Here is a 115343-nt window from a genome sequence, read left to right as displayed (position 1 = left end):
CTGCAGCCGTACACGGCGCCCACCCTGGTGGCGCTGGCCCAGCAGGGCGTCAAGCGCGTCGACTTGCTGTGCCCGGGCTTTACCAGCGATTGCCTGGAAACCCTGGAAGAGATCGCCATGGAAGCGAAGCATGATTTCGAGACGGCCGGCGGCCAGCAGTTTCACTACATCGCTTGCCTGAACGAAACGCCGGCCTGGATTGCGGGCATGGCGGAAATTGCGGAACAGCACATGATTGGCTGGCCGACGATGAAGACGGCGGCGCAGCGCGAAGCGGACAAGAAAGCGGGCGAGCAGGCGCGTGCAGCAGCGCTGGCCTTGGGCGCGACGAATTAAGGATTGTAAATTTTTGACAATAAAAAGCCGCGCTTGCGCGGCTTTGTCATGTCTGGCGCGGCCAAGCAGCTTTCCAAATAGCAACACAGCCAGTGGCGATGGCGGCGGCGGGGCTGGTAGAATGCCCGCTTTGACGTGGGAAGCCTGGAAAATCAAGGGATGCGCGCACGGATCGCTGGCCGAAATGGATAGCATTTTGTAATACGCTGTAACATGGACCGATGTAATTCTGGTTTTGCCACGCATACCCCTTGAAACAATAGGATATAGCCCCATCTGCCCGTTAGTGTTGTAAAGATAGTTAGACTAACTCATTTAAGTCATTGATTGTAGGAGCTTTTCAGATGCAAGATCAGGAAAACCAAGCTGTACCTAATCCGCAAGCGGACGCCGCGGCGACTGCCCCATCGACTCCCGCAGAGCCTACTTTGGAAGAGCAGCTGGCGAGTACCGAAGCGCGTCTTGCAGAGATGCACGATGCCTTCATGCGCGCCAAGGCTGATGGCGAAAATATCCGTCGCCGCGCGCAGGAAGATGTTGCTAAAGCGCATAAATTCGCAGTCGAGAGCTTTGCCGAAGCCATGGTGCCGGTCAAAGACAGCCTGGAAACGGCGCTGACGGTGGAAGCACCGACCATCGAATCGCTGAAAGAAGGCGTCGAGATGACCTTGAAGCAACTGAACGCCGCGTTCGAGCGCAACCGCCTGGTGGAAGTATTGCCAGTGCAGGGCGAAAAGCTCGATCCGATGAAACACCAGGCTGTTGCCGTGGTGCCGGCGGACCAGGAAGCCAATACCATCGTGTCAGTCCTGCAAAAGGGCTATATGATTGCGGACCGCCTGCTGCGTCCAGCCATTGTAACGACCGCGCAAGCAAAATAATCAGAGGGCGGCATCAAGCAAGCCTTGAAACCATGCCGCTTTGCCACATATAAGAACCATCTGAAATCTAGCAAATAAAAGGAAATAAATCATGGGTAGAATTATCGGTATCGATCTGGGAACCACGAATTCCTGCGTTTCCATCATGGAAAACGGTCAACCAAAGGTAATCGAAAACGCTGAAGGCGCACGCACGACGCCGTCGATTATTGCTTATCAAGAAGATGGCGAAATTCTCGTCGGCGCGCCAGCGAAACGCCAGGCCGTGACCAATCCGAAAAACACGCTGTACGCAGTCAAGCGTCTGATCGGTCGCAAGTTCGACGAAAAAGAAGTTCAAAAAGACATCGCGCTGATGCCGTACCAGATCATGAAAGCCGACAACGGCGATGCATGGATCGGCGTACGCGACAAAAAACTGGCTCCGCCGCAAATTTCGGCTGAAGTCCTGCGCAAGATGAAGAAAACGGCAGAAGACTACCTTGGTGAAGAAGTCACCGAAGCCGTCATCACCGTGCCTGCGTACTTCAACGACTCGCAGCGTCAAGCCACCAAGGATGCCGGCCGTATCGCTGGCCTGGACGTCAAGCGCATCATCAACGAGCCAACCGCGGCAGCGCTGGCGTTCGGCCTGGACAAGACCGAAAAAGGCGATCGTAAAATCGCCGTGTACGACTTGGGTGGCGGTACGTTCGACGTGTCGATCATCGAAATCGCGGATGTTGATGGCGAGAAACAATTTGAAGTGCTGTCGACCAACGGCGACACCTTCCTGGGCGGCGAAGACTTCGACCAGCGCGTCATCGATTACATCATCGACGAGTTCAAGAAGATCAACGGCATCGACCTGAAAAAAGACCCGATCGCCCTGCAGCGCATCAAGGCTTCGGCCGAGCGCGCGAAGATCGAATTGTCGTCGTCGCAGCAAACCGAAATCAACGAGCCGTACATCGCCATGGCGAACGGTGCGCCGGTCCACTTGAACCTGAAGATGACCCGCGCCAAGCTGGAATCGCTGGTGGAAGAGCTGATCACGGCCACGATGGAGCCATGCCGCATCGCTATCAAGGATGCAGGCGTGAAAGTGTCGGACATCGATGACATCATCCTGGTCGGCGGTATGACCCGTATGCCGAAGGTGCAGGAAAAAGTGAAGGAATTCTTCGGCAAGGATCCACGCAAGGACGTGAACCCGGACGAAGCCGTCGCCGTGGGCGCAGCGATTCAAGGTTCGGTCCTGTCGGGCGAACGCAAGGATTTGCTGTTGCTGGACGTTACTCCTCTGTCCCTGGGTATCGAAACCCTGGGCGGCGTGATGACCAAGATGATCCACAAAAACACGACGATTCCGACCAAGTTCAGCCAAGTGTTCTCGACGGCCGACGACAACCAGCCTGCGGTGACCATCAAGGTCTTCCAGGGTGAGCGCGAAATCGCCGCTGGCAACAAGGGCCTGGGCGAATTCAATCTGGAAGGCATCCCGCCAGCATCGCGCGGCACGCCACAGATCGAAGTGACCTTCGACATCGACGCCAACGGCATCTTGCATGTCGGCGCGAAAGACAAGGCCACCGGCAAGGAAAACAAGATCACGATCAAGGCCAATTCCGGCTTGACCGAGGCTGAAATCCAGAAGATGGTCAAGGATGCCGAGCTGAACGCGGAAGAAGACAAAAAGGTCAAAGAATTGGCCGAGTCGCGCAACCAGGCCGATGCTCTGGTACACTCGACCCGGAAATCCTTGACCGAATACGGCGACAAGCTGGATGCGGGCGAGAAAGAGAAGATCGAAGCGGCGATCACCGACCTGGAAGCAAGCATCAAGGCGGGCGACAAGGCTGAGATCGACGCCAAGGTGGAAGCACTGTCGAGCGCATCGCAGAAACTGGGCGAAAAAATGTATGCCGACATGCAAGCGCAGCAAGCTGCCGGCGGCGCGGAAGGTGCACAGCAAGCTGCTGGCGCATCGGACGCAGGCGCCAAGCAAGACGACGTTGTTGACGCTGACTTCAAAGAAGTCAAAGACAGCAAGTAATTGTCTTGCGCTCCCATGAACTGGGGGCAGCCGGGCTGAACGCTACATCGCGGGATTAGCCGCGAAGACCGGCCGAGCCGAGTCGTTGCCCAGTGCAGCACTCGACTCGGCTTTTTCGTGTAATTTTTACATCAGTAGATAGACTGCAAGGTGCCGACAACATGGCAAAGCGTGATTTTTACGAGACACTCGGTGTCGCAAAAAATGCTTCGGAAGAAGAGATCAAAAAGTCTTACCGTAAACTGGCGATGAAATACCATCCGGACCGCAATCCGGATAGCAAGGAATCGGAAGAAAAGTTTAAGGAAGTCAAAGAAGCCTACGAGATGCTGACCAATCCGGAAAAGCGCGATGCGTATGACCGTTATGGTCACGCTGGCGTGGACCCGAACATGGGCGGCGGTGGCGGCTTCGGCGGCGGTGCTGGCGGCTTTGCCGACAGCTTCGGCGATATCTTCGGCGACATCTTTGGCGGTGGCGGTGGACGCAGCCGCAATGCGGGGCCACAGGTGTACCGTGGCGCCGACTTGCGCTACAACCTGGAAATTACACTGGAGCAAGCTGCTCACGGCTTCGACACGACCATCCGCGTGCCGAGCTGGGACAAGTGCGATACCTGCCACGGCAGCGGCGCCAAGCCGGGCACGTCGCCCACCACCTGCGGTACCTGCGGTGGCCACGGCCAGGTGCGCATGCAGCAAGGTTTCTTCAGCATCCAGCAAACCTGCCCGAAATGCCATGGCAGCGGCAAGGTCATCACCGACCCGTGCACGCCGTGCGGCGGCGCCGGTCGCATCAAGCGCAACAAGACGCTGGAAGTGAAAATTCCAGTCGGTATCGACAACGGCATGCGTATCCGTTCGTCCGGCAACGGCGAACCGGGCACGAATGGCGGTCCGTCGGGCGACCTGTATGTGGAAATCCACATCAAGCCGCACGCCGTATTCCAGCGCGAAGGCGACGACCTGCATTGCGAAATGCCGATCTCGTTCACCAAGGCAGCTTTGGGTGGCGAAATCGAAGTGCCTACCCTGAACGGCAAAGTGTCGTTCACGATCCCGGAAGGCACCCAGTCGGGCAAGACTTTCCGCCTGAAAGGCAAGGGCATCAAGGGTGTGCGCTCCGGTTACGCGGGCGACCTGTTCTGCCACGTGGCCATCGAAACGCCCGTGAAATTGACGGAAAAACAGAAAGACCTGCTGCGCGACTTTGAAAAGTCGACGACCGAGGGCGGTGCCAAGCACAGTCCGCAAAGCAAGACCTGGAAAGACAAGGTCAAGGATTTTTTTGAATAAGCACACGTAATACCATGCGCCGGGATGCTTCAACATCCCGGCGTTTTTTTCATCACGACTGAGCAATGTGCGGTATCGCCGGCCTATGGGCGCGATTTGCCGCCAATTCAGTCGTACGTACACAATGGGAGCGATATGACCGAACAGAAAAATGGCCCGGCCCTGGCGGAACTGCTGCAGCGTAACCGCCGCTGGGCCGACTCGATGGTGGCGAAAGACCCGAACTTCTTCAAGAACCTGGAAGCGCAAACGTCGCCCGAATACCTGTGGATCGGCTGTTCCGACAGCCGCGTGCCCGCGAATGAACTGCTGGGCATGGCGCCTGGCGACGTGTTTGTGCACCGTAATATCGCCAATGTGGTCGTGCATTCCGACCTCAATTGCCTGTCCGTCCTGCAATTTGCCGTGGACGTGCTGAAAGTCAAACATATCATCATCGTCGGCCATTACGGCTGCAAGGGCGTGCATGCTGCCATGACGGGCACGCGCATCGGCCTGGTCGACAACTGGCTGCGCCACGTGCAGGACGTGGGCCAGAAGCACGAGCGCTACCTGGGCGACGTGCTGACGAGCCGCCAGCGCGGCGACCGCCTGTGCGAACTGAACGTGGTCGAACAAGTCTTGAACGTGTGCCAGACCACTGTCGTGCAAGATGCGTGGGAACGGGGCCAGGAACTCAGCGTGCACGGCTGGGTCTATGGCTTGAAGGACGGCTTGCTGAACGACCTGGAAGTGACCGTCACGGCCGGCCACGAACTGGCGCCGCGCATGGCGACGCGCCTGGCCCGTTACGAAGCGATCGCGTAATCGATGCTGGCGCCGTGCCTACGGCGCCGCATTGTCCAGGCGGCTCAGGTAATCGGCCGCCTCCCGCACGCCCTCCTGCGCCGCCTGGCGCAACCAGGTTTTGGCCTGGGGAATGTCTTGCGGCGTACCCCGGCCTTCGGCCAGCGCCACGCCATAGTGGTAGCGCGCCAGCCGAGCATAGGCGGCGTCATCATTCGTATGTGCGCCGCGCCGCATCAGCGCCGTCGCCTGTTGCAAGTCCTTGGTCACGCCGATGCTCGTCTCATACAACTGGGCCAGCCAAATCATCGAATACACATCGTTCCAGCGCCGGATGCAATCTTCAAAGATGGCGACGGCGGCCGCATGGTCGCCCGTCTTGTCGGCCGCATAGCCGTACAAACACTTGATGCGCTTGTCGCTGTGCACATAGGCTTTGTAGCTGAGATCGCTTTCACCCTCACTATCCTGCGCGTGGACGATAGCAGGGAACAGCAAGGCGAGCAGCAGGGCGTAGGTGGGCATGGATTTCCTGGTCTATGGTTGAGAATTGGTAGGTAAGCAAATTGCGTGCTTGCCCCATTCCCGGGCAACGCTCCTGCCGCTGCGCCATTGCGTGACAGTGCCTGTTGCAGCGTGGCGCAACGCGCCGCGCATATCCATATAGTAAATGCTTCGTTTGCAAGCAAGGCTGGTCGGCATACAGTGGACTTCCCCAGACTTTTGGCGAACTCCCATGTCGGCCGTCCTGAAACCCGTGCAATCCACCAGCCACTTCCATATCGAGACTTTCGATGCGCCGCTCGGCGCGCAAGTGCTGGGTCTGGACCTGGCGCAGCCGCTGTCGCAGGGCGATTTCCAGCGCCTGCACCACGCCCATCTCGACCATCACGTGCTGGTGTTTCGCGACCAGCGCATCACGCCGCAGCAGCAAGTCGATTTCAGCCGCCGTTTCGGCCCCTTACAAATCCACGTGCTGCGCCAGTTCCAGCTGCCATCGCAGCCGGAAGTGCTGATCATCTCGAATATCGTCGAAAACGGCCAGCCCATCGGCCTCGGCGATGCCGGCCATTTCTGGCACTCGGACTTGTCGTACAAGGAAGTGCCCAGCCTCGGCTCCATGCTGCACGCGCAAGAGTTGCCGGACGAGGGCGGCGATACGGTGTTCGCGAACATGCACCTGGCGTGGGAGAGCTTGCCGGCCGCGCTGCGCCACGCCGTGCGCGGCGCCCGTGCCGAGCACAGCTACCTGAGCCAGTACGAGGAATTGCGCCGCCGCAACCCATGGCGGCCCGCGCTGACGCAGGCGCAGATCGATGAAGTCAAACCCGTTACCCATCCCGTCGTGCGCGTGCATCCGGAAACGGGACGCCGCGCCCTGTTTGTCAGCGAACATTTCACCACGCGCATCGTCGGCTTGCCCGACGATGAAAGCCGCGCCCTGCTCGAGGAACTGTTTGCCCACAGCGTGCGCCCCGAGCACCTGTATGTGCATCGCTGGCAACCGCACGACTTGGTGTTCTGGGACAACCGTTCCCTGATGCATCTGGCGACGGGCTGCCCACCCGAGCAGCGCCGCAAGCTCTACCGCACGACCATCGAAGGCGATGCGCCGTACTGATTTTTTTGAACGTAGTTGACCAAGGAGTGTCCATGTTGCCGATCTTGACCTTTACCCGCCGCCTGCTCGCCACCATCGCCGTGCTGTGCATGGCCATGCCCATGGCCCGGGCCGAAGGGCAGATCCGCATCGCGGGCCAGCACGGCATCACTTTTCTTTTGCTCAATATCGCGCAGGAACAAAAGCTGATTGAAAAGCATGGCAAGCAGCAGGGCGTCGAGGTGAAAGTTGAGTGGATCACCCTGTCCGGCGGCCCGGCCATCAACGATGCTTTGTTGTCGGGCAATATCGATATCGCAGGGGCGGGCCTGGGTCCGCTGTTGACCATCTGGGACCGCACGAAAGGCCGGCAGAACGTGCGCGGCGTGGCTTCGCTGGGCAACTTCCCCTACTATTTGGTCAGCAATAATCCCAAGGTAAAAAGCCTGGCGGACTTGACGGACAAGGACCGCATCGCCTTGCCGGCCGTCTCCGTTTCCGTGCAAGCGCGCATCCTGCAAATGGCCGTGGCGAAACAGTGGGGCGACAAGGAATTTGCCCGCCTCGACAAGATCACGCAAACCCTGCCGCACCCGGATGCGGCGGCTGCCATCATCGCCGGCGGCACGGAGCTCAGCGGCCACTTCGGCAATTCGCCATTTCAGGAGCAGGAACTGGCGCAAAACCCGAACGCGCACATCATCCTGAACTCGTACGACGTGCAAGGCGGACCGAGCTCGTCGACCCTGCTGTATGCGACGGAAAAGTACCGCAAGGACAATCCGAAAACCTACCGCGCCTTCATCGCCGCGCTGGCGGAAGCGGCGCAGTATGCGAGCAGCAACCCGCAAGGCGCGGCCGACATCTATATCAAGGTGAATAAAAGCAAGGTGGACCGCAATCTGCTGCTGAAAATCTTTGCCAACCCGCAAGTGCAATTCAAGATCGCGCCGCAAAACACCTATGGCCTGGCGCAATTCCTGCACCGCGTAAGCGCCATCCGCAACCTGCCCGGCAGCTGGCGTGATTATTTCTTTGACGACCCTGCCATCACACAAGGAGGCTGACATGAACGCGCCCGCTTTTCATCTGGTCCGTCCTCCCGTTGCGCTACAGCCCTTGCTCAGCGTCAAACATGTCAGCCTGGAATACCGCACCGAGCAGCGCACCGTGCGCGCCACGCATGACGTCAGTTTCGACGTGTTTCGCGGCGACCGTTTCGTGCTGCTGGGACCATCGGGCTGCGGCAAGTCGTCACTGCTGAAAGCCGTGGCCGGCTTTATCGCGCCGCGCGCGGGCAGCATCGCCATGCAGGGCCAGCCCATTCATAAACCGGGGCCGGACCGTGTCGTCGTGTTCCAGGAATTCGATCAGTTGCCGCCCTGGAAAACCGTGCTGGAAAACGTCATGTTCCCCTTGCTGGCCAGCAAGCGCCTGGATAAGCAGGCGGCCCGCGAGCGCGCCCATCACTGGATCGCCAAGGTGGGCTTGGCCGGCTTTGAAGATGCCCATCCGCATACCTTGTCGGGCGGCATGAAGCAGCGGGTGGCCATTGCCCGCGCCCTGGCCATGCAGCCGGAAGTGCTGCTGATGGACGAGCCGTTCGCCGCCCTCGATGCCTTGACGCGGCGCAAGATGCAGGAAGAGCTTAGCCGCCTGTGGGAAGAGCTGCGTTTTACCCTCGTGTTCGTCACGCATTCGATCGAGGAAGCCTTGGTCGTGGGCAACCGCATCCTGCTGCTGTCGCCCCATCCGGGCCGGGTGCGTGCCGAATTGAACAGTCACCAGTTCGGCTTGCACAGCGCGGGCAGTGTGGAATTCCAGGCTGCCAGCAGCCGCATCCACGGCTTGCTGTTCGATGAGGAAGTAGCTCTCGTTCCGCAATCAGTTACCGCGCAGCGGGAAGCTGTATGAGTGCGCTGCTGGAACCACCGATCCGCCAGGAATTCGTCTACGCGGCGCCGCCGCCAGCCGGCGTCACGGTCGAGCAGCCGCTGTCGCGCTGGCAGCGTGTGAGCCAGCACGCGCTGTGGCGCAAGGCGCTCATTTTGCTCAGCCTGGCCCTGCTGTGGGAAGGCGCGGCGCGCTGGACGCAGAACGATTTATTGCTGCCCAGTTTTTTGCAAACGGCGCAGGCGTTTATCGGCGGCATCGCCAGCGGTGAATTGCTCACGCGCACAGCCGCCTCCCTCGTCGTCTTGCTGCAAGGCTATGCGGTGGGCGTGCTGGCCGCCTTCGTGCTGACCCTGCTGGCCGTGTCGAGCCGCATCGGCCGCGACCTGCTGGAAACCCTGACGGCCATGTTGAATCCCTTGCCGGCGATTGCCCTGCTGCCGCTGGCCTTGCTGTGGTTCGGCCTGGGGCGCGCCAGCCTGATCTTCGTCATCGTCCATTCCGTGATGTGGCCGCTGGCCTTGAACACATACGCGGGTTTCCAGGGCGTGCCCGAAACCCTGCGCATGGCGGGCCGCAATTATGGGCTGAACGGCTTGCGCCTGGTGCTGCACATCCTCGTGCCGGGCGCTCTGCCTTCCATCGTCTCGGGCTTGAAGATAGGCTGGGCGTTTGCCTGGCGTACCTTGATCGCGGCCGAGCTGGTGTTCGGCACGACGTCGGGGCAGGGCGGCCTGGGCTGGTACATCTTCCAGAACCGCAACGAGCTGTACACGGACAAGGTGTTTGCCGGTCTGGCCGCCGTCATCGTCATCGGCTTGCTGGTGGAAAACATCGGCTTTCGCAGCCTGGAGCGCGTCACCTTGAAACGCTGGGGCATGCAGCGGTAGTTGTCATGATAATTATTTCAGCATGCTGCGCGCCGCCGCGATGATTTGCCGCGACAGCTGCTCCATGCGCGGCGACTGCACCTTCCACGTGTGCCAGTACAGGGCCACGTCGGCCGGCGTCTTGGGCGTGAGCATTTCCACCAGTTCGCCATCCGTATTCGCTTTCAGCAGCAACTCGGGCACCATGCCGTAGCCGAGGCCGTAGCGGATGGCGTTGAAGTGCGAGGTGGCGCCCGGCACGTAATGGCAGGGGTAGGCCCCTTCGGGCAGCCCCAGCGCTTCTTGCAGGAACGACGATTGCAGGGTGTCCTTGCGCGTGTAGGCGACGACGGGCGCTGTGCGCGCCGCCTTGCGCGTCAGGCCGTGCGCGAACCACTGCTGGCGGAACGCGGGCGTGGCCACCAGCCAGTAGCGCATCACGCCCAGCGGCTCGGCCGTGCAGCCGCGCATGGGCTTGGCTTCCGTGCTGATGCAGCCGATCGCCATGCCTGTTTCCAGCAAGGTGTAGGTGTGGTCCTGGTCTTCCACGGTCAGGTCCAGCAGCACGCGCTCGCGTATCAGCACCTCGGACAGGGCGGGGAAGAACCAGGTGCCCATTGAGTCCGCGTTCAGCGCCAGCACCAGGGTCAGCGGCGCATCCTGCTGCACCGCCAGTTCCGCCTGCAAATCCGCTTCCAGCAGCTTGGCCCGTTTCAGATACTGCATCAGCCGCTGGCCCATGCGTGTGGCGCGCGCCGGGCGGCTGCGCACGATCAGCGCATTGCCCAACTGGCTTTCCAGTGCCCGCACGCGCTGGGAAATGGCGGGGGAGGTCAGGTGTAGCCGCAGCGCCGCCTGTTCGAAACTGCCCGTTTCGACGACGGCGCGAAACGCTTCCGTGTGTTTGGGATTGAGATCCATGGCCACTGCCTTACATAAGAAAAATTTATCAATACTAAATAATACTTACTTTTCATAAGGATGAGTGTGTTGCAGTGCACAATGCCTCTTTGATGGAGTGCCGCGCGCCAGCGTACGGCCTCCTGGCAGCAAGGAATACCACCATGGAAGCACAAGCGAACGACAGCAGTACCCACAAGCCCCAGTCCAAGCTGGCGCGCAATCTGAAATTCGGCCTGGGATTGACCCTGGGCCTGGGCATGGCCGCCGCGCTGGCGGGCGGCTGGTGGCTGCGCCAGGCGTGGCAGGATTTGCCGGCCGTCGAGCACCTGGCCCAGTACAAGCCCGCACTGCCGCTGCGTATTTTCTCGAGCGAAGGCGAGCTGCTGGCCGAATACGGCGAAGAGCGCCGCGAATTCCTGCCCCTCAAGGAAATCCCCCTGCGCATGCGCCAGGCCTTGCTGGCCATCGAGGATGCGCGTTTCTACGAACACGGCGCCGTCGATTTCTATGGCTTGACGCGCGCCACCCTGGCCAACGTCGTCACGGGCCACCATGCGCAAGGCGCCAGTACCATCACCATGCAGGTGGCGCGCGGCTTCTTCCTGTCGCGCGAAAAGACCGTGCAGCGCAAGCTGACGGAGATGCTGCTTGCCTATAAGCTGGAACAGCACTACGGCAAGGACAAGCTGCTGGAACTGTATATGAACCAGATTTATCTGGGCGAGCGTTCCTACGGTTTTTCCGCCGCCTCGAACATTTACTTTGACAAGCCGCTGGCCGACGTCAGCATCGCCGAAGCGGCCATGCTGGCCGGTTTGCCGAAAGCGCCGTCGGCCTACAACCCCGTCGCCAATCCCCAGCGCGCCACCGTGCGCCAGCACTACATCCTGCAGCGCATGCGCGAACTTGGTTACATCACGCCGGCCGAGTACGACGCGGCCGTGGCGGAAAAGCTGGCCCTGAACAAGGACCGCAACAGCTCCGTGCATGCGGCCGCATATGCGGTCGAGGAAGCGCGCCAGCTGATCCTGCAAAGCTATCCCGAAGGCGCCTACAGCATGGGCCTGGACGTGACGACCACCATCCGCATGGCGCCGCAGCGGGCGGCCGACAAGTCGCTGCGCGATGGGCTGTTGAATGCGCAGGCACGGCGCGGCTACCGCGGCCCGGAAGCGCGCCTGGCCGCTTCCGAAGACAGCGTGGCGCGTCAGCTGGCCGCCTACCCGGACAGCGGAGAATTGCACGCCGCCCTCGTGCGCAAGGTCGATACCGCCGGCAAGCGCCAGGTGACGGCGCAGCTGCGCAATGGCGACGAGATCGTGCTGACGGCATCGGAAGCGCGCCTGGGCGGCAAGCTGGCCTGGGACGGCAAGCGCGCCATCGCCGAGGGCAGCGTGATCCGCGTGGTGCGCGACGCGGCCAAGAAGGGCTGGCTGGTGAGCCAGCTGCCCGAGATGGAAGGCGCGCTCATTTCCGTCGAGGCACACAGCGGCGAGATCGTCGCCATGGCGGGCGGCTTCGATTTCTACCGCAACCACTACAACCACGCCATGCAGGCCTACCGCCAGCCCGGTTCCAGCTTCAAGCCCTTCGTGTATTCGGCGGCGCTGGAAAAGGGCTATTTCCCCGGCACGGCCGTCGACGACACGCAGCGCTTGCTGCTGCCGCAGGAAACGGGCGCACGGCCTTGGCGTCCGCGCAATTACGGCAACAACTATGAAGGTTTCATCAGCGTGCGGCGTGGCCTCGTGCGCTCGAAAAACCTGGTGGCCGTGAGCCTGATGCAGGCGGCCGGCCCCGGCTACGTGCAGCACTACGCCACGCGCTTCGGCTTCGAGGGCGCGCGTAATCCCGTGTCCCTGCCTCTGGCGCTGGGCGCGGGCGCCGTCACACCGCTGCAGCTGGCGCAATCGTATGCAGTGTTTGCCAACGGCGGCATGCAGATGCCGCCGAAACTGATCAAGGAAGTGCGCAGCCGCAGCGGCGAAGTGCTGTTCAGCGATGCGGCGCCACGCGCCAAGGATACGCCGGCACCGGGCACGCAAGTGATCTCCACGCGCAACGCCTACGTCATGGACAGCATGCTGCGCGACGTCGTCAAGAGCGGCACGGGCCGCGGCGCGCTGGCGCTGCGACGCGGCGACGCGGCCGGCAAGACGGGCACGTCGAACAACGCCTACGACGCCTGGTTCGCCGGCTACTCGTCCGGCCTCGTCTCCGTCGTCTGGCTCGGCTACGACCAGCCGAAAAGCCTGGGCAACGCCACGGGGGGGACTTTGGCGCTGCCCGTCTGGCGCGACTACATGCAGGTGGCCGTGCAGGGCCGCCGCGAACAAGTATTGGCCGAACCAGCAGGCCTGGCCCTGCTCGACGGCGATTACGTGTATGCCGAATACCTGGCCGGCGACTGCCTGAAGGATAACTTTGCCTTTATCCACAGCAGCGTCGGCTGCGGCAGCGGCGGTGCGGATACGCGCATGGCGCACGGTGATGCCGGCGATGGCGGCTCGAGCACGGGCACGAATGAAGCGCGCACCCTGAGCGAAGCGCGCGAACGCGAACAAATTCTCAAATCATTTTCGGAAGAGTAAGAGCATGCTGCTATATACGATTTACCTGGTGGCGATCGTCGCCGAAGCGATGTCCGGCGCCATCATGGGCATGCGGCGCGGCATGGACTTGTTCGGCATCTGCATGATCGGCACCGTCACGGCGCTCGGCGGCGGCACCGTGCGCGACGTGCTGCTGGGGCACTATCCGCTGGGCTGGATCGCGCATCCCGAATACCTGCTGTTTACCATCGGCGCGGCCATTGTGACGGCCTTTGTCGCGCGCTACCTGCACCATCTGCGCGCCATCTTCCTGCTGGTCGACGGACTGGGCCTGGTGGCGTTTTGCGTGATCGGCTGCGACATCGCCATGTCGGCCAAGATGCATCCGGCCATCGTCGTGCTGGCGGGGATGATCACGGGTGTCTTCGGCGGCCTGCTGCGCGATATCCTGTGCAACCAGATTCCCCTCGTGCTGCAGCGCGAAGTGTATGCCACCGTGGCGCTGTTCACAGGCAGCCTGTACGTGGGCCTGCTGTACTTCAAGGTCGACAGCTCGGTGGCGCAGCTGGCGTCCATCGGCGCCGGTTTCCTGTTCCGCTTCCTGGCACTGCACTTCGAGTGGCGGCTGCCGAATTTCAATGGCGACCGCATACGGGGTTTTGAATAAGGTAAAACGCTGCGTGATTATTTTCACGCGCGTTTAACCCCTTTTTCTGCGCCGCTGCGTTTCATGTTGGACACCCCAGCCAACCGGAGAAGAAGCGATGTCCAGCGCCCTCAAGATCACATTGACACTGTCCCTGCTGCTGTCGGCAGGCAGCCACGCCGCCGGCACGGCGCCGCGCAAGACCCTGGCGCCGTTCGCCAGCGAGCAGGCCTTGAGCAGCTACCTGCAGCAGTTGCAGGCGCGCCAGGCGGCCTTGCTGCTGCAGCAGCAGAAACTGCAGCGCGCCACGGCGCAGTCCATGTCGGCTCCTCCCGCCCCTCCCGCGCCGATGGCGGCCAAGGCGGCCCCCGCGCCATCGGCAGAAGCGGCGGAATCCGTTACCAATGTGCAGACGGCGGGCGTGGACGAAGGCGGTATCGTCAAGCTGCATGGCAAGCACCTGGTGATGCTCCGGCGCGGCAAGCTGTTCACCGTGCAGGTGGGGGGCAATGCCCTGCAGCCTGTGTCTTCGCTCGACGCGTTCGCGCCGGGCAGCGATCCTTCCGGCAGCTGGTATGACGAAATGCTGATCGATGGCGACACGGTCGTGGTGATCGGCTACAGCTACAGCCGTGGCGGCACGGAGATCGGCCTGTTCGATATCGATGCGAACGGCAAGCTGGCCTACCGCTCCACCTATCACTTGCGCTCCAACGATTATTACTCGTCGCGCAATTACGCGAGCCGCCTGGTCAGCGGCAAACTGGTGTTCTATTCGCCCCTGTCGCTGAACTTGCGCCGGGGCGACCCGTTCGGCGGCTTTCCTGCGCTGCGCCGCTGGCGTCCTGACGCCGTGCCATCCGACTTCAAGCGCATCGCCCCGGCCACGCGCATCTACCGTACCGATGAAGAACCCGAAACGGGCTTCGGCCTGACTCTGCACACGGTCACCGTGTGCGACCTGGCGCAACGCGACATGCGCTGCGAAGCGACGGCCGTGATGGGGCCGCAGGGCCGCGTATTTTATGTGTCGGGCGAATCCGTTTTCGTGTGGACGACGCGGCGCGGCAGTGACTCGGGCGTGTTCCGCATTCCCCTCGATGGCAGCGCGCCCAGCGCCCTGAAGGTGGCCGGCGCGCCCGTCGACCAGTTCTCGTTCCTGGAAAGTGGCGATGGCCACCTGAACGTGCTGCTGCGCGCCGAAGGCCAGGGCGACGCCATGTGGGATGGCGCGCGGGGCCGTGGCGACATGGCCCTGCTGCGCGTGCCATTGGCGTCGTTTTCCGATGGCCGCGACAGCGCGCCCGCCAGCAGCTACAAGCCGCTGCCCGGTGGCGGCGGCTACGGCTTGCAGAACCGCTATGTGGGGTCCTATCTGTTGTACGGCAATCCGGGCAATCCGGGACGCCGCAAGGCGGACCAGGCCTGGCCGCGCCAGCCCCTGTACGCCGTGCGCTGGGCCGATGCGGGCAGCGTGCAAGCCTTGTCCCTGCCGCATGGCGTCGAGCGCATCGAGGCGCTGGGCAATGACGCCGTGGTGATCGGCGCTCAGGGCAGGGATCTGCACTTCAGCACCATCGGCCTGGGGGCGCAGGCGGCGATTGCCACGCGCTACATCCGCGCCGACGCGGCGCAGGGCGAGTCGCGCAGCCACGGCTTTTTCTACAAGCCGCAAGCGGCCGGTGAGGGCGTGATCGGCTTGCCCATCCTGGGCGCGGATGAGCGGCCTGGCCTTAACAAGTCATCCGCCTCCGTGCTCTACTTGCGCAACAGCGGTTTGACATTGACCGAACTGGGCGCGCTGGCGGCGCGGCCGGGCCAGGCGCCAGACGACGGCTGCCGCGCGTCCTGCGTGGACTGGTATGGCAATGCGCGGCCCCTGTTCCTGCAGGGCCGGGTCTTCGCTTTGCTCGGCTATGAATTGGTGGAAGGGGCATTCAAGGAAGGACAGATCCGTGAAGTGCGCCGCATCAGCTATGCACCCACTGCACGTTGACGGCGTAGTGAAATTGCCGCTGCCGCGTAGTTCGGCTACACTGGTCCGCATGCCCGACACCCTGATGACCGCGACGGATGAAGACCTGATGCTGCGCTATAGCGCCGGCGACCTGCCGTCGTTTCGCGAACTGTACCGGCGCCATAGCCATGGCCTGTACCGCTTCGTGGCCTGGCGTTCGCCGCGCCGCGCGTGGGTGGACGAGATCGTGCAGGATGCGTGGGCCAGTCTGCATGCGGCGCGCGCCGGCTACCAGCCGCAGGCGGCGTTCCGCACCTATCTGTACCAGATCGCGCGCAACCGCCTGATCGACCTGCTGCGCCAGCGGGAAGGACAGGAAATCGACGCTGCGGGCGAACTGGCGGACGAGGGCGCATCGCCGCCGCAATCGCTGGAGCAGAAACAGCAGCATGCGCTGCTGCATGCGGCCATCGCCGCGTTGCCGGCCGAGCAGAAGGAAACGCTGGTGCTGCAGCAGTTCAGCGGCATGAGCATTCTCGAGATTGCCGTCGTGACGGGGGCGGAAGCGGAAACCGTCAAGAGCCGGCTGCGCTACGCCATGCAGAAATTGCGCGCGGGCTTGGACAGCGCCGCTGGCGCGGGAGGACAGGCATGAATACGCACGATCAAGATAACGACAAACCGAACGACGCACCGATTGACGAGGAGTTGAACGCGCTGCTGGCCAGCCTGCCGCAGCCCGCGCCTTCCAGCGCGCTCGATGCGGCTATCCTGGCGGACGCGGAAAAAGCCTTGCAGCAGCCGGCAGCCGCGAACGACAGCGCCGATGGCGTGCTGCGCACCTTGCCCGCCAAAAAGTCACCGGACTACCTGCAGCGCTGGCGCGTTCCGCTGGGACTGGCCGCGGCCGTGCTGCTGACCGTGAACCTGATCGGCGTGGACTGGTTCGGCTCGAAGCCGGCGCAATTTCCTGTGGTGGGGGAGCCGGTCACGCAGGAGGTGGTGCCGGCAGCGGCGCCAGTGCCGCAGGCTGCCGAATCGACCGCAGCTGCGCCAGCGCCGCGCGCCATGGCCAAAATGGCAGCCAAGCCAGCGCCGCCGGCGCCGCCGGTGCCAGCCTCGTTTCCCACCCCGCAGACGGTAGCAGTAGCGCCACCGGCGCCGCCAGCACCGCCGCCGCCACCGGCGCCTGCCACGGCGATGAGTGAGGCGATGGAGCAGCAAGCGGCCATGCAGGCCGAGTCCAGCCTGCAGCGCCAGGCGCCCGTGCAGCGCGCGCTGGCCATGCCCGCGCCCGTCGCGGCCCGCTCCGCGCCGCTGCCGCCGGCCGCAAAACTCGACGCTGGCGTGTGGCTGGTGAAGATCGACGCCCTGCTCAAGGCCGGCGAGGACGCACTGGCGCGCGAGGAGTGGACGGCGTTCCGGCAGGCCTATCCCGACTATCCGGTGGCCGAGGAACTGCGGCAGCGGCTGGAAAAAAAGTAGCGGTTTAAACGATCCCCTTCCTGCGTTCCCACACGGCGCTGCCGACGAAAATGGCGGCGCATACCCACATCACGGCCGGCAGAGCGTTCACGCCCACCGATTGCATCAGGACGCCCGTCAGCAGGGGGCCGCCGCCACTTGTCACGCCCCAGGTGGCGTTGACGATGGCGCTGGCGCTGGTCAGCGACAGGCCCGTAAACCGTTCGCCGCAGGCCACCAGCGCCAGCATGTAGATGCCGCCCGCCGCCGCGCCCAGCAACAGCAGCAAGGTCCACCACAGCCACGGCGTGCCGACGGCAAACGGCAGCAGCGGCAGCAGCAGGCAGACGGCCACGCCGCAGCCCGCGTGGACTTTGGCGCGGCCGTAGCGGTCGGCCATCCATCCCAGCGCGAATTGCAGGCCCGTGTCGCCCACCAGCACCACGGTGGCCGACAGCAGGGCCAGGTCCGTGCCGATGCCGTGCTCCATCGCGTACAGCGGCAGCAAGCTCAATGCCAGCGTATCGAACAGGGCGAAGAAGGCGGCGCCCAGCACGATCATCGGCATGCGTGGCAGGATCAGGGTCCACTTCACGCCATGTTCTTCCGGCTCTCTTTCCGGGCCTCTGTTCGAGATCAGCATCAGGCCCGGCACGGCCAGCAAAAACAGCAGGCCGCAGGCGGCGAAGCTCCACGAAATCTTGTCGTTGAACAGCGCCACGAGGGCGGGTCCGATCAGCTGGAAAAACGTAAAACTGGTGGTGTACATGGCCACTACGCGGCCCCGCGAATTGTCGGGCGCCAGCCGGTTCACCCAAGCTTCGCCGATGGTAAACAACACGCCCATGGCGCCGCCGAACAGGAAGCGCAGCACGCTCCACGCCAGCAGATGGTCGGTAAACTGCATGGCGATCGTCGCCAGCGACGCCACCCACACGGCGCCCAGCATGGTGGCGCGCGCGCCGAAACGTCCCACCCAGCGCGAGACAAATGGCGAGGCGGCCAGGATGCCGAGGGCGCTGACGGCCGTGATCATGCCGATGATGTCCGTGCCCACGCCGCGCTGGTGCAGGGTCAATGCGGTGAGCGGCATGGTGGCACCCAGGCCCAGGCCCACCACGCCGATGCTGACGACGAGGGCGAAGAAGTCGCGCCATGGCATGTGCTTCATGGCCGCCCCCTCGGGGTGGAAAAGGTGTTCGGGAAGGCTGGAATACGGTGTGGATGCATGGGAAAGTGAGGGACTTTGCCTGCGGCGCTGGTGTTTGGCGCCGGACGGGCATATGATGATTTTACTAAGTGCAATATTGCAAAGCCGTAGTGTAGGCGATGTGTGCCATCGCTGGCCATGCCCATCGGTGTGGCCGCTGCCTGCGGCTCTGCTGTACAGTGAAGCGAGCGGCAGCGCTGTCATGGCGTTGTCATTGGATCGTCACGCCAGCGAGGTAGCTCTATGCGCCGTCCCATCGTTCTCGTTCCCGCCTGCCAGCGCCAGCTTGGCAGCCACGCCTGGCACATGGCGCAGGACAAATACCTGCACGCCGTGCTGCACGGCGCAGGCTGCATGCCGCTGCTCTTGCCCGCCCTGGGCGCGGACGCGGACCTGGAAGCGGCGCTGCACATCGCCGATGGCGTCATGCTGACCGGTTCCGCTTCGAACGTCGATGCGCGCCTGTATGGCGAAGACATCCTGCATCCCGACCTGCCGCAAGACCCCGCGCGCGACGCCACCACCTTGCCCCTGATCCGCGCCGCGCTGGCGCGCCAGCTGCCCTTGCTCGCCATTTGCCGCGGCTTCCAGGAAGTCAATGTGGCCCTGGGCGGTAGCCTGCACCAGGCCGTGCATGCGGTGCCGGGCATGCAGGACCACCGCGAGAACGTGCTCGATCCTTTGGAGCGCCAGTACGGGCCCGCGCACCGCATCAAGCTGATGCCCGACGGCCTGCTGTCACGCCTCTTGGGTGGCGAGAGCGAAATGATGGTCAATTCCCTGCATGGCCAGGGCGTGGCGCGGCTGGCCGATGGCTTGCTGGTGGAAGCCCTGGCCGACGATGGCCTGGTGGAAGCGTATAGCGTGGCCAAGGCCGCCGGTTTCACGCTGGCCGTGCAATGGCACCCCGAGTGGCAGGTGGAAGACAACCCGCAGTCGATGCGCCTGTTTGGCGCCTTCGGCCAGGCATGCCGCGATTACCAGGAACAGCAGCACCGAAAGAAAGAATGACCGGCGCGCCGCACGCGTAGCACGCGGCGTTTGATCAAGACCAGCGAGAGGGAAACATGGCAATACGCGAAAATTTCACTTATACGGACATGGATTTGTGGCTCAATGAAAAGCGCGTCACGGAAATAGAATGCCTGGTCCCCGACTTGACGGGTGTGGCGCGGGGGAAGATCCTGCCGCGCGGGAAATTCACCCAGGAGCGCGGCATGCGCATCCCGGAAGCGGTACTGGGCATGACGGTGACGGGCAATTACCCGGTCGACGATGGCGGCTACGACCGCGCCATTTCCAGCACCGACCGCGACATGATTTTGAAGGCCGATCCCACCACCATCACCATGGTGCCGTGGGCCACGGACCCCACCGCGCAAGTCATCCACGACTGCTATTTTGCCGACGGCGCGCTGGTCGATTTCGCCCCACGCTCCGTGCTGCGGCGCGTGCTGAAACTGTATGCGGACAAGGGCTGGAAACCTGTCGTGGCGCCCGAGCTGGAGTTCTACCTGACGGCGAAAAACACGGACCCGGACTTGCCATTGAAACCGCCCATCGGGCGCAGCGGCCGGGCCGAGACGAGCCGCCAGGTGTACAGCATCGATGCCGTCAACGAGTTCGATCCCCTGTTCGAGGATATCTACGATTACTGCGAACTGATGAACCTTGACGTCGACACCCTGATCCACGAAATCGGCGCGGGGCAGATGGAAATCAACTTCCTGCACGGCGATCCTCTGGGCCTGGCAGACAAGGTCTTCTTCTTCAAGCGCACCCTGCGCGAAGCGGCCCTGAAACACGATATGTATGCCACCTTCATGGCCAAGCCCATGGCGGGCGAGCCGGGGTCCGCCATGCACGTGCATCAGAGCGTCGTCGACGCGAAGACGGGCCTGAATATCTTCAGCAATGAGGACGGCTCGGCCGCGCCCATTTTCAAGCATTACATCGCGGGCTTGCAGCGCTACATGCCGTCGGCCATGGCTATCGTCGCGCCCTATGTGAATTCCTACCGCCGCATCGTGCGCCACACGGCCGCGCCGATCAACATCCAGTGGGGCCTGGACAACCGCACGGTGGGCTTCCGCGTGCCCGAATCGGGCGTGCAGGACCGCCGCGTGGAAAACCGCATCATCGGCGCCGATGCGAATCCCTACCTGGCCCTGGCCGTCACTTTGGCCTGCGGCTACCTGGGCATGACGGAGCAGCTGGAAGCGACGCCGATGATGGTGGGCAGCGCCTACGACATGAAGTTCGAATTGCCGCAAGGCTTGCCCGAGGCTCTGCAACTGCTGCGCGCGGAAGACAAGCTGCGCACGGTGCTGGGCGAGCGCTTCATCGACGTGTATGCGGCCATCAAGGACCTCGAGCACCAGGAGTTCATGACCGTCATCAGCCCGTGGGAGCGCGAACATCTTCTGCTCCACGTTTAAGAAAGGATCTCAATGAGCACATCCAATAATCCGCTGGCGCCAAGCGCCGCCCTGGTTGCCTCCGTGGCGCAGAAAAACGCGGCGCCGCAGGTGTACGACACGGCCGCCATCCAGCAGATGGACGCGGCCCACTACCTGCATCCGTTCACCGATTTCCAGGACCTGGCGTCGAAAGGCGCGCGTGTGATGGTGCGCGGCGACGGCGTCTACCTGTGGGATAGCCAGGGCAAGAAGATCGTCGATGGCATGTCGGGCTTGTGGTGCGTGAACGTGGGCTATGGCCGCACGTCGATCTCGCAAGCCGTGTACAAACAGATGGAGACGCTGCCCTTCTATAACAGTTTCTTTGGCACGACGAACGTGCCGGCCGCGCAGCTGGCGGCCAAGCTGGCGCAGATATCGCCGCCGCAGTTCCAGCACGTGTTCTTCACCAGTTCCGGTTCCGAAGGCAACGACACGAATTTGCGCATGGTGCGCCGCTACTGGGACATCCTCGGCCACAAGGAACGCCACACCATCATCAGCCGCCACAACGCGTATCACGGCAGCACGGTGGCGGGAGCGTCGCTGGGCGGCATGGATGGCATGCATGCGCAGGGCGGCATGCCGATACCGGGCATCGCGCATATCGGCCAGCCCAATTATCTGGAGTCGGGCCACGGCTTGAGCCCGGAAGCGTTCGGCCTGAAGGCGGCCGGCTGGCTGGAAGACAAAATCCTGGAAATCGGCGCCGACAAGGTGGCCGCCTTCATCGGCGAGCCGGTGCAGGGCGCGGGCGGCGTGATCATTCCGCCCTCGACCTACTGGCCCGAAATCCAGCGCATCTGCGACAAGTACGGCATCTTGCTGATCGCCGATGAAGTCATCTGCGGCTTCGGCCGCCTGGGGCGCTGGTTCGGCTCCGAACTGTTCGGCATCAAGCCCGACCTGATCACGTTTGCCAAGGGCGTCACCTCGGGCTATGTGCCGCTGGGCGGCGTGCTGGTGGGAGACCGTGTCGCCAAGGTGCTGATCGAGCAGGGTGGCGAATTCACCCACGGCTTTACGTATTCGGGCCACCCCGTCGCCTGCGCGGCGGCGCTGGAAAACATCCGCATCATCGAGGAAGAGCAACTGGTGGCGAAGGTGGCCGAGGATACGGGACCGTACCTGCAGCAGTGCTTCGCCAGCCTGGGCGAACACCCGCTGGTCGGCTATGCGGACAGCTGTGGCCTGGTCGCGGGCCTGAACCTGGTGCGCAAGAAGGGCGCCACCGTGCACGAGAACGAGCTGTTCGACGAGGGTCAGGGCGTGGGCATGATCTGCCGCGGCCACATGTTCGACAACGGCGTCATCATGCGCGCCGTGGGCGAACGCATGATCGTCGCCCCGCCGCTGGTCATGACGCGCGCGCAGATCGATGAAATGGTGGGCTTGATACGGGTGTGCCTGGACAAGACGTATGCGGATGTGAAAGCGAAGGGCTGGGTTTAAGCGTTCGCTGGACAGCAGCCGAATGCTGGGGTCAGACCCGCCGGGTCTGACCCCGGATTTCTGCTGAATGTGCCACAGAAATCACAATTTTCGCAGCACATACGGGTGAGTTCCGCTAAACTTCCATCCTGGCCGCTCTTTGTAGCGGCCAGTTTTTCATTTTGACAGCCACTTACCCAAAGCATCCACATGACGATAGCAACACCAGCCGCGTCGGCCAGCGACGCCCCAGCGCCTTTCTTGCTGATTGATCAACTGGTCAAGGAATTCGATGGCGTGCGCGCCGTCAATGATATTTCCGTGACGATCAACAAGGGCGAGATTTTCGCCTTGCTGGGCAGTTCCGGTTGCGGCAAGTCGACCCTGCTGCGCATGCTGGCCGGTTTCGAGACGCCGACGTCGGGGCGCATCGCCCTGGCGGGCAACAGCATCGTCGATGTGCCGCCGCACCAGCGTCCCATCAACATGATGTTCCAGTCGTACGCGCTGTTCCCCCATTTATCCGTGTGGGACAACATCGCCTTCGGCCTGCGCCGCGACGGCTTGCCGAAAGCGGAAGTGGCGGCGCGCGTCGAGCAGATGCTGGCGCTGGTGCAGCTGGGCCAATACGCGAAGCGCAAGCCGCACCAGCTGTCGGGTGGGCAGCAGCAGCGCGTGGCGCTGGCGCGCAGCCTGGCCAAGCGGCCGCAATTGCTGCTGCTCGACGAGCCGCTGGGTGCACTCGACAAGAAACTGCGCGAGCGCACGCAGATGGAGCTGGTCAACATCATCGAGCAAGTGGGCGTCACCTGCGTGATGGTCACGCACGACCAGGACGAGGCCATGAGCATGGCCACGCGCATCGCCGTCATGAGCGAAGGGCGCATCCTGCAGGTGGGCGCGCCTGGCGAAATCTACGAGACGCCGAATTGCCGTTTCGTAGCCGATTTCATCGGCAGCGTCAACCTGTTCGACGGCCGCATCACGCAGGACGAACCCGATCACGTGGTCATCGCCACGCCCGATGGCGAGCACTATGTTTCGCACGGCATCACGGGCAACCTGGGCATGGATGTCTCGGTGGCCGTGCGCCCCGAAAAAATCGGCATCCAGATCGCGCCACCCGCTTTGGAGGAGCGCGCGTCACCAAAGGAACACGGCTACAACTGCGCCCAGGGCGTGATCGTCGCCATGGCGTATTTTGGCAACGAAACCAGCTACCACGTGCGCCTCGACAGCGGCACGGTGGTGAAGGTGTCGCGCACCAACGCGGCCCGCCACGACGCCGCGCGCCTCGAGCGTGAACAGCGCGTGTGGATGTGGTGGGATGGCGCCGACATCGTCGTGCTGACCAGCTGAGGCCATCATGACGTCCCTCCTGCAATCGCTGCGTAGCCTGGTCACCCTGCGTTGGGTGACTGGGCGCAACGCCGTCATCGCCGTGCCGTCGCTGTTCCTGGCGGCCGCCTTCCTCGTGCCCTTCCTGATCGTGCTGCGTATCAGCCTGTCCGACATGGACACGGCGGGCAGTCCGTTCGGCGGCTTGCTGTCGTACGTTGACGGCATCGTCGTGCTGAAGGTGAAAATCGCCAACTACCTGTTCATCGCCGCCGATGAACTGTATCTGCTCACCTACCTCAGTTCCATCAAGTACGCGGCGATTACCACGGTCATTTGCCTCTTCATCGGCTACCCGTTCGCCTACTTCATGGCGCGCGCCAAACCGTCGATCCGCCCCGTGCTGATGATGCTGGTGATGCTGCCGTTCTGGACCTCGTTCCTGCTGCGCGTGTATGCGTGGAAGGGCATCCTGGCCAACCACGGCTTGCTCAACGATCTCTTGATCGCGCTGGGCGTGGTGAGCGAACCGCTGCACATGATGAATACCTCGTTCTCGCTGGTCGTCGGCATGGTGTACGCCTATCTGCCGTTCATGATCCTGCCCCTGTATGCGAACCTGGTGAAAATGGACATGCGCTACCTGGAAGCGGCGGCCGACCTGGGCGCCACGCCCTTGCAGGCGTTCTGGCGCATCACCGTGCCCCTGTCGAAGTCGGGCATCATCGCCGGCGCCATGCTGGTGTTCATTCCGTCCGTGGGCGAATACGTGATTCCCGAGCTGCTGGGCGGCCCGGAAACCCTGATGATCGGCCGCGTGCTGTGGGATGAATATTTCACCAATAACGACTGGGCCATGGCGTCGTCCGTGACGGTGCTGGTGGTCTTGCTGATCCTCGTGCCGATGGCGATTTTTAACAAGTACAAGACGGAGCAGGACGCGGAGGAGCGCACATGAACGGACGTACTTTCCTGCAGCGCTGGTTCGGCCGCGGCTGGCTCTCGCTCGGCTACCTGTTCCTTTACCTGCCCATCATCGTGCTGATCGTCTTTTCGTTCAACAGCTCGCGCCAGGACATGGTGTGGAGCGGCTTTTCGCTGCGCTGGTACAGCGAGTTGATGAGTGATACGGAAATCATTTCGGGCTTTGGTTTGTCCTTGAAGATCGCCTTCATGTCGGCCACGTCCTCCGTCATCCTCGGTACCTTTGCCGCCTTTGCCTTGACCAGCTACCAGCGCTTCCGTGGCCGTACCTTGTTCTCGTCCATGGTCAGCGCGCCCTTGGTGATGCCGGAAGTGATCATCGGCCTGTCCCTGCTGCTGATGCTCGTGTCCATGCAAAAGGTCTTCGGTTTTCCCGAACGGGGCGTGCTGACCATCTGGCTCGGCCACACCCTGCTGGGCATGGCGTATGCGGCCGTGGTGGTGCAATCGCGCCTGCAAGAAATGAGCAAGTCGTTGGCCGAAGCGGCCATGGACCTGGGCTGCCGCGCGCACCAGGTGTTCTTCCTCGTGACCCTGCCGAACATCACGCAGGCATTGGCGTCGGCCTGGCTGCTGACGTTTACCTTGTCGCTCGACGACGTGGTGCTCTCGGCTTTCCTGTCCGGCCCCGGTTCGACGACGATGCCGCTGGTGATCTTCTCGCGCGCGCGCCTGGGGCTCGATCCGCGCGTGAACGCCATCGCTGCGCTGACGATCCTCGTCGTGACGCTCGCCGTGATCGCGTATGCCGTGATGCTGGCGCGCGCCGACCGCAGACGGCGCAAGCAACTGTCCGCAGCGTATTTGGAAGACTAAGTAGGTCGTGGGAAATTATTGTGAAGTTATGACGAACAGAACCGGATGCTCTGCAAGGCGCCCGCTGCTAGCAGTGCGAGCACTGCTAGCAGCGGGCAACGCCGCAGAGCGCCGGGTATGGAAGTCAGAAATAACAATAATTTATTACGCCCTACTTAGGAGTAAGCTGGCGTTTTCACCTTGCAGGAGACGACCATGACGGAAAACACCAGCTGGCATGCGCGGGCCGCAGCGCTCACGATCGATGGCCGCGCCTTCATCAACGGCGAGCGCACCTGGGCCACATCCGGCCAGACTTTCGACAATCTGTCGCCCATCGATGGGCGCTTGCTGGGGAAGGTGGCCCGCTGCGATGGCGCGGATGTGGATGCGGCTGTGCAGGCCGCGCGCGCCGCTTTTGACGACCGCCGCTGGGCAGGTAAATCGCCGGCGCAGCGCAAGCGCGTGTTGATCAAGTTCGCCGACCTGGTGCAGAAATACGGTCCCGAACTGGCCCTGCTGGAAACCCTGGACATGGGCAAACCGATCAAATACAGCCAGAGCGTGGACGTGGGCGCCACGGCCAACTGCCTGCGCTGGTATGGCGAGGCGATCGATAAAGTCTACGATGAAATCGCACCGACCCCCGCCAACAGCCTGGCCTTGATCACGCGCGAACCGGTGGGCGTCGTCGCCGCCATCGTGCCGTGGAACTATCCGATGATCATGGCCGCCTGGAAGATCGCGCCCGCCCTCGCGGCCGGCAACAGCGTGATATTGAAACCGTCCGAAAAATCGCCGCTGACGGCGCTGCGCCTGGCCGACATCGCGCTGGAAGCGGGCGTGCCGGCGGGCGTCTTCAACGTGCTGCCAGGTTACGGCAACGAGGCCGGCGCCGCGCTGGCGCTGCACATGGACGTCGATTGCATCGGCTTTACGGGTTCCACGCGCACGGGGAAACTGATCGTGCAGATGGCAGGCCAGTCGAATTTGAAACGGGCGTGGACGGAACTGGGCGGCAAGTCCGCCAACATCGTGTGCGCCGATTGCCCGGACCTGGACAAGGCCGTGGCGGCCGCCGTCGGTTCCATCTTCTTCAACCAGGGCGAAAGCTGCAACGCGCCCTCGCGCCTGTTCGTGGAAGAATCGATCAGGGAAGAATTTATCGCCAAGGCGCAGGCCATGCTGCCCCGCTTCCAGCCCGGTGACCCGCTCGACGAAGCCACCGTCATGGGCGCGATTGTCGACGCCACGCAGATGAAGACCGTGATGGGCTACATCGCTTCCGGCAAGCAGGAGGGTGCGCAGTTGCTGGGCGGCGGCGACGCCGTGCGCGCGGAAACGGGCGGCTACTATGTGCAGCCGACCATCTTCGGCGTGGATACGAGCATGACGATCGCGCGCGAAGAAATCTTCGGCCCTGTCCTGTCCGTGCTGGGCTTTACGGATATCGCCGAAGCGGTGAAGCAGGCCAATGCCACGCCGTACGGCTTGCAGGCGGCCGTGTGGACGTCCGACATCACCAAGGCCATCCAGACGGCGCGCGCCCTGCGTGCGGGCACCGTGCACGTCAACCAGTACGATGGCGATGACATCACCGTGCCATTTGGCGGTTATAAACAGTCGGGCAACGGGCGCGACAAGTCATTGCACGCGCTGGACAAGTACACGGAATTGAAGACGACGTGGATACAGGTGGGATAATTTTTAAAATAGAACTTAAAAGGACTAATTTATGGTATTAATGGCTTAAAATAGTTCTTTTAGGATCCATTAAAGTTTTCATGGCGATGTATTTTTTTAGAAATTGGATCGTATAAGTGCTAATTTAAGGATAAACTGAACACAATTAGCTACTATAAGATCCAATTGGAGCCGTCATGCACTGCCATTTTCAAATTTTTCATGATGATGCGTGGCACGATTGCGCATCGCTGACTTTGCTTGACCCTGCAGGCGGCAATCCACGCACCGGTACCCTGTTCGAGTATGACCTCGATTATGCCTTCTTCAAGCTTGAGAGTGGACCTGTCTCGCTGCGGTTCCCCGTCACGGCAGAAATGCAGAAGCTGGCGCAATGGCCAGCTTTTATCTTTGACCTGATTCCCCAGGGAAGCGGCCGGACATATCTGCTTGGGCAGCTTCAACTGGCCGATGGTCCGGCTGCCGATTTTCCGCTTGCGTGTGCCGGTGCATTCAATCCAGTCGGGCGCGTGCGCATCGCCGAGGCCGTGCAGTACTACGCACACCATATGAATCGCCACGACAAGGGCAAGCCGCAGACCGGCTTTTCACTGGAGGAGATTATAGGTCGCGGCGATGCCTTCAATGAGCGCATGCTGATGCATAGCATGTTGGCCGCTGGCAGTCTGGGGGTACAAGGAGCGGCACCGAAATATCTGCTGACCACCGACCATGCTGGTCTCTGGCATGCCGATGGCGCTCTGGCGGACAAGTATGCGGCTGCACATTTCATCGTCAAGCGTCCGCGCGGAAAGACCGCCAGCGACGCCAAGGTATTGAGAAATGAAGCCGCATACATGACTGTGGCGCGCGCGGTGGGCTTGCGCACCGAAGGCCAACTGCGCTACCAGGACGATACCTTGTTCATTCCCCGTTTTGACCGCCGCATCCGCGATGGAAAAGTGCTGCGACTGCATCAGGAAAGCGCCGCTTCGCTGGCAGGTATCGTTGGCTTTGAAGCCACGCCCAGCCAGTTTGTATTATTGCAGGCGCTGCGCGCCGTCGTCAGTGACAAGACTGCGGAAACCATTGAATTTCTCAAACGCGATATCTTGAACCTAGCCATGCGCAATACCGATAATCACGCACGCAATACGGCGGTACAGCAAGTGGGTGCCGAGGTGCGCCTCACGCCGCTGTTCGATTTTGCACCGATGTATCTGGACCCGGATGGCATACCACGCGCGGCGCGCTGGTATCACCCGGATACCAAAAACGAGCTGCATGACTGGACGACGATACTGGCTACGATCGGCATGATGGACGTCGAGCGCCAGCAGGTTCGCCTCGCGCTATACGGATTTGCCCAGCAACTGGCTGCGCTGGAACAGCATATGCAGGAGGCAGGCGTGGATGATGACATCATTGCTTTCCTTCGGCCACATATAGCCGGGCAGATCGAACAGCTCAAGGCCTTGGGAGAGCACTGACATGGCGCGTACGAAAAAGACCGTTGACAAGGAGGAGTTGCGGCAGCGCAGGGCGGTGCTTTACGAAGCCATTGAAGCAGGCGCCATCACGCTACAGCACGCCGTCAAGGAAATGCGCGCTATCTCGCGCATGACGCAGGCAGAGTTTGCGACGCACCGGGGCGTGAGCACGAAGGTCATCAAGGAAATCGAGAGCGGCAAGGGCAATCCGACCATCCAGACGCTGAATCGCATCGGACAGTTTTTTGGACTGGAGGTGGCGTTTGTACGGACAGAAACGCTGCGCGAAAAAAAAATCGCCCCGGCAAGTACCGGGGCGATATCGCCTCAATAGGCTAAGTAATCCTCAGGAAATTATTGTGAAATTATGACGAACATAGCCGGATGCTATGCAAGGCGTCCGCCGCGACGCAGTGCGAGCACTGCGAGCGGTGGGCAACGCCGCAGAGTGCCGGTTATGGAAGTCAGAAATCACAATAATTTATGGGGGGTACTTGGATCAGAAGCAGTGTTCCAGCGCCGGGAAGCTGCCATCCTTGACGGCTTTCACATAGCCGGTGACGGCGTCGTCGATGCTGGCGGCGCCTTCCATGAAGTTGCGCACGAAGCGCGCCTTGCGGCCTGGGAAGACGCCCAGCATGTCGTGCATGACGAGCACCTGGCCCGAGCAGTCGGGGCCTGCGCCGATGCCGATCGTCGGTATCGTCAGCATGTCCGTCACTTCCTTGCCCAGCTGCGTCGGCATCGCTTCCATCAGCACGATGGCGGCGCCCGCGTTTTGCAGCGCCAGCGCATCGTTCTTCAGTTCGGCCGCGCTTTCCGTGCTCTTGCCCTGTACTTTATAGCCGCCCAGCTGGTGCACGGATTGCGGCGTCAGACCGATGTGGGCGCAGATGGGGATGCCGCGCTCGGTGAGGAAACGCACGGTTTCGGCCAGCCAGGCGCCGCCTTCGATCTTGATCATGTGCGCGCCAGCCTGCATCAGGATGACGGCGTTCGCATAGGCTGTTTCAGGTGTGCCGTACGCGCCGAACGGCAGGTCGGACATGATCATGGCCGACTTGCTGCCGCGCGCGACGGACGCCGTGTGGTAGGCCAGTTCGGCCACGGTGACGGGCAGGGTGGAATTGTGGCCATTGCAGACCATGCCGAGCGAATCGCCGATCAGCAGGATCTCCACGCCGCAGCGGTCCATCAGCGACGCGAAGCTGGCGTCATAGCAGGTCAGCATGGTGATCTTTTCGCCGGCGGCGCGCAGCGTGGCCAGCGTGTGGATGGTCACGGCCTTGTTGGCGACAGGCTTGGCTGGCGCCGGCGCCGGTGTGGCGGCCTTGTCTTTGGCTGCCAGATCTGTTCCTTGCAAATAAGCGGACATAGGTATTCTCTAGAGTGAAAGGGGGTGATGCGATTGCGACGCCGCTAGTGTAGTACTTTATGCGGCGTGCTGCAGGGGCGGCATTGTAGTGTATGTCCGGCGCCGTGGCTCAGAGCTGGCTGATGGGCTGGTCGGCGACGCTTGCCAGGAAGGCTTGCGCCGGCCCGCGTCCGGGCACGACGATGGCGGGCGTTAGGGCCAGCAGCGGCACCAGCACGAAGGCGCGCTCGGTGAGGCGCGGATGCGGCACCGTCAGGGTGGCGCTGGCGATCTGTTCATCGCCGTACAGCAGCAAGTCCAGGTCCAGGGTGCGCGGGGCGTTGCGGTATGGCCGCTCGCGCCCGTGCGCCGCCTCGATGGCGTGCAGCGCCAGCAGCAGTTCTTCAGCCGGCAAGGTGGTTGTGATGCGCGCCACGGCGTTGATGTAGTCGTCACCGCTCGAATCGATGGGCGCCGTGCGGTAGCTGGCGGAGGCGTCGACCAGCGATGCGCCGGGCAGGCGCGCCAGGCGCGCGATCGCATCCTGCACGTTGGCGCGTGCGTCGCCCAGGTTGGCTCCGATGCCGATGTAGGCGGTGACCGTCATTATTCGCCGCTGGTGCTGCCGGTGGTCGAACCTCCGCCCGTGCTGGTCTTGCTGCGCGTGCTGCGGCGTGGCGGGCGCTTCTTCTTGACGGCCCCCGGTGCGGCATTGGCGCTGACAAGCAGCGCTTCGCGCGTTTCCTCGTCGCCTTCATAAAAGGCTGTCCACCATTCGCCGATGTCCATGTCGATCTCGCCCGAGGCGCAGCGCAGCAGCAGGAAGTCGTAGCCGGCGCGGAAGCGCAGGTGCTCAAGCAGTTTGTACGGCGCCTTGCCGACGCGGCGCTCGAAGCGCGGCTGCATCGACCAGATGTCGCGCATGTCGGAACCGATCTTGCGCTGCAAGGCCAGTTTTTCCGTTTGCGAGTCGAGCACGTCGTCGGCCGCCAGGTGCAGCGCGGGAATCGTCGATTCGCCTGCGGCGCGGTAGGCCGTCCATTTTTCCAGCACCTGGTGCCACAGCAGCGAGGCGAACAAAAAGCCTGGCGAGACGGTCTTGCCGGCGGCGATGCGCTGGTCCGTGGCGTCCAGCGCCAGGGTGACGAATTTCGCGCCCAGCGGCTGCTCCAGCACCACGTCGAGCAGCGGCAGCAGGCCGTGATGCAAGCCTTCCTTGCGCAGCTGCTGCAGGCAAGCCAGCGCGTGGCCGCTCATCAGGAGTTTGAGCATTTCGTCGAACACGCGCGGCGCAGGCACGTTGTTGATCAGCGGCGCCATGACGGGAATCGGCGCGGCCGTATGCGGCTCGATGGTGAATTTCAGCTTGGCGGCGAAGCGCACGACGCGCAGCATGCGCACGGGATCTTCGCGATAGCGTTCTTCCGGTTTGCCGATCATGCGCAAGGTCTTGGCGCGGATGTCTTCCACGCCGCCGTGGTAATCGAGCACTTCCTGCGTGGCCGGGTTGTAGTACATGGCGTTGATGGTGAAGTCGCGGCGCAGCGCGTCTTCGTGCTGCAAGCCGAAGGTGTTGTCGCGCAGGACGCGGCCATGTTCATCCTTGGGCGCGGAGTCGGCACCGGCGCCGCGGAAGGTCGTCACTTCCAGCAAATCCTGGCCAAACATCACGTGCACGATCTGGAAGCGCTTGCCGATGATGAAGGCGCGGCGGAACAAACGCTTGACCTGTTCCGGCGTGGCGTTGGTGGCGATGTCGAAGTCTTTCGGTTTCACGCCCAGCAGCAGGTCGCGCACGGCGCCGCCGACGACGAAGGCCTCGAAGCCCGCTTCCTGCAGGCTGCTGGTGACGCGGATGGCATTCGACGACACCAGTTTCGGGTCGATTCCGTGTTGCGCAGGACCGAGCACGATGGGTGCCGTGGTGTCGCGCGCTGCCTCTTTTTTAACGCCGAGGATCTTGCGGATGAATTTTTTAATCATTGAATAAGTGGAGTGATGGCCAGCCGTGGAGGGATGCGTGTGCGCTCAAAGCGGTATTGGGGTTGGTCGCGACCGGGTGGGTCACGACCGACAGCAGGGGAATGTCGTTGTGCGAATCGCTGTAGAAATAGCTGCGCTCGAACTGCCCCAGTTCCTTGCCCAACTTTTCCAGCCAGGCGTGGGTGTGGGTCAGCTTGCCCGCGCCCAGGGTCGGTGTGCCGACCAGCTTGCCAGTGACGTTGCCTGCGTCGTCATATTCGGGCATGGCGGCCAGCAGGTGCTCGACGCCCAGCGCATCGGCGATGGGTTTGGTGATGAAATGGTTGGTGGCCGTGACGATGGCCAGCAGGTCGCCCGCGTCCTGGTGCTGTTTCAGCAGGGCCACGACTTCCGGACGGATGGCCGGCATGACCACTTCGGCCATGAATTGCCGGTGCAGCGCTTCCAGGCGCTCGCGCGGGAATTGCGCTAGCGTGCCGAGCGAGAATTCCAGGTATTCCACCGGATCGAGCGTGCCGGCCTGGTATTGCGCGAAAAATTCGTCGTTGCGGCGGGTGAATTCGGCGGCGTCCACGGCACCGATGCGTACCAGGAATTCGCCCCACTCGTGATCCGAGTCGATGGGCAGCAGGGTGTGGTCGAGGTCAAACAGGGCCAGATTCATCATTCTTTCGCTTCCGCCTGCAGCAACTCGCGCAACAATGGCAAGGTGATCGGGCGTTGGGTTTCAAGGGAGTAGAGGTCGAGAGAGTCCAGCATCGTCGACAGCGAACGCATGTCGCGCCGGAAATGGGACAGCAGATAGGGTAACACGCCGGGCGACAAGGTCAAGCCGCGGGTGGTGGCCGCCTGGGTCAGGGCGGCGATTTTTTCATCGTCGGTCAAGCCGTGGATCTGGTAGATCAGGCCCCAGCCCATGCGCGTGCGCAAGTCTTCGCGCACGGGCAGCACGGCGGGCGGCACGGCGCCGCTGCAGACCATGAACGCCTTGTTGGCGCGGATTTCATTGAACAGGGCAAAAGCGTCGATCTGCGCCAGCGGCGACAGCTTTTCGCAGTCGTCGAGCAGGTACAGGTCGACGTCAGGCGAATACACGAATTCGGACTCGATCGAGAATGGCGAAATGTAGCGCGCGCGCTCGGTGCTGGCCAGGGCCTTGAGCAGGTGGCTCTTGCCGGCGGCCAGTTCGCCCCACAGGTAGGCAAAATGTTCGCGCGAAGTGCGCGCGGCGAACTGGCGCATCAGCTGCGCCACTTCGGCATTCTGTCCCACCTCGAAGGTATCGAGGCTGTGCGCCTGGTCTGTGCCTAAATCGAGCACCAGTTGTTTCATGGCGTACGCCTTGTCCTGTTTTTCATTACTGCATGTGCATCGTGGTATTGCTAGGTTGATATGATATCCGCTTTTACTAGGTATTATAGAAGCTGCTGGAGAGGTAGTGGCGTCTTAGATGCTTAAAAGCGACCATCAGGACGGCAGAAGCGGGTAAAGCAAGCAAAACGCCGACGAAACCGAACAATTGTCCGAAAGCCAGCAAGGCAAAGATCACGGCCAGCGGATTTAAACCGATGCGCTCGCCCACCAGGCGCGGCGTGAGGAAAAAGCCTTCGATAACCTGGCCGCAGCCGTAGATGACGGCCACGGCGATGAGGCCGCTCCAGTCGGAAAATTGCAGCAGGGCGGCGATCAGCGCCAGCATCAGGCCCAGCCCGAAGCCCAGGTAGGGGATAAACACCAGCAAGCCTGTGATGATGCCCACAGGCAATGCCACTTCAAAACCGGCGATGGCCAGTGCCACCGAGTAATACGTGGCCAGCACCAGCATGACGAGCAACTGGCCGCGCAGGTATTGCGCCAGCAGGGTGTCGACTTCCTGCGCCATGCCCACCGTGCGGCCGACCCAGCGGCGCGGCACGGCGCCGGCGATGCGCGCCAGCATCGGATGCCAGTCCAGCAACAAATAAAACAGCACCACGGGAATCAGCACGACGGTGGCCAGCCAGCCCAGCACGGCCGTGCCGCCGATGCGGGCCGAGGCGAGCACCGTGCTCCAGATTTCATCGCCGCTGGTGGCCATCTGCTGGCTCAGCATGCGCTTGATGCCCGTGCCGTCCAGGCGCACGCGGATGCCGAGGTCGCGCAGTTTCGGCGCCAGGAACTCGTTCGCCTTGCTGAGGAATTGCGGGATTTGCGCCTGCAGCAAGGGAATTTCCTTCTGCAACACGGGCACGACGATCAGCACCAGCGCCGTAATGGCGAGGAAAAACAACACTACGACGACCAGCACGGCCAGCGGACGGGGCACGTAAAAGCGCTTGTAATGGAGGCGCTGCAAGCGGTCCACGCCAGGATTGAGCACGTAGGCGAGGATGGCGGCGGCCAGGAAGGGCGTCAGGATGGGGCCGAGGCTGACGAGCAGCAGCAAAAATGCCAGCCAGACCGCGATCCAAAATGCTGTTTGCTTCTGTTCGGCGGTGATGGCGAATGGCATGTAGTTTGTACTGTTGCGTTAAAAAAAGGCAGTTAATTACGAAATAGCGGGGCAGTTTGATAAAATAGCGACTTGATCGACCGAATTCACCCGCTGGCGCCCTGCCGCACGATGTTGAAAAACATGCTTGCGCGCGCGTGCCGGCGGGTATCCGCCTTCTATTTTACCGCCTCCGCTGCCACCACACCATGAACCAGACTTCTAATGTTTCCCTTTCCTACCGTGACGCTGGCGTCGATATCGACGCAGGCGACGCTTTAGTCGAAGCAATCAAGCCGTTTGCCAAGCGCACCCTGCGCGAAGGCGTGATGGGCGGCCTGGGCGGTTTTGGCGCCATGTTTGAAATCAGCAAGAAGTACAAGGAACCGGTGCTGGTCTCGGGTACCGACGGCGTCGGCACCAAATTGCGCCTGGCGTTCGAACTGAACCGCCATGACACGGTCGGCATCGACCTGGTCGCCATGAGCGTCAACGACATCCTGGTGCAAGGCGCCGAGCCGCTGTTCTTCCTCGACTACTTCGCTTGCGGCAAGCTGGACGTGGCCATCGCCACCGACGTCATTAAGGGCATCGCCCAGGGTTGCGAACAAGCCGGTTGCGCGCTGATCGGCGGCGAAACGGCGGAAATGCCGAGCATGTACCCGGCCGGCGAATACGACCTGGCAGGTTTTGCCGTCGGCGCCGTGGAAAAATCGAAAATTATCGACGGCACCAAGATCGCCCCGGGCGACGTGGTGCTGGGCCTGGCCTCGTCGGGTGTGCACTCGAACGGTTACTCGCTGGTGCGCAAGATCATCGAAGTGGCGAAACCTGACCTGGAAGGCGACTTCCACGGCCGCAAGCTGGCCGACGTGCTGATGCAGCCGACGCGCATCTACGTCAAGCCGCTGCTGGCGCTGATGGATGCCATGGAAGTCAAGGGCATGGTGCACATCACCGGTGGCGGTCTGGTGGAAAACATCCCGCGCGTGCTGCAGCCTGGCCTGGTGGCCGAACTGGATTCGAAATCGTGGACCATGCCACCGCTGTTCACGTGGCTGCAACAGCACGGCGGCGTGGCTGACGCCGAAATGCACCGCGTCTTCAACTGCGGCATCGGCATGACCGTCATCGTCTCGCAAGAGAACGCGGACGCCGCCATCGCCCAGTTGCAAGCGGCCGGCGAAACTGTGTCGCGCATCGGCACGATCCGCGCGCGCGTGGGCGACGAGCATCAGACGATTGTGATCTAAACTGTTATATTGATATTTAGTAAAAAATGGCGCCTAGAGCGCCATTTTTATTATGAGAAATTTTTAAATTATTGCATCTTCTTTTGCCCAAAGGAGAAATCGCTTAAATTCTTTTAGACTTGACAATGGGGTTCTGGTAAAGCCAAGTAACATGCATAAAAAATACAAAACAATGGCAAGTGTGAAAATAACCCAGGCGATAGTGATTGCATCCCATTTTCCAGCAATGCTGCCAATTGTCGTGATGATGACAGTAATTAAAATTGAAACTATCGGATGAGAAAAGATTGGAGAGTCAGAGTTGGAGTTGATTTGGCCGTCAAGGTGATTAATCGCATCATCAATATCTCCCATGAACGGACCAGATGTTAAACTTTCTTTGAAATTAAGATACCGAATATATTGATATTCTTTCGCGTAATATTTTATGCGCTCCGGGTATAGTAAATAATATCTCTTGTAAGCACTTTTTCTTGCTTTTGTAACGACTAAAGCCCATATCATTAAAATGGCTATGGAAATTAAAAGCCATGGGAAAAAACTATCTTTCACAAAGAAAATAATTGCAGTTATTGCAAATAATAATTTTGTTATCCACAGAAGAAATTTTAAAGAAGTGCTGCTCTTTGAATAAATTTCTTTTACAACGTTCCAGCGAGATGCACATCTATAAAGTTCGTAAAAACGAATAAAGCTATCCAATTCATTCTTCCTAAATGATTTTGAAGTAATAATTTTAATAATTTAAGAAAAATAAATCAATGAAAATATTAGCATTGGGAAATTTTTTTGAAATTTATGGAGATTAACTTCAAGAGCGCGTGTTTTTTCTCTACATTGGTGAATCAAAATAGATAGTGGTTAACAAATAGAAAGCTCTACTACGAACTTAACTTAGTGCGAGGGATGGTTTGAAGCGGCGCACTGAAAGGTAAATCTACTTTGCTGATCCGCACAGTCCTAGTAGTGCGGATCATGCTAGACAGACCCTATACAGCCTGCTAGGTCGGTAGATTTATATAGGGATTTGGTTTTAAATTTATTCCTAGAGAGGTTCTATGCCATTGGAATTGGAGATCGTTTAAAAATAAATCTATTGTTCTCGTTGCCTTTCTTAAGCGGTGCGCTGCTTACGTCACGTTTGGCACTCACAGCGCATCCGCTTTTATTCGTCATAAATTTTCCAAGACTATTCGGATAACTACTTACCTTGCGTGCGCCGTCTTCATGCGCCCATCCGGCTGCGAGCCTCCTTTTCCGATCATGGCCACGCTGACGGCCGAGACGAGGGAGGCGAACAGGATGTAGCCGACGATGTGCCATGGCTCGCCATTGCCCGTTTTCAGCAGGTAGGTGGCGATGATGGGCGTCAGGCCGCTGGCGAAGATGCCCGAGAACTGGTACACGAAGGAGATGCCCGTGTAGCGTACCTTGGCGTCGAACAGGTCGCAGAACAGGGCCGCTTCCGGGCCGTACACGGCCGAATACAGCACGCCCAGCGGGATGATCACGGAACACCACAGCAGCAAGGGATTGTCGGCATGGTTGAGCATGATCCAGAACGCGGGAATCGACGACACGCCCGTGATCAATGAACCCCAGAAAAACACCTTGGTGCGGCCGATGCGGTCCGACAGCCTGCCGAAGAACGGAATGCAGAAGCACATCACGACGGCCGATGCCATCACGCCCATCAGCGCTTCCGTGCGGTCGATCTTGATGGTGTTGGTCAGGTAGGTGATGGAAAACACGCCAAAGATATTGAAGAACACGCCGTCGATATAGCGCGCGCCCATACCCTTCAAGACATTGCCCGGATAGCGTTTCAGCAAGTCGAAGAATGGAATCTGCGTCTCCGCGTTCTTCTCCTTGACGGCCTGGAACTCGGGCGTTTCCATCACGTTCAGACGTATCCACATGCCGATGAAGACGAGGGCCGCCGACAGGATGAAGGCGACGCGCCAGCCCCAGGACAGGAATTGCGTATCCGTCAGCGTGTACGACAGGATCGCCACCACGCCCGAAGCGAGGCACAGACCGATGGCCAGGCCGATCTGCGGCAGGCTGGCATAGAAGCCGCGCTCCTTTGGGGGCGCATATTCATACGCCATCAGCACGGCGCCGCCCCATTCGCCACCGAGGCCGATACCCTGCAGCACGCGCAGGAACAGCAGCAGGCCAGGGGCCCAGTAGCCGATGTGGTCGTAGGTCGGCAGCACGCCGATCAGGAAAGTGGAGATCCCCATGATCATCAGGGTCATCACCAGCATGCTCTTGCGGCCGATCTTGTCGCCGAAGTGGCCGAAGATCACGCCGCCGATGGGGCGCGACAGAAAACCTACGGCAAAGGTGCCGTAGGCCAGCATGGTCGAGACGAGCGGATCGCCGCCCGGGAAATACAGCTTGCTGAACACGATGCCGGCCACGACGCCGTATAAAAAGAAGTCATACCATTCGATGGTGGCGCCGATCACGCTGGCCATCACGACTTTCCGTAGCTCTTTGGCCTTTTTCGGATTGCTCGTATTGTTATCCATAATATCTAGTCTCCTATCGATATCGATTATGTGTTTTTTCTGATGCCTGGCTGATTGCCAAGTCATTGAGGGGCGGGCCACTCTGCCCGCCGCTGGCATCCTCCTTTGGGAACGGAATGGGGTAGAGTCAGGCCGCCTTGGGCAGGCGCACGGCGTCCGCCAGTATCATGTCGGCCGCTTTTTCGGCGATCATGATGGTGGGCGCGTTCGTATTGCCCGAGACGATTTCCGGCATGATCGACGCGTCGACCACGCGCAGGTTCTGCATGCCGTGCACGCGCAGGCGCTCGTCGACGACGGCCATGGCGTCATGCCCCATCTTGCAGGTCCCGCTCGGGTGGTAGATCGACTGGCTGAAGCGCCGCGCCGCGTCCAGCAGTTCCTCATCGCTTTGGAACTGTGGGCCGGGCACGAACTCGGAAATGATGTGCGGCGCCAGCGACGGGGCGGCGGCGATTTTTCGCGCCACGCGCAGGGCGGCAACCGCCGTTTGCTGGTCGCGCGGGTCGGACAGGTAGTTCGGGTAGATGCCCGGATACGCAAACGGATCGGCGGACTTGATCGATACGTGGCCGCGGCTGTGTGGGCGCAGCTGGCACACGGACGACGTGAAGGCGGAAAATGGATGCGCGCCTTCGCCCGGCTTGTCGGCGCTCAGCGGCTGCATGTGGAACTGGATGTCGGGTCGCTCCACTTCGGGCGACGACTTGGTAAACACCGTCACCTGGCTGGCCGCCAGGGTCAAGGGCCCCGAGCGGGAAAACACATATTGCATGCCTACCCACAGCTTGCCCCACAGGCTGTTGACTTCATCGTTCAGGGTTTTCAGCCGCGTCTTGAAGACGAGGCGGATTTGCAGATGGTCTTGCAAATTCTGTCCCACGCCGGGCAAGTCGTGCACGAGCGGCACGCCCACCTCTTCCAACAGGGCGCGCGGTCCCACGCCCGAGCATTGCAGGATTTGCGGCGAGCCGATGGCGCCCGCGCAGAGTATCACTTCGCCGCTGGCGCGCGCCTGGCGCAGCTGGCCATCCTGCTGATATTCGATGCCGACGGCGCGCTTGCCCTCGAACAGCACGCGCGTGATTTGTGCGCGCACTTCCACGCGCAGGTTGGCGCGCTTGCGGGCGGGGCGCAAAAAGGCTTTCGCCGTGCTCCAGCGCAAGCCCTTGCTGGCTGTCTGCTGGAAATAGCCGACACCTTCCTGCGTGGCGCCGTTGTAATCGGCATTGAAGGGGATGCCGCTTTCCGTGGCGCCCGCAATAAAATGCTCGGCGATGGGGCGGCGCAGCCGCAGGTCCGACACCTTTAACGGACCGCCCACGCCATGGTAATCGCTGGCGCCGCGTTCCTGGTCTTCCGATTTCTTGAAATAGGGCAGCACCTCGGCATAGCTCCAGCCTGCATTGCCGAGTTCGACCCAGCGGTCGTAGTCTTCCTTCTGGCCCCGCACGTACAGCAAGCCGTTGAGCGAGCTGGAGCCGCCCAGCACCTTGCCGCGCGGCCATTGCAACTGGCGCCCCGCGATGCCGGCGTCCGCTTCCGTGCGGTAGCACCAGTCGAGCTTGGGATCGTGCATGGTCTTGAAATAGCCGACCGGCACGTGTATCCAGGGATTGTTGTCCTTGCCGCCCGCTTCCAGCAGCAATACCTGATTGTTGCTGTCGTGAGACAGGCGGTTGGCCAGCACGCAGCCGGCGGAACCGGCGCCGACAACGATGTAATCGTAGTGTATTTGCAACATTGCTCTTGTCTCCTGCGTTGCGGTATCGCGCCGCCTCGGCGGGCGTTTTTTGCGATACACTGGTCTTTATTGGTTATTTTTGGAACGTCTGGTTCCATTTATAAAAGACGTGCGGCACCGGGACAAGCGGAAACAGGCACATACGCGAGAGGTGAAACAGAACATGCATGATGCGTTTCAAAAACGGCCGGGCGAGGCCGAAGAAGGTGGTCAAGTGGAGACCGGCACAACGGCGAGCCATGGCGACGAGGCGCGGGGATTGCGCGTGCTGCGTTTGATCGAGCATCTGGCCAGCGCCAGCCAGCCCCTGACCCTGTCGCAGCTGGCCGCGCGCATGCAAGTGCCCAAGGCCAGCATGATGCGCTTGCTCGATACCCTGGAGCAGCATGGCTATGTGCTGCGCACGCCCGTGGGACGCGGCTATGTGCCCGGTGCCGCCTCGACCAACCTGGCGCTGGCGACCCTGCGCAACAATGCCCTGATCCGCGTGAGCCGCAGCATCCTGGGCAGCCTGGTGGCGGCCACGGGCGAGACGTGCAACCTCGCCATTCCCGAGGGCAATGCGATCGTCTACGTGGACCGCGTGGAAACGCAGGAACCGCTGCGCCTGCATCTGGTGCTGGGCAGCCGGGCGCCCATGCATTGCACGGCGAGCGGAAAATTATTCCTTGCGCATATGAGTTTGCTGGAGCGGCGCGAGCTGCTGGCCATGCTGACCTTGGAAGCGCGCACGCCGAAAAGCATTACCGACCCCGTGTTGCTCGAGCGCGAGATCGTGCGTATCGCCCGCCTGGGCATCGGCATCGACGACGAGGAATTCGTGCATGGCATGGTGGCCGTGGCCGTGCCTATCTGCGCGGCCGACGGACGCATCGTGGCGGCCGTGGCCTGCCACGCGCCCGTGGCACGCAAATCCGTGGAGCAACTGATGCAGCACGTGCCGCAGCTCAAGGAGGCGGCCGTGAAACTACGGCCGCTGTTGCTTGCGGAAAACAGCTAGGGTTTGAGCACCTTCGCCACTTTCGCCGCGCGCAGGCGGAAGGCATCGGGCATGCCCGAGCCCAGCAGCGGACGCAGATACAGCCTGAAAGCATCGGTGACGTCCGTGCCGCTGGCGCTGATGAATTCGTCTTCCATGGTGCGCGTCTTGCCCGCGACCTCGGTGAGCGGCAGCAACTCGTAGTCGACGGAATAAAAGCCCGTGCGCTTGATGGCGACGGAACCGTCGCGGTCGCCCCACATGGCGAATTGCACGGCCTTTTCGCCCACTTCGCGGGCCTCGCGTTGATCTACATCAGAGACGCAGCCGATGAAGGAGCGCTGCAGATAGCCGAAGGTATCGCCGCGCACGCGCTTGATACCGAGCTTGGCCTTGATTTCGTCGCACAGCAGGTCGGCCAGCGCACCCGTGCCCGACAATTGCACATTGCCGTGCGCATCGCGCTCCACCTCTTGGGCGAGCAGGCTGGCGATCGGCTCGCCCGAGGCATCGTGGATGCCTTCCGAGACAGCGATCACGCAGCGGCCGTATTTTTCATACGTCGCCTTCACGTCGGCAAGAAACTGTTCCAGCACGAAAACGCGCTCGGGCAGGTAGATCAGGTGCGGGCCGTCGTCGGGGAACTTCTTGCCCAGCGCCGAGGCGGCCGTCAAGAAGCCCGCGTGGCGGCCCATCACCACGCCCACGTACACGCCGGGCAAGGCTGCGTTGTCGAGGTTGGCGCCGGCGAACGCTTGCGCGACGAAGCGCGCGGCCGAGGGAAAGCCCGGTGTATGGTCGCTGCCCACCAGGTCGTTGTCGATGGTTTTCGGGATGTGGATGCAGCGCAGCGGATAGCCGGCCTTGTGCGCTTCCTCGCTGACGATGCGCACCGTGTCGGACGAGTCATTGCCGCCGATATAAAAGAAATGTTCGATTTCGTGCGCGCGCAGCACTTCGAAGATTTGCTGGCAGTAGGCGATGTCGGGCTTGTCGCGCGTGGAACCGAGGGCCGACGACGGCGTGGCGGCCACCAGTTCCAGGTTGTGGCTGGTTTCCTGCGTCAGATCGACGAACTCTTCATTGACGATGCCGCGCACGCCATGCAGCGCGCCATACACGCGCGTGACATGCTGAAAGCGCCGTGACTCGAGCACCACGCCCACCAGCGACTGGTTGATGACGGCGGTGGGACCGCCTCCTTGGGCGACAAGAATTTTTCCAGACGGCATGGGATTTCCTCGTAAGTGGAACGGCCCTCCAGCCTACTCCTTTTTTGCCGGGGCGCTGTCTTTTCCGATAGTCCTGTCGAGGAATTTCTCCACCCGGCCCCAGAAGTCGATGCGGTTCTTCGGCAATGTCCATCCATGGCCTTCCTCGTCGTAGACCACCCATTCGACATCGCGATTGTGCTGTTTGACGGCCGCGTAGAATTGCCTGCCGTGGTACAGCGGCACCCGCTGGTCGGCGGCACCGTACGCCAGCAGCAGGGGCTGGGTGATGCGCGCCGCCTGGGCGATGGGGGAGGTGGCCTGGAACTGGGCCGCGTTGGCCGTCCGGTCGCCAATCAGCTCGGGCATGCCGTACTGTTTCCAGTCATCGCCGAGGTCGGACTTGAAACTCCAGTGGCCGCTATACAGCAGGTTGATGTCGGTCACGCCCACCCAGTCGATGGCGCAGCGGAACAGGTCGGGATCGTTGGCCAGGCCCATCAAAGCGGCATAACCGCCATAGCTGGCGCCGGCGATGCAGATGCGGCGCGGATCGGCGATTCCTTCGGCGATGGCCCAGCGCGCGCCATCGGCGAGATCGTCCTGCATCTTCAAGCCCCATTGTTTCCAGCCAGCGCGAAAATGCTTGGCGCCAAAGCCTGTGCTGCCGCGAAATTCCGGTTGCAGCACGGCATAGCCACGCGAGGCAAGAAATTGCACTTCGGCATTCCATTGCCAGGAGCTGCCGCGCACATACGGGCCGCCATGCACGAGCACGACCAGCGGCAGCTGCTTGCCGGAAGTCGCGGCGGGCACGGTGAGCCAGGCGGGAATGGACAGGCCATCGCGCGCCTTGTAGCGCACCAGCTGCTGCTCGCTCATCTGCGCCGGCTTGATGAGCGGCTGCGCTTCGCCGATGATGCTCAGCTTGCCCGTGTCGCTGTTGAACAGCGAGAATTTGCCCGGCTGCCGGTCGGAATACGAGGTCACCAGCATGAAGGGTGTGGCGGGGCGGGCCGCCAGCGAGACCAGGTTGATGGTCGCTGGCAGCAGGGCGTCGATACGTGCCTGGGTGGCCGTCATGACCGGGTCGAACCAGCGCGTGGCGCGCGCATCGCTCAGGTGGCGCACGCCCAGCAGCTTGCCTTGCCCGACGATCAGATTGCCGCTGAAGTCATAGCCGTCGAGCGAGATGATGGGCGTGGGCACGATGCGGCTGCCGGCCAAGTCGTAGGCATGCACGGACAGCGTATCGCTGCCCATGCGGGCGCTCACATACAGGGTGCCGTCCGGGCCGAAGGAGAGCGGGGTGAAGGCGTCGGGGCCGCCGAGGTAGGCGTCGAACTGCGCCAGCGTGCGCCAGGCGCCGCTGGCCGGATCAAGGTACTGCACGCTTTCGATATTGCGCTCCCGGGTCACGGCCAGACGCGGTTCGCCATGCTGGTCGAGCAGCCAGCGGCGCACCTTGCCTGGCGGCTTGACGGCCGTGCTGCGGCCCGTGAGCGTATCGAGCTGCCGCAAGCCTTCGTAGTCGACTTCGCCCGTCGAGGCGTACACGGTGCTGCGCACATACACGGCCTGGGAATCCTGCGCACCGCGCTGGCCCGTCAGGTAGGTATGCCAGGGCAGCAGTTTATAGATCGAGGTGGAGGCATCGGGCATGGCGCTGCGGGCGGCCAGCTGGCGAAAGTTGCCGCCGTCGCGGTTGACGGCAAACAGGCCTGGCCCGAAACGCATGTCGCCGGGCGCCGTCTGGCGGTCGCGCGTGTTCAGGATCAGGCGCTCGTTGTTGACCCATTCGACGTCACCCACGTCGACATCGCTGAATTGCGCCACGACCTTGATGCTGTTATCGAGCAGGTTGACGATGGCCAGCCGTTCGCGATTGTTCGCGCCGCTCACCTTCACGGCCAGATGGCGCGCATCGGGCGACAACTGGGGGCCGCTGAATTCGGGATTGGCGAAGAAGGCCGACAGTGGTGGCGGCGCGATGGCCGTGTGCGCCTGTGCGGAAAGGGCGAACAGGCTGGCGCAGGCGGCCAGGATATGTAGCAGACGCAAGAAAGCCTGGGGCATGGTGTGTTGTAACCTGGAATAAAAAATTGACCTATGGACGCTCACTCCGGCGCCCGGATATGCTCAACCAGCCCCGTGCTGCGGCGTCCCGGCGCCGGCGTCAGCCAGCTGACGAGGATGGCGGCGGCCAGGCCGGCCGGCACGCCGAAGATGCCGGCCGAGATGGGCGCGATGTGGAACCATTGACCGCTGGCATTGCCGCCCAGCATGGTGCTCGTGTGCAGCATGTAATACAGGCATACGCCAAAGCCCGTCAGCATGCCGGCCAGTGCGCCCTGGAAGTTGGCGCGTTGCCAGAAGACGCCCAGCACCAGCGGCGGGAACAGGGTCGAGGCGGCCAGGGAAAAGGCTACGCCCACCAGCGACAAAATGTCCGCCGGCTTTTGCGAGGCCGCATAGGCGGCGATGAAGGCCACGGCCAGCAGCAGCAATTTTGAAATCGTCACGCGCTTTTGCGTCGAAGCCGTGGGATCGACCACCTTGTAATAGACGTCGTGCGACAGGGCGTTCGAGATGGCCAGCAGCAAGCCATCGGCCGTCGACAGGGCGGCGGCCAGGCCGCCTGCCGCCACCAGGCCGGAAATCACGTAGGGCAGGCCGGCGATCTCGGGCGTGGCCAGCACCAGCACGTCGGCGTCGATGGAAATTTCCGCCAGTTGCACGATGCCGTCGCGGTTGACGTCGACGATGCTGATCAGGGGACTGAGCTTGTCCACATTGGCCCAGTACGACACCCAGGTGGGCAGGTTCGCGTATTGCGTGCCCACGAGTGCCGAGTAAATATCGTACTTGACCAGCACGGCCAGCGCGGGAATCGTGAGATAGATCAACAAGATGAAGAACAGGGTCCAGAACACGGAAACGCGCGTTTCGTGCACGGAGGGTGTGGTGTACGATCGCATGAGGATGTGCGGCAGGGCGGCCGTACCCAGCATCATGCAAAACACGAGGGCCAGGAAATTGTTGCGCTTGATGTCGGATTGCTCGCGGTCTGCGGCGGGAAATGGCTGCGCGTGTGGAATGATCGGCTCGGCGCGTTTCTGGTTCTGCGCCTGCGCCGCCTGCCACAGCACGCGTGCCTCGTCCGGACTTTTCGGATAGGCGATCAGGTAGCGCTCCGCGTTGCGGATGTCGAACAGCGAGGTATTGCGCTGGCGCAAACTATCGAGCTGGCGCTGGGCCGCCAGGCGGCCTTGTTCCCAGGAACCGGGCAAGCCGTCGATGCGCGCCTGGTAGCTTTGCGCGCGCTGGCGGAAGATGGCGCGCACTTCGTTTTCTTTCGGGTCCGTTTCCAGCACGTGTTCGCGCGCGCTCAGTTGCGTCAGCACCTTGCCGTAGGCGATCTGCGGCACGGGATTGTCCGCATGCTTGACCGACAGCCACATGGCGGGAATCAGAAAGGCGACGAGGATGATGATGTACTGCGCCACCTGCGTCCAGGTGATGGCGCGCATGCCGCCCAGAAAGGAGCAGACGAGGATGCTGGCCAGGCCCAGGAAGATGCCGACGGAAAAATCCACGCCCGTGAAGCGCGAGGCGATCAGGCCGACGGCGTAGATCTGCGCCACCACATAGGTAAACGACACGATGATGGTGGCGGCCACGGCCACCACGCGCACGCTGGCGCCCCGCTTGTCGGTGCCGCTGCCGTAGCGGGCGGCGAGGAAATCGGGAATCGTGTACTGGCTGAACTTGCGCAGGTAGGGTGCGATCAATAGCGCCACCAGGCAATAGCCGCCCGTCCAGCCCATGATGAAGGCCAGGCCGTCGAAGCCGTTCAGGTACAGGCCGCCGGCCAGGCTGATGAAGCTGGCGGCCGAGATCCAGTCGGCGGCCGTGGCCATGCCGTTGAACATGGCCGGCACCCGGCGCCCCGCCACATAGTATTCGGTGACGTTCGAGGTGCGGCTGATGACGCCGATGGTGGCGTACAGGGTGATGGTGACGAGCATGAACAGGTAGCCGATCCACGCGCGCGGCATGCCTTCCTGTTCCAGCACGGACAGGGCCAGCAGGAAGGCGGCGAAACCGGCCGTAAACAGCAGGTAGTAGCGGCTCAGCCGGGCAAAGAAGCTGCGCTGGCCGCTCATGCGTGCTCCTCGGCATGGAAGTCCCGGTCGAGGCGCCGCATGCGCCACGCATAGAAGGCGATGATGGCCAGGTACACGAGCGAGGCGCCCTGGGCCGCCATATAGAAGGGCAGGGGCCAGCCGAACAGGTTCAGGTGCAGCAGCTCGCGCGCATAGAATACGGTCAGAAAACCCGTCAGCAGCCACACCAGCAGCAGGATGGCCGTCAGGCGCCGCGTCTTGCGCCAGTGGATGTCGCGGCGCGCCTGCAGCTCGGGGCTGGGCGCGTGCGATGGCCGCGCCGGGGCAACGGTTGGGCTCGGCTTATCCATATGTGACGTCATCCTCTTCTGGCGCGTCCGGCAACAGCAGGGCGATGCTCAGGCGCAGCAGGGTGCCCGGCAGCTTCGGCGACTGCGCGCGCGGATTGTTAAAAATATCGACTTCGGCGCCATGCTGCTGCGCAATTTCGCGCACGATGGCCAGGCCCAGGCCGCTACCGTCGACATTGCTGCCGAGAATGCGGTAAAAGCGTTCGAACACGTGGGCCCGCTCGGCCGGCGCAATGCCGGGACCCGTATCTTCCACTTCCAGGATGGCCAGTTCCAGGGTGCTGCGCACGCGCACCGTGACGCTGCCGCCCGACGGCGTGTAGCGCAGGGCGTTGTCGATCAGGTTGCTCAGCAGCTCGCGCAGCATCATGGCATTGCCGGAAATCATGATCGAATACGCGGGCTGCTCGAAGCCCAGGTCGATATGCTGGGCAAACGAAGCTTGCACCCAGTCCTGCACCACGCCGCGCGCCAGTTCGCTCAGCTCGATCGGCTCGAACGCCGTGCCCGCCTGCGGCTGATTTTCCGCGCGCGCCAGGGCCAGCAGCTGGTTGACCAGGCGCGTGGCCGCTTCCGAACTTTTCGCCAGTTGCAGCAGCGAGCGGTGGATCTCGTCGTGGTCGGTCTGGCGCAGGGCCAGTTCCGACTGCATGCGCATGCCGGCCAGCGGCGTTTTCATCTGATGCGCGGCATCGGCGATGAAGCGTTTCTGCATGTCGATCGACAGCGATAGCCGCGCCAGCATCTCGTTGAGCGAACCGACCAGCGGCGTGATTTCCTCGGGTACCTGGCCCGATTCGATGGGCGATAAATCGTCGGGTGGCCGGGCGCGTATGCGCTCCTGCAATTGCGCCAGCGGCGACAGGCCGCGCGCCAGGGCAAACCAGACGAGAGCCAGGATCACGGGCAGGATGATGAACTGCGGCAAAATCACGCCCTTGATGATTTCATTGGCCAGCTGGGCGCGTTTCTCCAGGGTTTCGGCAACTTGTACCAGCGCGCGGTGCGGCTCATCGTCGTTGTCGGCAGGAATGTCGAGATAGCTGAACGCCACGCGCACGGGCGTGCCGTGGATGGTGTCGTTGCGAAACAGCACCATGCCGCTGCGGTATTTGTCGGGATCCTGCGGCGGCGGCAAATCGCGGTCGCCGGCCAGGTATTCGCCGCGCGGACCCACCACCAGGTAATACAGGGTGTCGACATCGTCGCCGCGCAGCAAGTCGCGGCCATTATTATTGCTGCTGTTCTTGTCCGGCGCGCGGCGCAACATGGCGCCATCGGCCTGCTTGACTTGCTGCGTGAGCACGGTCACGCTGTCTTCCAGCGCATGGTCGAACGGCTGATTGGCGATGCCCTTGGCCACCAGATAGGTGATGGCGATGCTCATCGGCCACAGCAGCAGCAGGGGCGCCAGCATCCAGTCGAGGATTTCGCCGAACAGCGAATGCTCGATGGTGTCGTCCTGCTCCGTGGTGGGCGGCTCGAACCAGTCGTCATCATCCGGCTCGTCCGCTGGCGCCTCGCGCGCCTTCACTTGCTGGCGGGTCCGCTGGCCGGGCTTGCCGACTCGCCCGCTTCAGCGTTCAGGCGCGCCGCTTCCGAGTATTTTTCCAGGCAATAGCCGAGGCCGCGCACGGTGGCGATGCGCACGCCGCCCACTTCGATCTTCTTGCGCAGGCGGTGCACATACACTTCGATGGCGTTGTTCGACACTTCCTCGCCCCATTCGCACAGGTGGTCGACCAGCTGCTCTTTCGAGACGAGGCGGCCGGTGCGGCCCAGCAGGATTTCCAGCAAGCCCAGTTCGCGCGCCGACAGGTCGAGCATCTGGTCGTTGATGTAGGCGCTGCGCCCCACCTGGTCGTAGCTGAGGGGGCCGTGCTTGATGATGGTGGCGCCGCCGCCAGCGCCGCGGCGCGTCAGGGCGCGCACTCTTGCCTCCAGTTCCGACAAGGCGAACGGCTTGGCCATATAATCATCGGCACCGAGGTCGAGGCCATTCACGCGTTGTTCGATGGAATCGGCGGCCGTCAGGATCAGCACAGGCAGCAGCGAAGCGCGTGCGCGCAGGCGGCGCAGCACTTCCAGGCCGGACATTTTGGGCAGGCCCAGGTCGAGGATCAGCAAGTCGAATTCCTGGGTGGACAGGGCCGTATCGGCCTCTTGCCCCGTCTTGACGTAGTCGATCGCATAACCGGACTGGCGCAGCGAGCGGGTCAGGCCATCGGCCAGCACGCTGTCATCTTCGGCAAGTAAAATACGCATGGTGCACTTCCTATGCTTTGCGGCGGTAGAAGCTTGTATTGTGTTTCATTTTCCGCAAGGTGGCGAATTTTTATGAAAATCCGCGGTTGTATTGATCTGTTTCAAAACAAATCCACGTTCCGCTTGCATTGATCACTGTTTTTTTATACAGTACTGTCTGTGTAAAGAATTTAACCCACTGGCGCTATCGCAGGCTGCACGGTTCACGTAGATGCGTCACGTGAATCCGCAACTGTAGAACGGCTGAAAGAACATATGGACGATAAAAAAGCTGTAGTACCCGCATCGGAAAAAGCCAAGGCGCTCGCCGCCGCACTGGCGCAGATCGAGAAGCAGTTTGGCAAAGGTTCGGTCATGCGCATGGATGCCAGCGCACCGATCGAAGAAGTGCAAGTCGTGTCGACCGGTTCGCTCGGCCTCGATATCGCGCTGGGCGTGGGCGGCTTGCCGCGCGGCCGCGTGGTGGAAATCTACGGTCCGGAATCGTCGGGTAAAACCACCTTGACCCTGCAAACCATCGCCGAAATGCAAAAACTGGGCGGCACGTGCGCCTTTATCGATGCCGAGCACGCGCTCGACGTCGGTTACGCGCAAAAGCTGGGCGTGAATCTGCACGAATTGCTGATCTCGCAACCGGACACGGGCGAGCAGGCGCTGGAAATCTGCGACGCCCTCGTGCGTTCGGGCAGCGTCGACCTCGTCGTCATCGACTCCGTGGCCGCGCTGACGCCACGCGCCGAGATCGAAGGCGACATGGGCGATTCCCTGCCAGGCCTGCAAGCGCGCCTGATGTCGCAAGCCTTGCGCAAGCTGACCGGTTCCATCAACCGCACCAATACCCTGGTCATCTTCATCAATCAGATCCGCATGAAGATCGGCGTGATGTTCGGCAGTCCGGAAACAACCACGGGCGGCAATGCGCTGAAATTCTACGCCTCCGTGCGTCTGGATATCCGCCGCACCGGCTCGATCAAGTCCGGCGATGAAGTGATCGGCAACGAAACCAAGGTCAAGGTCGTCAAGAACAAGATCGCGCCGCCGTTCAAGGAAGCGCACTTCGACATCCTGTACGGCGCCGGCACTTCGCGCGAAGGCGAAATCCTGGACCTGGGCTCGGATGCCAAGATCGTGGAAAAATCCGGTTCGTGGTACAGCTACAACGGCGAACGTATCGGCCAGGGCAAGGACAACGCCCGCGCCTTCCTGCAGGAGCGTCCGGCGCTGGCCCGCGAAATCGAAAACAAGGTCCGCGCTTCGCTGGGCGTGCGCGAACTGCCGCCGCTGGCTGCTGAAAAGCCGGAAAAAGCGGACAAAGCCGCCGACAAGGCTGCCAAGGCTGCGGAAGCCAAGCCAGAGTAGGTCGGATTAGCGCGGCAAAGCCGCGCGTAATCCGACAACACCACAGACGTCAACAATGTTGTCGGATTACGGTCCAAGGGCCCTGATCCGACCTACGCATGGCTTGCCGCAAGGTAGGACCATGATCGCCGTCCCGCGCTGTTGCGCCGGGCGGCGATTGTGTTTGGGTGATGTGATTGTGGAATGAAAGACAAGGTGGGTGTATGGCCGCAGTACAACTAAGCCTGAAGGGCAGGGCGCTACGCTTTTTGTCGATGCGTGAACACAGCCGCATGGAATTGCGGCGCAAGCTGCAGCGCCATGCGCAGGAGGGCGATGACGTGGAAGCCTTGCTCGACAGCCTGGAGCAAGCCAATTGGCTGTCGCAGGAGCGCTTTTCCGAGTCGCTGATCCACCGCCGCTCGGCCCGCTTCGGCAATAGCCGCATCATGGCGGAGTTGCAAAGCCATGGCATCGGCGGCGAGGCGCTGCAGGAACTCAAGGCGGGCCTGGCCGAAGGGGAAGTTGCGCGCGCCTGCGAAGTGTGGCGCCGCAAGTTTGGTGAAGTAGCGCAGGATGCCGAGCAGCGCAACAAGCAGATGCGCTTCCTGATGCAGCGCGGCTTTTCCCAGCGCGCCGTGCAAGCGGCCTTGAAGGGGCTGGATCCCGACGAGGAATGAGGCTGGCCATGGCGCGCCGGCCGGCCTCCGTCGTGCCCCATGAACTGCGCTTTCAAACGCCGTTTGTTTCCAGTATGGCGACGCCGCGCGATAAGGTATTCTGGCGCTCGAACGCTGTGCGATGCGCGCAGCACCACTGACCGTGACAGGATCGAGATGAGCAACTGGAATGCCGGCTATGTGGCCGAAATCGCCTATACCTATGGCTATTACGAAGAATTGAATCCTCTGCGCCTGCGGCTGCCCCTGCTGGCTGCCGGGCTTGCCTTGCCGGCCAGCGGCACGGCTTGCGAGCTGGGCTTTGGCCAGGGCATCAGCGCCAACATCCATGCGGCGGCGTCTTCCACGCGCTGGCATGGCAATGATTTCAATCCGTCCCAGGCCGCCTTTGCGCAGGAGCTGGCCAGCGTGACCGGCGCCGGCGCACAGTTCACGGACGAATCGTTCGCGCAGTTTTGCCGCCGTGACGACTTGCCCGATTTCGACTTTATCTGCTTGCACGGGATCTGGAGCTGGGTCTCGGCAGAAAATCGCGCCTTGATCGTCGATTTCCTGCAGCGCAAGCTGAAAGTGGGTGGCGTCGCCTATATCAGCTATAACACGCAGCCGGGCTGGAGTGCCATGATGCCGATGCGCGACTTGCTGGCCGAGCATAGCCGCGTCATGAGCGCGCCCGGCGTGGGCGTGCTGGCACGAGTCGACGGCGCCATCGATTTTGTCGACAGGATGATCGCCGTGCAACCGCGCTACCTGGAGGCCAATCCCCTGCTGGCGGACCGTTTCGAGAAGCTGAAAGCGCTAGACCGCAACTATATTGCACACGAATATTTCAATGCGGATTGGCAGCCGATGGCCTTTTCCAGCGTTGCGGCCATGCTGGGCGAGGCCAAGCTGGAGTTCGCCTCGTCCGCCAACTATACCGCTCTGGTCGACATGCTGAACCTGACGGCCGAACACCAGCAATTCCTGGCCGAGATACCCGATCCCGTCTTCCGCGAGACGACGCGCGCCTTTCTCGTCAACGAGCAATTCCGCAAGGATTACTGGGTCAAGGGCGCGCGCAGGCTGACGCCGTTGGCCCAGGTCAGCGCCGTGCGGGCCGTGCGCGTGATGCTGGCCGTGCCCCGCGACGAAGTGGTGTTGAGCGTGCATGGGGTGCTGGGCGACGCCGATATGGACGAGCGCGTGTATGCGCCCGTGCTCGACGCCATGGCCGACCATCGCGTGTACACGATAGGCGAACTGGAGCTGCAACTGGCGGGTAGCGAAGCCGGCCTGGCCGCCTTGCTGCAGATCATATTGGTGCTGGTCAGCAAGGGCAGCGTGCTTGCCGTCCAGGACGAGGCCGACATCGCCGTGGCGCGGCCGCAGACGGCGCGGCTGAATGCGCACTTGCTGGAGCAGGCGCTGGCAAGAACCGACTTGCACAGCCTCGCCAGCCCCCTGACGGGCGGCGGCGTGGTTGTATCGCATTTACAACAACTGTTCCTGTGGGCAAAACAGCAAGGTTGTCCAACGCCGCAAGAATGGGTGCGCGCGACGTGGCCGGTACTGCTGCGCCTGGAGCAACTGCTGACGAAGGACGGGCAGCCCTTGTTGACGGAAGAGGAAAACCTGGCCGAACTGCTGGCGCGCGCGGAATATTTTTCCGCGCGCACCTTGCCCGTTTTACGCGCACTGGGTGTGGCTGACTGAAGCGCGGTGCCGGCCAGTGCGCCGGTGCCGCAGGCATGCTTTCAAGTTATCTGCATTGTGAATAATTGTCATTGATTTTGCGATTTTCGTTAATGATTTGCGGCAGACGGCACGACCAATAAAAAATTATGTTGCGGCGCAACTAGCGCCCTGTGTGCTACACTTTTAGGGTTTTTGCGGCGCCGCAGGTGCGGTTGCTGTTCGTAGAAGCTGCGAACAGAGTGCTTTAGGCACATGGCTGCTTACTAATTATGGCCGCGCAAGCGGCATCGGTCTTATGCCCCTGTCAACTCCCGTATCCCGGCGCGCCCTACGGCACTCCCGCGTTATCGACGTCCAAGCGTATATGCGCGACGACGGCCTGTGGGATATTGACGCCCATATCACCGACATCAAAAGCTATGATGCGACCCTGGCCTCCGGCCCCCGTCCCGCCGGCGCCCCTCTGCATGACCTCCATTTACGTATTACCGTCGATCGCGAACTGACCATTGTCGAGGCCGAAGCTGCCTCCGATGCCGTGCCCTATCCCGGTTTTTGCGATACCATCGGCCCCGCTTACAGGGCGCTGATCGGTTTGAATTTATTGAAGAATTTCCGCCGCGACTTGAAACAGCGCCTGGCGGGAATCGCTGGCTGTACCCATTTGACCGAACTGGCGCAAGTCTTGCCGACTGCGACGGTTCAGGCATTTGCCGGCGATGTCTGGTCGACCCGTGACGGTGAGAATGCTGACTTGTCGCATGAAAAGCCGTTTCAACTCGACAAATGCCACGCCCTGCGCACCGATGGCGGGGCGGTGGCACAGTATTACCCGCGCTGGGTAGCCAAAGCGTGACCCCGGCGCTCTGTTTTTCCTGTTTTTTTTGCACCACTAACCGTATTTTTACAAATCAGTATCAGAAGGGAAGCCAGCATGAAAATCCATGAGTATCAAGCCAAAGAAATCCTCCGGCAGCACGGAGTGACGGTACCACGCGGTATTCCGTGCATGTCCGTCGAAGAAGCCGTCAAGGCTGCGGAAACCCTGGGCGGCCCGGTATGGGTTGTCAAGGCGCAGATCCACGCAGGTGGCCGCGGCAAGGGCGGCGGCGTGAAAGTGGCGAAATCGATCGAGCAAGTCAAGGAATACGCTGACCAGATCATGGGCATGCAGCTGATCACGCACCAGACCAGCGCCGAAGGCCAGAAAGTCAACCGCCTGCTGGTGGAAGAAGGCGCCGACATCAAACAAGAACTGTACGTTTCGCTGGTCACCGACCGCGTCACCCAGAAAATCGTCCTGATGGCGTCGTCCGAAGGCGGCATGGACATCGAAGAAGTGGCCGAGAGCCACCCTGAGAAGATCCATCACGTCACCATCGATCCAGGCACCGGCCTGACCGATGCCCAGGCAGACGACATCGCCGCCAAAATCGGCGTGCCTGCCGGTTCCATCGCCGACGCCCGCGTCAACCTGCAAGGCCTGTACAAAGCGTACTGGGAAACCGATTGCTCGCTGGCCGAGATCAACCCGCTGATCGTCACCAGCAGCGGCAAAGTCATCGCCCTGGACGCCAAGTTCAACTTTGACCCGAACGCCCTGTTCCGTCATCCGGAAATCGTCGCCCTGCGCGATCTGGACGAAGAAGATCCAGCTGAAATCGAAGCGTCGAAATTCGACCTGGCCTACATTTCGCTCGACGGCAACATCGGTTGCCTGGTGAACGGCGCCGGTCTGGCCATGGCCACCATGGATACCATCAAGCTGTTTGGCGGCGAGCCAGCCAACTTCCTGGACGTCGGCGGCGGCGCCACGGCAGAAAAAGTCACCGAAGCGTTCAAGATCATGCTGAAAAACCCAGGCCTGAAAGCCATCCTGGTGAACATTTTCGGCGGCATCATGCGTTGCGACGTGATCGCTGAAGGCGTGATCGCCGCAGTGAAAGCCGTCTCGCTGAACGTACCGCTGGTCGTGCGCATGAAGGGCACCAACGAAGACCTGGGCAAAAAGATGCTGGCCGATTCCGGTCTGCCTATCATCGCAGCCGACACCATGGAAGATGCAGCCAAGAGCGTCGTTGCCGCTGCTGCCGGTCAAGCTTAATTAAGGAATCAACATGTCCATTCTGATCAATAAAGATACCAAAGTCGTTACCCAAGGGATCACCGGCAAGACCGGCCAGTTCCACACCCGCGGTTGCCGCGACTACGCGAACGGCAAAGCTGCCTTCGTGGCAGGCGTGAACCCGAAGAAAGCCGGCGAAGATTTCGAAGGCATTCCTATTTTCGCTAACGTGACCGAAGCGAAAAAAGAAACCGGCGCCAACGTTTCCGTGATCTACGTACCGCCAGCAGGCGCGGCAGCGGCGATCTGGGAAGCTGTCGAAGCTGAAATGGATCTGGCCATTTGCATCACCGAAGGCATTCCTGTCCGCGACATGATGGCCCTGAAAGACCGCATGGCTAAAGCCAACAGCAAAACCTTGCTGCTGGGCCCTAACTGCCCAGGCCTGATCACGCCAGACGAAATCAAGATCGGCATCATGCCAGGTCACATCCACAAGAAGGGCCGTATCGGCGTGGTGTCCCGTTCGGGCACCCTGACCTATGAAGCAGTGGGTCAATTGACCGCACTGGGCCTGGGCCAATCGTCGGCAGTCGGCATCGGCGGCGACCCGATCAACGGTCTGAAGCACATCGACATCATGAAGATGTTCAATGACGATCCAGATACCGACGCGGTCATCATGATCGGCGAAATCGGTGGTCCGGACGAAGCCAACGCGGCTTATTGGATCAAAGACAACATGAAAAAACCGGTCGTTGGCTTCATCGCTGGCGTCACCGCTCCTCCAGGCAAGCGCATGGGCCACGCCGGCGCGCTGATCTCGGGCGGTGCCGATACGGCACAAGCCAAGCTGGAAATCATGGAAGCTTGCGGCATCACCGTGACCAAAAACCCGTCGGAAATGGCGCGTCTGCTGAAAGCCATGCTGTAATTTTCAGCCTGGTTCATGCAGTACAAAAAAGGAGCTTCGGCTCCTTTTTTTGTCCGCAAGACAGGCCAATTCCCGGCCTGGGCGGACGGCGCTGGTCCGAACCCGCCCAAATGCGTCGCTTTTCTTTCCATGCGTACCGCCGCTGCCCGGGCGCGCCGCTGGCATGGCGCTTGCACCATGCACGGCACGAGCAACGCACAATGGGAGGATACGATGCGCGCGCAAAGCGGTTTTACCCTGATAGAACTGATGATCGTGGTGGCCATCGCCGGCATCCTGGCGGCCGTGGCCATTCCCCAGTACGGCGACTATACGATGCGGGCCAAGGTCAGCAATGTGCTGGCGGCCGCTGCGCCGCTGAAGACGGCCGTGGCCCTGTGCGTGCAGGAAAATGGCGGCGAGGCGGCCGCCTGCAGCACGCCGACCCCGGCCGTGCCCAGCGCCATCCCCGTGTTCAGTGCCACGCGCGAAGTGGCCAGCGGAAAGGTCGACAAGGGCAATATCGAGCTGACCCTGGCGGCCGACCTGGGCACGGGTATCGGTGGACAAACCGTGACGATGACCATGAAGCCGGGCACCAGCAGCCTGACCTGGTTCAATAGCACCACCGTGACGAATCCGGCAGCGAAGGAAGCGATTACCAAAAGCAACATTCCCGACGTGACATCGACGCTGTAGGTGGCGTTTGCCAGTTGGGTATCAGACGATTTTTTGCCGGTCCGCGATCAGCGCTTCATACGTGAGATTTTGCAGCAGGGTGTAGTGGGTCGGTTCCAGGTCGATGAATTGCACGCCGTACGTATGAATTTCAGCTACCCCGGTGGCGTGGCCATTCGACGGCTTGCCCACGCTCACGTTCTGGATGCGGGCGCGCGTGTTGACGCGCATCTGATGCTTGTTCGGCTGCACCAGCAGGGTAAAGCTCAGCGCCACGCCTTCGTCATCGGGCGTAAGCATGCTGGGCGCCTCGATCAGCGCGCCCGAGACGCTGAGGTTGACGATGAACACGGGCACGGCCGCCACGTCGCGGTAGCTCAGCTGTGCCGGAATGTCCACCTTGACGCGCATGGCCGTGCGCAGGCTGGTGCCCTGGATGGCATCGGGAAAGCTCAGGTGGACATAGTTGAGCGGGCGGCCGAAGATGCGCAGCACGCTGCAGGAAAACGAACAGACGGTGACACCAGAAAACACGCGGATGGTCAGCTTGTCACCCTCGTTGAGGACAATCGACGCGCCGTTTTCCATGGGAATCTTGACGATCAGGTACTCGTCTTTCACATAGCCGATCACGGTCGAGAAATGCTGGATGGGTTTGATGGTGCGGTGCGTGATGAACTGGATGCGTCCCCCCACCTGCAGATTCATGGCCTCGAAGTCGAAGTCCTGGAGCTTGGTTTCCGCGGCGGGTCTGTTGCTTGTCATGCGATGCTCATGTGGATATGGACGACTCGCAGTATGCATGATTTCTTGATGAAAAAGCATTTATATCAATGAAATTCATTTTTACATCGAAAGTGCCATGGGCACATGCCGGTGCGTGGTGCAGGCTTTACAATGGGATCAATATTGACGAATGTTAATCTTATGCCGCGCAGCTACTTCTGGACCATGTTGTTCCTGATCTTGCATCAAATCGACGCTGCCTATTGGAAAGAGTGGGAGATGTTTCATCTGCCGGGCGGCGTGCAGGGTTTTCTCGTGTTTAACCTGGCGGCGATTACCGTGGTGCTGGCCGGTTACCGGCACGTGCTGCTGGCCACCGCGCGGGCGCCCCTGTACGCTGGTGTCTGCGCCGCGCTGGGCGTGGGAACGTTCCTGATCCACGCCGGCTTCGCACTGGCAGGGCTGGAGCAATTCCACTTGCCCCTGTCCATGGCCATCATCGTACTATGCCTGGCCAGTGCCGTCTGGCTGCTGCGCGACTTGCGCCGCGTCCAGGGCCATCTTGCGCGCCAGGCAAAATAATTACACCTCGGCGTGCCAATCGCCCGACTTGCCGCCATGTTTTTCCAGCACGTGCACATTCGTCATGACCATGCCCCGGTCAACGGCCTTGCACATGTCGTAGATCGTCAACAAGCCGATTTGCACGGAAGTGAGCGCTTCCATTTCCACGCCCGTCTTGCCCGTCGTATCGACCTGGGCGCGGCAGTGCACGCTGTTGGCCGCTTCATCCACTTCAAAATCGACGGTGACGCGCGTGAGGGCCAGCGGGTGGCACAGGGGAATCAGGTCGCTCGTGCGCTTGGCACCCATGATGGCGGCGATGCGGGCGATGCCCAGCACGTCGCCTTTTTTTGCATTGCCGGAAATGATCAATGCCAGGGTGGCCGGCTGCATGCGGATGGTGCCGGCGGCCACGGCGCTGCGCCGCGTGTCTTCCTTGCTGCCCACATCGACCATATGGGCCTGGCCCGTGGCGTCGAAATGGGTCAGTTCCCCGGCGGGGGCTTGCTTGTCTGCTGTTGTCATGGCGTCAAAATAGGTAAGAAAAGGGAAGCGCGGCACGCCCTGTCACGACCGCATGCCACTGGCATGACGCGTGGGAATGGGCGCCGCTAACAAGGTATGATAGCACCCGTGAATTCAAAAACTCCCCTTCCAATCATCGTTGAAAACGCCGCTGCGGCATGGCTGCGCGGCTCCCGGCGCGCGTCCGTGCTGGCTGCCTTGTGGCTGGCGGCGCCCTGTGCGCTGGCGCAAACCTATACGTCCGCGCCAGCGGTGCCGGCCGCCAGCGTGGCGGCCAAGCCGGGAAGCGGCTGGACGCCGCTGGCCGTGCCGCCGGCGCCGAACCTGCCGAACCTGGGCGACACGTCGCGCGAAGACCTGTCGCCGGCGATGGAGCGCAAGATCGGCGAGGAAATCATGCGCGGCATCCGCGGCGACCGCGACTATCTCGACGACGCGCCCCTGCTCGAATACCTGAATACCTTCGGCAACGCGCTCGTGGCGGCGCGCCCCAGCGTGCGCGGTGAAACGAATTACGATTATTTCTTCTTTGCCGTACGCGATCCCCAGTTGAACGCGTTTGCCTTGCCCGGCGGCTTCATCGGCGTGCACTCGGCCCTGGTGCTGGCGGCGCAAACGGAGGCGGAACTGGCGTCCGTGCTGTCGCACGAGATCGGCCATGTGGCGCAGCGCCATATCGCGCGCATGCTGGGCCAGCAGCGCCAGGACGCCCTGATGCCGCTGGCCGCCATGCTGCTGGCGGCGCTCGCTTCGCGTGCAGGCGGCGATGTGGCCATGGGCGTGTTTGCCGCCGGCCAGGGCCTGGCCATCCAGCGCCAGCTCAATTTCGGTCGCGACGCCGAACGCGAGGCGGACCGCATCGGTTTCCAGATCATGGGCGAAGCGGGCTTCGACACCACCGGCATGGTGGCCTTCTTCGGCCGCATGCAGGCGGCCAGCCGCTCGTACAGCGACTTGATGCCCGCCTATCTGCAGACCCACCCGCTGACGACGGAACGCATTGCCGACATCCAGGCGCGCATCCGCGAGCAGCCGTACAAGCAGCGGGCGGACAGCCTGAGTTTCCACCTGGCCCGGGCGCGCGCCCGCGTGCTGCAGGATGAAAGCGTACAAGGCTTGTTGAACGCCAAGGCCGTCTTCAAGACGCAGCTGGAGCAGCAAAGCCGCTTCCAGGTGACGGCCGCCCATTACGGCTTGTCCTTTGTCGCCGTCAAGCAGGGCAAGCCGGCGGAGGCGCAAAAGGAACTCGACGCGGCCAATGCGGCCCTGCACCAGCCGGCCGGGCCGAACGTGTTTACCTCGGGCGGCACGCAGGCGCCCAATTCCTTGCTGACGGCGATGGGGCTGGAAGTGCTGTTGATGCCGGCGCAAAAGAAGGAAGTGGCGCAGCAAGCCCTGAAGGCGGCGGACGCTGCGCGCCAGCAATTTCCCCTCTCGCGCGGCATTGCCCACCAGTATGCGGAAGCGCTGATGGCTGCGGGCAAGCTGGAGCAATCGACCGTGTATTTGCGCGAGCAGGTGCAGCTCTACAAGGAAGAGCCGGAACTCTACGACTTGCTGGCGAAAGCCTATGCGGACCAGGGCAAGATGACCTTGCAGCACATGGCGCTGGCCGAATCCTACGTGCTGCAGGGCGCCACCATGGCCGCGCTGGACCAGCTGACGATCGCCCGCAAATCGACGGACGCGACCTTTTATGACCAGGCCGTGATCGATGCGCGCGAGCGTGAACTGCAGGAAAAGCGCCGCGAGCAGATCAAGGACCAGAAGGGCTAGTTTTTATCGGCTTGCGGCGCCCGCTGGAAGCCGAAGGTCTGCGGCACGGAGTCATAGCCCAGCGGCTGCACGGCGATCACCTTGCTGCCATGCAATAACATCAAATTGCCTTGAGCATGCTCCAGCCAGGCTAGCAGGGTCTCGTCGCTCAAGGCCAGCCCATCAACGCGCAGCGACGCCAGCACTTGCGCCATGTCGCGGTCGTCGACCTGCGCCACGATATCGGCGTGGCGCAAGATCAGCGCGCCGTTGTCGCACAGGTAAACCTGCTCGATTCTCGATAGTGGCACGCCCGTCTGCAAGACAAAACCGTGCTGCGGGTCGCTGCGGGCGATATATGGCGTCGCTTCCAGGTTCACGTACACGCGTTGCGGGCCATTCTGGAAAAACCAGCAACCGCGTTCGTCCTGGGCGTAATTGCGGTTGATGAAATTCAACAGGGCCGTATGGGCGATCTTGTCGCCGGGCAGTTGTTGCTGTTGCGCCTGCTGGTCGCGCATGCGCCAGTGGCCGCGCGCGTCCAGGCCCAGCCAGCCGTAGCAGTGGGGCACGTTCGGCCATTTGGCCAGGGCTTGCTTGACGAGTTCATCCATGTGTAGCGTTTTCCAAGTGAGTGCGCGCACCGCCAGCGTGCCAGCTTTGCGGCGCAGACGGCGCCATGTTGCCGTTTTCAAAGAAGGAGAGCAGCCGTTGCGGCAGCCAATACAAGCTTCCCGGCATCTTGCCAGCGGCAAAGCCGACGTGGCCGCCGTGGCGCGGATACTCGAGCGTGACGTTCGGCGCGGCGCTGCGCGGCAAGAAGCGCCCGGGCAGGAAAGGATCGTTTTGCGCATTCAGCACCAGGGTCGGGACGGTGATGTCCTGCAAGACGTGTTTGGCGCTGGCGCGGTGCCAGTAATCGTCGGCGTCGCGGTAGCCGTGCAGCGGTGCCGTGACGACATTATCGAAGGCGTGCAGATCGCGCGCGGCCAGCATGGCGTCGCGCGCGAACAGGCCGGGAAACTGCTCGAGCTTGGCCAGGCATTTCGGTTTCAGGGTGTTCAGGAACATGCGCGTGTAGAGCCGGTTGGCGCCGGAAGACAGGGCCTTGCCCCCTTGCGCCAGGTCCAGCGGGGCGGACACGGCCGCTGCCGCATCGATGAAATCGGCCTGGTGCTGCGCCTGGCCCAGCCAGCACAGCAGGGCATTGCCGCCCAGCGAGACGCCGGCCGCATACAACTTTCCCGTGGCGCGCGGGCGCAGGCGCTGCACGATCCAGTCCACTTCCTGCGCATCGCCCGAATGGTAAAAACGGGGCGCCAGGTTCGCCTCGCCCGAGCAGCCGCGAAAATGCGGCACGGCGCCGGACCAGCCGCGCGCGGCCACCTCGGCCATCAGTGAGCGCGCGTAATGGCTGTTCGACGAGCCTTCCAGACCGTGGAACAGCACCACGAAGGGCTGGCCAGGCTGGCCGTCGACCAGGTCGACGTCGACGAAATCGCCATCGGGCGCTTGCCAGCGTTCGCGGCGGAAGGCCACGGCCGGCTTGGCGAGGCATATTGCCGGATAAATCGTTTGCGCGTGGCCGCCAGGCAGCCACAGCGGGGCGGTGTAGGAAAGAGACAAAGCCATCAGTGCAGGATCTGCGTCCCCGCGGCGTCGGCCGGTGCGCCACCGGGGGCGATGGAAGCGTGGTGCAGCACGATGCGCCAGCCGCGCGGCGTTTTGACATACACATTCGTGGCCAGCAGATGCGCCGGGCCGCCTTCTTCCTGGGTCACGCCTTCGATCACCGTGTGCACCGAACTCATCAGATTGTGCGTTTCATGCAGCTGCGCCGGCACGATGTGCAGGCCGCCGCCGGCCAGGATGGTTTCCCACGAGGCGCGGATGGCGGCATGGCCGATCAGGCGCGCGCCACCCGGGTGGATGCAGACGATCTCTTCATCGTCGGCCCATAGCGCCATCAGCGCTTCGAGGTCGGCGCGGTGCAAGGCATCGTAGAACGCCGCTTCGACTTCGGCGGCGCTGCCATTGAGTTCTTTCAGACGTTTCATGACGACTCCGGGCTGATCGCTATAACTTGATGCAAATAAAAACGGCGCGCTGGGGGCGCGCCGCTGGGCAGTTTAATGATGGCCGGCGCTGGCGCCTTCCTTCAGCGTGTAGGCCGTGCCGCAGTACGGGCACTTGGCGACGCCGTCCTTGTTAAATTCCAGGAACACGCGCGGATGCGACGACCACAGCGGCATGGCCGGGTTAGGGCAGTGGGCTGGCAAGTCTTTACTGTCGAGTTCGACCGCTGGCTGGGTGGTTTTTGTCATCTTGTCATGCTCCGTGAGGCTGTATGGAAGGAAGTCGGCTGCTGCCAAAAGCACGATTTTAACGGATTCAGGCAGACAGCAAAAATCATGGCTAAAATGTCGGCTTGATCATCTTCGGCTGCGGCGCGGTTTTTCGCGACAATATGGCTGCCGTAGCGCCACCCTGACTGGATTTGCCTTGCCGGTATCACCGTTGCGGAGCCGTTCTCCGCGCACCATTGTTGTGCAGTTACCACACTACCTCTGCCGGAGCGCCGCGTGAACGCCGTCCCGGCCGCCAAGGACGACGCCCTGCTGAAAGATGCCTGGCGCGCCGGCCTGAACCTGGGGGCGCCCACCCTGCTGGGCATTGCCGCCTGGGGCATGGTGGTGGGTGTGGCCATGGTGAAAAGCGGCTTGACTGTCGCGCAGGCGGGGGCCATGACCCTGTTTGTCTTCGCCGGCTCGGCCCAGCTCGCGTCCTTGCCTCTGCTGGCCGCGCAGGCGCCCGTGTGGGTGATCTTCGCCACAGCCCTCGTCGTCAATTTGCGTTTTGTTATCTTTTCCGTGCTGCTGGCTCCCCATTTCGCCCATCTGCCGTGGCGCCAGCGCTTTGCGCTCGGCTATGTGGCCGGCGACATCACCGTGGGCCTGTTCCTGCAACGCTACCCCCATGAAACGCCGGACCCGGCCAAGCTGCCTTTCCTGAAAGGCTTGATCTACCCCAACTGGCTGGCCTGGCAAATCGGTTCCTTCATCGGCATCGTGCTGGGCGCCGTCGTGCCGGCCGAATGGGGGCTCGGTTTTGCCGGGACCCTGGCGATCTTGTGCGTGACGGTGCCGCTGATCCTCAGCCGCGCCGCCCTGTGCGGCGTGCTGGTGGCGGGCGCGGTGGCCGTGCTGGCCTTCAGCCTGCCGTATAAGCTGGGCTTGCTGGTAGCCGTCGTGGTGGGCATGGTCAGCGCCATGGCCGTGGAAGAATTGACTGAAAAATGGACAAAACGCCATGATTGACGGCATCGACTGGGGCAGGGCAGACGTGTGGATCGCCATCGCCGTGCTGGTGGTGGCAACGGCCGCCACACGCAGCACCTTCTGGCTGATCGGCCATCACATCACCATCCCGCGCCGCGTGGGCGAGATGCTGCGCTATGCGCCGGCCTGCGCGCTGGCGGCCATCATCGCGCCCGACATGCTGATGGAAGGGCAGCAAGTGCACTTTGACTTATCGAATTTGAAACTCTTGTCGGGTATTGCCGCTACGCTCTTTTTCGTGATTCGCCGCAATATGCTGCAAACCATCGTCTTCGGCATGCTGGTTTTCACGGGCTTGCGACTGTTGCATGTTTTTCAGTAAAGCAGGACAAATCGGGGATTTGGTCTGGTCCTTGCGGTAAAATAGCGCACTTCCTTCCACTCGTCATCTGGATCGCCATGTCAGCTGTTCTCAACTTCATCCGTCTGCAAGATTTGATCGCCCAAAATGCACTGCAAGGCAAGCGCGTGTTTATCCGCGCCGACCTGAACGTCCCGCAAGATGACAGTGGCAAGATCACCGAAGATACGCGCATCCGCGCCTCGGTGCCGGCCATTCGCGCCGCCCTTGACGCTGGCGCCGCCGTCATGGTGACGTCGCACCTGGGCCGTCCGACGGAAGGCGAGTTCAAGCCAGCCGACAGCCTGGCGCCCGTGGCGGCACGTTTGTCCGAGCTGCTGGGCCAGGAAGTTGCACTGAAACAAAACTGGATCGATGGCGCCGGCCTGGAATCCCTGGCCGCCGGCCAAGTGGTCTTGCTGGAAAACGTGCGCGTCAACAAGGGCGAAAAGAAAAACAGCGATGAGCTGGCGCAAAAAATGGCCAAATTGTGCGATATCTACGTCAATGACGCGTTTGGCACGGCCCACCGCGCCGAGGCGTCCACGCACGGCATCGCCAAGTTCGCGCCTGTCGCCTGCGCCGGCCCGCTGCTGGCCGCCGAACTCGATGCGCTGGGCAAAGCGCTGCACGCGCCAGCCCGTCCATTGCTGGCTATCGTTGCCGGTTCGAAAGTATCGAGCAAGCTGACCATTTTGAAAGCGCTGTCCGACAAGGTCGATAACCTGATCGTCGGCGGCGGCATCGCCAACACCTTCATGAAGGCCGTCGGCTTGAACGTCGGCAAGTCGCTGGTGGAAGCGGAGCTCGTTGAAGAGGCGAAAGCCATCATCGAGATCATGGCCAAGCGCGGTGCGCAAGTACCGATTCCCGTCGACGTCGTGTGCGCCAAGGAATTCTCGCCAACGGCAGCCGCCACCGTCAAGGACGTGGCCGACGTGGCGGACGATGACATGATCCTCGATATCGGCCCGAAAACGGCCGCCCTGCTGGCGCAGCAGATCGCCGCCGCCGGTACCATCGTGTGGAACGGCCCCGTCGGCGTATTCGAGTTCGACCAGTTCGGCAATGGCACCAAGACCCTGGCCCTGGCTATTGCCGACTCGAAAGCTTTCTCGATTGCCGGCGGTGGCGACACCCTGGCGGCGATTGCCAAATACGATATTACCGATAAAATCAGCTATATCTCGACCGGCGGCGGCGCTTTCCTGGAATTCCTGGAAGGCAAGACGCTCCCAGCAGTTGAGATCCTGATGCAACGCGCAGGCTGATCCGGCCTGACTGTCGTGCCACCAAGCGCAGCCTGACCGCTGCGCTTTTACCTTGCCGGGCGGCTCAGCCGCCAGGTCTTGCTCACCTTCGCTCGCGCACAAGGACTCCTATGCCACGCGGTACAAAAATCGTAGCAACAATCGGCCCCGCTTCCACTGACTTCGATATCCTGGTCAAAATGATACGTGCGGGTGTCGACGTGGTGCGCTTGAATTTTTCCCACGGCAAGGCGCAAGACCATATCGACCGAGCGGCGCTGGTGCGCCTGGCGGCCGCCGAGTGCGGCCGCGAAGTGGCCATCATGGCCGACATGCAAGGGCCGAAGATTCGCGTCGGCAAGTTTGAAAACACGCGCATCCAGCTCGAAGCGGGCGAGCGCTTCATCCTCGACGCCAAGTGGGGCGAAAACGGCGAACTGGGCAACCAGGAACGTGTCGGCCTCGATTACAAGGCCTTGCCGCGCGACTTGCACAAGGGCGACGTGCTGCTGCTGAATGACGGCCTCATCGTGCTGATCGTCGAGCGCATCCACGGCAGCGAAATCCACACGACCGTCAAAATTGGCGGCGAGCTGTCGAACAACAAGGGCATCAACCGCCAGGGCGGCGGCTTGTCGGCCCCGGCGCTGACGGCCAAGGATATGGAAGATATCAAGACGGCCATGAGTTTCCAGGCCGACTATCTGGCCATTTCCTTCCCGAAATGCGCGACCGACATGGAAATGGCGCGCCAGCTGGCCAATATCGCCGGTGAACCGTATCACCACAAGCCGATGATGATCGCCAAGATCGAGCGTGCGGAAGCCATTCCTGCGCTGCAGGAAATTCTCGACGCTTCCGACGGCATCATGGTGGCGCGTGGCGACCTGGCGGTCGAGGTGGGCAATGCGGCCGTGCCGGCCTTGCAAAAGCGCATGATCAAGATGGCGCGCGCGTCGAACAAGCTGGCGATTACGGCCACGCAGATGATGGAATCGATGATCGTCAACGCCGTGCCGACCCGCGCGGAAGTATCCGACGTGGCGAATGCCGTGCTCGACGGCACGGACGCCGTCATGACGTCGGCCGAAACGGCCTCGGGCAAATACCCGATCGAGACGGTAGAAATGATGGCCGCCATCTGCGTGGAAGCGGAACAGTCCGAATACAACAAGCTCGATGCCGATTTCCTCAACGTCACGTTTACCCGCATCGACCAGTCGATCGCGTACGGCGCGCTGTTTACGGCCCACCATTTGCGCGTCAAAGCCATCGTGGCGCTGACGGAATCCGGTTCCACCGCCTTGTGGATGAGCCGCCACAGTATCGACACGCCGATCTATGCACTGACACCCAGCGTCACGACTTTGCGCAAAGCCGCGCTGTACCGCAATGTTCGGGCGTATCATCTGATGCAGAACGCCCCCAGCGCGCAAGTGCTGAAGCAGGCGGAAGAGCTGCTGGTGGCGCAAGGCATCGTCCGCAAGGGCGACATGATCGTCGTCACCTGGGGCGAGCCGATGGGACAGGTGGGCGGCACGAATGCCTTGAAAATTGTGAAGGTCGGAGAATTCGACTAAGGTCCAAGAATTCAGGCGCCGCCGCGGTCATCGACCGCGAAGCGCCGCAACGGTTTCTATTGTTATCTGGAGTATTACCATGTCTCTCGTATCCATGCGTCAACTGCTGGACCATGCCGCCGAAAACGGTTATGGCATTCCTGCTTTCAACGTCAACAACCTGGAGCAAGTGCAAGCCATCATGGCCGCCGCCGATGCGCTCAACAGCCCGGTGATCATGCAAGCGTCCGCTGGCGCGCGCAAGTACGCCGGTGAAGCCTTCCTGCGCCACCTGATCGACGCCGCCGTCGAAGCGTATCCGCACATCCCCGTCGTCATGCACCAGGATCACGGCCAGTCGCCGGCCGTCTGCATGGCCGCCATCCGCTCGGGTTTTACTTCCGTGATGATGGACGGTTCGCTGGAAGCGGACGGCAAGTCGGTTGCTTCCTACGAATACAACGTGGAAGTATCGCGTGAAGTCGTAAAATTCTCGCACGCCATCGGCGTGACGGTGGAAGCGGAACTGGGCGTGCTCGGTTCGCTGGAAACCATGAAGGGCGACAAGGAAGACGGCCACGGCGCCGACGGCACCATGACCCGCGAGCAACTGCTGACGGATGTGGCACAAGCGGCCGACTTCGTGCAGCGCACCCAGTGCGACGCCCTGGCGATCGCCATCGGCACCTCGCACGGCGCCTACAAGTTCACGCGCAAGCCGACGGGCGACATCCTGGCCATCGACCGCATCAAGGAAATCCACGCGCGCATCCCGAACACCCACCTGGTGATGCACGGTTCCTCATCGGTGCCGCAGGAATTGCTGGCCATCATCCGCGAATTCGGCGGCGACATGAAGGAAACCTACGGCGTGCCAGTCGAGGAAATCCAGGAAGGCATCCGTCACGGCGTGCGCAAGATCAACATCGACACCGATATCCGCCTGGCGATGACGGCTGCGATCCGCAAGTACCTGTTCGAGAACCCGTCGAAATTCGACCCGCGCGACTACCTGAAGCCAGCCCGTCTTGCCGCAGAGCAAATCGTACGCGCCCGCATGCAGGCATTCGGCTGCGAAGGCCAGGCGTCGAAAATCAAGGCCATGCCACTGGAAAAAATGGCCGAGCGCTACAAGGCCGGCGAGCTGTCGCAAATTGTGAAGTAAAATTCTGTCTGGAACGGGCCGGAGGCAATCCTCCGTGCCCGATTTTCTCGACCGGCAGGCACCCCTTGCCTGCCGGTTTCGTTTCATCCAACTATTCCCCCGCTATGAACAGCCTCTATCAGACTTCCATCCACTCCCTGCCATTGCTGGGCCACGGCAAGGTCCGCGACAATTACGCCGTTGGCGACGACAAGATCCTGATCGTCACTACGGACCGCCTGTCGGCCTTCGATGTCGTCATGAACGAGCCTATCCCCGGCAAGGGCAAGGTTCTCAACCAGATGAGCGATTTCTGGTTCGAGAAACTGGGCCATATCGTGCCGAACCACCTGACCGGCGTGGCGCCGGAATCTGTGGTCGCGCCCGAGGAAGTGGAACAAGTCAAGGGCCGCGCCGTCGTGGCCAAGCGCTTGAAGCCGATCATGGTCGAGGCGGTCGTGCGCGGCTACATCATCGGTTCGGGCTGGAAAGATTACCAGGACACGGGCAGCATCTGCGGCATCAAGCTGCCAGCGGGCCTGCAACAGGCGGAAAAACTGCCGGAGCCGATCTTCACCCCGGCGGCCAAGGCCGAGCTGGGCGAGCATGACGAAAACATCAGCTTTGCTGAAATGGAAGAGCGCATCGGCGCCGAACTGGCCGCCAAGATGCGCGACGTCGCCATTCAACTCTACAAGACGGCCGCCGAATACGCTGCCACGCGCGGCATCATCATCGCCGACACCAAGTTCGAATTCGGCCTGGACGACAATGGCGTCATGCATTTGATGGATGAAGTGCTGACGGCCGACTCGTCGCGCTTCTGGCCCGCCGATTCGTATCAGCCTGGCATTTCGCCACCGTCGTTCGACAAGCAATTCGTGCGCGACTACCTGGAAACGCTGACCTGGGGCAAGACCGCACCGGCGCCAGCGCTGCCGGCCGACGTCATCGAAAAAACCCAGGCCAAGTACTTCGAAGCCATCGAACGCCTGACGGGCGAGAAGCTGAAGGCCTGAGATGACTGAGCAAAACAAGCCGCTGGTCGGCGTCATCATGGGCTCGTCTTCGGATTGGGACGTGATGCAGAACGCGGTCGCCATGCTGAAACAGTTTGGCGTGCCGTACGAAGCGCAAGTCATTTCCGCGCACCGCATGCCCGACGAGATGTATGCGTACGCGAAAAGCGCGCGCGCGCGCGGTTTGCGCGCCATCATCGCCGGCGCCGGCGGCGCGGCCCACCTGCCTGGCATGGTGGCGGCGATGACCATCGTGCCCGTGCTGGGTGTGCCCGTGCCATCGAAATACTTGCGCGGCGAAGATTCCATGCTGTCCATCCTGCAAATGCCCAAGGGCGTGCCGGTGGCCACGTTCGCCATCGGTGAAGCGGGCGCGGCGAATGCGGCGCTGACGGCGGTAGCGATGCTTGCCGCCAATGACGACGCCCTGGCCGAGCGCCTGGAAGCGTTCCGTGCCACGCAAACGGCCGCCGCCAAGGCCATGGTCTTGCCTGATTAATGTGTTTGAAAAATAATGAATAGTAAATCGACTTCCCCATTGCTGCCCGCCGCCCATCCACCGGCGTGGCTGGGCGTGATGGGTGGCGGCCAGCTCGGCCGCATGTTTGCCCAGGCCGCCCAGAGCATGGGCTATCAGGTGGCCGTACTGGAACCATCGGACGCCTGCCCTGCGGGGCAGGTGGCGCAGCGCCTCATCAATGCCGGCTACAGCGATGCAGCCGGCCTCGACGCCCTGGCGGCGCAATGCCTGGCCGTCACCACGGAATTCGAGAACGTGCCGGCCGACAGCCTGTCGCGCCTGGCCGAACGCGTGTTCGTGGCGCCGAACGCCCATGGCGTATCGGTGGCGCAGGACCGCATCGCGGAAAAGCGTTTCTTTGTCGACTGCGCCTCGAAATCGGGCGTGCTGCCGGCGCCGCACATTGTGATCGCCACGCAAGACGATATCGACGCCATCGGCGACGACTTGTTGCCGGGTATCTTGAAAACCGTGCGCATGGGCTATGACGGCAAGGGCCAATTCCGCGTGCGCACGCGCGACGAGGTGCGTGCCGCCTTCGCGGAAATGGGACAAGTAACTTGCCTGTTGGAAAAGATGCTGCCGCTGGCGTATGAAGTGTCCGTGCTGACGGCGCGCGGCGTGGATGGCGAATCGGTCGTCTATCCGATCGCCGAGAATGTGCACCGCGACGGCGTCTTGTTTACCACCACCGTGCCGGGCCCGAACGTGTCCGACGATTGCGCCGCCAAGGCGCAGCGGGCGGCGCAAGCCATGGTGGCCGAACTCGGTTACGTCGGCGTGCTGTGCATCGAATTTTTCGTGCTGGAAGACGGCAGCCTGGTGGTCAATGAAATGGCGCCGCGCCCGCACAACAGCGGCCACTACACGATGGATGCCTGCGTTACGAGCCAGTTCGCGCAGCAGGTGCGGGCCATGGCGCGCTTGCCGCTGGGCGACGTGCGCCAGCATTCGCCGGCCGTGATGCTCAACATCCTCGGCGACGCCTGGTTTGCCGGCGACAGCGATGTGGTCACTGAACTGGCATGGGACCAGGTGCTGGCGTTGCCGGGAGCCTGTCTGCATCTATATGGCAAGGATGACCCGCGCCGTGGCCGCAAGATGGGCCATTTGACCTTCATCGCCGCCACGTTGCCGCAGGCGCAGCAGCGGTTGCGCGACGCTTGCCTGATCCTGGGAATCGCGCCGTGAGCGTGCCCGCACAAGACCTGGCGGCGGCCGCTGCCGTGCTGGAAGAGGGCGGCCTCGTCGCCTTCCCGACGGAAACCGTGTATGGCCTGGGCGCCGATGCGGAAAACCCGGCCGCCGTGGCGCGCATCTACGAAGCCAAGGGCCGTCCATCGGACCACCCGGTGATCGTGCACGTGGCGCCCGGCGCCGACCTGGCGCACTGGTCCGACGATATTCCGCAGGAAGCGCAGCAACTGGTAGCCGCTTTCTGGCCCGGTCCGCTGACCCTGATCGTCAAGCGCGCCGCGCATATCCCCGACGCCGTGTCCGGCGGCCAGGATACGGTGGGTTTGCGCTGCCCGTCGCACCCGGTGGCTATCGAATTGCTACGCACTTTCAAGGGCGGCAAGGGCGGCCTGGCCGCGCCGTCGGCAAACAAATTCGGCAACGTCAGCCCCACCACGGCGCAGCACGTGCGCGATGAATTCGCGGCGGAACTCGACAGCGGCTTGCTGGGCGCGGTGCTCGACGGCGGGCAGAGCGACGTGGGCATCGAGTCGACCATCGTCGACCTGTCGCGCCTGGCCACACATGGTCCCGTGTTGTTGCGTCCTGGCCATATCAGCAGCGAGCAGATCGCCGCCGTCATCGGCCGCGCACCGGCTGTTGCCGACGCGGCCGCGCCGCGTGCCTCGGGTACCCTGGAATCGCATTACGCGCCACATACGCCTGTTGCGATGCAGCACAGCGATGACGTGAGCGCCACCTTGAACCGCCTGCTCAACGACGGGCGCCGCGTGGCCCTGATCCATTACTCGGATCTGCCGCCGGCCAGCGCCAGCGTGCGCCTGGCCGCCAAGCCGGAAAACTACGCACATGCGCTGTATGCCTCGCTGCGCACGATGGACCAGGTCGGCGCCGAACTGATACTCGTCGAAGCGCCTCCGACCGGCCCTGAGTGGCTGGGCATCAATGATCGTTTGCGGCGTGCCGCGTTCGGCTCAAGTGGTATCTTGCAGCAATTCCTGTCCGTCTGAAAAAAGCCCCGCAAGGGGCTTTTTATTGATGCAGCGCAATAGCAATGCTTGCCACGAAACATAGTAAATCCTCCATAATTCAGCAGATCGGCCGCTCGTGACAGGGCGCTGGCGATGTTGTTATTTCGTTGATTTTTAAAACATATTTTCTATACAAGCCTGAGGAACGATGGCATATTAGTTGGGTAGCGAATAGCACGCCCGTTCGTTTAGAAACCAGAAAAAAGACCGAGGAGACAAAATGCATCAAACAAAATTCGCGCTGGCCGTGCTGGCTGCGGCTGTCCTGGCAGGTTGCGGCGGCGCCAGTGGCGGTGATCAAGCCTTGAAAGTCAAATACACGGCGCAGGTGTCGTTCGGCGACAGCCTGTCCGATGTCGGCTCGTATGCCGTGGGTACGGTGCAGGCGAAAGGTGGCGGCAAGTTCACCATCAATGGCGACAATACCAAGATCAATCCTGAACTGACGGGCAAGAACTGGACCGAGCACCTGGCCGCGCAATTTGGCCTGGCCGCGCCATGCGCCGCCGAGACGGGTCTGGAGGGGAATGCGGCGCAAGGCCTTTCCGTACCGCGCGTCAAGCATGCCGGCTGCTACGGCTACGCCATGGGCGGTTCGCGCGTCACCAACCCCGTCGGTCCGAACAACAAATTGACGGGCAGCCCGCTGGGCGCCCTGACCGTCCCTGTGGTGACGCAGATCGCGAACCACCTGGCCGTTTCCGGCGGCAAGTTCAGCGGCACGGAAGCCGTTTTCGTGATGGCCGGCGGTAATGACGTGCTGTTCCAGCTGGGCGCATTGCAAGCAGGCGCGACCGCTGCTGGCCAGGCTGCCGGCGCGGCCGCAGGCGCCCAGGCTTTCGCCACCAACCTGGCCATGGCTCTGGCCGCTGGCGCCACCAACCCTGCCACGGCAGCGGCTGCCATCGGCGCCGCCATCAAGACGGCCAGCGCCGCGCCGGGCGCCACGTCGACGACCATCGTCGGCGCCGCCGTGCAAGCCGCCGTGATTGCCGGCAATACGAATGCCCCAACCCTGGCCCCCGCCCTGGCCGCCAAGGCGCAAGCCGATGCGACGGTGACGGGTAACGCTGCCGGCGCCAAGGCCGGTGCCGATTACGCCGTGGCTCAGGGACCGACGCTGGTTGCCGCCATGAAACAAGCGGGTACCGAACTGGTGGCACTGGTCAAGGACCAGATCATCGCCAAGGGCGCCAACTATGTCATCGTCAACAATCTGCCTGACGTGGCCGGTACGCCGTCGGGCCTGAGCAAGGATGCCAATACCAAGGCGCTCATCAACGCCATGGTCAGCGCCTTCAACGGCGAACTCAGTGGCGGCCTGAGCGCCAATGCGAAAGTCTTGCTGGTCGACGTGTTTGCCGTCAGTCATGACCAGGCCACCAACCCTGGCCCGTATGGCTTGACCAACGTCAGCGAGACGGCGTGCGACTTGAGCGCGCCAGGCAATATTCTGGGCAGCTCGCTGGTCTGCAATGGCACGAACCTGAAAGCGGGCGACGTCAGCCACTACTCGTATGCCGACGATGTGCATCCTACGCCGTTCAACAACCTGCTGCTGGCACGTTATGTGGCCAAGGACATGGTTGTGCGGGGCTGGCTGTAAGGATGGCCGTGCCAGCTGCGTCTCCGGGGCGCGGCTGGCACTGGCAGCGACAAGACTCGATAGCGGAACACTCCGCACACAATGAATCAGGAGACAAGATGAAGAATCGTTTGAATACCGCTGTACGCGTGCTGGCCGCGGCTGCCGCGATGGCCATGGCGACGGGCGCTTCGGCGCAAAGCGCAGGCACCTGGATGGTCAAGGCCGGCGTCAACAAGATCACGCCGCACGTCGACAGTGGCGACATATCCGCGCCGGCATTGCCGAACACCAAGGCCGACGTCAAGGCGGACACCAAGCCCATCCTGACCTTTGCCTACATGATCACGGACAATATTTCAGCTGAAATGATCCTGGGCGTGCCGTACAAGCATGAACTGGTCGGCGATGGTTCCATCAAGGGTACGGGCAAGCTGGGGACGGCGGAAGCCTTGCCGCCGACGGCCTTCATCCAGTACCGCTTCTTCCAGCCCAATGCGATGATCCGTCCTTACGTGGGCGCGGGTTTGACATATGCCTATTTCCAGAAAGAAAAAGGCTCGGGCCAGATGACGGCCTTGCTCGATCCGGGTGGAAAACCGGTCACCTACCGCCTGGACAACAAGCTGGCAGGCAGCCTGGTGGTTGGCAGCACCCTGGCGATCAACGAGCGCTGGTTTGCCGACGTGGCCGTGGTCAAGACTTTCCTGAAAACCAAGGCGAAATTCTCGACGGGGCAGACGCAGAGCATCACGCTCGACCCGCTCGCCGTGAGTGTCAGCATCGGGTATAACTTTACCCTGTAAAACAAAAAATCCGCCTCGGCGGATTTTTTTTTGTCCCGCTCAGGCTGGCGGTGTATTGAACTTCCCATTGTGGAAGATCAAGGGCGGTTGCGCGGCAAACGCGCATTGTTCCACTTCGCCCACGAAAATGACGTGGTCGCCTTCCGGATAGCGGCTGCGGTTGTGGCATTCGAACCAGGCCGACGCGCCTTTCAGGATGGGCTGGCCCGTGCGCGACAGTTCGTATTCGACGTCGTCGAATGGATTCGGGGTGCGGCGTGAAAAGCGCGTGGCCAGTTCCGCCTGCTCGGCACCGAGCACGTTGATGACGTAATGCGAGTTGCCGCTGAAGATGGGCATGCTGTTCGCCACGGAACCGAGGCTCCACAGCACCAGCGGCGGCGACAGCGAGACGGAATTGAAGGAACTGGCCGTCAAGCCGCGGAAACTGCCGTCGGCCAGGCGCGTCGTAATGACCGTCACGCCGGTGGCAAACTGCGACAGTGCCTGGCGGAAATGTGCCGTATCGAATTCTTGCGCTGGCGCGCGGGGAGAGCGTGTGTTCATGGGTGACCTGTCTATTTGCTGACATTATGCCAAAAATCGGCCGCGCCAGCGCAATCGTGGCCGGCATGCCCCTTATGTGCGGTGCACCACGCACCGTTTCAAGCGGCACTGCAGGCCATGGCGCTTTGCGTTACAGTAATGAAATGATACGTCGCAGAGGCGTTGCGGGAGGACATCATGCATCAACAGACGGAATTAGCGGTATTCGGCGGTGGCTGTTTCTGGTGCCTCGATACCGTGTACGCGGAAGTGCGCGGCGTGACGCGCGTCGAGGCCGGCTATACGGGCGGCAGCGTGCCCAACCCCACATATGAACAGGTGTGCACGGGCGAGACAGGCCACGCGGAAGTGGTGCGCCTGGAATTCGATCCCGCCGTCATCAGTTATCACGACTTGCTGGAAATCTTTTTTACTTTGCACGACCCCACCACCGTGAACCGGCAAGGCAACGATGTCGGCACGCAATTTCGCTCCGTCATCCATTACCAGTCGGCGGAGCAGGAAAAGGTGGCGCGCAAGGTGCTCGCGGAGATGGCCGGCGTGTGGGATGCGCCCATCGTCACGCAGCTGGCGCCGGCAGCCACCTTTTATCCGGCTGAGGAGTACCACCAGAATTATGTCGAGCAGCATCCCTTGCAGGGCTATTGCGCGCTCGTCGTCGCGCCCAAGGTGGAGAAATTCCGCGCCATGTATGCGGGGCGCCTGAAGTAAGCGCCCCGCACGTGTCCGACTGTCAGGGCGTGAGCACGGGCGCCGGCCTTGTTTCCTGCGTATTCTCCTGCGCATACATGTAGTTGCGCGACCAGGGCAAGGTGGAAGAACGCCGCCCCGCCTTCACGCAGACGATCTGGTACAGGCTGATCAAATCTTGCTCGAAGGCATAGGCGCAGCCGGCCAGGTAGACGTGCCAGATGCGGAAGCGCCGTTCGCCCGCCAGCGGACGGATCTGCTCGGCATGGGCTTCGAAATTTTCCGTCCACAGGGCGCACGTGCGCGCATAGTGGCGCCGCAGGTTTTCCACGTCCAGCACTTCCAGCCCCCCCTGCTGCATGGTTTTCAGGACATTGCCGATGTGCGCCAGCTCGCCATGCGGAAACACATATTTTTCGATGAATTCGCCGCCGCCGTACGGCGTTTCGCCATTGTCCGGATCGGTCGAGGTGATGCCGTGGTTCATCGCCATGCCGTCCGGCGCCAGCAGCTTGTTGATGATGGAAAAGTAATTGGGCAAATGTTTCAATCCCACGTGCTCGAACATGCCCACGCTGGTAATGCGGTCGAACTGGCCCGTCACGTCGCGGTAATCTTGCAGGCGGATATCGATCAGGTGCGCCAGGCCGGCCGCCGCCACGCGCTCGCGCGCCAGCGCGTACTGGTTTTCCGAGAGGGTCACGCCCACGCAGCGGGCGCCATATTGCTGCGCGGCACGCATGACGAGCGCGCCCCAGCCGCAGCCGATGTCGAGCAGGGTCTGACCCGGCTGCAGCTGGATTTTCTTCAGGATATGGTCGATCTTCTTGACTTGCGCCTGCGCCAGGGTTTCATCGCCCTGTTCGAAATAGGCGCAGGAATACACGAGGCCGGGGTCGAGAAACTGTTCATAAAACGCATTCGACACATCGTAGTGATAGCGGATGGCTTCCGCATCCTTGCTCTTGTCATGCGTAAAGCTGCGCACGATGCGGGCCAGCTTGCCTTCCGGCTTCAAGGTATTGCGCGCCAGGGCATTGCAGATGGAAATCATGTCCTGGGCCGTGCCCTTGACTTCGATATTGCCTTCCACATAGGCCGAGCCCAGATTCGCCAGCGACGGGTTCAGCAGGTAGCGGGCCGAGGCGACGGTCGGCAGGCGGATAGTGACTCTCGGCGCTTCGCTGGACAGGTCGACGTGCTGGCCGTTCCACAATTCTATGCGTAGCGGCAAGGCGGTCTTGCTGCGGATGCTGGCGATCCAGGACTTGAGTTGGTTTTGTACAAACAAAATGGCCTCCAATGAAGCGGCCCCGGCTGGAGCCGCAAATTGAGAAACAATGTCATTTAGTAACTTCTAACCTCATAGCCTACACCGATATTGACCAGCTTGCGTTGCGCCGCCTTGGCTATCCTGCTTATGGTTGCAAGCGCTGCATGCTCCATTGCCCGTCGGCACCGCGCGTAAACACGATGCGGTCGTGGAAGCGCGAACGGCGCCCCTGCCAGAATTCGATGCGCTCCGGCTGCAGGCGGTAGCCGCCCCAGTGGGCCGGGCGCGGCGGCTGCGCGTCGCCAACGGCGGCAGCCACGGCTTCGTAATTGCTTTCCAGCGCGGCACGGCTGTCGATGGGCGCGCTTTGCTGCGAGGCAATCGCCGACAGCCGGCTTTGCAGGGGACGCACATTGAAATACTCGTCGCTCTCGGCCGCCGTGGTTTTTACCACCGTGCCCTCGATGCGCACTTGCCGCTCCAGCTCGCGCCAGAAGAACAGCAGGGCGGCGTGCGGGTTGTGTTCGAGATGCTGGCCCTTGTCGCTGTGGTAATTCGTGTACCAGGTAAAACCCCGCTCGTCGAACTGCTTGATCAGCACGATGCGCGAGCTGGGCTTGCCATCAGGGCTGACGGTGGACAAGTCCATGGCGTTCGGCTCCATCACTTGCGCGTTGATGGCCTCGGCAAACCATTTCTGGAACTGGGCGATGGGATCGGCCAGCACGTCCGTCTCGCTCAGGCTCGATTGCACGTAATCGGTGCGCATGGCGGCCAGCACGGCGGCCGCGTCCGGCACTTCGGCAGCTTCTGGCACATCGGGCGCGATGCCGCGGCGGCGCTGCATGGCCGTGCCCAGCTGCTCCATTTGTTGCGCGCTGAACAGGCGCTTGGCCATGGGCGCCAGTTGGCCCTCTTCCTTGCTCATATGGGCATGGTAGGCGGCAACGTAGGCGGCCACGCCATCGGCGGACAGCTGCGTGCCCGTACCGGCCGCGATCGCGTCCAGTTCCGGGCGCAGGGTCAGCCAGGCCTGGTCCATGCGCTGGTGGTCGGCCAGGATTTCCGGCACCAGGGTCGCCAGCAGGGCGGCATCGTCGCCCGTGGCGGTCGCTTGCAGCATCGGCATCAAGTCCTGCTCTTCATCGTCATGGTGCAGATGGGCGGCTTTATTGAAATACTGCAACACCGCCTTGGCCGCCTGCTGCGCGTCCGCCGTGTTGCCGTGCTGCGCCAAATGGCCCAGCAGGTTTTGCAGGGTCGTCAGCTGCTTGCGGATCTTGTCGTGACAATGCTTGAGCACGGCGATGGGCTGGTCAAAGCCGGGAACGGAGTCGAACAGGGGAGAGGTCATGGCGAGTTCTCGTGGTGGGCGGTGTGGGGGCGTGGCGACAGTGCGGCTTGTCGCTGTGTCAATTCGGCTATTTTAGAATATCCGTCAGCGCAGTGTCCGTTAAAATGGCGCCATGCATACCTCCACCAATGAACTAATTTCCATGGACTTGACCGAGATCGATTTTGAGCGGCGTTTCGGCGGCATCGCCCGCCTGTACGGCGCGCCCGCGCTGGCCCGTTTCCGCGCCGCCCATGTGTGTGTGATCGGCGTGGGCGGCGTCGGTTCCTGGATCGTCGAAGCGCTGGCGCGCAGCGCCATCGGCCGCCTGACCCTGATCGATCTCGATAATGTTGCCGAATCGAACATCAACCGCCAGATCCAGGCCATGAGCGACACCATCGGCCAGGCCAAGATTACGGCCCTGGCTGAACGCATCGAACTGATCAACCCGTTTTGCCAGGTCACGCAGATCGAGGATTTTATTACCCCCGATAATCTGGACCAACTGCTGGGCGGGCGCGATTTCGACTACCTCGTTGATGCCATCGACAATGCCAAGGCGAAAGCGGCCGTGATCGCATATTGCCGCGCGCGCAACATTCCCATGCTGACCATCGGCAGCGCGGGCGGGCAGACGGACCCGACCCTGATCGCCGTGCGCGACCTGTCGAAAACGGAACAGGAGCCGCTGCTCAAGCGAGTACGTAAACTGTTGCGCACCGAATATGGTTTCCCCCGTGGCGTGAAAAACAAATTCAATGTCGACGCCGTGTTTTCCATGGAACCGTTGAGCACGCCCGAGAGCGCCGAAGCGTGCGCCATCGATGGCGGCGCGCCCGCCGGCGTGACGGGCTTGAACTGTGCCGGTTTTGGTTCCAGCGTGGTGGTGACGGCCAGCTTCGGCATGGTGGCGGCCGCGCATGCGCTGAAAAGCTTGCGCCAGGACAAATTAACCGCCTTGCCTGACGCCGCCTAGCTTAATTTCCTGCTGGCCAGGATGCGGTAGTCGCCGCTGCTCTTGAGCGATTCCACCAGCACCAGCTCGTCCGCCAGCCAGGCGATGGGCGCGAAGTCCCCGATGGCCGGCGGCGGCGCTTGGCGCGCCAGGGTCACGTGCGGCGTAAAACGGTCGTGCTCGAAGCGGGGCGCCAGTCCCTGTTCCGCCAAGTTACGCATGCAGGCCGCGCGCAAGTCCAGCAGGGCGGGCGACGGCTGCGCCAGGGCGGCCCAGGCCAGCGACAGCTTCGTAAAATGGCTGGCGTGATCGAACAGCAGGGGCATGGGATGCGCCGGTGTGTGCGCCAGAATATCCAGCAGGGCCGGCAGGTCGCCGGCGGGGCGCTGGCCCAGGAAGGCCAGGGTCAGGTGCAGCTTGTCCGGACGCACGGGTTTGCCTTCCAGGCGCGCCTGCCAGGCGGCCAGGGCCGCGCGCGTGGCCGCATCGGGCCACAGTGCGTAAAACAGGCGGGGGCAGTGTGTATCGGGCGACAAGTTTTTCCTATCGTTGCGGCGGTTTGCTATTATTGACGTTCCCTGCCCACTTGCACTGGCAGGGATCTTACCGAAACTCACTGAAAGAATACATCATGACGCGTAGCTCCGTTTTGTTTGCCCTGATCTGCTCCGTCGCCGCGTCGCTGGCGCAGGCACAGGCGCCAGCGCCTGTTCCCGCCTCGGCCGTCTCGCTGAGCCCCGGCCCTGTCGCCGATAAATTGATCCTGATCGACAACAAGGTCGGCACGGGCAAGGAAGCGTCCGTCGGCAGTAACGTCACCGTGCACTACACGGGCTGGCTGTACCGTCCGCTGGCGAAAGATTCGCGCGGCAAGAAGTTCGACAGCTCCGTCGGTCGTGGCCCGTTTGACTTCCCGCTCGGCAAGGGCATGGTCATCAAGGGTTGGGACCAGGGCGTGGCCGGCATGAAAGTGGGCGGCAAGCGCACCCTGATCATTCCAGGCGAACTGGCCTACGGCCCGCGCGGCGCCGGCAATGGCGACATTCCGCCGAACTCGGCACTGATCTTCGACGTGGAATTGCTGGACGTGAAGTAATTGTTCAGTTTGGCGGCGGCGCATGCCCGCGCCGCCGCCATTTACGCTCTGAAACGCGGTAGACTGGGTTCTCCTGAAATTGCTGTGGAGACCACCCCCATGAACATCGCCAACGACGTCACTGAACTGATCGGCAACACCCCCCTGGTGCGCATCAACCGCATCGCCGCCGGCAGTGTGGCCACCATCCTGGCCAAACTCGAATTCTACAATCCCGCGCACAGCGTCAAGGACCGCATCGGCCTGGCCATGATCGTCGCCGCGGAAGCCGCAGGCAAGATCCATTCCGATACCGTCATCGTCGAGCCCACCAGCGGCAACACGGGCATCGCGCTGGCCATGGTATGCGCCGCGCGCGGCTACCGCTGCACCCTCGTCATGCCCGACACCATGAGCCGCGAGCGCCGCATCCTGCTGCGCGCCTATGGCGCCGAGCTGGTGCTTACGCCCGGCAGCGAAGGCATGCTGGGCGCCATCCGCAAGGCCGAGGAACTGGTGGCGGCCGATCCGCGCTACCTGATGCTGCAGCAATTCAACAATCCCGCCAATCCCGCCATCCACCGCGCCACGACGGCCGAGGAAATCTGGCGCGACACGGATGGGCAAGTGGACATCGTCGTTGCCGGCGTGGGCACGGGCGGCACGATTACCGGCATCGGCGAAGTGCTGAAGGAACGCAAGCCCGGCCTGCAAGTGATCGCCGTGGAACCGGAAGCGTCGCCGATGCTGTCGAAGGGCACCAAGGGACCGCACCCGATCCAGGGCATCGGCGCCGGTTTCGTGCCGCAGATTTTGAACACGGCCATCTATGATGAAATTATTTGCGTCAAGAACGACGACGCCTTCGCCACGGCGCGCCTGGCCGCCAGCGATGAAGGCTTGCTGGTCGGCATCTCGTCGGGTGCCGCCCTGTGGGCTGCCCTGCAAGTGGCGCGCCGTCCGGAAAACGCGGGCAAGCACATCGTCACCATCATCCCGTCGTTCGGCGAGCGCTACCTGAGCACGGCTTTGTACGCGGGCTTGGGCGACTGATTTGTAAATAGTAGGGACAGATCTGTCCCTTCCGCCAGCGCCCGGTTGCCTGCGTCGCCCGGGTGCAGGTGGTCGCCCGAGTCGTAGACGGGCAGCAGGCGCAGCGGGTGCGCAGGGTCGCGCGCCAATGCGTCGAAGTCGAGCACCGCATCAAAGCTGCCGCTGGCGCGTATCCACGCATTCAATTGCTGGCGCAGCGCATCTTTTTCCGGCTGATAATAGTTGCTCAAGGGCGTGCCGGGCAGGGCGCCGGCGAACGGCGTCAGGGTGGCCGCGATCACGCGCACACCGCGGCTGTGCGCCTGGGCGATCAGTTGGGTGTAGCCGTTTGTTAACTCCTCCAACGTCGGCCGTTTTGACCGTGGCGCAAACGCCGTGCCGGGCCAGCTGATGTCATTGATTCCCAACAAGACGATCACCGTGCGCACGCCTGGTTGCGCCAGCACGTCGCGCTCGAAACGGGCCAGGGCATTGTCTCCCATGCCATCGGACAACAGCCGCGCACCGGAAATGCCCGCATTGATCACGGCCACGCCGTGCGGCGCCAGACGCTTGGCCAGGAAATCGGGCCAGCGCGCATCCATCCCCAGGCTGGCAGTGGCGCCATCGGTAATTGAATCGCCGAGGATGGCCACGGCTTGCGCCCCTGGCGCCGCCTCCACCTGAATCGCACTGAGTAAAAGGCGCGCCGTGGTGGTCTGCATGCCAGGCGCGTCATCGATGCGCGCGGCCCGCGTCTGGTCCTGCGGGGCGATCCACGCCGTCTCGCGCCCATCCCAGTGAAACGTGGAGACGGGACTGGCTTGCGGCAGGTGGATGCTCACCGTCAGGCGAGCCAGGTCCGGCACGGACAGGTCAACGGGGTCGCTGACGAGCGGCGCGCCCGGCGCCACGCTGGCTGCCGGCTGGCCGGAAAATGTGAGCGTGCGCAGGCTGCCCGCTTCGATGGCCGAACCGGAAGAGGCCAGCGCCACGGTGGCCGCGCCGATGCGTAGCGGCACCTTGCCATACGCATTCGACAGCACGATGCGCACGCGCGGGCCGCCCACGCTGAGGCGTGCCACCTGGCGCACGGTGTGCCCGTGCAGCACGGCGGGCACATTGCTGGGGAACAGGAAATCGCTGCTCCACACGGCTTGGGGGCTGGCCGTCCAGCTGGCCAGCCAGGAGGTATCGCCATTGGCTGCCTGGACGGGGCTAGTGCTCAGCGCCAGGCTCAGCAGGATGGCGGGGAAGAGGGACAATCGTTGCATGGCGGCTCGCTTCATCAAGGGGAATGCCTGCATGATGAAAGCAAAGCCATTTATGTACTAGACTATCTCATCGAAGAACATTTATGAGTTGAATTCACAATGGCCAGATTGGAAGTGAACCGCTCCGGCGAGCTGGAAGTGTTCGTGCGCGTGGTCGAGCTCGGCGGCTTTTCCGCTGCCGCGCGCGCCTGCGGCATGACGCCGTCGGCCGTCAGCAAGCTCGTCTCGCGGCTCGAAGAGCGCCTGGGCGCGCGCCTGCTGAACCGCTCCACGCGCCAGCTGCAGCTGACGGCCGAGGGTTGCGGCCTGTACGAACGGGGACAGCAAGTGCTGGCGGCGCTGGACGAGGCCGAGCGCTGCGCTGGCGTGCAGGACGTGCCGCGCGGCAGAATCAAGGTCAATGCGAACGTGCCCTTCGGCCAGCATTTCTTGTTGCCGCTGGCGCCGTTGTTTCTCGAACGCTATCCCGAGGTGACGCTCGACATCGTGCTCACGGACGCCGTCGTCGATATCCTCGAGCAGCGCACGGACGTGGCCGTGCGGGCGGGGCCATTGAAAAGCTCCAGCCTGCTGGCGCGCAAGCTGGGCCAGACGCGCATGGTCATCGTGGCATCGCCAGCCTACCTGGCGCGGCGCGGCACGCCGTTGACGCCTGCCGAGCTGGCCGCGCACAACTTGCTCGACGCCAATTACGCGCGCGCCCGCTCGGGCTGGCCGCTGCGCCTGCCCGAGGGCGACATCGTCGTGCCGGTCACGGGCAATGCACAGGCCAGCGATGGCGAAGCCTTGCGGCAACTGTCGCTGGCGGGGCTGGGACTGGCGCGCCTGGCCGCCTTCCAGGTGCGATCCGATATCGCGGCTGGCCAGCTGCAGGCCGTGCTGGAAGAGTGCAATCCCGGCGACAGCGAAGAAGTGCATGCTGTGTTCGTGGGCCAAGGCGGGCATGTGCCGCTGCGCGTGCGCGTCTTTCTCGACTTCCTGGCGCAGCACGTCGAGCTGGAGTGATGCGATAGGCTGCATCCGGACACGGCCGCGCAGTACAATATCGGACGGGCCGCAATGGTTCGGCCCGTATTGTGCCTTTGAATGGAAATATGTTCCTGGTAAAACCTGAACGCCGCCGCCTGCTGCAGGTGGGCGCAACCGTGGCTGTCATCGCGCTGGGCCTGGCCTCGCGCGCCTTTCCCCAACTCGTCCCCGCCGCGCTCGGCAAGTATCCGGGCGACGCCCTGTGGGCCATGATGATCGTCTTTGCGTTGGGCATTGTCGCTACGCGCATGCGCACGTGGCAGCTGGCGCTGACGGCCTTGCTGATCTGCTTTGCCGTGGAATTCGGCCAGCTATACCAGGCGCCGTGGATCGTCGCGTTGCGCGCGCATCCGCTGGGACACCTCGTGCTGGGCTCCGCCTTCGGCTGGGTCGACCTGATCGCCTACACGGCGGGCGTGGCGATCGCGGCGCTGGTGGATCAAGCGGCGCTGTTCAAGCGCCGCTAATCCTGATTACTTGACGTTACCTTCCGCGTCGCGCAATTCGACGGGCGCCAGCTTCAGCTTCGACAATTGCGGAGCGATCTTCGCCTTGTCGCCCACGCCGATGACGATCAGCTTTTCCGGCTGCAGGTATTTCTTCGCCACCTGCTGCACCTGCTTGTCCGTCACGCTGGCAAAGCGTTGCGGCAAGGTCGTGTAGTAGTCGATGCCCAGGCCGTAGATATACGTGTTGGCCATGCTGGCGCTGATGCTGGCATTCGTCTCGAACTGGCCGGGCAAGGACAGCACTTGCGAGTTGCGCGCATTCGCCAGTTCTTGGCGAGCCAAGGGTTTGGCGATCATGGCGCGAATTTCCCTGACGGTTTCCGACACGGCCGGGCCCGTCACATCGGTGCGCACGCTGGCGGCAATCGAGAACGGTCCAGGCTGATTGCGGTACTGGAATTGCGAACGCACGCCATACGTGTAGCCCTTTTCTTCGCGCAAGTTGGTGTTCAGGCGGCTGGTAAACAAGCCGCCCAGCGCCGCGTTCATCACTTGCAGCGGCGCGTAATCGGGCGTGGCGCGCGGCACGGCGATGGTCGACAGGCGCACGGCCGTTTGCGGCGCGCCTGGCTTGTCGACCAAAATCAATTTTGCCTTCGTCGTCTGCGGCGCCGCGGCCACGGACGGCGCCACCGTGCCTGCCTTCCAGCTGCCGAACTTCGCTTCGGCCAGCGCCTTCAATTCCGCCTCGCCGATATCACCCGAAACGATCAGCGCCGCATTGTTCGGCAGGTAATGCTGCTGCCAGAAACCTTGCAAGTCGGCGCGGCTGGCCGCTTTCAGCGCCGCTTCCGTGCCCAGCTGGATGTAGCCATATGGATGCTGCGGGCCATACAGGGCCGCCGCTTCCACTCTGGCCGCCACCGCGCCCGCGTTTTCGCGCTGCTGCGCCAGTTCGCCGATGCGGCTGGCACGCTGGCGCTCGACTTCTTCCTGGGGGAATTGCGGGTGCAGCACCACGTCGGCCAGCACGTCGAGCGCTTGCGGGAACGTGGCTTTGAGCGACGTCAGCTGGGCGAACGACGCGTCCACGCCGGAGCCGGTATTGAGCAGGGCGCCCAGCTGCGCCACGTCGTCGGCGATCTGCGGCGCGCTGCGCGTGGCCGTGCCTTCCTGCAGCAATTGCGCCGTAAAGCTCGACAAGCCCGGCTGCGCCAGCGGATTGGCGCCCGAGCCGCTTTTCACCACAAGCTGGCTGGACACGAGCGGCACGGCGCCGTTGTAGTGGTGGATCACGGTCAGGCCGTTCGCCAGGGTGAACGATTTTCCTTGCGGTAAAACAATCTTCGGTGCGGGACCGGCCTTCGGCACGGCATTGCGCCATGGCTCGTCCGCATTGATGGCCGTGCCCGGCGCAGGCTTGATCTTGCCCGGCGCCGGCGTCGGCACTTCCGCGCCCAGGTCCGGCGTGCCGGGCACGCCATAGACGACCACGCGCGACTGGTTCTTCAGGTACTGGTCGACGGCGCGCTGCACGCCGGCCGCCGTCACCTGGCGGTAGCGTTCGATATCCTTGGCCAGGTAGCCGGGGTCGCCCACGTATTGGTTGTATTCGTTGAGCAAGTTGGCCACGCCGTGGCCGCCCATTTTTTCCACCTGGCTCAGCATGCTCGTCTCGATGCTGTTGCGCGCGCGCTCCAGTTCCTTCTCGGTCGGGCCCTTGGCGCGCAATTGTTCCAGCTCCGCCTGCAAGGCTTGCTCGATTTCCTCGGGCTTGCGGCCCGGGCGCGCCGTCGCGTCGATGGTGAAAATCGACGTGAGGGCGTTCGAACCCTGGCTGGCGCCCACGTCCTGGGCGATCTGCTTGTCGTACACGAGGGATTTATATAAACGGCTGGACTTGCCGCCGGCCAGGATGTGCGCGGCCATCGACAGTTCCGCGTCGTCCCTGGTGTAGGCGGACGGCGTCAGCCAGGCCATGAAGACGCGCGGCAACTCGACCCGGTCCTGTACCACGATGCGGCGTTCCTGCGTGATGGGCGGCGTCACGACATTCGGTTTCGGCACGGCCGGGCCGCTCTTGAAGCTGCCGAAGTATTTATTGACCAGTTCCTTGGTCTTCGCCTTGTCGATGTCGCCCGCGATCACGAGGCTGGCATTGTTGGGCCCATAGTATTTGCTGAAGAAATCCTTGATGTCGGCCAGCTTCGCGTTCTGGATGTCCGCGTGCGAACCGATGACGCTGGCGTAATACGGGTGGGTCTTGGGAAACAGCTGGTGGTACAGCGCTTCCTGCACGATGCCGTACGGCGCATTCTCCACGCTTTGGCGGCGCTCGTTGCGCACGACGTCCTGCTGGTTCGTCAGCGCCGTCTGATCGAGCACGTCGAGCAGATAGCCCATGCGGTCGGAATGCGTCCACAGGGCCAGTTCCAGCTGGTTCGACGGCACCGTGTCGAAATAATTGGTGCGGTCGAAATCCGTGCTGCCGTTGGAATCGGTGGCGCCCGCGCCTTCGAGCAACTGGTCGGCCATGCCGCGCGGCACGTGCTTGGTGGCGGCAAACATCATGTGCTCGAACAAATGCGCAAAGCCCGTCAGGCCCGGCGCTTCATTCGCCGGTCCCACGTGGTACCAAATGTTGACGGCCGTGACGGGCAATTTATGGTCTTCCACGAGAATGACGTCCAGGCCGTTCGGCAAAGTGTATTTTTCGTAGGCGATATGGGGCACGGACGTCGCACCTGTCGTGACGGCGGCATCGGCGGCATGGGCGAGGGTGAGCGGGGCGCCGTACAGCGACAGCAGCAGGGCGGGGAGGGCCAGCAGTTTGATCGGTTTCATGCATGCTTCCAGGGATGGGTGGAGAAGACGCTGCGGCTCGCTCGTGGCTGGCGCAGCGCGACGGTGCTACGGTCGTTACTACGGCCGGTGCTACAGTTTATACAGGAGGGCCGCGCCGCCCAGTACCAACAGCGCGCTGGCGATGGAGACGATGGCAGCCGCGCCCAGCAAGCGCCATTCGCGCGGAGAAAACCAAGGGGCGGACAGGGGCGCTTGCGGCACAGGCTGGGGCACGGCCGCAGGCAAGCCGCCAGCCGCGCGCGCCTGGGCCGCCAGCGCCTGCGTGGCGGCGTCGAGCAGGGTCAGCTGGCGCTCGACGGTTTCGGCCAGCACGGCTTCGTTCAGCGCCACGAGGGCGAATATCGGGTCATCGACGTCGACCTTGATGCCCGTCTTGTCGAACACGTGGCTGCGCAGTTTGTGCCGGTCCATCTACCACTGCACCTTGTCGAGCTGTTCGAAGATGTCGCGGTAGACGACCTTGATGCGCTGCTTTTCCATGATGTTGAACTTGTCGTTCTGCAGCACTTCCTGCATCGTCAGGCGCGCCGTGTTCATTTTCTTGACGTCCGCGCCAAAGGTGTCGGGATTGCGCTGGCTCAGGGTGATGCTGCCTTTCACGCGCGCGCGGTTGTCGCTGTACGACTGCGATTCGACGAACTGCTTGCCGGACGCCGATTGCAGCAGGCCGAAGTGTTCGTTTTGCCACAGCACCAGCGGTACCTTCGTCGATTGGGCGGTCGCGACAAAACCCGTGGCCGTGTCGTGCAAGGTATCGCCGCCGCCGACGATGGTGTGGATGTAGACCTTGCGGCCCGATTCTTCCAGCAGCGAAAAACAGTCGTTTTCCAGCAAGTAGCCCATCAGCGGCGAAAACGTGTTCGCGCCATTGTCGATCACGCAGTTGCCGTCCGTGTCGAGAATGTCGATCATCAGCGCGTCGAAGCGTTTCGGATCGATGTTGCGCGCATCCGTCATCACGGGCACGTGCTTGACGTTCATCGCCTTGTAGCGCGAGAACGTGGCGTTTTCCTGATCGGTGTCATAGCAGCGCAAAGGCGCGTCGTCCTTGCCGCCTATCCACTGGGCCAGCAGGGTCGAGACGAGGGTCTTGCCGATGCCGCCCTTGCCCTGCAGGATGAAATGTACCGTGTTTTGCATTGCGACTACTCCAAGTTGTTGCGTCAGTGACAATCAAAGATCCGTGACAGCGGCGACTGGCATTTTTACCACAATCCTTTGCAAATATGCCATGCGGAACAGCGAATCTGGTTATGATGTTAATCAGGATACCATTGATGTAGAGCAAGTTTTGTGTGAAAAATCCACCCCAGAGTGTGAACGAGGACGCAGTGCCGATCTCCAGTCTCGATAAAGCCGACATTGACCGTCTGAATCAGCAAGCCCTGTCTTGCCTGGTCGGCAACCGCCGCCAGGCGCGCCGGCTGGCGCAGATGGCGCTGGCGGCCGCGCAACGGCAACAGTATGCGCGCGGCGGCGCGTATGCGGAACTCAATCATTGCTGGCTCGCGTATTACGCGGGCGAGGCCGAACCGTCATGCGAGCGCCTGGGCGCGTATTTCCAGCACAGCGGCGACCTGGAGGGGGGCATGGAAGTGGCCGCCCTGCAGGGCGCGTATGCGAGCCGGCGCGGCGATTTTGCCGATGCCGAGCAGCATTTCCTGCAGGCGCGCAGCCAGGCCGCGCAGATACCCGACTCGCTGCACAAATTCATGCTGTACGCGCGCCTGGGCGTCGATGCCCTGAACCGTGGCGATACGCAGGACGGCCCGCGCAACTTCCTGCTGGCGCTCGACATCGCCGAGCGTTTCGGCAGTCCCGCGCACCGGGTCAACAGCCTGTCGAACCTGGCGTCGTCGCAGCATGACCTGGGCAACGATGAAGACGCGATTCCCCTGCTGTTCGAGGCGCTCGAAATCATCGGCACGCAAAAGCTCAAATACCAGCAAACCATCGTGTCGGCCAACCTGGCCATGTGTTTATTGGCCACGGGCAAGCCGGCCGAGGCGCTGGCGCTGGTGGAACCGTTTTACGAGTGGCCGGAAGAAGACCTGGCCGTGCGCGCCTTTCTTTTCTGCATCGCCGCCCACGCCGCGATCCTGCTGCGCCAGCCCGACAGTGCCCTGCAATTGCTGTTGCGGGCCGAAGAGTACGCGCGCCGGGGTCAGGACCTGGAAGAGCAGATGCATGCGTGGCTGGTGCGCGGCAAGCTCGACTTGCACGCGGGCCAGACGGCGCAGGCGCTGGCGTCGCTGACGCAGGCGCACAGCCTGCTGAGCTGGACGCGCAATCCGTTTCACCAGCAGCAGATCCTGCGCGGCTTGTCCGACATCAACGCCCAGCTGGGCGAATGGCAGGCCGCGTATGGTTTCCTGCAGCAATATCAGGCCGCGTACGAGGCCAGCAGCAAGTCGGCGCGCGCGTCGCGCAGCCTGATGCGCAATCTGGAAAAGGAAATGCACAGCCTGAAAGCCGAGCGCGACAAGGCGCTGGAGCTGCAGGCCGCGCGCGAATCGGAAAACGTCAAGCTCGAACACCTGAACCGCGAACTGGCGCACCAGATCCTGCACGTCAATTCCCTGCAGGATAGCCTGAAGGAGCAGGCCATGCGCGACCACCTGACGGGCCTGTACAACCGCCGCCATTTTGAAACCTGCCTCAATGCCATCCTGCACGAGGCCGATGCGGATGCGCCCGTGGCCATCGCCATCATCGACCTGGATTTTTTCAAGCGCGTCAACGATACCTACGGGCACAACTTTGGCGACGAAGTGCTGATCCAGTTCGCGCGCCTGGTGGAAGGCCAGCTGCGCGGCACCGATATGGTCTGCCGCTATGGCGGCGAGGAATTCTGCCTGCTGTTGCGCGAAGCCGACAGTCTCATCGCGGCGCACAAGATCGACGATATCGCCGCGCGCTACCGCCAGCTGCTGATCCAGCAGGCGCCGCACAGCTTGACGGGCTGTACCTTTTCGGCCGGCATCGCCGAATATCCGCGCCACGGCGCCGGCCGCCACGAATTGCTGATGCGCGCCGACAGCGCGCTGTATGCGGCCAAACAGGCGGGCCGCGACCGCGCCTGCATCGCCGACGCTACTGAATAAAGCGCAGCAGTTCGCGCAGCGCGTGCGCCACGGCTTGCTCGCGCACGGCCTGGCGGTCGCCGGCAAACACGAGCCGCTGCGTCTGCACGCGCCCGTCCATGGCCCAGCCGAAGCAGACGGTGCCGACGGGCTTGCCCGGCACGCCGCCCGTGGGGCCGGCGATGCCCGTGGTCGAGACGGCCACCTGGGCTTCGCTGTGGACCAGGCTGCCTTGCGCCATGGCGGCGGCCACTTCCTCGCTGACGGCGCCGTGTGCGGCGATCAGTTCGGCAGGCACGCCCAGCATGCCGCTCTTGGCCCCGTTGGAGTACGTAACGAAACCCCGTTCGAACCAGGCGCTCGAGCCCGGGATATCGGTGACGGCCTGCGCCACGCCGCCGCCCGTGCACGATTCGGCCGTGGCCAGCAGCAGGCCTTTCGCCTGCAAGGCCAGGCCGACTGCGGTGGAGAGGGGGACGAGTTCCTTGCTCATGGATGACTCCTGCATGCGGTGAAAATGGTGGCAAGACTGTAGCATGGCCGACGGCAAAAGAAACTTTCCCCGGTATCAGCGAAAATGCGTACACTCTTTTATACATTTGCTACCACTTCGGGCCGGCAGGCGCTCTGTCGCTGCGTCACCCAGGTGCGCATCGCTCGAACAGGCAAGCGGCATGGTGCCGCGCCTTCGTATGCATTATCTTTACTCGGTTGTCATGGTAATTCTGAACTGGACCTGGTGGCGTCATCCTGGCCCCTTGCGCCGCCCCGCGCGCGGCGCCGCTTGCCGTTCCCTGCGCTGGGGCTGGCTATTGCTGCTTTTGGGCGTGCTGTGCGCCGATGCGCGATCGCAGGTGCCGGGGGAGCTGGAACGCCAGGTCAAGGCCGGGTATCTGTACAAGTTCGCCGGCTATGTCGAATGGCCCGACGGCAGCTTTGCCCGGCCCGACTCGCCGCTGGTGATCGGCGTGGCGGGCGCCGATGCGCTGGCCGAGCAGCTCGAACAGAGCGTGGCCGGGCATAGCGTCAACGGCCGTGCCGTGCAGGTGAAGAAAGTACGCCGCGGCGAAGCGCTGGCCGGGCTGCACGTGCTGTACCTGGGCGCACTGGAGAAAACGGCGCTGCAGGAAATGCTGGCCGCCAGCCGTGGCCTGGCGTTGCTGACGGTGTCCGATTCGGATGAGGTCTACGCGATGGGCAGCATGATCAATTTTGTGATGGCCGAAGACAAGGTCCGCTTCGACGTGGCCTTGAAACCCGTGGCGCAGGCGCATATCCGCATCAGCGCGCGCATGCTGCTGGCCGCCTACCGCGTGCAGACTGGGGGCGCCTAGATGATCAGACTGCGTTCCATCCGCCACAAGCTGATGTCGGTGGTCTTGCTGACCACCCTGGTGGCGCTCGTCATTTCGCTGGGCACCATCGTCGTCTACGACTTGCGTGCCTACCACCGCAACCTGGTGGCCGACATCAGTACCCAGGCCGAGCTGCTCGGGCACATGAGCTCGGCCGCGCTGGCCTTCGACGATGAACGCCTGGCGCTGGAAAACCTCAATTTGATGCGCATCCGCCCGCGCGTGACGGCCGGCGCCCTGTACAAGGCCGACGGCAGCCTGTTTGCCAGCTACCGCGCGCATCAGCACGTGGGCGAACTGCCGGCGAAGGCGGGCCAGGAAGGCGTCAGCATCGCGGGAAAATCCGTCGAATTGTTCAAGCCCATCGTCGACAATGGCGAACTGCTGGGCACCGTGTATCTGCGCGCCGATTACGAGCTGGCCGGCCGCACGGCCGATTACCTGGCCATCGCGCTGGGCGTGACGGTGCTGGCGCTGCTGGTGGCCTTGCTGCTGCTGCGCCGCCTCGATTTCGTCATCACGCAACCGATCCTCGACATCGCCGACGTGGCGCGCGAAGTGATCGAGACGGGCGATTATTCGCGCCGCGCGCGCAAGCTCAGCGTCGACGAAGTGGCGCAGCTGGTCGATTCCTTCAACAAGATGCTGGCCGAGATCGAGCTGCGCACGCAGGCGCTGGAGCGCTCGAACGGCGAGCTGGCGCGCGAAGGCGAGCAGCGCACCGAGGCGCAGCAGGAAGTCATGCGCCTGAACCAGGAACTGGAAGTGCGCGTGCACGAGCGCACGATGCAGCTGGAAATGACGAATGGCGAATTGGCCATGGCGATGGAAGAGGCGCGCAGCGCCAACTACGCCAAGTCGGCGTTTTTGTCGTCGATGAGCCATGAATTGCGCACGCCGCTCAACGCCATCCTGGGCTTCGCGCAAATCCTCAGTTCCGACCGCCTGCCGTCGACCCTGGAGCAAAAGAAGGAGTTCGCCGGCCATATCCTGAAATCGGGGCGCCACCTGCTGACACTGATCAATGAAATCCTCGACCTGGCCAAGGTGGAATCGGGCACGGTCAGCCTGTCGCTGGAACCGGTGGGCCTGGACGCTATCTTGCAGGAATGCCGCGACATGATCGCGCCGCTGGCCAGCCAGCGCGGCATCGGCATGACCTTCCCCGACGCCTGCCCGCTGAACGTCCTGGCCGACCGCACGCGCCTCAAGCAAATCCTGTTGAACCTGTTGTCGAATGCGCTCAAGTACAACCGCGAGCAGGGGCAGGTAGCCATCGATTGTGCGCCGCAGGCGGGCGGGCGGGTGCGCATCAGCGTGCGCGATACGGGCGTGGGCCTTGACGGCGAACAGGTGGCGCTGCTGTTCCAGCCGTTCAACCGGCTGGGGCAGGAGGGCGGCACGGAAGAAGGCAGCGGCATCGGCCTGGTGGTCACCAAGCGCCTGGTGGAGCTGATGGATGGCAGCATCGGCGTGACCAGCGCGCCCGGCGAGGGCAGCACCTTCTGGATCGAGCTGCGCGTGGTCGATGCCTTGCCCATGCCTGCGGCTCCCGCCTTGCCGCGGCCGGACCTGGCCGGGGCGCTGCTCGATCACAGCGCCCCCGTGACCTTGCTGTACGTGGAAGACAATCCCGCCAACCTGACCCTGGTCGAGGAAATCGTGCGCTACTGCCCGCAATTGCATCTGCTGACGGCCACCGATGGCCGCCTGGGCGTGGAAATGGCGCGCACGCACCTGCCGCAGCTGATCCTGATGGACATCAACCTGCCGAACGTGAACGGCACGGATGCGCTGAAACTGCTGCGCGCCGATCCCCGCACGGCGCACATCCCCGTCATCGCCCTGACGGCCAACGCCATGCCGGGCGACGTCGAGCGCAGCATGGCGCTGGGCTTCTACCGCTATCTGACCAAGCCGATCAACCTCGATGAATTTACCGAGGCGATCAACAGCACCCTGGCCTATGTGGCGCAGCAGCGCCGGCAGAAGGGAACAGGCGCGCCATGATCAGCCAGGCCGATATCTACGCGGCGAAAATTCTCCTCGTCGACGACCAGGAAGTCAATCTGCGCCTGCTCGAGCATTTGCTGCAAAGCGGCGGCTACACGGCCATCACCAGCACCCTCGACGCGCGCGCGGTGGCCGGCCTGCACCAGCGCCACCAGTTCGACCTGATCATCCTCGACCTGGTGATGCCCGGCATGAGCGGCTACGAGGTGATGGATGCCCTGCGTCCGCTGGAGCTGGAAGGCTACCTGCCCGTGCTGGTGATCGCCGCCGACCCGGACGCCAAGCTGGCGGCGCTGGAAGCGGGCGCGCGCGACTTCATCAGCAAGCCCTTCGACGCGCTCGAGGTGCTCACGCGCATCCGCAACATGCTCGAAGTGCGGCTGCTGCACCGCGCCGCGCGCCACTACAACACCCTGCTCGAACGCACGGTGGGCCAGCGCACGGCCGAACTGCAGCGCTTTCGCGGCGCCATGGACGCCACCACGGACGCCATCTTCCTCGTCGACGTGCTGGGCATGACCCTGGTCGACGTCAACGACGGCGCTTGCCGTTTGCTTGGCTATGCGCGCACCGAACTGCTGGCGCTGGCGCCGGGCACCTTGCTGCCATCGCCGCCGGCCCCGCCGCTGGCCGCGCTGCCGGGCGGCGCGGCCCATCTGGCCACGGAAGTGACGGAGTGCGAACTGGTGCGGCGCGACCTGAGCCTGATCCCCGTGGAACTGGGCTGGCACTGGTATGCGCAAGCGCCCGTGACGGGCGGCTATTCTGGCACCCCTGGCGCGGGCGGCCTGCTGCTGATCGCCGTGGCGCGCGACATCAGCGAGCGGCGCCAGGCGCAGGAGCGCCTCAAGCACCTGGCCCATTACGATGGCTTGACGGGACTGCCAAACCGCAGCCTGTTCTACCAGACCCTGGCCCAGGCCGTCGAACTGGCGCAAGAGAAAAGCTGGCGCATCGTGGTGCTGTTCATCGCGCTCGACCGTTTTAAAAGCATCAACGACACCCTGGGCGCGGCGCTGGGCGACGAACTGCTGCGCCAGTTCAGCAACCGCCTCGTCGAATGCGTGCGCCTGCGCGACACGGTGGGGCGATTGGGCAACGACGAATTCGCGCTGATATTGACCATGAGCCGCAACCAGCAGGAAGCCGTGGCCGTGGCCAACCAGGTGCGCGAAGCATTGAGGGCGCCATTCGACTTGCGCGGCCATGCGGCCACCCTGACGGCCAGCATCGGCATCGCCATGTATCCGGACGACGCCACCGACCCGGAAACCCTGATCAAATATGCGAATACGGCCATGGGCGGCGCCAAGCAGGCGGGCCGCGACGGCTACCGCTTTTTCACGGCCGGCATGAACGTGCAGGTGCTGGCGCGCCTGGACCTGGAACTGGCGCTGCGCCATGCGCTCGAACACGACCAGTTCATCCTGTACTACCAGCCCAAGGTGGATTTGCGCACGGGCCGCATCAGCGGCGTGGAAGCGCTGCTGCGCTGGCGCCGCCCCGGCTACGGCCTGGTGGCGCCCGCCGAATTCGTGCCCGTGCTGGAAGACACGGGCCTGATCGTGCGCGTGGGCGCCTGGGTGATCCAGGCTGCCTGCCGCCAGATCGCCGAATGGCGCGACAGCGAAGTGGGGCCCGTGCACGTGGCCGTCAATGTGTCGAGCCGCCAGTTTGCCGAAGGCGACCTGGAAGGCGAAGTGACGCGCGCGCTGGCGCATCACAACGTGGCGCCGGAATTGCTGGAACTGGAATTGACGGAAACGGCGCTGATGTCGAACGCCGAGCGCACCATCGTCGTGCTGGGCAAACTGAAGAAAATCGGCGTGAAGGTGGCGATCGACGATTTCGGCACCGGTTATTCGAGCCTCGCGTATCTGCAGCGCTTCCCCATCGACAAGCTGAAGATCGACATCGCCTTCGTGCGCAACATCACCAGCAACCCGAACGACGCGGCCATCGCGCTGGCCATCGTCAGCATGGCGCACAGCCTGAAACTGAGCGTCGTGGCCGAGGGCGTGGAATCGCGCCCGCAGCTCGAATACCTGCGGCGCAACCGCTGCGACGAGATCCAGGGTTTCTATTTCAGCCGCGCCCTGCCGGCGCTGGAACTGGGGCAGATGATCGTCGCCGGCGCCGGCCTGCCGCCCGGCCACGACCCGGCCGCCCAGCCGGCGCAGACGCTGCTCATCGTCGATGACGACGTCAACGTGCTGTCGTCATTGCACCGCCTGTTCCGTCCCGAGGGCTACCAGATCCTGACGGCCAGCACGCCGGCCGAAGGGTTTGAAATGCTGGCCCTGCACAGGGTCCACGTGATCGTCTGCGACCAGCGCATGCCGAGCATGAGCGGCACGGAGTTTTTGAGCAAGGTGAAGGAGCTGTACCCGGAAACCATCCGCATCATCCTGTCCGGCTACACGGGCCTCGAAGCCGTGCTCGACTCGATCAACCGGGGCGCCATCTACCGTTTCTATACAAAACCGTGGGACGACACCCAGCTGCGCGACAACATCCGCCTGGCCTTCCAGCACTACTGGATGGTGAACCAGCCGGGGCTGGCGCGGGTGGCGGTGCGCTAGCTCAATCGGTGAAGTGGTCGAAGGAAGACAGCTGCAGATCGAGCGGCTGCCCGGCCGCATCCACCAGCCGCAAGCCCGCTTTGGCCTCGATGCTGCCCACGCGCGTGACTGGTGTGCCGCAGCTGGCCGCCAGGGCGGCGATGGCGTCGCGCGAGGCAGCGGGCGCCGTGAAGCACAATTCATAATCGTCGCCGCCGGCGGCCGTGTAGCGGCGGCGCAAGCCTGTTTCCTGCTGCGCCAGCACGGGGCCGGCAGGCAGGGCGTCGACGTCGAGCGTGGCGCCCACCTGCGACGCTTTCAAGATGTGACCGAGGTCTCCCACCAGGCCGTCCGAGATGTCGATGGCCGCATGCGCGAGGCCCGCTTCGGCCAGCGCGCAGCCGAGCGCCACGCGCGGCGTCGGCGTGTGCATGCGCGTGCCTGCCATGGCCAGGTCGGCTGGCGACAATGCCTGTTCCTTGCGGTAGCCGGCCAAGGCCAGGCGCGCGTCGCCCAAGGTGCCGCTGACCCAGATGTCGTCGCCCGCCACGGCCGCGCTGCGGCGCAGGGCCTGGCCCGGCGCCAGTTCGCCGAACACGGTGATGCAGATATTCAAAGGGCCCTTGGTGGTGTCGCCTCCGATGAGTTCGCAATTAAACGCGTCGGCCAGCGCAAACAGGCCGTCGGCAAAGCCGGCCAGCCAGGCGCGCTCCGCTTGCGGCAGGGCCAGGGCCAGGGTAAATGCCACGGGACGCGCGCCCATGGCGGCCAGGTCGGACAAATTCACGGCCAGGCTCTTGTGGCCGAGCATGCGGGCGTCGGCGCCGGCAAAGAAGTGCCGGTCCTCGACCAGCATGTCCGACGAGATGGCGATCTGCTTGCCGGCGCCGGGCGTGATCAGCGCGCAATCGTCGCCGATGCCCAGGGTGGCGCGGCCGGGGCGCTGGCGCACGAAATATTGTTTGATCAGGTCGAATTCGGAAAGCGCGTCGTGTGGGGCCATGGCGTGGTCAGTTCGTTGAGTGATGGTGTGGCCCGGCTATTATAGGCTGGCATACAATAGGCGCCTTTGCCACTGCCGAACAGCTTGCCATGCCCCTCCCCGATATTCACGTTCTGTTGCAATCCTGGCTCGACCACGGCTGGTTGCGCGACCCGCAAGCCGTCGGCTTGCGCACTTTCGAGGCGCAGGAGCTGGCGGCGTGCGGTTTCGACGCCATCAGCGACGGCGGCCAGCTGTGCCTGTACGAAGATGCGCGCCTGTTCCGCCGCGCCGGCCGTCCCGTGCCGGCGTCGTTCAAGGTGTATCTGCAGCGCGGCCAGCTGGGCGCGAATGGCCTGGAACTCGGTTATCAGGTGCATCTGGCCGGTTTTCTGCGCGCGGCGCGGCAGCCCTTGCCGGCGTGTCGCGTGCTGCTGGAACACGGTGGCCGCAGCGGTGCCCTGCTGTTCGACAACGGACTGGTGCTGCAGTTCGCCACCAATTTGCGCGGCAAGCCCCGCCATTACTACCTGACCCTGGTCGAGGGGCATGTGGCCGATGCCCAGCTGCCGGACCGCGACAGCGATATCGACTTGCGCGCGGCCAGCGCGCGCCATGTCCAGGCCATCTACGACAGCCGCGACCCTGCCGAACTGCGGCGCCTGGCCCGGCGCGGCAATGCGGCGCTGCGCGAACTGGCGAGTCTGCTCGCCTAAGCTTTCTTCGCCTGCGCCATGCCGTGCAGCAGCTTGGCCAGCAACTGGTCGAGCTGGCGCTGTTCGTCCGCGCTGAGCGCCGACAGCATGGCGCGCTCGTTCTCCACGTGCAGCAGCACGAGCTTTTCTATCAATTCCAATCCCCTTTGTGTCAGGGCCACCAGCACGCCGCGCCGGTCCGTCGGGTGCTTCTGGCGCTCGATCCAGCCGGCCGCTTCCAGCCGGTCGATGCGGTTGGTCATGCCGCCCGAGGACAGCATGGCCGCTTCGTACAGGGCCGTCGGCGTCAGGCTGTAGGGCGCGCCCGAGCGGCGCAAGGTCGCCAGCACGTCGAATTCGCCTGGCTGCAAGCTGTGTTCGGCGAACAGCGGATTGAGCCAGTCGCGCGCCATCAGCTGTGCCACCGTGCCCAGCTGGCCTACCAGCTGCATGGCGCGCGTATCCATCTGCGGCAGTTCGCGCTGCCATTGTGCGGCGGCAAATTGCGCGCGCGTGTGTTCTTGCGGGGTAGTTGTCATGGGCTATCCATTTATCTTTACCTCAAGATAGATTTCTATCTTTATGTTAAGATACTTTTCATCGAGTCATATTTGATGACGCATTAAACCATGTGCCTCCCAGCGAGGCAAGGACTATCCCATGCCTTCCGCCCGACCTGCCGCATCCCTTTCTGCTTCATCGTCTTCGGCCCTGCTGGTGGCCGCCATCATCCTGCTGGGCTTGAACCTGCGGCCCATCCTGGCCGCCATCGGCCCCTTGCTCGACAGCATTCAGGCCGGCACGGGCCTCAGCAATGCCGATGCGGGCTTGCTGACCACCGTGCCCGTGTTCGCCATGGGCCTGTGCGCGCTGGCGGGCGCGCAGCTGCAGCGCCGGCTGGGCGTGGCGCGCGGCATCTCGCTGGGCATCGCCATCATCGCCGCCGCCTGCGCGCTGCGCTGGCCCCTGCATGGCAGCGGCGGCCTGATCGCTACGGCGGCCCTGGGCGGCCTGGGCATCGCGCTGGTGCAAGCCTTGCTGCCCGCCTTCATCAAGCGCCATTTCCCCGAGCGGGCAGGCCAGCTGATGGGCTTTTATACGACGGGCATCATGGGCGGCGCCGCTATTGCCGCCGCGTCCGCTTCACCGTTGGCGCAATCGCTGGGCTGGCAGGCGCTGCTGGCCCTGTGGGCGCTGCCGGCCGTGGCCGCCGCGCTGCTGTGGCGCCGCGCATCGGCCGCGCGCGTGGAGGTATCCAGCGGCGCGGGCGCCAGCCTGCCCGTGGGCAGTGGCCGCGCCTGGCTGCTGATGGTGTTCTTTGGCATCGGCACGGGCGCCTACACCCTGGTGCTGGCCTGGCTGCCGCCGTTTTACACGGAGCTGGGCTGGAGCGCGGCCGACAGCGGCTTGCTGCTCGGCGGCCTGACCCTGGTGGAAGTGCTGGCGGGACTGGTGATTTCCAGCGTCATCCACCGTTTCCCCGACCGCCGCATCCTGTTGCTGTCGGTCCTGCTGGCCGTGCTGGGCGGCTTGGCCTGCCTGATTGTGGCGCCCGCGCAACTGGCGTTGCCCGCCGTGATATTACTGGGCTGCGGCATCGGCGCTTTGTTTCCCTTGTCGCTGATCGTCAGCATGGACCACGTGCGTGATCCGGCCAGCGCGGGCGCGCTGCTCGGTTTCGTGCAGGGCGGCGGCTACATCATCGCCAGCAGCATGCCGTTCATCGCCGGCCTGATCCGCCAGCACTCGTCCAGCCTGGCCCAGGCGTGGATGGTGATGGCGGCCGGCGTCGTGCTGCTGCTGCTGATCGCCGTGCGCTTCGCGCCCGGGGCGCGGCTGGCCAATGCCCGCTAAGGTGCGCGTGCCGTGTGCCGGCAGCTGATATATTTCGCCCATGCACATCGTCGACCACTATTTGGCAGGATTGCGCCAGGCCTTGCCACCGGAGCCGCTGGCGGAGCTGGCGCTGGCCAGCGGCGCCAGCGCGGCACAACTGGCCAGCTTGCGCCATGCGTATCCGCTGTGCCCGGACAGCCTGCTGCGCTTGCTGGGCCAGTACAACGGCACCTATTATCAGGAATATGCGGGCGGCATGGTGCTGGTGTACATGCTGGGCTCGGACGTGTTCGAGTATCCGTATTACCTGAGTTCCGTCGAGCAGATCCTGCAGGACGGGCAGGCGAACCAGCGCAGCATCGCCGATATCTACGGCCATTACCTGGAGGAAGATCCCGGCATCGTCGACGCCCGCATCGACGCCGGTATCCAGCAGGGCCAGCGCCTGTGTTTTTCGCATTGCATGAACAATGGCGGCTCTTCGCGGCTGTATATCGATTTCACGCCCACGGCGTCGGGCAAGGTCGGGCAGGTCGTGCGCTTCCTGCATGACCCCGACAATTACCAGGTCATCGCCGACAGCTTCGACGCCTATCTGCAAATGCTGATCGATGACGATTATGCATTCCTGATCGAGGACTATTTTGAATAGTCGCGCCACGCCGCCATCGCTGCTGCCCGCCAACCGCCGCATCGTGCTGTCCGGCGAGGATGCGCTGCGCATCCTGCGCGAGATCGAATTTTTGTTAATGTCGCTCAATAACATCGGCCGCCATTATTATCCCGACGGAGACGATGACGGCGCCGATGCCCAGCGCCGTGCGCAGTATTGCGCCGAGACGACGCGCTTCATCGACGTGCAGCAGGCGACGACGCGCCTGGCGCTGATGCGCCGCATCCTGTCCGCCCCATTCGACACCACTCTCGGGGACGACGAGATGGACGATATCGAGCGCGCCGTCGCCGCGCTGCCGCTGTGGCGTGCTCCCGGTCAGCGATCATAAAAACTAATTGAAATCTAAAATTTGATAGTTTTTCCTGTTGAGGACGTTTGTGCCGCCGGACGGCCTTACAATGCTAGGTTATGCGTTTTCGTGATATCAGACTGTGGCTAGCGGAAAATACCTAGCTAATTGAAAGAATCGGTCTGATAAAATCCGGAACACCCGATCGACCAAACAGGAAGGCAGCACAGCATGGATTCGTCATCTGATAAAAAAGAAGAATTGCGTCAACAATTGCGCTTGGCCGCACTCGAGTATCACGAGTGCCCGCGCCCCGGCAAAATCAGCGTGACGCCGACCAAACAACTGACCAACCAGCGCGACCTGGCACTGGCCTACTCGCCAGGCGTGGCGGCACCGTGCGAAGAAATCGTCATCGATCCGGCCAATGCCTATAAATATACGGCGCGCGGCAACCTGGTGGCCGTCATCACCAACGGCACGGCCGTGCTGGGACTGGGTAATATCGGCCCGCTGGCCGCCAAGCCGGTGATGGAAGGCAAGGGCGTGCTGTTCAAGAAATTCGCCGGCATCGACGTCTTCGACATCGAGATCAACGAGATGGATCCCGATAAACTGGTCGACATCATCGCCTCGCTGGAACCGACCTTCGGCGGCGTGAACCTGGAAGACATCAAGGCGCCCGAGTGCTTCTACATCGAGCGCCAGCTGCGCGACCGCATGAAGATTCCCGTCTTCCATGACGACCAGCACGGCACCGCCATCATCGTCGGCGCGGCCATCCTGAACGGCCTGAAAGCCGTCGGCAAGAAAATCGAGGACTGCAAACTGGTCGTGTCGGGCGCGGGCGCCGCGGCGCTGGCCTGCCTGGACCTGATCGTCGACCTGGGCTTCCCGCTGAAAAACATCTACGTCACCGACCTGGCCGGCGTCGTCTACAAGGGCCGCACGGAACTGATGGACCCGGACAAGGAACGCTTCGCGCAAGACACGCCGCTGCGTACCCTGGCCGAGATCATCCCGGACGCCGACATTTTCCTCGGCGTCTCCGCCGGCGGCGTGCTGAAGCAAGACATGGTGCGCAAGATGGCGCCGAATCCGTTGATCCTGGCGCTGGCCAATCCGAATCCGGAAATCCTGCCGGAAGAAGTCAAGGCCGTGCGCAGCGACGCCATCATCGCCACGGGCCGTTCGGACTATCCGAACCAGGTCAACAACGTGCTGTGCTTCCCGTACATCTTCCGTGGCGCCCTCGATTGCGGCGCGACGACGATCACGCGCGAAATGGAAATCGCCGTCGTGCACGCGATCGCCGACCTGGCGCATGCCGAGCAGTCCGACATCGTGGCCACCACGTATGGCATCAGCAACCTGTCGTTCGGTCCTGAATACCTGATCCCGATGCCGTTCGATCCGCGTCTGCTGATCAAGATCGCGCCAGCGGTGGCCAAGGCGGCCGAGGATTCCGGCGTCGCCACGCGTCCGATCAAGGACTTGCAAGCGTACGCGGACAGCCTGCAGCAATTCGTCTACCGCAGCGGCACCTTCATGAAGCCGCTGTTCCTGATGGCCAAATCCACGCCGGCCGAACTCAAACGCATCGTCTACGCCGAAGGCGAAGAAGAGCGCGTACTGCGCGCCGTGCAAGTGGTGGTCGATGAAAAACTGGCGCGTCCTATCCTGGTCGGCCGTCCACCGGTGCTCGAAGCGCGCATCCAGAAGTTCGGCCTGCGCCTCAAGCAAGGCGTCGACTTCGACGTCATCAACCCGGACTTCGACGAGCGCTATCGCGATTACTGGAACACGTATTACGCGATGACGAGCCGCAAGGGCGTCACCGAGGAATACGCGAAGCTGGAAATGCGCCGCCGCCACACCTTGATCGGTTCGATGATGATCCACAAGGGCGACGCCGACGGCATGATCTGCGGCACCTTCGGCACCACCCAGCTGCACCTGAAATACATCGACCAGGTGCTGGGCAAGCGCGCCGGCAGCAATGTCTACGCCGCCATGAACGTGCTGATCATGCCGGAGCGCCAGCTGGTGATGGTCGACACGCACGTCAATGAAAACCCGGACGCCGAGCAGCTGGCCGAGATCACCATCATGGCCGCCGAAGAGATGACCCGTTTCGGCCTGTCGCCGCGCGCGGCCCTGCTGTCGCACTCGAACTTCGGTTCCAGCGACAGCGCCTCGGCGCAAAAGATGCGCGCCGCCCTGGCCATCGTCAAGGAACGCGCGCCGGACCTGGAAATCGACGGCGAAATGCACGGCGATACGGCCCTCGACAGCAAGCTGCGTCAAAAACTGATGCCCAATTCGGCACTGAAGAACGACGCCAACCTGCTCGTCATGCCGAACATCGAGTCGGCCAACATCGCCTACAATCTGGTGAAAACGGCGGCCGGCAACGGCATCGCCGTGGGCCCGATCCTGCTCGGCTGCGCCAAGCCCGTGCACATTCTGACGCCATCGGCCACCGTGCGCCGCATCGTCAACATGACGGCGCTGTGTGTTGTTGACGCTGTCGCCCAGCGCAAAGTCTAAGGCTGTCGCTGTCAGTTAAAAGCCGCGCCATCCGCAAGGGTGGCGCGGCTTTTTACGTCAGTGCGCCATCGGCAAGGCTATCGCGAGGAAAGTGCAAGTTATTTGATGTGCATCAAAATGCTTGGCCCGCTGCCGGCCATAATGGCATCGAGCTCCTTGCCCTTCCAGTGGTCTGCATCGGCGCCGGCGCCATCTGTCCGGCACTGTTTTGTGTGACGCAACAACGCTGGCCGTGGCGGGAGTTCACTTTTCAAGCGGCTGCATGGCTTTCCTCTTTCTCTGCCCAGCGCAGCCGGATGGCGTCGATGGCGGGCAGTTCCTTGACAAACAGCTCGACCAGCCGCGCATCGAAATGGCTGCCTTGTTGCGCTTGTAAATAGCCCACGGCGTCCGTCACCGACCACGCGCGCTTGTACGGGCGCACCGAGGTCAGTGCGTCGAAGACGTCGGCCACGGCGATGATGCGTCCCGCCAGCGGGATCGCCTCGCCCGCCAAGCCGTTCGGGTAGCCGCTGCCATCCCATTTTTCATGGTGCGACAGGGCGATCTCGCGGGCCAGCGCCAGCATGCCGCCTGCGGCATGTTCGCCGATGATGTCGGCGCCGATGCGCGCGTGCGTCTGCATGATGGCCCATTCGTCCGCGTCGAGCTTGCCCGGCTTTTGCAGGATGCGGTCGGGGATGCCGATCTTGCCCACGTCGTGCATGGGCGCCGCGTGCAGCAGGTCGTCCGCGGCGGCCTCGTCCATGCCGGCGGCCACGCCCAGCAGGCGCGCGTAATGGCTCATGCGGATCACGTGCAAGCCCGTTTCATTGTCCTTGTATTCGGCCGCCAGGCCCAGGCGCTGGACAATCTGTAGCCGCGTTTCCTTCAGTTCGTTGATGCGCACCAGCGACAGATGCGTGCGCACGCGGGCCCGCACGATGGCGGGGCTGAGCGGCTTGGTGATGTAATCGACGGCGCCCGCTTCAAAACCGCTCAGTTCATCGCGCATGTCGTTCAGGGCCGTGACGAAAATGACGGGGATGGCGGCCGTCAGCGGCGCCGCTTTCAGCTGGCGGCAGGTGTCGTGGCCGCTCATGCCCGGCATCATCACGTCGAGCAGGATCAGGGCCGGGCGTTCCTGCTGCGCCAGTTCCAGGGCCCGCGCGCCATCCTTGGCGAACAGCAGCGCGTAGTCGTTTTGCAAGATCTGGCGCAGCAATTGCAAATTGGCCGCTTCATCGTCGACGACGAGAATCACGGGCCTGGCTTGTGCATTCATGGGGACTCCGGGGCGAAGGTGGGCAGCAGGCCGTGCAGGAGCGACTGTGCCAGGGGAAAATCAAAGTCGTCGATGGCGTGCAGCAGCGGCGCCAGCGCATCCGCTTGCGCGCCCATGGCGTGCTGCAATTGGGCTTGCGCCGCGTCATCGAGTTCGCCGCGCTGCAAGGCCTGCAGCAGGGCGCTGGCCGCTTGCCGGGCGGCGGGCGCGTCGATGGCGCTCGTCGTCGTTGCCGCCGGCAATGCAGGCGGTGCCAGCCGGGCGATGGCGGCCAGGGCCGCTGGCCATTGCGTCAGCAGCTTGCCCAGCGTCTCATTGAGCTGCGGCGCCGTGGCGAGGGCTGGACTGGCGCACGCTTGTTCCAGGGCCGCCAGGCTGGCGGCCAGCTGTTCCAGGCCGAGGTTGGCCGCCGCGCCGCGCAGCCGGTGACTTTGCGGCAGGAGCACCGCGTGGTCGCGTGCTTCGATGGCGGCCAGCAGGGCGGGCGGCACGCGCGGATGCTCGTGTCCAAAGCGGGCCAGCGCCGCGCGGTAGGCGCTGTCGTTGCCGGCCCAGCGCTGCAGGGCGCCCGCATGGTGCAGCACTCTTCCTCCAGCGGGCGCGGGGCTGTCATCGGCCGGCTCCGCCGCCAGGCCCAGCACGCGGGCGATTTCCCGCGACAGCGCCTGCCATTCGACGGGCTTGGTGGCGAAACCGTCCATGCCGGCTGCCCGCGCCGCCTTGCGGTGCGCGTCGAGCACGCTGGCCGTCATGGCGATCACGGGCACGCGCGGGCGGCCATCGCGCAGGGCGGCGGCGCGGATGGCTTGCGTGGCGGCCAGGCCATCCATGCGCGGCATTTGCAAGTCCAGCAGCAGAATGTCGAAGTCGTCCTGCTGCGTCAGCTGCAAGGCTTCCACGCCATCGCCTGCCGTGATCACCGTGTGGCCGCGTTTGCCCAGCAGCAGGCTCAGCAGTTCCAGATTTTGCGGCACGTCGTCGGCGGCCAGCACGCGCAGGGGCGGCAGGCGTACGCTGCGGCGTTCGCTGGCGGGCAGCGCCGCCTGGCGTGCCGGCAACAAGGGCAGCATGATGTGGAATACGCTGCCGTGCGGCACGCTGGCGTCGGCCCAGATGCGCCCCTGCATCAGGGTCACCAGCTGCCTGCTGATGGTGGTGCCCAGGCCCGTGCCGCCAAAGCGCCGCGTGGTCGAAGCGTCCGCTTGCACGAAGGGATCAAAAATGGCATCGCGCCGTTCCGCAGCGATACCGATGCCGCTGTCCCGCACCAGCAAGTGCAGCTGGCCGTCGTCGAGGCGCGCCGCCAGGCTGACACCACCGCTGGCCGTGAACTTGATGGCGTTGTCGAGCAGATTGCCCAGCACCTGCCGCATGCGCAATTCGTCGCCATGCAGCACGGCCGGCAGTTGCGGATCGTACTGCACCTCCATGCGCAAACCCTTGTTGCGTGCATGGATGCCATACGTGGACGCCAATTCATCGACCAGCGCCAGCAGGCTGTAGTCGCGCATTTCCAGCGCCACGGCACCCTTGTCCAGCTTGGCCGTATCGAGCACTTCGTTGAGCAGGCGCAACAGCGAGCGGCCGGACTGCCGCACGGTATTGAGGTGGCGCCGCTGCTCCGGCGCCAGCGGCGAGTCGAGCAGCACATCGGTGAAACCGAGGATGGAATTCATCGGCGTGCGGATTTCATGGCTCATGTTGGCGACAAAGCTGGCCCGCGTGGCGGCCGCCAGCTCTGCCTTTTCTTTGGCCTTGCGCAAGTCTTCCTCCATTTGCCGCCGTTCGCTGATATCGAGGATGACGCCGTCGACCCAGCGCACGGCGCCTGCCGCATCGTGCACGACGGTGCCCCGTTCCCACAGCCAGCGGGCCGTGCCGTCGGCATGAAGCAGCCGGTATTCCAGCAGGTAGGGCTCGCCGCTGGCCACGCTGCGGTTGAAGACGTCGACGACGTAGGCGCGCTCTTCGCTGGCGATCAGGCCCGTGATGCTGCGGCGCGGTGCGGCGCCGAGAAAGTCGGCGGGCGGATAGCCGGTGACGGCTTCCACGCCATCGCTGATGAACAGCATGGGCTGGTTTTCCGCCGTGGTGCAGCGAAAGGCGATGCCCGGAATATTGCCGATCAGCGAGCGCAGCTGTTGCTCGCTTTCGCGCAGGGCGGCCAGCATGGCGCGCCGTTCGCTGATGTCCGTAATGAACAGCACATATAAATCCTGGTCGGCCAGACGCGCGCTGGCCACCGAACGCTGCACGGCGACCGGCACGCCATCCTTGCGCAGGTAGACGATTTCCTCGCTGGACTGGAAAGCGCCAGCCTCGCCCGTGCGCAGGTAATGCAGCAGGCCGTGCTGTTCCGACTGGCGCACGTCGCTGACCAGCACACTGACATGGCGGCCGACAATTTCCGCCGACCGCCAGCCGAGGATGCGCTCGGCCGCGCCGTTGAAGTCGATAATGCTGCCGTGCCGGTCGATCGTGATGACGCCGTCGACTGTGCTCGTCAGCAGCGAACGGGTCCAGTGTTCGCTCTGGTTCAGGTGACGAAACAGTTCGCGGTAGCGCAAGATGCCTACGGCCGAGGCGACCAGGATCGTCAGGGCAATGGTCAGCAGGGTCACGCTGATCACCAGCATGGGCCGGTTGGCATCGGCATCATTGCCCGGGGGGATCGTACCCACGAAGCGCGCCGCCTGCATGCCCATGTAATGCATCCCGGTAATCGCGCAACCCATGACGCAGGCGCTGATCAGCGTGCGCTGCGACGAGGGCACGCGGCTGCTCCAGCCGCGCAAGCCGAAACGTATCCACAGGGCCAGGGTGGCCAGCGCCACGGCAACGACGAGCGACAGCGCGAACAGCAGCGGATCGTAGCGCAGCGACAGACCCACACGCATCGCCTGCATGCCCGTGTAATGCATGGCGCCGATGCCCAGGCCCACCAGCAAGCCGCTGCGCAGCAGCAGCGGCGCCGTGACGGCGCGCCGGCTGATGGTGGCCAGGGCCACGAACGAGGCTGCCACGCTGGGCACGATGGACAGCAAGGTCAGGCCCGGATCGTAGGCAACGCTGGTACCCAGCTCGAAGGCCAACATGCCGATGAAATGCATGGCCCACACGCCGCAGCCCAGCGCCAGGCTGCCGGCCAGCAGGCACAGCAAGTGCAAGCGGCGGCTGATGCTCGCCTGGGCGCGGCTGTACGCCGTCATCTGGAAAGCCATCCACGACGTGAAAATGGCGATCACGAGCGATAGCAGCACGAGGCCAGGCGCATGCTGGCCGTGGTGCAGCTGGGCCGGATCGGCGGGAAGGTGGAACAGGTGCTGGACGCTGGCAGGTATCATCGTAGGCAAACGGGTGGCGCGTTGGCGCTGGCATGGGCGCCTGCTGCCACTGCGGGTGATCGATGCGAATTACCTTACCAGATTTCAGGAAACAAATATCTTAATTGTAATTATTTTCCCTGTCGTGCAAGCCATTCCCGAGCGGGACAGGTGGGCCGCGGACTTGTCGTGCCCGTGGAATGGCGATACTGGCGAGGAAGTTGCCATCAAGAATTGTGTGGTTTTTTTGCAAGGTGCGACGCCTTGCCGGGTGTCATGCTACATTCGCGTCCTGTTTTTTCTGAAAGGATGACGATGCCTTTAAGTGACAACTTCTTGCGGCATAATCAGCAAGCCTGGGATGCCCAGGCTGTACAGAACAGCCCATGGTCGCAACCTGTCGACTGCGCCACCATCGCCGCGGCGCGCGCCGGGCAGTGGCAAATCCATTTGACGCCCGGCCCCTTGCCGGCCGGCTGGCTGGACGATGTGCAAGGCAAGCGTATCCTGTGCCTGGCCGGTGCCGGCGGGCAGCAGGCGCCCGTGCTGGCCGCCGCCGGCGCACACGTGACCGTCTTCGATTTATCTGGGCAGCAACTGGCGAAAGACCGCATGGTGGCTGAACGCGACGGCTTGCACCTGGCTACCGTGCAGGGTGACATGCGCGACCTGAGCCACTTTGCCGATGCCAGTTTCGACCTCATCGTGCACCCCGTGTCGAACCAGTACGTGCCCGACATTGCTCCCGTGTGGCGCGAATGCGCGCGCGTGCTGGCGGACGGCGGCGTGCTGCTGAGCAGTTTCTTCAATCCGGCCGTGTTCATCGGCGACCGCGATCCGCAATGGGCAAAGCAGGGCTTGATACGTCCCCGTTTTGTGCTGCCGTATTCGGATGTGGAGGATATGCCAGCCGATGCGCTGGCGGCGCGCATGGACAGGGGCGAGGCGCTGATCTTCGGCCACGGCCTGGACAGCCAGATCGGCGGCCAGCTGGCTGCGGGTTTCGTGCTGGCAGGCTACCACGAGGAAATGCATCCTCACCCGCGCTTTGAAATTGAAAAATACCTGCCCAGCTTTATCGCCACGCGCGCCGTCAGGCTGGCGCGCGCGTTAGCTTAATTGTAGGGCTGCAGATCGAGCCATACGGCGTACGACAGGCGCTTGCCATTCCACAGGCCGCCGCCGCGGATGACGGCGTCGCATGAGGTCAGCTGGCCCACCAGGTCCATGCGGCCGAGGTTGCGGCGCAGGCGCAGGGCGTCGTTGTGCGACAGGTAGCCGACCAGCAGGCCATCGATGAAGACGGCGATGGCCTTGTCCTGGAACGGGTTGGCATCGTCACAGACGAGCAGGGCCAGGCATTTTTCTTCCGCATTGCCGGGACCGTGCTCACCGGCCAGCTTGGCGATGGCGGGCTGGTACATCGACTCGTTTTCCACTTCCGACGCAAAGCGTCCCTCATCGCTCCAGTGGTGCGCGGGTGCGCCGGGAGGAATCGCCGGCACGTACTGGCGCACCGAAACGAGCGGCTTGTGCAGCGGTTTGACGGGCGTGCGGCCGCTGAAGACGTAGTACAGCAGGGCGATGACGATCACGATGGCAAGCAGGTAAAGCATGGTATCTCTCTGATTTCGAAGGGGGAAGCCGGGATCGCGGGCGCGCCGCGCGGCGTTGCCGCTACTATAGCAAGTTCGCCGCTTGGTCCCGGGTAAATCTGGTCATGATTTGCCGCCGGCGCCGCAGTGCCAGCGGGTCGTTCAGCACGATGGGCGAGGCGCCCGTCAGGCCCGAATAGTACTGGCCATGTTGGCGCAGGACGATGGCATAGTCGCGCAGCGCGTGGCCGTGCGCCAGCATGCGCGCGTCGCAATCGACCTCGATGGCAAAGCGCAGCCGGTGCAGTTGCCACCACAGGGGCAGGTTCCAGGGCATGAGCACGATCAAGGCGTACGCCACGGCCAGCAGCAGCGGATCGCGCGCGGCCAGCCGGCATTGCTCGTGCGCCAGCAGCAGCGCCTGTTGCGGCGGCAGAATCAATCGCAGCCAGACGGGCATCACGATGCGGGGCCGCAGCAGTCCCGCCACGCAGGGACCGATGCCGCCGCTCAGGAAGACGGGCGTGCCCAGCAAGGTGCTCTTTTGCCAGCGGCGCTGGTGCGACAGCAGCCAGACGCTGCGCAGCGCCAATATCAACAGCATGCCCATCGACAAGACAAACCAGCCCAGCTTCAGCTGCGCCTGTTCCGCCGGCATGGCCGCCAGCACGCCTGGCAGCCATGCCAGCGGCAAGAGGACGGACGCGGCGATGGCCGCCAGCCACAGCCAGCGCGTCGTGCAGCCGTGCCGCTGCAGCAGGCGCTCTGCGCCCCAGGCGGCAGCGCTCAACAGCAGCGCCAGCGCCATGCTGCAAACCAGCCAGACCGGCACTAGCGTGTCAACGCCATGCCGACGGAGGCGGGCGCCGTGTGCTTGAAACCGAATTGCGCATACAAGTCTTGCGCCTGGCCATCGGCGATCAGGCTGACGTACGCGCTTTCCGGTACCTCCGTCTCGATGAATTGCATGATCTCGCCCATGATGCGCTTGCCCAGGCCCTTGCCCTGGTGGGCCGGCAGCACGGCGATATCGGTGACCTGGAAGAAGCAGCCGCCATCGCCGATGACGCGGCCGATACCCACCACCTCGTCGCCATGCAGGATTTGCACGGCAAACAGGGAGTTCGGCAAGCCCTTGGCCGCCGCCGCCGTGCTTTTCGCGCTCATGCCGGCGGCGACGCGCAGGTGCTGGTAGGTGGCGCTGGAGGGGATGGCCAGGCGGGTGGTGTAGGACGATGCTGCGGTCAAGGCGGTCTCCTGTGCAATATGGATGGAATGGCCATTATAGGCGGCACGCTTTATTCGCCGCGCGCTATGTTGTCCGGGACGCTTTTGCGCTATGGTGGCGTCATCCATCCATTTGTTGAAAGCACGCCATGTCCGCAGGATTTACCGCCACCGAGTTGTCCGTCATTAATGAAGACGACGCCCTGATCACCACCCTGGCCGCGCCAGCCGGCAAAGGCGAGCCCGTCTACCTGATGCTGCAGCGCGCCGAAGAATATGACGAGCAGGACGTGGCCATGGGCATGGACGAGCCCTACATCGAATACTGCGGCCAGGAATTCGCCTGGTATGGCCACATGCACGCCGTGATTTTGCATCCGAACCGATTGTCCGTGCAGATGGATGCCGAGGCCGCCATGCAGATGGATGACGATGGCCAGATCGACGTGCGTTTCAATTTGACGCCAGAGCGCTACGCCCAGCTGCAGCAGGCGCTGCGCACCACGTTCGAGGGCTGCGATTATTATCGCGAGGAACGCAGACGCGTAAATCATGCGATGCGGCCAGGCTAGCGCGGCCAGCTGGCCGGCTTGCTGTTCATGCGGGTGGCCGCCGAAGGCCAGTCGTGGAACATGAGCATGACCACGATGCCCTAGCGCGTGTGGGGAAACTTGCCTACAGAGCTCGCGTATGCCATGTCGTTCAATATATGGTCTCCCAAGCGGTTGGAGAAATGGATTTCATCCCAAAACATGGGCATGGCATGGTTGCTGTTTTCAGCGAGGGTGCTCAAGTCGTTACGCTGTTCATAATCGAGTACTTGCACGTGAAATTGTGATGCGAGCCCAGTGATCTCCGTTTTCCATTGTGCCGCACGTGGTGACAGCCCCACTTGCTGGATGCGTGCTTGCCATCTTGCCGTGACAGGTAAAATCAGCAAAATGACTTCCGTTTCTTCGGTTTTCGCCCGCTGAAACATGTCTGTCAAGTCCTTGATGTCGGCGGCATTGGCTGCGCGACCTTTGCAAGCGCCTATCCTCGTCTGGATGATACGGTTGTAGCGCGATTCATCTATTTCGACTCCTCCAGCATGCGTAGTCCCGTTAACGACCTGGTCATGGAAACGTCCTTGCGCGTCAAAGTAGCTGTCGTAAGAGCTTATATGCAACAGATTTGTTTTCAGCGTTTTTAAGCTTTGCTTGACGGCATCCTTGGGCGAAAGATAATCGAATGGAAAGGCGAGTTTGTTTTTCCCTGTTTCATCGTCATTTTTCGCTTCGCAGGCATTGGATGTCAGGTAACTGACTTCCAGATACAGTCTTTTAATTCGTCCCTGTTGGCTGATGGCAAAAAACAGATCCCTTGCATTTGATAGGGGCAAGGCGTCGACGCCAACGACTTGGACGTCGCTGCGGTATAAGCGGGAGGCGAGACGCTCGTTGAAACCGCGCCGCACCCGCGAGGAGCCAAGAATCAGCACGTCAGGTGTGTGCAGCGCGCTGCGCAATACCGCCGAGCCTCGCTGGCTGGCAGATGGGGGTTCCAGTTTGATGGCATTGATCTTGTGGCTTTCCTGCCGCCAGATGGCATATGGATCCACGATAAATACGAATCCGGCAGTCAGGAGCAGCAATGCGATCGCAATGAAAAAAATGCAGGTGAAAAAGCGCGCGACGGGGATTTCTTGATTAAAACCCTGCATATTTGAACTCTTTGACAGCGGATAAATTGATGAGCGCCAGACCAAGGCCCAAGGCCACCGCTGTCGCCCATGCCAGGCTGGGTTTCCATGCCAGCTTGCTGGTAGCCGATTTTTTCAACTGTACGCTCCAGGCGGGGAGTTCCTTTGCCACCAGGTCGATCAGGGAAGGGGCAGACCAGTTGAAAGCAATGGCCGCGAGGATGGCCGTCATGCCAAAGAGGCCAGCTGGCCAGGCTGGAGCATGGCCGGCACCCAACAAGCCACGGATAATGTGGATGGCTTCATGCCAGTCTGGCGTGGCCCACAGGCTGACGGAAAAGGTGATGGCGGCCAGTGTAAAAACTCTGCCAGCCCAGTGCTGCAGCTTGCCGCCTTTGCGTGATACGAGATTCCAGCGCCGCAAGGCGTGATTGCCCGTGACCAGCAGGCCCTGATAGATGCCGAAGACCAGGAGGGGAATGGTGGCGCCATGCCAGATGGCGACTGCCATCATCACCACGAACAGGGCCGCGTAATGCCGCCATACCTGGCGTTTTTTTGTCAGGGGACGATACAGATAGTCGCGCATGAAAGCGCCCAGCGTCACATGCCAGCGTGTCCAGAATTCGACCGGGCTGGAAGACTTGAAGGGGGCGTGGAAATTGACGGGCAGGTGAATGCCGAACATGCGGCTGATGCCCATGGCCATTTCCGAATAGCCGCAAAAATCGTAGTACGTCTCAAACAGGAAGCCCAGGCAGGCGATCCAGGTCTCGACCAGGCCGATGGGGTCGCCTTGTCCTGCGCGCAGGAAAACGTCGCCTTGGGCATAGTGAAAAATGGGGGCGATGCAGGATTTTTTAAACAGACCCATGGTGAACAGGGTGAGGCCGACGGCGTAGTCGCGCGGTGCCGGACGCAAGGTGGATGATATGACTGGCGCGGCCAGGAATTGCGGCAGCATGTCCTTGTGGGAAAGCAGGGGGCCCGATGGAAGGTGGGGAAACCAGGCCACGAAGAGCGCATATTCGAGTGGGTTGGTGCTGCGGGCTTGCCCCCGCGCCGTATCGATCAGGAAGGCGATTTGCGTAAATGTGAAATACGAGATACCCAGAGGGAGGGCGGGAATCGCCGTGCCGGGCACGGCGAAGAATGTCGCATATTTATAAAACGCGAGAAAACATAAATTCCCCGCAATGGCCAGCGCCAGGTAGCGGGTTTTCTCGCGGTGCCGGCCAATCACGCCGGCGAGCAGCCAGTTGGCGCCCATCGATGCGCAAAACAGCAGCAGGTTTTGCGCATCATTGAGGTAATAAAAAACCAGTGAAATCAGCAGCGGCAGCAGCAGCCTGAAATGGCTTGTTGACAGCAATTGGCGATAGCCGTACGCGGACAGGGGCAGGAAGGCAAGGGCAAACCAGTACGAAGTAAAACTCATCGTATTACAGGCGTGCCTTGGCCGAGTTGTTGGCGTTTAAAAACAGCTTGGCCCAGATTTCTCTTACTTCCAGCCATTTGGCGAGTTCGTCCGGTTTTCTGACGGCTTCGCGGATGCGCGACAGATAGGTCGACTGTCCCATGGCATAAGCGCGACAGTTGCTGCAGTCGATATTCGAACTGCAGCACTTGCCCTTGCCCGGCTGATGGTCGACATGGACATGTACTTGCTTGGTAACGCGGAAACCGCAGTTCTTGGCGATCTTGGTAACGGGATCGATGTCATAGAGCTTGTCGCCCGTGACCCAGTCGTCATAGTGCAGGGAATATTGGACCGTTTCCGGATAGGCCACCATGGCGCGCATAATTTCCGCGCGCGCATGGGCAAAATCGGCTTGCGTCAAGGCCAGGCTTTGTGTGGCGCTACTGATGCGGAAATATGCCTTGTCGTTATCCACCTTTTTTTCCAGCTTGTCCAGATAGCGGGTGGTCGGACTGAAATAGCTGAAGGTGAGCGGTAAGCCATGATTATTGGCAAGCTCTGCCATGATCATGATCTGATTGATATTCAGGGATGTAATGGTAAATACGCAGACGGCACGAGGGTCGTCGCGATAATTGTTCATTGCCTTGGTCAGCACGTCGCCGGCGCGCAATGAGCTACCGATTTCATCGACTCCCCAAGAGGAGATATGGATACGATAAAAGATATCGTCCGGCAAGCGTATCGTGCCATTGGTAAACACAATGCCATGTGGGATGTATTTTTGGGCCGCGCGCAGCCTGTCGGGCACCAGGCTCGGTTCCGCGCCCGCCATGTAGGCCAGCGTGACGCCACGCGCCGCATCGGCGGCAAACAGGGCATCCCACTCGGCAAGCGAACGGCTATCTTCGTGTCCCTCGTTTTCCTCGCCTTCAAAGAACAGGCAGCCCTCACAGCGTAAATTGCATTTTGACGCCACGTCATAATTAGCCGCCTTGAGGGTACCCAGTCGTGCGTTCAGCTCACGAAAATAAGCAAAGTCATCTTGCCTGGTGGCGGATGCAAGTTCAGATAGGGAATTCATAAGCACCGGAAGGTAAGAGTGAAAATATTACTGAACATTGGATAACGCATCCTGCGCGAACAGGCATGACAGCAGCTTGTATACTCAGGCGCAAGCCGTAAAGTGGACAATTGCCTGTGGCGCTAGTATGCCGCGTACACAGGCAAAATGAAATATTGGCTTTAAATTAGTTAACTTTTCCGCCACATAGTTTTAGCCTAGTGCAAGATTTTCTTGACAGCATGAAATATGCTGTTTTGTATCAACTGCGAGGATCGCGAGGACCGCGATGGCTGGGGCTGTGGCGAAAAGCTGAGATTCATGGGAGGCGTAGTGTGCTTCTGGTTGCCTACCTTGTACGGTAGCGACCTGAACCTGGGAACGTGCAGGCAATGGGTGCATTTCAAAAAGCGCGGCTTGCGGCAGATCACTGGCCGCGCTCATTCTGCCACCTGTCGTGGGCGCTGAACATGGTGAGCGGTCCTTGTTTTGGCCGCTCACCTCATCATGTCAGGTAGCTTTTTCTTTGGTTTTCAATTCACCCTGAAGGGATGTGTCTATATTTGAGATATTAATTTTTGATTTCATTTTACTTTTTATTCTTAGGAAGGGCATTTCTATCAACCAGTAGCTCAGGCTTGCTGCAGCAATAGCTTGCATTATATTGAATGGAAATTTAAATGCAAACGGCGAATTAATGCCAAGGAAAATTTGTTGCCAAAGATATAGGCTAAATGAAATTGTTCCAATGAATATGAATATGCGAGTTCTTAGGATTTTTGATAGCCAAAAATCTTTAATGTTGATAACTGACAACATGAGTATGCTTGCAAGTATTGCTTCAATTGTTCTTCCATAAGTCGCGTTCCAGTAGCCTCCATAATTATTTGCAATTGGTGGGATGGCAAACAGCAAGATGAAAATTGAGATGGTGCAAATGGTGGAAGTATATTTTGAAGAGTCCATGATGCTATTTATTTTATCTTTCTTCATGGCGACATAACAGCCAATCAGCATCGCATCTACACTGGTGTGTAACATCATGCCCAAGTAGTCACGAAGGCCGGGGAACAGTACATAGGTTCCCATGCGCACAAGGGGGATTGTGATAATGAGAGCCGGTAAAATTCGATCATTCTTACGGCGTAGCAAAAAGATCAGCAAGGGAGGCCAGACCCAATAGAACTGCTCTTCTAATGCAAGACTCCAAAAGTGGCCGAAGTACCACACGCCATCTGGATGCGATGCATGTATTTCTTTTAAACCCAAGGGGCCAGAATAGTTCCATAAGTGAAGGGCTGCAAATATTGACTGCTGCCATGCGACATTAATGAATCCAATCGCCGAAAAAATGACGATGACCAGGATGACGGCATAAGAGGCCGGCCAGATTCTTAACGCTCTACGGTAATAAAACCGTGCGTAATCAATTTTCCCGGATAGCGTATATTCTGATTTTAATATGTTTGTAATTAAGAAGCCGCTCAAAACAAAAAATATTAAAACCCCCTGATACCCATTTGCAAATGGTTTTAGTGGCGATAGCCATCCACTATATCCTCCTTGGATTGTTTGTTGGGCATGACCAATCACAACCATCATGACGGCCAGGCATC

General features: G+C 62.4%; 106 protein-coding genes (2 of these 106 running past the window's edge). 62 read left to right on the top strand and 44 right to left on the bottom strand.

Going from position 1 to position 115343, the window contains the following annotated elements; translation table 11 throughout:
* The 5 genes from hemH to can all read left to right on the top strand — a co-directional run.
* Positions 1-336 carry the 3' portion of a ferrochelatase gene (gene hemH, locus AC54AG_RS05130; protein ID WP_496629645.1) on the top strand. Its footprint begins 774 nt before the window's first position, so 336 of the gene's 1110 nt are visible here — the last part of the coding sequence; its start codon lies beyond the left edge, outside the window; its stop codon occupies positions 334-336.
* A gap of 344 nt (positions 337-680) precedes the next feature.
* Positions 681-1217, top strand: a complete 537-nt coding sequence (gene grpE, locus AC54AG_RS05125; protein ID WP_034745977.1) for a nucleotide exchange factor GrpE — start codon at positions 681-683, stop codon at positions 1215-1217.
* A gap of 91 nt (positions 1218-1308) precedes the next feature.
* A complete protein-coding gene (dnaK, locus tag AC54AG_RS05120) occupies positions 1309-3252 on the top strand; it encodes a molecular chaperone DnaK (protein ID WP_034745982.1) in 1944 nt (647 codons plus the stop codon).
* 161 nt (positions 3253-3413) lie between these two features.
* Positions 3414-4547, top strand: a complete 1134-nt coding sequence (gene dnaJ, locus AC54AG_RS05115; protein ID WP_034745985.1) for a molecular chaperone DnaJ — start codon at positions 3414-3416, stop codon at positions 4545-4547.
* A 135-nt stretch (positions 4548-4682) separates the two neighbouring features.
* Positions 4683-5354, top strand: coding sequence for a carbonate dehydratase (can, locus tag AC54AG_RS05110; RefSeq protein ID WP_034788731.1), 672 nt, complete (start codon positions 4683-4685; stop codon positions 5352-5354).
* A gap of 18 nt (positions 5355-5372) precedes the next feature.
* On the opposite strand, the gene AC54AG_RS05105 is transcribed toward can, so the two are convergent.
* Positions 5373-5858, bottom strand: coding sequence for a tetratricopeptide repeat protein (locus AC54AG_RS05105; RefSeq protein ID WP_496629644.1), 486 nt, complete (start codon positions 5856-5858; stop codon positions 5373-5375).
* 211 nt (positions 5859-6069) lie between these two features.
* Between AC54AG_RS05105 and AC54AG_RS05100 the strand changes: the two genes are divergently transcribed.
* From AC54AG_RS05100 to AC54AG_RS05085, 4 genes are read left to right on the top strand one after another with little or no spacing between them, the layout of a single operon-like run.
* A complete protein-coding gene (locus AC54AG_RS05100) occupies positions 6070-6954 on the top strand; it encodes a TauD/TfdA dioxygenase family protein (protein WP_496629643.1) in 885 nt (294 codons plus the stop codon).
* Positions 6955-6986: 32 nt separating this feature from the next.
* Positions 6987-8000, top strand: coding sequence for an ABC transporter substrate-binding protein (locus AC54AG_RS05095; RefSeq protein WP_034745994.1), 1014 nt, complete (start codon positions 6987-6989; stop codon positions 7998-8000).
* A 1-nt stretch (position 8001) separates the two neighbouring features.
* The gene (locus AC54AG_RS05090) at positions 8002-8847 is read left to right on the top strand and encodes an ABC transporter ATP-binding protein (protein ID WP_331777239.1); all 846 of its coding nucleotides are present in this window, start codon (positions 8002-8004) and stop codon (positions 8845-8847) included.
* Positions 8844-9716: an ABC transporter permease gene (locus AC54AG_RS05085; protein WP_331777238.1), complete on the top strand. Its 873-nt coding sequence runs from the start codon at positions 8844-8846 to the stop codon at positions 9714-9716. The genes AC54AG_RS05090 and AC54AG_RS05085 overlap by 4 nt, the downstream gene beginning before the upstream one ends.
* 12 nt (positions 9717-9728) lie before the next feature.
* Here AC54AG_RS05085 and AC54AG_RS05080 read toward each other — a convergent pair whose 3' ends face one another.
* Positions 9729-10622: an HTH-type transcriptional regulator ArgP gene (locus AC54AG_RS05080; RefSeq protein WP_199534205.1), complete on the bottom strand. Its 894-nt coding sequence runs from the start codon at positions 10620-10622 to the stop codon at positions 9729-9731.
* 137 nt (positions 10623-10759) lie between these two features.
* On the opposite strand from AC54AG_RS05080, the gene AC54AG_RS05075 reads away from it, so the two are divergent.
* From AC54AG_RS05075 to AC54AG_RS05055, 5 genes are all read left to right on the top strand, one after another.
* Positions 10760-13189: a penicillin-binding protein 1A gene (locus AC54AG_RS05075; protein WP_496629642.1), complete on the top strand. Its 2430-nt coding sequence runs from the start codon at positions 10760-10762 to the stop codon at positions 13187-13189.
* A gap of 4 nt (positions 13190-13193) precedes the next feature.
* The gene (locus AC54AG_RS05070; protein WP_034746006.1) at positions 13194-13817 is read left to right on the top strand and encodes a trimeric intracellular cation channel family protein; all 624 of its coding nucleotides are present in this window, start codon (positions 13194-13196) and stop codon (positions 13815-13817) included.
* 97 nt (positions 13818-13914) lie between these two features.
* Positions 13915-15792 (top strand): beta-propeller domain-containing protein, encoded by a 1878-nt coding sequence (locus AC54AG_RS05065; RefSeq protein WP_496629641.1) that lies wholly within the window; start codon positions 13915-13917, stop codon positions 15790-15792.
* A 64-nt stretch (positions 15793-15856) separates the two neighbouring features.
* Positions 15857-16408 carry a sigma-70 family RNA polymerase sigma factor gene (locus tag AC54AG_RS05060; protein ID WP_496629640.1) on the top strand — a complete coding sequence of 184 codons (552 nt, stop codon included), beginning with the start codon at positions 15857-15859 and terminating at the stop codon, positions 16406-16408.
* The gene (locus AC54AG_RS05055; protein WP_496629639.1) at positions 16405-17238 is read left to right on the top strand and encodes a hypothetical protein; all 834 of its coding nucleotides are present in this window, start codon (positions 16405-16407) and stop codon (positions 17236-17238) included. Before AC54AG_RS05060 ends, AC54AG_RS05055 begins: the two co-directional genes overlap by 4 nt.
* Positions 17239-17242: 4 nt before the next feature.
* Here the strand turns inward: AC54AG_RS05055 and AC54AG_RS05050 are convergent, their stop codons facing one another.
* Complete coding sequence (locus tag AC54AG_RS05050; protein ID WP_496629638.1) at positions 17243-18388, bottom strand: MFS transporter; 1146 nt, start codon at positions 18386-18388, stop codon at positions 17243-17245.
* A 282-nt stretch (positions 18389-18670) separates the two neighbouring features.
* On the opposite strand from AC54AG_RS05050, the gene AC54AG_RS05045 reads away from it, so the two are divergent.
* The 9 genes from AC54AG_RS05045 to AC54AG_RS05005 all read left to right on the top strand — a co-directional run bounded on the left by AC54AG_RS05045 (position 18671) and on the right by AC54AG_RS05005 (position 28941).
* A complete protein-coding gene (locus tag AC54AG_RS05045) occupies positions 18671-19438 on the top strand; it encodes a gamma-glutamyl-gamma-aminobutyrate hydrolase family protein (protein ID WP_070301040.1) in 768 nt (255 codons plus the stop codon).
* Between the two features lie 56 nt (positions 19439-19494).
* Positions 19495-20865, top strand: coding sequence for a glutamine synthetase family protein (locus tag AC54AG_RS05040; RefSeq protein ID WP_035822563.1), 1371 nt, complete (start codon positions 19495-19497; stop codon positions 20863-20865).
* A 12-nt stretch (positions 20866-20877) separates the two neighbouring features.
* Positions 20878-22338: an aspartate aminotransferase family protein gene (locus AC54AG_RS05035; protein ID WP_496629637.1), complete on the top strand. Its 1461-nt coding sequence runs from the start codon at positions 20878-20880 to the stop codon at positions 22336-22338.
* 189 nt (positions 22339-22527) lie between these two features.
* Positions 22528-23676, top strand: coding sequence for an ABC transporter ATP-binding protein (locus tag AC54AG_RS05030; protein WP_496629636.1), 1149 nt, complete (start codon positions 22528-22530; stop codon positions 23674-23676).
* 7 nt (positions 23677-23683) lie between these two features.
* The gene (locus AC54AG_RS05025; protein ID WP_496629635.1) at positions 23684-24613 is read left to right on the top strand and encodes an ABC transporter permease subunit; all 930 of its coding nucleotides are present in this window, start codon (positions 23684-23686) and stop codon (positions 24611-24613) included.
* Positions 24610-25455, top strand: a complete 846-nt coding sequence (locus AC54AG_RS05020) for an ABC transporter permease (protein ID WP_034746027.1) — start codon at positions 24610-24612, stop codon at positions 25453-25455. The genes AC54AG_RS05025 and AC54AG_RS05020 overlap by 4 nt, the downstream gene beginning before the upstream one ends.
* A gap of 195 nt (positions 25456-25650) precedes the next feature.
* The gene (locus AC54AG_RS05015) at positions 25651-27138 is read left to right on the top strand and encodes an aldehyde dehydrogenase (RefSeq protein WP_496629634.1); all 1488 of its coding nucleotides are present in this window, start codon (positions 25651-25653) and stop codon (positions 27136-27138) included.
* Positions 27139-27314: 176 nt separating this feature from the next.
* Positions 27315-28607 (top strand): type II toxin-antitoxin system HipA family toxin, encoded by a 1293-nt coding sequence (locus AC54AG_RS05010; protein ID WP_496629633.1) that lies wholly within the window; start codon positions 27315-27317, stop codon positions 28605-28607.
* A 1-nt stretch (position 28608) separates the two neighbouring features.
* Positions 28609-28941 carry a helix-turn-helix transcriptional regulator gene (locus AC54AG_RS05005; protein WP_070301047.1) on the top strand — a complete coding sequence of 111 codons (333 nt, stop codon included), beginning with the start codon at positions 28609-28611 and terminating at the stop codon, positions 28939-28941.
* 165 nt (positions 28942-29106) lie between these two features.
* Here AC54AG_RS05005 and panB read toward each other — a convergent pair whose 3' ends face one another.
* From panB to AC54AG_RS04975, 6 genes are all read right to left on the bottom strand, one after another.
* Positions 29107-29982 carry a 3-methyl-2-oxobutanoate hydroxymethyltransferase gene (gene panB / locus AC54AG_RS05000; protein ID WP_181878004.1) on the bottom strand — a complete coding sequence of 292 codons (876 nt, stop codon included), beginning with the start codon at positions 29980-29982 and terminating at the stop codon, positions 29107-29109.
* A 109-nt stretch (positions 29983-30091) separates the two neighbouring features.
* Positions 30092-30568, bottom strand: coding sequence for a 2-amino-4-hydroxy-6-hydroxymethyldihydropteridine diphosphokinase (gene folK / locus AC54AG_RS04995; protein WP_034746039.1), 477 nt, complete (start codon positions 30566-30568; stop codon positions 30092-30094).
* Positions 30568-31944, bottom strand: a complete 1377-nt coding sequence (pcnB, locus tag AC54AG_RS04990) for a polynucleotide adenylyltransferase PcnB (protein ID WP_034746042.1) — start codon at positions 31942-31944, stop codon at positions 30568-30570. Before pcnB ends, folK begins: the two co-directional genes overlap by 1 nt.
* Positions 31937-32608: a histidinol-phosphatase gene (locus AC54AG_RS04985; RefSeq protein ID WP_496629717.1), complete on the bottom strand. Its 672-nt coding sequence runs from the start codon at positions 32606-32608 to the stop codon at positions 31937-31939. The genes pcnB and AC54AG_RS04985 overlap by 8 nt, the downstream gene beginning before the upstream one ends.
* Positions 32608-33276: a DnaA regulatory inactivator Hda gene (hda, locus tag AC54AG_RS04980; RefSeq protein ID WP_058048421.1), complete on the bottom strand. Its 669-nt coding sequence runs from the start codon at positions 33274-33276 to the stop codon at positions 32608-32610. Before hda ends, AC54AG_RS04985 begins: the two co-directional genes overlap by 1 nt.
* Positions 33277-33352: 76 nt before the next feature.
* Positions 33353-34435 carry an AI-2E family transporter gene (locus AC54AG_RS04975; RefSeq protein ID WP_219328042.1) on the bottom strand — a complete coding sequence of 361 codons (1083 nt, stop codon included), beginning with the start codon at positions 34433-34435 and terminating at the stop codon, positions 33353-33355.
* Positions 34436-34623: 188 nt separating this feature from the next.
* Here AC54AG_RS04975 and purM point away from each other — a divergent pair, with 188 nt between their 5' ends.
* A complete protein-coding gene (purM, locus tag AC54AG_RS04970) occupies positions 34624-35667 on the top strand; it encodes a phosphoribosylformylglycinamidine cyclo-ligase (protein ID WP_077408694.1) in 1044 nt (347 codons plus the stop codon).
* A 63-nt stretch (positions 35668-35730) separates the two neighbouring features.
* Here purM and AC54AG_RS04965 read toward each other — a convergent pair whose 3' ends face one another.
* The 3 genes from AC54AG_RS04965 to AC54AG_RS04955 all read right to left on the bottom strand — a co-directional run bounded on the left by AC54AG_RS04965 (position 35731) and on the right by AC54AG_RS04955 (position 39948).
* A complete protein-coding gene (locus AC54AG_RS04965; RefSeq protein ID WP_331777226.1) occupies positions 35731-36369 on the bottom strand; it encodes a hypothetical protein in 639 nt (212 codons plus the stop codon).
* A gap of 503 nt (positions 36370-36872) precedes the next feature.
* Positions 36873-38204: an MFS transporter gene (locus tag AC54AG_RS04960; RefSeq protein WP_070301050.1), complete on the bottom strand. Its 1332-nt coding sequence runs from the start codon at positions 38202-38204 to the stop codon at positions 36873-36875.
* 127 nt (positions 38205-38331) lie between these two features.
* Positions 38332-39948 carry a GMC family oxidoreductase gene (locus AC54AG_RS04955; protein WP_496629632.1) on the bottom strand — a complete coding sequence of 539 codons (1617 nt, stop codon included), beginning with the start codon at positions 39946-39948 and terminating at the stop codon, positions 38332-38334.
* A gap of 214 nt (positions 39949-40162) precedes the next feature.
* On the opposite strand from AC54AG_RS04955, the gene AC54AG_RS04950 reads away from it, so the two are divergent.
* Entirely contained in the window at positions 40163-40948 is a 786-nt protein-coding gene (locus AC54AG_RS04950) for an IclR family transcriptional regulator (RefSeq protein WP_496629631.1), read from the top strand.
* Here AC54AG_RS04950 and AC54AG_RS04945 read toward each other — a convergent pair.
* Genes AC54AG_RS04945 through AC54AG_RS04920 form a run of 6 tightly spaced genes read right to left on the bottom strand, consistent with a single transcriptional unit; the run spans position 40945 to position 48880 of the window.
* Positions 40945-42159 carry a 6-phosphofructokinase gene (locus AC54AG_RS04945; protein ID WP_319990567.1) on the bottom strand — a complete coding sequence of 405 codons (1215 nt, stop codon included), beginning with the start codon at positions 42157-42159 and terminating at the stop codon, positions 40945-40947. The two genes, AC54AG_RS04950 and AC54AG_RS04945, sit on opposite strands and share 4 nt — an antisense overlap.
* Before the next feature lie 33 nt (positions 42160-42192).
* On the bottom strand, positions 42193-44214 hold the full coding sequence (locus AC54AG_RS04940; RefSeq protein ID WP_496629630.1) for an alpha/beta hydrolase family protein: 2022 nt from the start codon (positions 44212-44214) through the stop codon (positions 42193-42195).
* 41 nt (positions 44215-44255) lie between these two features.
* Positions 44256-46304 (bottom strand): sodium:solute symporter family protein, encoded by a 2049-nt coding sequence (locus AC54AG_RS04935; protein ID WP_070301053.1) that lies wholly within the window; start codon positions 46302-46304, stop codon positions 44256-44258.
* A complete protein-coding gene (locus AC54AG_RS04930) occupies positions 46301-46615 on the bottom strand; it encodes a DUF4212 domain-containing protein (protein WP_496629629.1) in 315 nt (104 codons plus the stop codon). The genes AC54AG_RS04935 and AC54AG_RS04930 overlap by 4 nt, the downstream gene beginning before the upstream one ends.
* Complete coding sequence (locus AC54AG_RS04925; RefSeq protein WP_034746063.1) at positions 46608-48149, bottom strand: sensor histidine kinase; 1542 nt, start codon at positions 48147-48149, stop codon at positions 46608-46610. Before AC54AG_RS04925 ends, AC54AG_RS04930 begins: the two co-directional genes overlap by 8 nt.
* Positions 48146-48880: a response regulator gene (locus AC54AG_RS04920; RefSeq protein WP_034746066.1), complete on the bottom strand. Its 735-nt coding sequence runs from the start codon at positions 48878-48880 to the stop codon at positions 48146-48148. The genes AC54AG_RS04925 and AC54AG_RS04920 overlap by 4 nt, the downstream gene beginning before the upstream one ends.
* Positions 48881-49135: 255 nt before the next feature.
* Here AC54AG_RS04920 and recA point away from each other — a divergent pair, with 255 nt between their 5' ends.
* From recA to AC54AG_RS04885, 7 genes are all read left to right on the top strand, one after another.
* Complete coding sequence (gene recA, locus AC54AG_RS04915) at positions 49136-50239, top strand: recombinase RecA (protein WP_034746069.1); 1104 nt, start codon at positions 49136-49138, stop codon at positions 50237-50239.
* A gap of 203 nt (positions 50240-50442) precedes the next feature.
* Positions 50443-50898: a recombination regulator RecX gene (gene recX, locus AC54AG_RS04910; RefSeq protein ID WP_034746072.1), complete on the top strand. Its 456-nt coding sequence runs from the start codon at positions 50443-50445 to the stop codon at positions 50896-50898.
* Positions 50899-51054: 156 nt separating this feature from the next.
* Entirely contained in the window at positions 51055-52593 is a 1539-nt protein-coding gene (locus AC54AG_RS04905; protein WP_219328039.1) for a class I SAM-dependent methyltransferase, read from the top strand.
* Positions 52594-52870: 277 nt separating this feature from the next.
* Entirely contained in the window at positions 52871-53431 is a 561-nt protein-coding gene (locus tag AC54AG_RS04900; protein ID WP_034746078.1) for a DUF2889 domain-containing protein, read from the top strand.
* Between the two features lie 78 nt (positions 53432-53509).
* Positions 53510-54679, top strand: coding sequence for an ADP-forming succinate--CoA ligase subunit beta (gene sucC, locus AC54AG_RS04895; RefSeq protein WP_496629628.1), 1170 nt, complete (start codon positions 53510-53512; stop codon positions 54677-54679).
* 13 nt (positions 54680-54692) lie between these two features.
* Complete coding sequence (gene sucD, locus AC54AG_RS04890) at positions 54693-55574, top strand: succinate--CoA ligase subunit alpha (RefSeq protein ID WP_034746085.1); 882 nt, start codon at positions 54693-54695, stop codon at positions 55572-55574.
* Between the two features lie 177 nt (positions 55575-55751).
* Positions 55752-56252 (top strand): pilin, encoded by a 501-nt coding sequence (locus tag AC54AG_RS04885; RefSeq protein ID WP_070301057.1) that lies wholly within the window; start codon positions 55752-55754, stop codon positions 56250-56252.
* A gap of 21 nt (positions 56253-56273) precedes the next feature.
* Here AC54AG_RS04885 and AC54AG_RS04880 read toward each other — a convergent pair whose 3' ends face one another.
* Entirely contained in the window at positions 56274-56996 is a 723-nt protein-coding gene (locus AC54AG_RS04880) for a flagellar brake protein (protein WP_319990572.1), read from the bottom strand.
* Positions 56997-57101: 105 nt separating this feature from the next.
* On the opposite strand from AC54AG_RS04880, the gene AC54AG_RS04875 reads away from it, so the two are divergent.
* Entirely contained in the window at positions 57102-57539 is a 438-nt protein-coding gene (locus AC54AG_RS04875; RefSeq protein WP_331777220.1) for a DUF6713 family protein, read from the top strand.
* On the opposite strand, the gene moaC is transcribed toward AC54AG_RS04875, so the two are convergent.
* Positions 57540-58046, bottom strand: a complete 507-nt coding sequence (gene moaC, locus AC54AG_RS04870; protein ID WP_331777219.1) for a cyclic pyranopterin monophosphate synthase MoaC — start codon at positions 58044-58046, stop codon at positions 57540-57542.
* 267 nt (positions 58047-58313) lie between these two features.
* On the opposite strand from moaC, the gene AC54AG_RS04865 reads away from it, so the two are divergent.
* Positions 58314-59822: a beta-barrel assembly-enhancing protease gene (locus tag AC54AG_RS04865; protein ID WP_442907240.1), complete on the top strand. Its 1509-nt coding sequence runs from the start codon at positions 58314-58316 to the stop codon at positions 59820-59822.
* Here the strand turns inward: AC54AG_RS04865 and AC54AG_RS04860 are convergent.
* From AC54AG_RS04860 to AC54AG_RS04845, 4 genes are all read right to left on the bottom strand, one after another.
* Positions 59819-60415: a DUF2946 family protein gene (locus AC54AG_RS04860; protein ID WP_034746098.1), complete on the bottom strand. Its 597-nt coding sequence runs from the start codon at positions 60413-60415 to the stop codon at positions 59819-59821. The genes AC54AG_RS04865 and AC54AG_RS04860 overlap by 4 nt on opposite strands.
* Positions 60408-61433 (bottom strand): YheT family hydrolase, encoded by a 1026-nt coding sequence (locus AC54AG_RS04855; RefSeq protein WP_496629627.1) that lies wholly within the window; start codon positions 61431-61433, stop codon positions 60408-60410. Before AC54AG_RS04855 ends, AC54AG_RS04860 begins: the two co-directional genes overlap by 8 nt.
* The gene (locus AC54AG_RS04850) at positions 61433-61858 is read right to left on the bottom strand and encodes a YybH family protein (protein WP_034746103.1); all 426 of its coding nucleotides are present in this window, start codon (positions 61856-61858) and stop codon (positions 61433-61435) included. Before AC54AG_RS04850 ends, AC54AG_RS04855 begins: the two co-directional genes overlap by 1 nt.
* 72 nt (positions 61859-61930) lie before the next feature.
* Positions 61931-62125, bottom strand: a complete 195-nt coding sequence (locus AC54AG_RS04845; RefSeq protein WP_034746106.1) for a zinc-finger domain-containing protein — start codon at positions 62123-62125, stop codon at positions 61931-61933.
* Between the two features lie 258 nt (positions 62126-62383).
* Between AC54AG_RS04845 and AC54AG_RS04840 the strand changes: the two genes are divergently transcribed.
* From AC54AG_RS04840 to AC54AG_RS04790, 11 genes are all read left to right on the top strand, one after another.
* Entirely contained in the window at positions 62384-63118 is a 735-nt protein-coding gene (locus tag AC54AG_RS04840) for an AzlC family ABC transporter permease (RefSeq protein ID WP_496629626.1), read from the top strand.
* Entirely contained in the window at positions 63111-63461 is a 351-nt protein-coding gene (locus AC54AG_RS04835; RefSeq protein ID WP_496629625.1) for an AzlD domain-containing protein, read from the top strand. Before AC54AG_RS04840 ends, AC54AG_RS04835 begins: the two co-directional genes overlap by 8 nt.
* Before the next feature lie 77 nt (positions 63462-63538).
* Positions 63539-64750 carry a phosphoglycerate kinase gene (locus AC54AG_RS04830; protein ID WP_496629624.1) on the top strand — a complete coding sequence of 404 codons (1212 nt, stop codon included), beginning with the start codon at positions 63539-63541 and terminating at the stop codon, positions 64748-64750.
* Positions 64751-64860: 110 nt separating this feature from the next.
* Complete coding sequence (gene pyk, locus AC54AG_RS04825) at positions 64861-66309, top strand: pyruvate kinase (protein WP_046684386.1); 1449 nt, start codon at positions 64861-64863, stop codon at positions 66307-66309.
* Positions 66310-66388: 79 nt separating this feature from the next.
* Positions 66389-67453: a class II fructose-bisphosphate aldolase gene (fba, locus tag AC54AG_RS04820; protein WP_034746119.1), complete on the top strand. Its 1065-nt coding sequence runs from the start codon at positions 66389-66391 to the stop codon at positions 67451-67453.
* Between the two features lie 104 nt (positions 67454-67557).
* The gene (locus AC54AG_RS04815) at positions 67558-68451 is read left to right on the top strand and encodes a phosphoribosylaminoimidazolesuccinocarboxamide synthase (RefSeq protein ID WP_034746123.1); all 894 of its coding nucleotides are present in this window, start codon (positions 67558-67560) and stop codon (positions 68449-68451) included.
* 1 nt (position 68452) lies between these two features.
* Positions 68453-68950, top strand: a complete 498-nt coding sequence (purE, locus tag AC54AG_RS04810; RefSeq protein ID WP_034746126.1) for a 5-(carboxyamino)imidazole ribonucleotide mutase — start codon at positions 68453-68455, stop codon at positions 68948-68950.
* A gap of 15 nt (positions 68951-68965) precedes the next feature.
* Complete coding sequence (locus AC54AG_RS04805) at positions 68966-70162, top strand: 5-(carboxyamino)imidazole ribonucleotide synthase (protein WP_496629623.1); 1197 nt, start codon at positions 68966-68968, stop codon at positions 70160-70162.
* Positions 70159-71178, top strand: coding sequence for an L-threonylcarbamoyladenylate synthase (locus AC54AG_RS04800; RefSeq protein ID WP_496629622.1), 1020 nt, complete (start codon positions 70159-70161; stop codon positions 71176-71178). The genes AC54AG_RS04805 and AC54AG_RS04800 overlap by 4 nt, the downstream gene beginning before the upstream one ends.
* Before the next feature lie 241 nt (positions 71179-71419).
* Positions 71420-72805 (top strand): SGNH/GDSL hydrolase family protein, encoded by a 1386-nt coding sequence (locus AC54AG_RS04795; protein WP_219328028.1) that lies wholly within the window; start codon positions 71420-71422, stop codon positions 72803-72805.
* A 98-nt stretch (positions 72806-72903) separates the two neighbouring features.
* Entirely contained in the window at positions 72904-73590 is a 687-nt protein-coding gene (locus AC54AG_RS04790; RefSeq protein ID WP_072454932.1) for an OmpW/AlkL family protein, read from the top strand.
* 39 nt (positions 73591-73629) lie between these two features.
* On the opposite strand, the gene AC54AG_RS04785 is transcribed toward AC54AG_RS04790, so the two are convergent.
* Positions 73630-74136: a flavin reductase family protein gene (locus tag AC54AG_RS04785; protein WP_034746143.1), complete on the bottom strand. Its 507-nt coding sequence runs from the start codon at positions 74134-74136 to the stop codon at positions 73630-73632.
* 177 nt (positions 74137-74313) lie between these two features.
* On the opposite strand from AC54AG_RS04785, the gene msrA reads away from it, so the two are divergent.
* Entirely contained in the window at positions 74314-74847 is a 534-nt protein-coding gene (gene msrA / locus AC54AG_RS04780) for a peptide-methionine (S)-S-oxide reductase MsrA (RefSeq protein WP_219328026.1), read from the top strand.
* Positions 74848-74869: 22 nt separating this feature from the next.
* Here the strand turns inward: msrA and AC54AG_RS04775 are convergent, their stop codons facing one another.
* Positions 74870-76117 carry a class I SAM-dependent methyltransferase gene (locus AC54AG_RS04775; RefSeq protein WP_070301069.1) on the bottom strand — a complete coding sequence of 416 codons (1248 nt, stop codon included), beginning with the start codon at positions 76115-76117 and terminating at the stop codon, positions 74870-74872.
* Between the two features lie 127 nt (positions 76118-76244).
* Positions 76245-77453 (bottom strand): pyridoxamine 5'-phosphate oxidase, encoded by a 1209-nt coding sequence (gene pdxH, locus AC54AG_RS04770; protein WP_496629621.1) that lies wholly within the window; start codon positions 77451-77453, stop codon positions 76245-76247.
* 112 nt (positions 77454-77565) lie between these two features.
* Here pdxH and AC54AG_RS04765 point away from each other — a divergent pair, with 112 nt between their 5' ends.
* The gene (locus AC54AG_RS04765; RefSeq protein ID WP_496629620.1) at positions 77566-78411 is read left to right on the top strand and encodes a tRNA threonylcarbamoyladenosine dehydratase; all 846 of its coding nucleotides are present in this window, start codon (positions 77566-77568) and stop codon (positions 78409-78411) included.
* Here AC54AG_RS04765 and thpR read toward each other — a convergent pair.
* Positions 78408-78926 (bottom strand): RNA 2',3'-cyclic phosphodiesterase, encoded by a 519-nt coding sequence (gene thpR / locus AC54AG_RS04760; RefSeq protein ID WP_496629619.1) that lies wholly within the window; start codon positions 78924-78926, stop codon positions 78408-78410. The genes AC54AG_RS04765 and thpR overlap by 4 nt on opposite strands.
* A 95-nt stretch (positions 78927-79021) precedes the next feature.
* Here thpR and AC54AG_RS04755 point away from each other — a divergent pair, with 95 nt between their 5' ends.
* On the top strand, positions 79022-79486 hold the full coding sequence (locus AC54AG_RS04755; protein ID WP_034746152.1) for an FKBP-type peptidyl-prolyl cis-trans isomerase: 465 nt from the start codon (positions 79022-79024) through the stop codon (positions 79484-79486).
* 99 nt (positions 79487-79585) lie between these two features.
* A complete protein-coding gene (gene cysK / locus AC54AG_RS04750; protein ID WP_128141793.1) occupies positions 79586-80518 on the top strand; it encodes a cysteine synthase A in 933 nt (310 codons plus the stop codon).
* On the opposite strand, the gene AC54AG_RS04745 is transcribed toward cysK, so the two are convergent.
* Entirely contained in the window at positions 80479-81771 is a 1293-nt protein-coding gene (locus AC54AG_RS04745; protein ID WP_496629618.1) for an SGNH/GDSL hydrolase family protein, read from the bottom strand. The two genes, cysK and AC54AG_RS04745, sit on opposite strands and share 40 nt — an antisense overlap.
* A 99-nt stretch (positions 81772-81870) precedes the next feature.
* On the opposite strand from AC54AG_RS04745, the gene AC54AG_RS04740 reads away from it, so the two are divergent.
* Positions 81871-82776 (top strand): LysR family transcriptional regulator, encoded by a 906-nt coding sequence (locus AC54AG_RS04740; RefSeq protein WP_496629617.1) that lies wholly within the window; start codon positions 81871-81873, stop codon positions 82774-82776.
* Positions 82777-82865: 89 nt separating this feature from the next.
* Positions 82866-83267, top strand: coding sequence for a ribosomal maturation YjgA family protein (locus tag AC54AG_RS04735; protein WP_496629616.1), 402 nt, complete (start codon positions 82866-82868; stop codon positions 83265-83267).
* A gap of 6 nt (positions 83268-83273) precedes the next feature.
* Here the strand turns inward: AC54AG_RS04735 and AC54AG_RS04730 are convergent, their stop codons facing one another.
* From AC54AG_RS04730 to AC54AG_RS04720, 3 genes are all read right to left on the bottom strand, one after another.
* Positions 83274-86093: a M16 family metallopeptidase gene (locus tag AC54AG_RS04730; RefSeq protein ID WP_496629615.1), complete on the bottom strand. Its 2820-nt coding sequence runs from the start codon at positions 86091-86093 to the stop codon at positions 83274-83276.
* 90 nt (positions 86094-86183) lie between these two features.
* Positions 86184-86525: a conjugal transfer transcriptional regulator TraM gene (gene traM, locus AC54AG_RS04725; RefSeq protein ID WP_496629614.1), complete on the bottom strand. Its 342-nt coding sequence runs from the start codon at positions 86523-86525 to the stop codon at positions 86184-86186.
* Positions 86526-87254, bottom strand: coding sequence for a P-loop NTPase family protein (locus tag AC54AG_RS04720; protein WP_496629613.1), 729 nt, complete (start codon positions 87252-87254; stop codon positions 86526-86528). It lies immediately after the preceding gene.
* Between the two features lie 191 nt (positions 87255-87445).
* Here AC54AG_RS04720 and AC54AG_RS04715 point away from each other — a divergent pair, with 191 nt between their 5' ends.
* Positions 87446-89218 (top strand): GGDEF domain-containing protein, encoded by a 1773-nt coding sequence (locus AC54AG_RS04715; protein ID WP_496629612.1) that lies wholly within the window; start codon positions 87446-87448, stop codon positions 89216-89218.
* Here AC54AG_RS04715 and AC54AG_RS04710 read toward each other — a convergent pair.
* On the bottom strand, positions 89208-89690 hold the full coding sequence (locus AC54AG_RS04710) for a CinA family protein (RefSeq protein ID WP_496629611.1): 483 nt from the start codon (positions 89688-89690) through the stop codon (positions 89208-89210). The two genes, AC54AG_RS04715 and AC54AG_RS04710, sit on opposite strands and share 11 nt — an antisense overlap.
* A 223-nt stretch (positions 89691-89913) precedes the next feature.
* Here AC54AG_RS04710 and AC54AG_RS04705 point away from each other — a divergent pair, with 223 nt between their 5' ends.
* The 3 genes from AC54AG_RS04705 to AC54AG_RS04695 are packed head-to-tail and all read left to right on the top strand — an operon-like array spanning position 89914 to position 95147.
* Positions 89914-90531 carry a TOL_0243 family YfiR-like periplasmic protein gene (locus AC54AG_RS04705; protein ID WP_175444472.1) on the top strand — a complete coding sequence of 206 codons (618 nt, stop codon included), beginning with the start codon at positions 89914-89916 and terminating at the stop codon, positions 90529-90531.
* Positions 90532-92562 carry a sensor histidine kinase, YfiR-like protein-associated gene (locus tag AC54AG_RS04700; RefSeq protein ID WP_319990594.1) on the top strand — a complete coding sequence of 677 codons (2031 nt, stop codon included), beginning with the start codon at positions 90532-90534 and terminating at the stop codon, positions 92560-92562.
* A complete protein-coding gene (locus tag AC54AG_RS04695; protein WP_496629610.1) occupies positions 92559-95147 on the top strand; it encodes an EAL domain-containing protein in 2589 nt (862 codons plus the stop codon). Before AC54AG_RS04700 ends, AC54AG_RS04695 begins: the two co-directional genes overlap by 4 nt.
* A 1-nt stretch (position 95148) precedes the next feature.
* Here AC54AG_RS04695 and thiL read toward each other — a convergent pair whose 3' ends face one another.
* Positions 95149-96129 carry a thiamine-phosphate kinase gene (gene thiL, locus AC54AG_RS04690; protein WP_496629609.1) on the bottom strand — a complete coding sequence of 327 codons (981 nt, stop codon included), beginning with the start codon at positions 96127-96129 and terminating at the stop codon, positions 95149-95151.
* Positions 96130-96218: 89 nt separating this feature from the next.
* Between thiL and AC54AG_RS04685 the strand changes: the two genes are divergently transcribed.
* Entirely contained in the window at positions 96219-96824 is a 606-nt protein-coding gene (locus AC54AG_RS04685; RefSeq protein WP_496629608.1) for a hypothetical protein, read from the top strand.
* On the opposite strand, the gene AC54AG_RS04680 is transcribed toward AC54AG_RS04685, so the two are convergent.
* Positions 96821-97342 (bottom strand): MarR family winged helix-turn-helix transcriptional regulator, encoded by a 522-nt coding sequence (locus AC54AG_RS04680; protein ID WP_034746194.1) that lies wholly within the window; start codon positions 97340-97342, stop codon positions 96821-96823. The genes AC54AG_RS04685 and AC54AG_RS04680 overlap by 4 nt on opposite strands.
* Positions 97343-97463: 121 nt before the next feature.
* Here AC54AG_RS04680 and AC54AG_RS04675 point away from each other — a divergent pair, with 121 nt between their 5' ends.
* The 4 genes from AC54AG_RS04675 (at position 97464) to AC54AG_RS04660 (ending at position 102154) form a co-directional block, all read left to right on the top strand.
* Positions 97464-98657, top strand: coding sequence for an MFS transporter (locus AC54AG_RS04675; RefSeq protein ID WP_496629607.1), 1194 nt, complete (start codon positions 97464-97466; stop codon positions 98655-98657).
* 40 nt (positions 98658-98697) lie between these two features.
* On the top strand, positions 98698-99291 hold the full coding sequence (locus tag AC54AG_RS04670; RefSeq protein WP_128141804.1) for an SMI1/KNR4 family protein: 594 nt from the start codon (positions 98698-98700) through the stop codon (positions 99289-99291).
* Positions 99284-99643 carry a hypothetical protein gene (locus tag AC54AG_RS04665; protein ID WP_496629606.1) on the top strand — a complete coding sequence of 120 codons (360 nt, stop codon included), beginning with the start codon at positions 99284-99286 and terminating at the stop codon, positions 99641-99643. The genes AC54AG_RS04670 and AC54AG_RS04665 overlap by 8 nt, the downstream gene beginning before the upstream one ends.
* A 192-nt stretch (positions 99644-99835) precedes the next feature.
* A complete protein-coding gene (locus AC54AG_RS04660; RefSeq protein WP_034746204.1) occupies positions 99836-102154 on the top strand; it encodes an NADP-dependent malic enzyme in 2319 nt (772 codons plus the stop codon).
* Between the two features lie 250 nt (positions 102155-102404).
* On the opposite strand, the gene AC54AG_RS04655 is transcribed toward AC54AG_RS04660, so the two are convergent.
* Positions 102405-103418, bottom strand: coding sequence for a response regulator (locus tag AC54AG_RS04655; RefSeq protein WP_496629605.1), 1014 nt, complete (start codon positions 103416-103418; stop codon positions 102405-102407).
* Positions 103415-106762: an MHYT domain-containing protein gene (locus tag AC54AG_RS04650; RefSeq protein WP_496629716.1), complete on the bottom strand. Its 3348-nt coding sequence runs from the start codon at positions 106760-106762 to the stop codon at positions 103415-103417. Before AC54AG_RS04650 ends, AC54AG_RS04655 begins: the two co-directional genes overlap by 4 nt.
* 294 nt (positions 106763-107056) lie before the next feature.
* On the opposite strand from AC54AG_RS04650, the gene AC54AG_RS04645 reads away from it, so the two are divergent.
* Positions 107057-107860 carry a class I SAM-dependent methyltransferase gene (locus tag AC54AG_RS04645; RefSeq protein WP_456129916.1) on the top strand — a complete coding sequence of 268 codons (804 nt, stop codon included), beginning with the start codon at positions 107057-107059 and terminating at the stop codon, positions 107858-107860.
* Here the strand turns inward: AC54AG_RS04645 and AC54AG_RS04640 are convergent.
* The 3 genes from AC54AG_RS04640 to AC54AG_RS04630 all read right to left on the bottom strand — a co-directional run bounded on the left by AC54AG_RS04640 (position 107857) and on the right by AC54AG_RS04630 (position 109584).
* A complete protein-coding gene (locus tag AC54AG_RS04640) occupies positions 107857-108357 on the bottom strand; it encodes a hypothetical protein (protein ID WP_034746219.1) in 501 nt (166 codons plus the stop codon). The genes AC54AG_RS04645 and AC54AG_RS04640 overlap by 4 nt on opposite strands.
* A 64-nt stretch (positions 108358-108421) precedes the next feature.
* Positions 108422-109168 carry a M56 family metallopeptidase gene (locus AC54AG_RS04635; protein ID WP_496629604.1) on the bottom strand — a complete coding sequence of 249 codons (747 nt, stop codon included), beginning with the start codon at positions 109166-109168 and terminating at the stop codon, positions 108422-108424.
* Entirely contained in the window at positions 109168-109584 is a 417-nt protein-coding gene (locus AC54AG_RS04630) for a GNAT family N-acetyltransferase (RefSeq protein WP_070301089.1), read from the bottom strand. Before AC54AG_RS04630 ends, AC54AG_RS04635 begins: the two co-directional genes overlap by 1 nt.
* Positions 109585-109712: 128 nt before the next feature.
* Between AC54AG_RS04630 and AC54AG_RS04625 the strand changes: the two genes are divergently transcribed.
* Positions 109713-110135 carry an Imm10 family immunity protein gene (locus tag AC54AG_RS04625; protein WP_496629603.1) on the top strand — a complete coding sequence of 141 codons (423 nt, stop codon included), beginning with the start codon at positions 109713-109715 and terminating at the stop codon, positions 110133-110135.
* Positions 110136-110215: 80 nt separating this feature from the next.
* Here the strand turns inward: AC54AG_RS04625 and AC54AG_RS04620 are convergent, their stop codons facing one another.
* The 4 genes from AC54AG_RS04620 to AC54AG_RS04605 form a co-directional block, all read right to left on the bottom strand.
* The gene (locus tag AC54AG_RS04620) at positions 110216-111265 is read right to left on the bottom strand and encodes a hypothetical protein (protein ID WP_496629602.1); all 1050 of its coding nucleotides are present in this window, start codon (positions 111263-111265) and stop codon (positions 110216-110218) included.
* A complete protein-coding gene (locus AC54AG_RS04615; protein ID WP_496629601.1) occupies positions 111252-112682 on the bottom strand; it encodes an MBOAT family O-acyltransferase in 1431 nt (476 codons plus the stop codon). Before AC54AG_RS04615 ends, AC54AG_RS04620 begins: the two co-directional genes overlap by 14 nt.
* Before the next feature lie 4 nt (positions 112683-112686).
* Complete coding sequence (locus AC54AG_RS04610; RefSeq protein WP_319990607.1) at positions 112687-113748, bottom strand: radical SAM protein; 1062 nt, start codon at positions 113746-113748, stop codon at positions 112687-112689.
* Between the two features lie 489 nt (positions 113749-114237).
* Positions 114238-115343, bottom strand: partial view of an acyltransferase family protein gene (locus AC54AG_RS04605; protein ID WP_496629600.1) — the 3' portion only. It continues 31 nt past the right edge of the window; 1106 of the gene's 1137 nt are visible here — the last part of the coding sequence; the start codon falls outside the window, past its right edge — the gene reads right to left on this strand; its stop codon occupies positions 114238-114240.

The organism is Janthinobacterium sp. BCJ23 (assembly GCF_059617945.1).
The sequence above is the reverse complement of the archived record's forward strand: the minus strand, read 5'-3'. Positions and strand labels throughout refer to the sequence as shown.

Coding starts and splice junctions, on each gene's coding strand:
- AC54AG_RS04860 (WP_034746098.1), bottom strand. CDS start 60,415: ATGGATGAACTCGTCAAGCAAGCCCTGGCCAAATGGCCGAACGTGCCC.
- AC54AG_RS04845 (WP_034746106.1), bottom strand. CDS start 62,125: ATGACAAAAACCACCCAGCCAGCGGTCGAACTCGACAGTAAAGACTTG.
- AC54AG_RS05015 (WP_496629634.1), top strand. CDS start 25,651: ATGACGGAAAACACCAGCTGGCATGCGCGGGCCGCAGCGCTCACGATC.
- AC54AG_RS05085 (WP_331777238.1), top strand. CDS start 8,844: ATGAGTGCGCTGCTGGAACCACCGATCCGCCAGGAATTCGTCTACGCG.
- AC54AG_RS04795 (WP_219328028.1), top strand. CDS start 71,420: ATGCATCAAACAAAATTCGCGCTGGCCGTGCTGGCTGCGGCTGTCCTG.
- AC54AG_RS04685 (WP_496629608.1), top strand. CDS start 96,219: ATGCCCCTCCCCGATATTCACGTTCTGTTGCAATCCTGGCTCGACCAC.
- AC54AG_RS04745 (WP_496629618.1), bottom strand. CDS start 81,771: ATGCAACGATTGTCCCTCTTCCCCGCCATCCTGCTGAGCCTGGCGCTG.
- recX (WP_034746072.1), top strand. CDS start 50,443: ATGGCCGCAGTACAACTAAGCCTGAAGGGCAGGGCGCTACGCTTTTTG.
- purE (WP_034746126.1), top strand. CDS start 68,453: ATGACTGAGCAAAACAAGCCGCTGGTCGGCGTCATCATGGGCTCGTCT.
- pcnB (WP_034746042.1), bottom strand. CDS start 31,944: ATGATTAAAAAATTCATCCGCAAGATCCTCGGCGTTAAAAAAGAGGCA.
- AC54AG_RS04790 (WP_072454932.1), top strand. CDS start 72,904: ATGAAGAATCGTTTGAATACCGCTGTACGCGTGCTGGCCGCGGCTGCC.
- AC54AG_RS05095 (WP_034745994.1), top strand. CDS start 6,987: ATGTTGCCGATCTTGACCTTTACCCGCCGCCTGCTCGCCACCATCGCC.
- AC54AG_RS04960 (WP_070301050.1), bottom strand. CDS start 38,204: ATGGATAACAATACGAGCAATCCGAAAAAGGCCAAAGAGCTACGGAAA.
- AC54AG_RS04850 (WP_034746103.1), bottom strand. CDS start 61,858: ATGAAACGTCTGAAAGAACTCAATGGCAGCGCCGCCGAAGTCGAAGCG.
- AC54AG_RS04755 (WP_034746152.1), top strand. CDS start 79,022: ATGACGCGTAGCTCCGTTTTGTTTGCCCTGATCTGCTCCGTCGCCGCG.
- sucD (WP_034746085.1), top strand. CDS start 54,693: ATGTCCATTCTGATCAATAAAGATACCAAAGTCGTTACCCAAGGGATC.
- AC54AG_RS04815 (WP_034746123.1), top strand. CDS start 67,558: ATGAACAGCCTCTATCAGACTTCCATCCACTCCCTGCCATTGCTGGGC.
- AC54AG_RS04650 (WP_496629716.1), bottom strand. CDS start 106,762: ATGATACCTGCCAGCGTCCAGCACCTGTTCCACCTTCCCGCCGATCCG.
- msrA (WP_219328026.1), top strand. CDS start 74,314: ATGCATCAACAGACGGAATTAGCGGTATTCGGCGGTGGCTGTTTCTGG.
- AC54AG_RS04985 (WP_496629717.1), bottom strand. CDS start 32,608: ATGAATCTGGCCCTGTTTGACCTCGACCACACCCTGCTGCCCATCGAC.
- AC54AG_RS04940 (WP_496629630.1), bottom strand. CDS start 44,214: ATGCCCCAGGCTTTCTTGCGTCTGCTACATATCCTGGCCGCCTGCGCC.
- AC54AG_RS05020 (WP_034746027.1), top strand. CDS start 24,610: ATGAACGGACGTACTTTCCTGCAGCGCTGGTTCGGCCGCGGCTGGCTC.
- AC54AG_RS04920 (WP_034746066.1), bottom strand. CDS start 48,880: ATGCGTATTTTACTTGCCGAAGATGACAGCGTGCTGGCCGATGGCCTG.
- AC54AG_RS04855 (WP_496629627.1), bottom strand. CDS start 61,433: ATGGCTTTGTCTCTTTCCTACACCGCCCCGCTGTGGCTGCCTGGCGGC.
- dnaJ (WP_034745985.1), top strand. CDS start 3,414: ATGGCAAAGCGTGATTTTTACGAGACACTCGGTGTCGCAAAAAATGCT.
- AC54AG_RS04730 (WP_496629615.1), bottom strand. CDS start 86,093: ATGAAACCGATCAAACTGCTGGCCCTCCCCGCCCTGCTGCTGTCGCTG.
- AC54AG_RS05100 (WP_496629643.1), top strand. CDS start 6,070: ATGTCGGCCGTCCTGAAACCCGTGCAATCCACCAGCCACTTCCATATC.
- AC54AG_RS04695 (WP_496629610.1), top strand. CDS start 92,559: ATGATCAGCCAGGCCGATATCTACGCGGCGAAAATTCTCCTCGTCGAC.
- purM (WP_077408694.1), top strand. CDS start 34,624: ATGAACCAGACTTCTAATGTTTCCCTTTCCTACCGTGACGCTGGCGTC.
- AC54AG_RS04610 (WP_319990607.1), bottom strand. CDS start 113,748: ATGAATTCCCTATCTGAACTTGCATCCGCCACCAGGCAAGATGACTTT.
- AC54AG_RS04655 (WP_496629605.1), bottom strand. CDS start 103,418: ATGAATGCACAAGCCAGGCCCGTGATTCTCGTCGTCGACGATGAAGCG.
- AC54AG_RS04620 (WP_496629602.1), bottom strand. CDS start 111,265: ATGCAGGGTTTTAATCAAGAAATCCCCGTCGCGCGCTTTTTCACCTGC.
- AC54AG_RS05045 (WP_070301040.1), top strand. CDS start 18,671: ATGCGCCGTCCCATCGTTCTCGTTCCCGCCTGCCAGCGCCAGCTTGGC.
- AC54AG_RS04930 (WP_496629629.1), bottom strand. CDS start 46,615: ATGGATAAGCCGAGCCCAACCGTTGCCCCGGCGCGGCCATCGCACGCG.
- AC54AG_RS05055 (WP_496629639.1), top strand. CDS start 16,405: ATGAATACGCACGATCAAGATAACGACAAACCGAACGACGCACCGATT.
- AC54AG_RS05035 (WP_496629637.1), top strand. CDS start 20,878: ATGAGCACATCCAATAATCCGCTGGCGCCAAGCGCCGCCCTGGTTGCC.
- AC54AG_RS04945 (WP_319990567.1), bottom strand. CDS start 42,159: ATGCCGTCTGGAAAAATTCTTGTCGCCCAAGGAGGCGGTCCCACCGCC.
- AC54AG_RS04975 (WP_219328042.1), bottom strand. CDS start 34,435: ATGCCATTCGCCATCACCGCCGAACAGAAGCAAACAGCATTTTGGATC.
- AC54AG_RS04875 (WP_331777220.1), top strand. CDS start 57,102: ATGCCGGTGCGTGGTGCAGGCTTTACAATGGGATCAATATTGACGAAT.
- sucC (WP_496629628.1), top strand. CDS start 53,510: ATGAAAATCCATGAGTATCAAGCCAAAGAAATCCTCCGGCAGCACGGA.
- cysK (WP_128141793.1), top strand. CDS start 79,586: ATGAACATCGCCAACGACGTCACTGAACTGATCGGCAACACCCCCCTG.
- AC54AG_RS04660 (WP_034746204.1), top strand. CDS start 99,836: ATGGATTCGTCATCTGATAAAAAAGAAGAATTGCGTCAACAATTGCGC.
- AC54AG_RS05025 (WP_496629635.1), top strand. CDS start 23,684: ATGACGTCCCTCCTGCAATCGCTGCGTAGCCTGGTCACCCTGCGTTGG.
- thiL (WP_496629609.1), bottom strand. CDS start 96,129: ATGGCCCCACACGACGCGCTTTCCGAATTCGACCTGATCAAACAATAT.
- AC54AG_RS04785 (WP_034746143.1), bottom strand. CDS start 74,136: ATGAACACACGCTCTCCCCGCGCGCCAGCGCAAGAATTCGATACGGCA.
- AC54AG_RS04640 (WP_034746219.1), bottom strand. CDS start 108,357: ATGCTTTACCTGCTTGCCATCGTGATCGTCATCGCCCTGCTGTACTAC.
- AC54AG_RS04700 (WP_319990594.1), top strand. CDS start 90,532: ATGATCAGACTGCGTTCCATCCGCCACAAGCTGATGTCGGTGGTCTTG.
- pdxH (WP_496629621.1), bottom strand. CDS start 77,453: ATGACCTCTCCCCTGTTCGACTCCGTTCCCGGCTTTGACCAGCCCATC.
- grpE (WP_034745977.1), top strand. CDS start 681: ATGCAAGATCAGGAAAACCAAGCTGTACCTAATCCGCAAGCGGACGCC.
- hda (WP_058048421.1), bottom strand. CDS start 33,276: ATGAAACAACTGGTGCTCGATTTAGGCACAGACCAGGCGCACAGCCTC.
- AC54AG_RS05060 (WP_496629640.1), top strand. CDS start 15,857: ATGACCGCGACGGATGAAGACCTGATGCTGCGCTATAGCGCCGGCGAC.
- AC54AG_RS04830 (WP_496629624.1), top strand. CDS start 63,539: ATGTCAGCTGTTCTCAACTTCATCCGTCTGCAAGATTTGATCGCCCAA.
- AC54AG_RS04735 (WP_496629616.1), top strand. CDS start 82,866: ATGTTCCTGGTAAAACCTGAACGCCGCCGCCTGCTGCAGGTGGGCGCA.
- traM (WP_496629614.1), bottom strand. CDS start 86,525: ATGGACCGGCACAAACTGCGCAGCCACGTGTTCGACAAGACGGGCATC.
- folK (WP_034746039.1), bottom strand. CDS start 30,568: ATGACGGTCACCGCCTACATCGGCATCGGAGCCAACCTGGGCGACGCA.
- AC54AG_RS05105 (WP_496629644.1), bottom strand. CDS start 5,858: ATGCCCACCTACGCCCTGCTGCTCGCCTTGCTGTTCCCTGCTATCGTC.
- panB (WP_181878004.1), bottom strand. CDS start 29,982: ATGTCCGCTTATTTGCAAGGAACAGATCTGGCAGCCAAAGACAAGGCC.
- AC54AG_RS04805 (WP_496629623.1), top strand. CDS start 68,966: ATGAATAGTAAATCGACTTCCCCATTGCTGCCCGCCGCCCATCCACCG.
- AC54AG_RS05070 (WP_034746006.1), top strand. CDS start 13,194: ATGCTGCTATATACGATTTACCTGGTGGCGATCGTCGCCGAAGCGATG.
- can (WP_034788731.1), top strand. CDS start 4,683: ATGACCGAACAGAAAAATGGCCCGGCCCTGGCGGAACTGCTGCAGCGT.
- AC54AG_RS04955 (WP_496629632.1), bottom strand. CDS start 39,948: ATGTTGCAAATACACTACGATTACATCGTTGTCGGCGCCGGTTCCGCC.
- AC54AG_RS05040 (WP_035822563.1), top strand. CDS start 19,495: ATGGCAATACGCGAAAATTTCACTTATACGGACATGGATTTGTGGCTC.
- pyk (WP_046684386.1), top strand. CDS start 64,861: ATGCCACGCGGTACAAAAATCGTAGCAACAATCGGCCCCGCTTCCACT.
- AC54AG_RS04900 (WP_034746078.1), top strand. CDS start 52,871: ATGCCCCTGTCAACTCCCGTATCCCGGCGCGCCCTACGGCACTCCCGC.
- recA (WP_034746069.1), top strand. CDS start 49,136: ATGGACGATAAAAAAGCTGTAGTACCCGCATCGGAAAAAGCCAAGGCG.
- AC54AG_RS04720 (WP_496629613.1), bottom strand. CDS start 87,254: ATGCAAAACACGGTACATTTCATCCTGCAGGGCAAGGGCGGCATCGGC.
- AC54AG_RS04710 (WP_496629611.1), bottom strand. CDS start 89,690: ATGAGCAAGGAACTCGTCCCCCTCTCCACCGCAGTCGGCCTGGCCTTG.
- dnaK (WP_034745982.1), top strand. CDS start 1,309: ATGGGTAGAATTATCGGTATCGATCTGGGAACCACGAATTCCTGCGTT.
- AC54AG_RS04645 (WP_456129916.1), top strand. CDS start 107,057: ATGCCTTTAAGTGACAACTTCTTGCGGCATAATCAGCAAGCCTGGGAT.
- fba (WP_034746119.1), top strand. CDS start 66,389: ATGTCTCTCGTATCCATGCGTCAACTGCTGGACCATGCCGCCGAAAAC.
- AC54AG_RS04625 (WP_496629603.1), top strand. CDS start 109,713: ATGTCCGCAGGATTTACCGCCACCGAGTTGTCCGTCATTAATGAAGAC.
- AC54AG_RS04705 (WP_175444472.1), top strand. CDS start 89,914: ATGGTAATTCTGAACTGGACCTGGTGGCGTCATCCTGGCCCCTTGCGC.
- AC54AG_RS04880 (WP_319990572.1), bottom strand. CDS start 56,996: ATGACAAGCAACAGACCCGCCGCGGAAACCAAGCTCCAGGACTTCGAC.
- AC54AG_RS04905 (WP_219328039.1), top strand. CDS start 51,055: ATGAGCAACTGGAATGCCGGCTATGTGGCCGAAATCGCCTATACCTAT.
- AC54AG_RS05010 (WP_496629633.1), top strand. CDS start 27,315: ATGCACTGCCATTTTCAAATTTTTCATGATGATGCGTGGCACGATTGC.
- AC54AG_RS04670 (WP_128141804.1), top strand. CDS start 98,698: ATGCACATCGTCGACCACTATTTGGCAGGATTGCGCCAGGCCTTGCCA.
- AC54AG_RS04885 (WP_070301057.1), top strand. CDS start 55,752: ATGCACGGCACGAGCAACGCACAATGGGAGGATACGATGCGCGCGCAA.
- AC54AG_RS04765 (WP_496629620.1), top strand. CDS start 77,566: ATGCATACCTCCACCAATGAACTAATTTCCATGGACTTGACCGAGATC.
- AC54AG_RS05030 (WP_496629636.1), top strand. CDS start 22,528: ATGACGATAGCAACACCAGCCGCGTCGGCCAGCGACGCCCCAGCGCCT.
- AC54AG_RS05090 (WP_331777239.1), top strand. CDS start 8,002: ATGAACGCGCCCGCTTTTCATCTGGTCCGTCCTCCCGTTGCGCTACAG.
- AC54AG_RS04675 (WP_496629607.1), top strand. CDS start 97,464: ATGCCTTCCGCCCGACCTGCCGCATCCCTTTCTGCTTCATCGTCTTCG.
- AC54AG_RS04680 (WP_034746194.1), bottom strand. CDS start 97,342: ATGACAACTACCCCGCAAGAACACACGCGCGCGCAATTTGCCGCCGCA.
- AC54AG_RS04835 (WP_496629625.1), top strand. CDS start 63,111: ATGATTGACGGCATCGACTGGGGCAGGGCAGACGTGTGGATCGCCATC.
- AC54AG_RS04740 (WP_496629617.1), top strand. CDS start 81,871: ATGGCCAGATTGGAAGTGAACCGCTCCGGCGAGCTGGAAGTGTTCGTG.
- AC54AG_RS05075 (WP_496629642.1), top strand. CDS start 10,760: ATGGAAGCACAAGCGAACGACAGCAGTACCCACAAGCCCCAGTCCAAG.
- moaC (WP_331777219.1), bottom strand. CDS start 58,046: ATGACAACAGCAGACAAGCAAGCCCCCGCCGGGGAACTGACCCATTTC.
- AC54AG_RS04935 (WP_070301053.1), bottom strand. CDS start 46,304: ATGAGCGGCCAGCGCAGCTTCTTTGCCCGGCTGAGCCGCTACTACCTG.
- AC54AG_RS04615 (WP_496629601.1), bottom strand. CDS start 112,682: ATGAGTTTTACTTCGTACTGGTTTGCCCTTGCCTTCCTGCCCCTGTCC.
- AC54AG_RS05065 (WP_496629641.1), top strand. CDS start 13,915: ATGTCCAGCGCCCTCAAGATCACATTGACACTGTCCCTGCTGCTGTCG.
- AC54AG_RS05050 (WP_496629638.1), bottom strand. CDS start 18,388: ATGAAGCACATGCCATGGCGCGACTTCTTCGCCCTCGTCGTCAGCATC.
- AC54AG_RS05005 (WP_070301047.1), top strand. CDS start 28,609: ATGGCGCGTACGAAAAAGACCGTTGACAAGGAGGAGTTGCGGCAGCGC.